Here is an 84,032-nt window from a genome sequence, read left to right on the forward strand (position 1 = left end):
CCACTTCGGGCGCGTCCGGGACGCAGGCTCCGGCGCCCGGCGCCATCCCCAACGCGCCCGGCGGCGATACCGTGACGGCGGCCAGCCGCGATCAGGCGATCGCCGCGACCAAGCGCGTCAAGATCGACACGCCCAGCCTCGAGGGCTCGATCAACCTGACCGGCGCGCGCCTCGACGACCTGAAGCTCAAGCACTACACCGAGACGGTCGACAAGAATTCGCCCGAGATCGAGCTGCTCAATCCCTCCTCGCTGCCCAACGGCTATTTCGCCGAGATCGGCTTCGTCGGCAACGACACGACCGGCGCCGTTCCGGGCGCGGACACGGTGTGGAGCGTCGACGGCAATCCGACGCTGACGCCGTCGACGCCGGTGACGCTGACCTTCACCAACGACAAGGGCCTGACGTTCAAGCGCACCATCTCGATCGACAACGAATACATGTTCACCGTTTCCGACACGGTGCAGAATTCCGGAACGGCCGCCGTCTCGCTTTACAATTACGGGCGCGTCACTCGTTTCGACAAGCCGGCCGTCGCCAGCACCTATGTGCTGCATGAGGGCCTGATCGGCGTGACCGGCAGCGAAGGGCTGCAGGAGTACAAATACGCCAAGATCGAGAAGGACAAGGAATACACGCCCAGCAAGTCGACCAATGGCTGGCTCGGCATCACCGACAAGTACTGGGCTGTGACGCTCATCCCGACCGAGAAGCAGCCCTTCCAGCCGAAATTCTCCTATTTCGAGTTCAAGGACGGACCGCACAGCCACAGCTACCAGTCCGACTATCTGTCCGACGCGATCAGCGTCGCGCCGGGACAGTCGACGACGGTCGAGTCCGAGATCTTCGCCGGCGCCAAGGAAGTCTCGACCATCAACGCCTATGCCAAGGACCGCCAGATCCGCCAGTTCGACCTTCTGATCGACTGGGGCTGGTTCTATTTCATCACCAAGCCGATGTTCTGGCTGATCGACACGCTCTACAAATTCTTCGGTAATTTCGGCCTGGCGATCCTCGCCACCACCGTCGTCGTCAAGGCCATCTTCTTCCCCTTGGCCAACAAGTCCTATGCCTCGATGGCGAATATGAAGAAGGTGCAGCCGAAGATGGTCGAGATCCGCGAGAAATACGCGGATGACAAGATGAAGCAGCAGCAGGCGATGATGGAGCTCTACAAGACGGAGAAGATCAATCCGCTGGCCGGCTGCTGGCCGGTGGCGCTGCAGATCCCGGTCTTCTTCTCGCTCTACAAGGTGCTCTACATCACCATCGAGATGCGGCACGCGCCGTTCTTCGGCTGGATCCACGACCTTGCGGCGCCCGATCCGACGTCGGTCTTCAACCTGTTCGGCCTGCTGCCGTTCGCGGCGCCCGCCTTCCTGCCGCATATGGGCGCCTGGGCGGTGGTGATGGGCATCACCATGTTCCTGCAGATGCGCATGAACCCGGCGCCGCCGGACCCGACGCAGGCGGCGATCTTCACCTGGATGCCGGTGATCTTCACCTTCATGATGGGCTCGTTCCCGGCCGGCCTCGTCATCTACTGGGCCTGGAACAACACGCTGTCGATCCTGCAGCAGGGCGTGATCATGAAGCGCCAGGGCGCCAAGATCGAATTGTGGGACAATCTGGCGGCGCTATTCCGCAAGAAACCATCGCCGGCGGAATAGCCGGCACCCCGACCCCCACACCAAAACCCCGGCCAACGGCCGGGGTTTTTCGTTGGAAATGCCGACGGGACAGCGCCACCTTCGCGATTGGCCGTGTCTCTCTTCCCGGTCGTCATTCCGGGGCGGAGCAAGGAGCGAAGCGACGCGCGCAGACCCTGGAATCCATGCCGTTACGCTAAGGCATTGCAACGGTTACAGAATTCTGCGCTGCTACACTCTGCGGCAAAGGTCACGGAATGGATCCTCGGGTCAAGCCCGAGCATGACGACGTCACAGGGGGTTCGGCCGATCTCCAACGTCGGTGCCATTCGGACAAGGCGATCGCGTGTGGCTTTCGGAGTTCAGATAACCGGCATGCCTTGATCGGCGGCGTTGCGTTGGCCTTCACCGATAAACCCATACGTGATTGCCCTCGATGTGCCGGGGCGAGAATGATTTTCGCAAATTTATCAGAAGCCGTGAAACTCCGCGCCGGCTCGCTTCGTATGATCCCAGTCCTCCCCAAAGGGCCGGATCGCTTCCGGCGCAACGACGCCGGTGTTTGGGAGGCTGTCCGGCAGGCCGGGATCCCGCGGCGGCGGGATCCCGGTCCTTCATTCCATGACGGCGCTGTGATCGATCTTGGCCGGCGTGCCCGGCTTGCGCAGCAGAAGCACCAGCGGGATGGCGGCCAGGGACAGGATCATCATCAGCTTGAAGTCGTCGACATAGCTGATGATCGTCGCCTGCAGCGTGACCAGGCCGTCGAGCGCGGCACGGCCGGCGGCGGTGTAGGGGCTCAGCGCCTGCGAGATCGCCGGATCGCTGAAGGCCGGATTGTAGGGCGTCACATAGGTGGCGATGTTGGCGTGGTTGATCTGCTGGTTCTGCGTCAAGAGCGCCGTGACCACCGAGATGCCGACGCTGGAGCCGATATTGCGCGACAGATTGTAGAGGCCGGTGCCTTCCGCGCGCCGTTCCGGCGCCAGCGTGGCGAAGGTGATGGTGGTGAGCGGCACGAACAGGAAGCCCAAGCCGGCGCCCTGGATGAAGCCGGTGCTGATGATCGTCCATTGCGAGACGTCCGGCGTCCAGCCGGTCATGTCGTACATCGCCCAGGCGGTGATCGCAAGGCCGATGAACAGCAACCAGCGCGTGTCGACCTTGCCGACCAGCCGGCCGACGATGAACATGCAGGCCATTGTGCCGAGGCCGCGCGGCCCCATGACGATGCCGGCGGTCACCACCGGATAGCCCATCAGCGTCTGCAGGTAAGGCGTCATCAGCGCCAGCGAGGCGAGATAGGTGATGCCGATGATGAAGATGAACACCATGCCGACGGCGAAGTTGCGGTCGAGGAACAGCCGCGGGTTCACGAAGGTGTCGCGCGCGGTGAAGGTGTGGACGATGAAGATGTAGAAGGCCGAGGCGCAGACCAGGGCCTCGACGATGATCTCGGCTGAGGAGAACCAGTTGAGCTGCTCGCCGCGGTCGAGGAACATCTGCAGCGAGGCGATGGCGATCGAGAGCATGCCGAAGCCCAGCCAGTCGAGCCTGGCCTTGAGGTCGAGCTTGGTTTCCTGGACGAACATCGAGACGCCCATAAAGGCCAGCGCGCCGATCGGCACGTTGATGTAGAAGACCCAGCGCCAGGAGACGTTCTCGGTCAGCCAGCCGCCGATGACCGGCCCCAGCACCGGGCCGACCATGACCGAGACGCCGAACAGCGCCATGGCCGAGCCGCGCTCCTCGACGCTGTAGATGTCGAGCAGGATCGACTGCGACAGCGGCACGAGCGCCGCGCCGAACAGGCCCTGCAGCAGGCGGAAGCCGACGATCTGCGGCAGCGACTGCGCGAAGCCGCACAGCACCGAGGCGACGACGAAGCCGGTGATCGCCACCAGAAGGATGCGCTTGCGGCCGAAGCGGTTGGCCAGATAGCCGGATGGCGGCGTCATCACGGCCGCGGCGACGATATAGGAGGTAAGCACCCAGTTGATCTGGTCGGCGCTGGCCGAGACGCTGCCCTGGATATAAGGCAGCGCCACATTGGCGATGGTGGTGTCCAGCGCCTGCATGATGACCGCCAGGATCACGCAAGCGGTAATGGCGCCGCGATTGGCGACCGCGGGCGCGCCTGTCGCGGAAGCGGTGGTCATGACTTTTGTCCGAACCGCTTGAAGAGGTCGGTGACGAAGTCGGGCAGGCCGCGGGCATGGCCGGTGTCGATGCCGACCACCGCGCTCATGCCGCCGCGCAGCGGCGGCTTGCCGTCCGGATCGTCGATCGTCACCCGCATCGGGATACGCTGCACGACCTTGACCCAGTTGCCGCTGGTGTTCTGCGCCGGCAGCAGCGAGAAGCTCGACGAGGAAGCCGGGCTGATCGAGCCGACCGTGCCGTGCCAGACCTCGCCCGGATAGCCGTCGATGCTGATCGTCGCCTCCTGGCCCGGGCGCACATAGGTCAGCTCGGTTTCCTTGGGCTCGGCGGCGATCCAGATGTCGGTCGACGATACCAGGCTGAAGGCCGGCTGCGAGGCCGGCAGGTACTTGCCGACCTGCAGCGCGTCGACATTGGTGACGACGCCGTCGAACGGCGCCTTGACGATGGAATCGTTGAGGTTGCGCTGGGCGTCGTCCACCGCGGACTGGGCCTGGAGATAGAACGGGTTCTGCTCGACCGGCTGGCTGGCGTCGCCGCCGAGCTGGGCAAGCATCGCCTGCGCCTGCGCCTTGGCGACGGTCACCTTCTGGCGGGCGGCGACGAGGTCGTGCTGGGCGCTGTCGAAGGTCGCCTTGGAAGCGGTCGAGGTCTTGAGCAGGTCCTGCTGACGCTGGAAGGCCGACTCGTAATAGGGGATGTCCGCTTGCGCCTGGTCGATCGACGCCAGCGACTGCTGGTAGCTTGCCTGCAGCGTCAGCACCTGGTTGCGCACGGTGCCGAGCTGCGCCTTGGCGCCGGCGAGCGCGGTTTCGAAGGAGGCGGGCCGCAGACGGAAGAGCACATCGCCCTTCTTCACCGCCTGGTTGTCATGCACGTCGATCTCCTGCACGGTGCCGGAGACGTCGGTCGAAACGCCGAGCGACTGCGCCTGGATATAGGCGTTGTCGGTGGTCATGACCTGGCCGCCGACGACATAGTAGTAGCCGCCGGCCACCAGCGCGACGGGCAGCAGCGCGAACAGGATCGGCCGCGTCCGGCTGCGGCGCGGCTTTACGGGAGCGGGCGGAGCCACCGTGACGGCAGCCGGCTTCGGCTGTGCCGAGGGAGCCTCGGCTGCCGGCTCCGGGGCAATGGGGGTTTCCAGCTCGTCGTCTTCGACGACAGGCGGATTGCCGCGCCTCTGCTCGCGCTGGCTGTCCAGGTGAATGACCTGGTCGCTTGCTCTTTCCTCGTCGGCGGGCTTTCTGGGTGAGTTTCCTTCAGACATTGACTTTCTCCCGGTCGACGGCCGGCTGGGCGCAGGCCTCGAGCAGATTGGATTTGATCAGGCAAAGGGTTTGCAGCAGTTGCCGCTGCGCGTCCGCGGACAGGCCGGTGAAGGCCTCCTCGCGCGTCTTCTGGCCGTTGCTGCGCATCACTTCGACGAGCGGATGGGCCTTCGGGGTCAGATAGAGAAGCCATGCCCGGCGGTCGGCCGGATCGGGCCGGCGTTCGATGAAGCCGCCCGCCTGCATCTTGTCGAGCAGCCTTGCCAGCGTGATCGGCATGATCTCGATGAGGTCGGCCAGCTTGTTCTGGTGGATGCCCTCATGCACCGAAAGATAGGCCAGCACCTGCCATTGCGCGCGGGTCAGGCCAGCGGCGCGCGAGCGCTGTTCGAAACGCTTCCTGAGCAGGCGCGCGACATCGTGCAGCACGAAGCTGATATTGGGCGAGGTGGACATGGGAGGTCTTCGGAATCGGCGAACAAGCCTTCGTGAGCATGCTTATTATCATCATGCACATAATCCTGCTGGACGCGGAGCGCAAGACCGACTAAGGCGCTTGGTAAAAATATCGCATAGGCCAGAACCCGGCCGGACCGGCGCGGGTTACGGCAAGGACAAGACGATGAACCGGCTCAAGATCACCATGCTGGCGCTGCTCATGGGATACGCCTTTCCGGCTGCCGCGAAGGACGCGGTGAGCTGCGGCGGAGCTGCGATGCTGGGCGGCGCGCAGCTCAACTGCAGCCACGTGCAACCCAAGGCGCCGCCGCAGTTCTGCACCTTCAGCTGGGCGCTGCACACGACGACCGGCGACCAGAAAATCGTCGAGGGCAGCTTCTCGCTGCCGCCCGGCGCCTCGAACGTCCAGGTGTATCAAGGCAGCGGCTTCGACAGCGCCCTTTCCAATCCCATCGTGATCTGCCGCGGCAACCATTGAACGGTTGGCGCTGGAGAACGGATCACGTTAGTTTGATAGCGCGCGGGTGGCGCCAGCCGCGCCGGAACATGCCTGCTACCATGGAGGGACCGCGATGACCGGACCCAACCCCGACATCAAGCATCCGATCGCAATGCATCCGCGCGTCGGCTTCCTGAAGGGGCTGGTGACGTCGCCCAACATCGAGATCGGCGACTTCACCTATTACGACGATCCCGACGGTCCCGACAAATTCGCCGAGAAATGCGTGCTGCATCACTACGACTTCATCGGCGACCGGCTGGTGATCGGCAAGTTCTGCGCCATCGCGGAAGGCGCGCGCTTCATCATGAACGGCGCCAATCACGCCATGTCCGGCTTCTCGACCTATCCGTTCAACATCTTCGGCCATGGCTGGGAGGAAGGCTTCGACCCTGAGACATGGTCGAAGGAGATACGCGGCGACACTCTTATCGGCAATGACGTGTGGATCGGCATGGATGCGGTGATCATGCCGGGCGTGACGGTGGGCGACGGCGCCATCGTGGCGGCGAAATCGGTTGTCACGCACGACGTGCCGTCTTATGCGATCGTCGCCGGCAATCCGGCCAAGGTGGTGAAGATGCGCTTCGACGAATTCACGGTGCGGCGGCTACTCAAGGCGGCCTGGTGGGACTGGCCGGTCGACAAGATCGGCCGCAACCTCAATGCCATTCGCGGCGCCGACATTTCCAGGCTGGAGGCAGCGGTTTGAACGCGCCCGAAAAAATGACAGGCGACAAGAGCACGAACGAAACGGCGATCAGCCCGGAGCTGTTCACCCGCGGCTGGGTCTTCATCCGCGGCGTGCCGTCGATGAAGTTCCTGCCGCCGGAAGGACCGCCGGAGATCGCCTTCGCCGGCCGCTCCAATGTCGGCAAGTCGTCGCTGATCAACGCGCTGGTCGGGCACAAGGGCCTGGCGCGAACGTCGAACACGCCGGGCCGCACGCAGGAGCTCAACTATTTCGTGCCAGACGGCTTTTCCGGCGAAGGCACCGACCTGCCGCCGATGGCGCTGGTCGACATGCCGGGCTACGGCTATGCGAGCGCGCCGAAGGACAAGGTCGATGAGTGGACCAAGCTCATCTACGAATATCTGCAGGGCCGCGTGACGCTGAAGCGCGTCTATGTGCTGATCGACGCGCGCCACGGCATCAAGGCCAAGGACGAGGAAGTGCTGACCCTGCTCGACAAGGCTGCGGTGTCCTACCAGGTGGTGCTGACCAAGACGGACAAGATCAAGGCCGCCGGCGTGCCGAGGCTGATCGAGGAGACGCTGGCCAAGATCAAGAAGCGGCCGGCGGCGTTTCCGGTGGTGCTCGCCACCTCGTCTGAAAAAGCCGCGGGGCTGGATGAGCTGCGCGCGGCGATCGCCCTGGTGGCGAACGGCGGCTGACGCCGCTCGCCAGAGGCCGATCCTCCAGGGATCAATCCGTCTCGTCGCGTTCGGGCTCACGATCGCGCCGGCCGGTCAGGATCTCGCGCTTGCCGACATGGTTGGGGGCGCCGACAAGGCCTTCCTTTTCCATGCGTTCGACCAGCGAGGCGGCGCGGTTGTAGCCGACGCCGAGGCGGCGCTGGATGTAGGAGGTCGAGCATTTCTTGTCGCGCTTGACCACTTTGATGGCCTCTTCATAGAGGGCATCGCCATCCTCCTCGGCGATCGCGCTTTTGTCGAAGACCGGGCCGGTGTCGGCCGCTTCCTCGGCCTCTTCCTCGTCGGCGGTGACGGTGTCGAGATATTCGGGACGTCCCTGCGCTTTCAGATGCGCCACGACCTGCTCGACCTCCAGGTCGGAGACAAACGGGCCGTGCACGCGCGAAATGCGCCCGCCGCCGGCCATATGCAGCATGTCGCCCTGGCCGAGCAGCTGCTCGGCACCCTGCTCGCCAAGGATGGTGCGGCTGTCGATCTTGGACGTCACCTGGAAGGAGATGCGGGTCGGGAAATTGGCCTTGATCGTGCCGGTGATGACGTCGACGGACGGGCGCTGCGTGGCCATGATCAAGTGGATGCCGGCGGCGCGCGCCATCTGCGCCAGGCGCTGGATGGCGCCTTCGATCTCCTTGCCGGCGACCATCATCAGGTCGGCCATCTCGTCGACGATGATGACGATATAGGGCATGGGCGCGAGATCGATCGAGCGTTCCTCGAACAGCGGTTCGCCCGTGCCCCTCTCGAAGCCCGTCTGCACCTGCATGGTCACGACCTCGCCCTTGTCACGGGCGCTTGCGGCGCGCTGGTTGTAGCCGTCGATGTTGCGCACGCCGAGGCGCGCCATTTTGCGGTAGCGGTCCTCCATCTCGCGCACCGCCCATTTCAGCGCCGTCACCGCCTTCTTGGGATCGGTGACGACCGGCGTCAGGAGATGTGGGATGCCGTCATAGACGGAGAGCTCCAGCATCTTGGGATCGACCATGATGAGGCGGCATTCCTCCGGCTTCATCCGGTAGAGCAGCGACAGGATCATGGTGTTGATGGCGACCGACTTGCCCGAGCCGGTGGTGCCCGCCACCAGCAGATGCGGCATCTTGGCGAGCTCGGCGATGACTGGTTCGCCGCCGATCGTCTTGCCGAGGCCGAGCGCCAGCTTGCAGGAGGTGTTGCGAAAACCGGCCGAGCCGATCAGCTCGCGGAAATAGACCGTCTCGCGCGTCTCGTTGGGCAGCTCGATGCCGATGACATTGCGGCCCGGCACCACCGCGACGCGGGCCGAGATGGCCGACATCGAGCGGGCGATGTCGTCGGCCAATCCGATGACGCGGCTCGATTTCACGCCCGGCGCCGGCTCGAACTCGTAGAGCGTGACGACCGGACCGGGGCGGACATGGATGATCTCGCCCTTGACGCCGAAATCCTCCAGCACGCTTTCGAGCAGGTCGGCGTTCTGCTCCATCCGCTCCTGCGACATGTAGAAGCCCTGGCCTTCCGGCGGCATCTGCAGAAGATCCTCGGAGGGAAGCGCGTAGCCGGCCATCGCGGATAGCGGCATGACCTCTCCGGCCATGGGCAGCGAAGGCGCCTGCCTGGCCGTCCGCACACTCGACGGAGCGGAAGCCGGCATGGGCTCGACAGGTGCAGGCTGGACGGCTGCCGCGGCCGGCGCCGAGGCGAAGCCGGCGTCCGCCACGTTGGAGCGCCATTCGATGACCCGGTAAAACGACGTCGCCTCGCTCATGAAGGCGGCGCGGGTCTGGTTCGGCTCGGCTGCCGGACGATGCGCCGGCGTCGGCTTGACGGGGGGCTGCGCCGGAACGGCGGGCGCCTGACCGGCTTCGTTCAAACGTGCCCGCGCCAGGCGCTCGGCGAGGAAGGGCATGCCGAATTCGAAGAAGGCATGGTCGGAAAGATAGGACCAGCGCAATCCCGTCATGCGCGGCCTGGGCGCCGCGGCGGCAGCGGCCTGGGGCGACGCGGCCGGAGGAACGGGGATCGCGGCTGGGGTGACCGTGGAAGGCGCGCGGGCCGGTTTGGCTTGCATCGGCGCCGCGGCAGGAGCGGCTGTGACGGCGGGACTTTTCCGGACCGGAGCGGCCGGCGCCGGCCGGACAGATTCGCGGATGGGCGCCTTGTTCTGCGCGGCATCTTCCTGCGGGGCGGTTCGCTTGGCGAGGTCGGTGTCCGGCGTGCGGGTAAAGCGCACATTGGGCGCGAGGAAGAAATAATTCTGCCATGTCGGGCGGTTGAACTCGCCGTCATCGGCCGAGTCGGACGATGCGGCGTGAGCCGCGTCCGATTCGCCCGCCGGCGCCGCGCGCAAGGCGACCACCTGCCCCGCTTGCGGCCCTCGGCCAGCGCTCCCGACATCCTCGGCGCGGTCATCGTCTTCGCCGTTGTAGGCGGAAGCGCCGGAAAGGTTGGCACGGGAAAAGCGCATGGATGTCATTCTCGAGACTCGCCGATTGAACGTCTCCCGAGACATAGGAAGCGATGGTTAACAGGTCCTTCCGAAAGTGCCTGCCGGACGATGGCGATCGATATTTTAAGAGGGTCGGCGGACGACCTCGACGCCGTTGCGTTCAGCCGTCATGTCCGCGCCCTCGAAGGCGCGCCACGGCCCTTCGGTCTCGCTTCGGATCCACACGCCTGATGGCGGTCAGGCGGATTGCAGCGCCCGTTCCTCGGCGAGGAATTTTTCCGTCGCGTAGGCCTTGAGGAACACATCGACGCCGGACGTCACGATATGCTCGATCTCCGCCAGGCTCGGCGCCTTGGTGCGGTAGGAAAAGATGCACTGGCGGAACAGGCCGGCGAGACAGAGTTCGGTGAACTGATAGGCGGCAAGGTCGACATCGTCGATCTTGAGCAGGCCGCGTTCGACGGCTTCGGCGAGGAAGGCCATGACCTTGTCGTGGCCGCGCTTCGGACCGCGCTCGTAAAAACGCGCGCCGAGCTCGGGTATCCTGTCGGACGCGCCGACCACGGTGCGCTGGGCCTGGATGACCTTGGCCGAGGTGATCTTGGCGGAGAGCCCCATGCCGAACTTCACCAGCGTGTTGCGCAGGTCGCCGAAATGGTCGAGCACCTCATACATGTTCTTGAAGATGGTGCCGCGCTCTTCCTCGATGAGAGCCTCGAACAGCTCTTCCTTGTTCTCGAAATAGACGTAGATCGTGCCCTTGGAGACGCCGGCCTCGCGCGTTATGTCGTTCATCGAGGCGGCCTCGAAGCCCTTGTCTATGAAGACGCGTCGGGCGCCTTCGATGATCTGGGCGCGCTTGACCGGGTCCTGTCCGGCCGCCGGACGTCCCTTGCGTAAGTCGAGCAGATCGCTATCGGCTGTCGTTTCGACCATGGAAGTCATTCCTTAGAAAATATTTCGAACCGCTCGGTTCGATTTCCTCTTGATATGGTCCTCTTTCCGCGCTATGTCAATCACCAATTCGAACCGAACGGTTCAGTATGAATGACATTCCAGAGAGATACTCATGTCCTCCAACGCGCCCGCCACCGCCGAAGTCCGCACGTTTCCCAACGCCAAGGTCCAACCGTCGACCGAAGCGCCGGAAGTTCCTGTCCAGCCCGCCGCTCCCGTCGCGGCTCCGGCCGAAGCGCCTGCCAAGAAGAAGCGTTCGGTGCGCTCTTTCCTTTTGCCGATCATCGGCCTCGCCCTGCTCGGCGCCGGCTCCTGGTATGGGTATGACTATTGGACCGACGGCCGGTTCATGATCTCCACCGACGACGCCTATGTCCAGGCCGATATGTCGTTCGTGTCGCCGAAAATATCCGGTTATATCGACAAGGTGCTGGTGAGCGAGAACCAGCAGGTCAAGGCCGGCGACCCGCTGTTCGTCATCGACAATGGCGACTACAAGATCGCGGTCGCCCAGGCCGAGGCGCAGATCGCCACATTGAGCAAGACGCTCGACCGCATCGATGCCCAGACCAAGGCAGCCGAGGCTTCGCTGCAGCAGGCCCAGGCCTCGAAGGTCGCGGACCAGGCCGCCGCCGACAATGCGGCGCGCGCCCAGGACCGCGCCGCGCAGCTGCTCAAGACCCATGTCGGCACGCAGGCGCAGCTCGACGACGCCCAGACCGCGCTCGACCAGGCCAAGGCGGCGCTTGTCGGCGCCGATGCCCAGATCGCCGCGGCGCAGGCCAATATCGGCGTGCTGGAAGCCCAGCGCGCGGAATCGGCTTCGACGCTGGCCTCGCTGCAGCTCACCCGCGACAAGGCCCAGCGCGACCTGTCCTTCACCGTGCTGAAGGCGCCCTATGACGGCGTCGTCGGCAACCGCTCGGTCGAGCAGGGCGACCTCGTCAGCCCTGGACAGAAGCTCGCCGTCGTCGTGCCGATGGACAAGCTCTACATCGTCGGCAACTTCAAGGAGACGCAGCTCGGCCACATGGTGCCTGGCGAGAAGGTCCGCATCACCGTGGACGCGATCGACGGCCGGGCCTTCCAAGGCACGGTCTCCTCGTTGGCGCCGGCTTCCGGCGCGGTGTTCTCGCTGCTGCCGCCGGAAAACGCCACCGGCAACTTCACCAAGGTGGTGCAGCGCGTGCCGGTGCGCATCGACGTGCCGGCCGACGTCTTGAAGACCGGCAAGCTGCGCGCGGGCTTGAGCGTCGTCGTCGCGGTCGACAGCCGCACCGCGCCGGCCTCGACGACCAACTAGGCTATCGGGGGGCGGTTCGGTGGCCATTCGAGCGCCGGGCCGCCCAGCCTGCTTTATCCGTTTCGACGCAATCCGGGACCGCCAACGCTCGTCCTCGAGAATTGCTTAGGGAGGCCATGACATGGCAACCGCAACCATCACCGCAGGATCAATGCCCGGACGCCCGGTCGTCGCCGCGCCGGCCCTGCCCGCGGACCATATGCCTGTGCGCCGCGTCGTCGCCTTCCTGGCGATGGTGTTCGGCATGTTCATGGCGATCCTCGACATCCAGATCGTCTCGGCATCGCTGTCGGAAATCCAGGCGGGCCTCTCGGCCAGCTCCGACGAGATCCCGTGGGTGCAAACCGCCTATTTGATCGCCGAGGTGGTGATGATCCCGCTATCCGGCTTCCTCAGCCGCATGCTGTCGACGCGCGTGCTGTTCACCACCGCGGCGGCCGGCTTCACCGCGGCCAGCGCGCTCGCCGCCACCGCCACCAACATCGACCAGATGATCGTCTACCGCGCCATCCAGGGTTTCATTGGCGGCGGCATGATCCCCAGTGTCTTCGCGGCCGCCTTCACCATCTTCCCGCCCTCCAAGCGCGCCGTCGTCTCGCCGATGATCGGCCTGGTGGCGACGCTGGCGCCGACGATCGGCCCGACGGTGGGCGGCTATATCAGCCACGCCATGTCCTGGCACTGGCTGTTCCTGATCAATGTCGTGCCCGGCATCCTGGTGGCGACGGCGGCCTGGGCGCTGATCGATTTCGACAAGCCCAACCTGAAGCTGTTCTCCAAGTTCGACTGGTGGGGCCTGGCCGGCATGGCCGCCTTCCTCGGCTGCATGGAATATGTGCTGGAGGAAGGCCCGAACCATGACTGGCTGCAGGAGCCGGCAGTGTTTGCCTGCGCCGTCATCATGACCATCGGCGGCATCATCTTCTTCTGGCGCGTCTTCACCGCCGAGGAGCCGATCGTCGACCTCAGGGCGTTCAGCAACGTCAATTTCGCCTTCGGCTCGCTGTTCTCCTTCGTCGTCGGCATCGGCCTTTACGGGCTCACCTACCTCTATCCGGTGTTCCTGGGGCGCATCCGCGGCTACGATTCGATGATGATCGGCGAGGCGCTGTTCGTCAGCGGCCTGGCGATGTTCTTCACCGCGCCGATTGCCGGCATCCTGTCGAACAAGATCGATCTCAGGCTGATGATGATGATCGGCTTCCTCGGCTTCGCCACCGGCACATGGTGGATGACGCATCTCACCGCCGACTGGGATTTTTATGAGCTGCTTATCCCGCAGATCCTGCGCGGCTGCTCGATGATGCTGTGCATGGTGCCGATCAACAACATCGCGCTCGGCACGCTGCCGCCGGACCGGCTGAAGAATGCGTCGGGCCTGTTCAACCTGACCCGCAACCTCGGCGGCGCTGTGGGTCTCGCGGTGATCAACACGGTGCTGATCGACCGCAACGCCTTCCATTATGCAAGGCTTTCCGAGCATGTGCAGTGGGGCAGCGCGGCGGCGCAGGAGAAGCTGCAGAACATGACGCAGAATTTCGAGCAGACCGCCGGGCTCGATGCCACGACGGCCGCGATCTCGAAACTGTCCGGCATGGTGCAGCAGCAGGCGGCGCTTTTGTCCTTCATGGACGTGTTCATGATGCTGACGGTGCTGTTCGCCTCGCTCGGATTCTTCGTGCTGTTCATCAACAAGCCGGCCCAGCAGGGCGGCGGTGGCGGCGGAGGCCATTGAGGAGCCGGAACCCCCGCCTGGCTTCCTCAACGCGTGACCCCGGAAATCGGCGACGATTTCCGGGGTCATTCTTTTGGGAGAAATCGCATAGGGCGCTCCCCCTCACCCAGCCCTCCGCTTCGCTCGGCTGACCTCTCCCCGAGGGGAGAGGAGACTGTCGGCGCCGGCGCCAACCTCTTCTCCCCTCGGGGAGAAGGTGGCCGCGAAGCGGCCGGATGAGGGGGGCGCTGCCCTATGCGATTGACCTGTGTTGGCGCCGGGGCCTGCTCAGGCAGACGCCGGCTTGAAGCTGAGCGCCACGCCGTTGATGCAATGGCGCAGGCCGGTGGGCGGCGGGCCGTCGTCGAAGACATGGCCGAGATGGCCGCCGCAGCGTCGGCAATGCACCTCGGTGCGGGTCATGCCGAGCGAATTGTCCCCGGTCTTGCCGATGGCGTTGGCGATCTCCTGGTAGAAGCTCGGCCAGCCGGTGCCGGAATCGAACTTCGTCTCCGACGAATAGACCGGCAGGTCGCAGCCGGCGCAGGCGAAGATGCCCTTGCGATGCTCATTGAGCAGCGGGCTGGTGCCGGGATATTCCGTGCCCTGCTTGCGCAGCACGTCGAAGGCCTCGTTCGAAAGAATGGCATGCCATTCGGCATCGGTCTTGGTGACCTCGAAGGTCTCGGCGGCGAGAGCGGGCTTGGGTCCGCCGGCGCGCAGCATCGCCCCGGATCCGACGATGAGAGCGGCAACGGCAGCCCCGCTCCAGAGAAAGTCGCGACGGTTCATGGCCGTTCCTCCTGACGCATTTTGCCAAGATAGAGCGCCATCCGGAAATCAAAAGCCGGTGACGCGCTATCCGTCATGTTGAACAATCCCAGACGCAAAACTGCTTCGCGCCTTCCTGGAATTGCTGCTCCGCGCGCCCCTGGCGGGACGACGCGGAGCACACCCTTGCCGGCGGCGCGGATCTTGGATGTCGCGGCCGGCGCTCAGCCATGTCTTCGCCGGCCAGGTCCGCTTTGTTACATCTTCGGCAAGAGAACCTTGTCGATGACGTGGATGACGCCGTTCGACTGGCGGACATCGGCGATGGTGACGTGGGCGACATTGCCATTCTCGTCGGTGACGGTGACCTTGCCGTCCTTGGCCTTCAGCGTCAGCTCGCAGCCGCCGACCGTCTTGACCTGATGGGCGCCGCCATCGGCCTTGGCCATCTTGGCGACGTCGGCGGCCAGCGCCTTGGCGGCGATGACATGGCAGGTCAGCACCTTGGTCAGCTTGTCCTTGTTCTCGGGCTTGAGCAGCGTGTCGACCGTGCCGGGCGGCAGCGCCGCGAAGGCCTCGTTGGTCGGTGCGAAGACGGTGAAGGGGCCAGCACCCTGCAGCGTGTCGACCAGGCCGGCTGCCTTGACCGCGGCGACCAAGGTGGTGTGGTCCTTCGAATTGACGGCGTTCTCGATGATGTTCTTCTTGGCATACATCGGGGCGCCGCCGACCATCGGATTGGCGGCATAGGCGACCGCCCCGAGCGCGGAAAAGCCGAGCGTAGAGGCGAGCAAAAGGGTGGCGAGTTTACGCATGATGTCAGTCTCCTCGGGTTGTTTCTTCCCGTCCTTGGGAACACGAGGAGATACGGGCTCGAAAAAGGTTAGTTTCACGCGCGTCGAGAGATTTTTTATTCGTTCGATTTATTTCTCTCACATCACCTGTAGCGAAAGCTGACTTCCACCGCTTATCAAAGGCTTGGAATAGACTTTAATTAGTCTTTGAGAATATGCCGATCGAGATCAGATGCCCTTCAGGTCACCCGCGGCGACGACAGGGCCGGTCGGCTGGCCGGTCGGCGAGCCGCCGGTCGGCTCGAGGCTGACGGCGAGCACGGCGCCTTGCGCGAGCTTCTGCTGGACGGCCGGGGTGACGGCCATGCGCGCCGTCGGACCGGCGGGAATGACGCCCATCGAGACCGGCGCGTTCTTGCCCTCGATCATCCAGAGCTCGAAATCCTTGCCGGCGCCGCGGTCGCCGGAGACCAGCGACAGGCCGACCTCGTGGCGGGCGGCGTCATAGACGGCAAGGTATTTGACATTGCTGTTGTCGGCGGCCAGCGAGGCGACAAGCCGGGTCTGCGGCTGCGTGACGGGCGGATTGACGTAAGGCAGGGCGGCATAGACGGCCAAAGCGGCAATGGCCGCGGCGGCGAGGCCGCGCCAAAACGCCAGGCTCGCCCACAGGCTGCTGCTGGACGGCGTGGACGTGGACGCCGACGACGCGAACAGGCCGCGGTCGATCGCCACCTTCACGGAAGCCGGCGGCTCGACCGCGGCATAGGCCGCGGCCATCGGCGCGAAGTGGACCTCCCAGGCATCGACCAGGCGGGCGAATGCCGTCTCGGTGTCGATGCGACGGGACGCGATCTGGCGTTCGTCGGCGGCCAGAAAGCCGAGAACGTATTCGGCGGCGAGCAGGTCGTCGCCTCTACGTTCCGGTCCGTTGTCTTCCGCCAGCGTCATCTTTCCAGGCATTCTCTAAGTTTGAGCAGGCTTCGCCGCAGCCAAGTCCGCATCGTGTTCAGCGGAACCTTGAAGCGCTCCGCCAGCTCGGCATAGCTCTCGCCGCTCAAATAGGCGCCCCGGACGGCCGCCGCCCGGTCTTTTTCCAGTTCGTCGAGGCAATGGTAGATGCGTTCGGTCTCGCCGCCCGCCACAGCCATGGCCTCGGGTCCCGGCGTCGGATCGGCGACGTCGAGGGCTATGTCGATGTTGGCAGAAGGACTGCGCCGCGCCCGGATGCGATCGATCGCATGGTTGCGTGCAACGGCCACCAGCCAGGAAATCGGGCTCAGATCGGAAACCGCGAAACGATCCGCCTTCGTCCATATCTTGACAAAGACTTCCTGCAGCGCTTCTTCCGCATCTCCCCTGTCCCTCAAGACACGAAGGCAGACGCCGAAAAGTTTCGCGCTGGTCTGCCTGTAGAGCAGATCGAACGCGGCCCGGTCCTTCATCGAAGTCCGGACAATCAGCTTGCTGATGTCCTGCGGCGCCATAGCGGCAAATTAGAAGATTGCGATTTATTTGCAACGGGTGCCGGAAGCCTTGTTTACCGACGGCCGCGGGCTGATCCGACACACTTCGGCATGGTCCATTGCCAAGCAAATCGGGCGCGGCTGGAGCGTTTCACCGTTTCACGGAAACGGCGAACCGCTCTATCTCCTCCTGCTTGTCTTGGCGCAATTCCCGACGGAAAACCGCTCACACTTTTCCTGGAATTGCTCTAGCCTCTTCGAAAAGAGCGGGGATGCGGATGTCGATCGAGCACGTGCTTTGGGAGCAGGATGCGACAGGGCTTGGCGATCTCGTGCATCGAGGCGAAATCGCGCCGCAAGAGCTGGTCGACGCGGCGATCGCGCGCGCCGAGGCGACGCGGCCCGACATCAACGCCATTGCCACGCCGCTTTACGACGCCGCGCGGGCACGGGCGAAGACCGTCGACCGCACGCTGCCGCTGGCCGGCGTGCCGTTCGCGCTCAAGGATCTCGGCATCGGCCTCAAGGGCGTGCCGATCCATGGCGGCAGCCGCATCGCGCCCTTCACCGCCGATTTCAACTCGGTGATGGTCGAGCGTTATCTCGCAGCCGGCCTGATCCCGATCGCAACCAGCACCTCGCCCGAGCATGGGCTGAGGCTGATGACGGAGTCTGCCCGCTTCGGCATCACCCGCAATCCCTGGAACACCGGTCATACGACCGGCGGCTCGTCCGGTGGTTCCGCCGCGCTGGTGGCGGCGGGCGTGGTGCCGGTGGCGCATGCCTCCGACGGCGGCGGCTCGATCCGCGTGCCTTCGGCCTGCAGCGGGCTGGTCGGCCTGAAGACCTCGCGCGGCCGCGTGCCGCTGACGCCGCTGGTCAGCGAAAGCTGGTACGGCATGGTCGTCGACCATGCCGTCAGCCGCTCGGTGCGCGATACCGCGCTTCTGCTCGACCTCACCCATGGCGCCGATCCGCTCTCGCCCTACACGGCACGCGCGCCGCAAGGGTTCTTCGCGGTCGCCGCGGCGCGCGATCCGGGCAAGCTCAGCCTCGCCGTCTACCGCAAATCGCCGCTCGGCCTGCCGATCTCGGTCGAAACGCTTGCGGCGCTCGACACCGCGGTGGCGCTGGCGCGCGAAGGCGGCCACACGGTGGAGGAGATCGACCTGCCTTTCATCGGCCGCGACTTCATCGCCGATTTCTGCAAGACGGTCGCCTCGGCCGTTGCCGGCACGATGCGGGGCGAGGCGCAGCGCGTCGGCCGGCCGGTGACCGGCGAGGTCGAGCGCTCGACGCGGGTGCTCACCCGGCTTGGCGAAATGTTGTCCGCCGGCGAGGTCTATGAGGGTGTGCAGCGGCTCAACGCCACGGCGCGGCGGCTGATCGAAGAGACCGCGCGCTTCGACGCCGTGCTGATGCCGATCATCGCGCACCCGCCTTTGGCCTGCGGTTCGATGGATCCCAAGGGCGCCGACGAAGTCATCGAGAACCTGCTCGACAAATTGCATCTCACCCGCCTGCTCAAGGTCAAGGCGCTGTTCGGCCAACTGATGGACAAGAGCCTGTGGTTCACCCACTGGCCGGCGATTCAGAATGTCACCGGCCAGCCGTCGATCGCGCTGCCGGTGCATGTCACGGCGGGCGGCCTGCCGCTCGGTGTCCAGGCGGCGGGGCGCCCCGGCGACGAGGAGACGCTTTTGTCCTTCGCCGCGCAGATGGAGAAGCTTTCGGGATGGCTGAAGCGGCGGGCGCCGCTCAAGGTGCCTGCCTAGAAGCTCGGCACGATTTCGTCATTGTGAGCGCAAAGCCGTTTGCCCCCTGCGGCAATTCCCGCTAAGACGCCGCCGTCTTTCCTAGAAGCCGGGAACCCACCGATGACGGACATCGCCGCCACCGCCGAAATGCAGGCCGCGCTGCTTTCCAGGGCGCTGCCCTATATGCAGCGCTACGAGAACAAGACGGTGGTGGTGAAATATGGCGGCCATGCCATGGGCGATCATGAGCTCGGCAAGGCCTTCGCCCGCGACATCGCGCTTCTGAAACAGTCCGGCGTCAACCCGATCGTCGTGCATGGCGGCGGGCCGCAGATCGGTGCCATGCTCACCAAGATGGGCATCGAATCCAAGTTCGAGGGCGGCCTGCGCGTCACCGACCAGAAGACGGTCGAGATCGTCGAGATGGTGCTGGCCGGCTCGATCAACAAGGAGATCGTGGCGCTGATCAACGCCGAGGGCGAATGGGCGATCGGGCTCTGCGGCAAGGACGGCAACATGGTGTTCGCCGAAAAAGCGCGCAAGACCATGATCGATCCGGATTCCAACATCGAGCGGGTGCTGGATCTCGGCTTCGTCGGCGAGCCGGTCGAGGTAGACCGCACGCTGCTCGACCTTCTGGCACGCTCGGAGATGATCCCGGTGCTGGCGCCGGTGGCGCCCGGCCGCGACGGCCATACCTACAACATCAACGCCGACACGTTCGCGGGCGCAATCGCGGGCGCGTGCCGCGCCTCGCGCTTGCTCTTCCTCACCGACGTGCCCGGCGTGCTCGACAAGAACAAGAAGTTGATCGACGAGCTGACGGTCGCCGAGGCCAAGGCGCTGATCAAGGACGGCACCGTGTCAGGCGGCATGATCCCGAAGGTCGAGACCTGCATCGAGGCGATCGAGCGCGGCGTCGAGGGCGTCGTCATCCTCAACGGCAAGACGCCGCATTCGGTGCTGCTCGAGCTCTTCACCGAACATGGCGCCGGCACGCTGATCGTTCCGTAGAGATTATTATCCGGCTAATCTCTTTTCATCCGGCTCGGCTCTACCTTCCAAAACAGGTAGAGCCGGCTTGCGGGCCGTCCGCCTGACGACCATCGATTCCTCCTCGGCGTCCTGCGGCGCGCCCCAGAATTCGGCTAATGTCGGGCCATCCGTGACGCGGGCGTCGCGAGCGAGAAAGCCCCAGACCTCGCGGAACCAGACGCGGCGGCCCATCCTGGTGTACCAGCGCATCGAATGACGCTGCTCCGGGTCGGGGTGGAACAGGATGCGCGCCAGCGCCTTCGGGCGCGATTGCACGGCGACCTCGATCAGCTTGACGGCGAAGAACAGCATCCACGGCTTCAGCCGTGTCATCGCCAGCACCTGGTGCTTGTAATCCCAGAGGCGAACATCCTTCTGGATCACCTTGCGGTCGCGGGCGATGCGAAAGAACGGCGTCCAGCGGTGCGGCGTGACATAGAGGGCCTGGATCTGGTCGGGGTCGTAGGCGATAAGCTGGCGGAAGCCGCGCCAGAGATCGCGCAACGTCTCGTCCTCGAAGCCGGCAACCCAGGTCGCCATCGACAGGATGCCGTGGCGGCGCAGCAGCCGGATCGCTTCACGATCGGACTTGGTGCTGCCGCCCTTGCGGATCAGCGACAGCGTCTCCTCGTCGGTGTTCTCCATGCCGAGCAGCCATCGAATGACGCCGGCCTTTCGGTAAAGATGAAGACTATCGGCGTCGCGCACGATGTCGTCGGCGCGGGTCGAGCCGACGATCAGCACCGGCACGTTCTCGGCGATCACGGCGTCGAGAAAGGCGCGCCAGGCCTTCTTCGAGGAGGTCGGGTTCTCGTCGGCCAGGTTGATCAGCTCGACGCCGTGCTCGCGATGCAGCCAGGCGATCTCCCTGGCGAGCTTGACCGGATCGCGATGCCGCCAGCGGGTCCAGAAGCCGCGCTGGCCGCAATAATTGCACAGATGCGGGCAGCCGCGCGAGGACTGCATGACCACCGCCCGCTTGCCGCCCCAGTAGGAGTAGCGGCGATGATCGATCAGCTCCCAGCCGACGCGCCAGGCATCGAGATCGGCGATGGTCATGGCCGGTTGCGTCGCGACAGGGCGGCCGAGATCGTCGCGATAGGCGATGCCGGCGACGCTCGCCACCGGCTGGCGCATCTCGATGGCCTCGACCAGTGCCGTCGCGGTCGCCTCGCCCTCGCCGCGCACGATGAAGTCGAAGACGTCGCTCGCGGCGAGGATGTCGCGCCAATGATAGGTCGGAAAGACACCGCCATAGATGACGATGACGCCCGGCGCCCGGGCCTTGATCATTTGCGCGATCTTCAAGGCCGTCGGATGGGCCGAGGTCGAGCCGGAATGGCCGATCAGGACGAAATCCGGATCGCCACCGAGAACATCGTCGACCAGCACGCCGAGCGGCATCGGCCCGAACTCGGCGTCGACGAGGCGCACCCGGTGGCCGGAATCGATCAGCGGACCGCCGATCGCCAAGAGGCCGAGCGGCGGCAGATGGTCGTCGGGCACGCGGCTGCCTATGGCCGTGTGCGGCGGATTGATCAGCACGATGTTCATGGCGGACCTCTTGCGGTGATGGTCCGCGAGTCCTAGCCTTCCACCCGGGGTGGGAATTGGCTTGGGTTCGGCAATTTTGGTGCAGCATCTCCGCAAAAATCATCCGCGGTATGTGACCGCCGCGCGGCTCTCCACCGATCAATCTGGACATTTTATAATCCAGGGATTATATTCTCGGAGAAGACGGTGAGAATCTGGGTGCGCAGCGGACCCGGTTTTCACGCCGGAAACGAGATTGAGCAATGGTTGCGCCAAGTCATCGACAGCGACCACGCCGCAGCGGTCATCGGTTGTCTTTATGAACTCGCAGACATCGGGCGAAACGGGTTCATCGAGAGGCGAGGTCTCTGGCAGCGGGAGGGCTTCCAGGACGTTTGGACCTTCCAGTCGATGTCGTTCCGGATCGCGGCCACGATTCCAGGCGACGGACGCGCCCAGACATTCGATTTTTGCCTTGTCGGATCCGAGCGGGCGACGGGGCCGGATGGCGGCAAGACGACGAAACCGGCATTTCTCGACCTGGTGAGGTGGCGATTGTCGGTCGGATCGGAATTGGAATGGATCCTATGAGCGACCATAATTCGAGGCTGCTCGGCGAAATCGAGCAGGACGGCGTCTATGCCGCCCCTCTGTTGCGCGTGCGCGCCGCTCGCGAGACCGCGGCGCTATTGCGCGGCTTGCGCAAGCAGGCCGGCCTGACCCAGCAGGCGATTGCCGCCAAGCTCGGCGTCAGCCAGGCGCGCATCTCGCAGGTGGAAAGCGGCGTGCTGGATTTTCTGCCGCCTCTGGATTTCATCTATCTGTTCACCGACGCGTGCGGCGCGCGGCTGAGCTTGCATGCCGAGGAGAAGAACGCGGTGACTGCCGCAGCGCCGATGCGGGCCGTGGCGACTCCAACGGCCATGGCGGCTGGACTTGCGGAAGAGCCACTGGCCGAGCGTTGGCGGGCAGAGGCCGACGCCGGAGAAGCCAGGGTAGCAGACGTCGCCGCCCCGGCGCGCCTGCGGACCTATCGCATAGCCGCGCGCGGCACCGCGCTGGGGCCCGAAACGATAACCCGCGACATCCCCGATGCCGGCGACGAGGCGTTGCGGCATCTCGACGACAATGGGATTGCCAGGGTTGGTGTCCGCCTGCGCGAGGGAGACATCCTCGTCGGCAAGACGACTCCCATCAGCGACGACTCGACGGAGAGCCCGGAAACCCGACTGCTGCGCGCCATCTTCGGCGAGAAGGGACCGGTACGCGATACATCGCTGCGCATGCCGGCCGGAATCACCGGCACCGTCGTGGCGGTGCATGATGGCAGTCGTTCGGGCGAAAGATCGGTCGCGGTCGACGTCGCGCTCGAGGAAGCGCGCGAGTTTGCCGTTTCGAGGGAAGCCGCGCCGGAGGCCATTCCCGAAAGTCTGGAAATTCTGACCAGGGAGATGGAGTCGCGGAGAGCGGCCATCGGGACGCCGGCCTCAGCCGCGCCGGCCGAGCCGATCCCGGAGCCGCCGCGGACGCTCAAGGAAAGCGAGTGATGGGCGGATCGGCGACATGGCTGTTGCTGGGGGGCGGCGTTTGCGGCTTCGTCTCGGCCATCCTGTTGGCCGCGCCGGCTTTCCGATCGATCGACTCGCGAGGTACGCTGATCAAGCTCGGCGGGCTGAAGCTCACGATGAAAAACCAGGAACTGCTCGCCGCGCAGGAGAATGAATTGCTGGAGAAGGCGCTGCAGGAGCTGAAGCAGGAAAGGCGTTATCTGCGGCGGGGTCTGGCATTGCTGGCGCTCTCATTCGCTCTGACAACTGTCGGCACGTGGATCGACAGCACCAATCCGGCCGAGCACGCCAAGACCGAAGCCGGTTCGCCGTCCTGACCGATTGCCGATTACTTCCGCAGATGGCTGAGCGGCACGTGGCCCGGGCCTTTGATGTTCTGCAGCACCAGTTGCGTGTGGACGTCGCGCACGCCGGGCAGGCGCATCAGCCGGTGCATGACGAAGGCGTTCAGATCGTCCACCGACGGCACCATGACATGCAGCAGGAAATCGTGGTCGCCGGTCATCGTCCAGCAGGACGAGACCTCGTCCATGCGCTGCACGGCGGCGATGAAGCTTTCGGGCGAACCGTCGCTGTGGCTGACCAACCGCACCTGGACGAACACCTCGACCGTCAGGCCGACGGCGCGACGGCTGAGCACGGCGGCAAAGCCCTTGATGATGCCGGTTTCCTGCAGGGCCTCGAAGCGGCGCGCACAGGGCGTGGTCGACAGGCCGATCTCCTGCGCCAGCTCCGAGACGGGCTTGCGCCCGTCGCGCTGCAGGATGTCGAGCATCTTTATCTCGAAATCATCGAATTGAGGCATGTCTTATCGATCTTTCCTTAATCGGAGTGACTTTACCTCAGAATCCACCGTTAAGCTACAAACAAGGCTGATTTGCCTCCTCGTCCGCCCCTAAACTTCATTTCACGATCCGCGGATCACGATCTTCGAGGAGGAAATGATGACGATCAGCGTTACCGACTACGCCGCCGAATGTGCGGCGCAGGGCCTTCGCGGCGACTATTCGGTCTGCCGCAGCGATTTCACCGTGGCGCAAGGCTATGACTATTCAGCCGAGGAACAGGCAGTATGGCGCACGCTGTGCGATCGCCAGACGAAGCTGACCCAGAAGCTCGCGCACTGTTCCTATCTGGACGGCGTCGCCGCGCTCGGCCTGCTCGATCAGATTCCGGATTTCGACGAAGTGAGCGAGACGCTCACCAGGCTGACGGGCTGGGAGATCGTCGCGGTGCCTGGCCTCATTCCGGCCGGCCCCTTCTTCGACCATCTCGCCAACCGGCGCTTCCCGGTCACCAACTGGCTGCGGACGAAAAAGGAGCTCGACTACATCGTCGAGCCGGACATGTTCCACGATTTCTTCGGCCATGTGCCGATCCTGACCCAGCCGGTGTTCGCCGATTTCATGCAGATGTATGGCGAGAAGGCCGAGGACGTGATCGCTCTCGGCGGCGACGAGATGATCACAAGGCTTTACTGGTACAGCGCCGAATACGGCCTCATCCAGGAAGCCGACCAGCCGCTGAAGGCCTTCGGCGCCGGGCTGATGTCGTCCTTCACCGAGCTGCAATTCGCGGTCGAGAGCAAGGACGCCCACCATGTGCCGTTCAAGCTCGAGACGGTGATGCGCACCGGCTACGAGATCGACAAGTTCCAGCGCGCCTATTTCGTGCTGCCATCCTTCGATGCGCTGCGCGATGCGTTCGCCGGCGGCGATCTCGCCGGCATCGTCTCACGTTTCAAGGGTCAGCCGGCGCTCGACCCGGCGACGGTCTGAGGTCGGTTTTCGCCCAACCGACGTTTCAGGGCGGCTCGGTTGCCGACAGGCGCTGAGCCGCTTTGTGCTTTTGCGATTAGTTTCCCAGCATACGGATTTTGACCGGTTGACTGTGTTTGCGTTGGCAGGCGGCATGCTTGGAGATTGGCCGAAACGCCCACCCAGTCGTCATCCACGGGCGGAGCAAGGAGCGAAGCGACGCGCGCAGATCCGAGGATCCATTCCGTGTCGCATGAGTGCTGCTGCGGTGCAGAATTCTGCTCTGCTGCACCTTTAGATCGAGGTAACGGAATGGATTCCGGGGTCTCCGCGACGCCGCTTCGCGGCTGCTCCGCCCTGGAATGACGAGGTTGGAAGGCTTCAGCCAATCCCCAGCGTTTGCAGCGATTTCACGGAAAGGAATCCCTGTGCAGAACCACTAGTCATGCTTTGTCGGGCTCGGCCTTGATCCGGGCCAGTTGCTCGCTCTGCAGCTCGAGCGCCGCATTGATGAAGCGCAGTACGGTCGCCAGCTCCGCATCGCTGAAGCTCGCCACCACCTTCTCGCCCTCGCGCGCGATCGTGCCGTAGTAGCGCTCCGACAGTTCCCTGGTCTGCGCGGTCGCCTCGATCACCACCTTGCGCCGGTCCTCCAGGCTGCGGGTGCGGGTGACGTAGCCGCGCGCCTCAAGCCGATCGATCAGCGCCGTCACCGCAGCCGGCGTCAGACCCGTTGCCGCCGCCACGGCGCCGGCCGATTGCGGCCCGGCATAGAGCAGACCCAGGCAATGCCGCTCGGCCGCGATCAGCCCGAGCCGCGCGCCCACCGCCTCGTCATAGGCCTGCGTGGCGTCCTGCCAGCGCATGACGGCGAGGCCGACGTCTCTGGCCATTTCATCGCGTTTCGTGCTTGACGAGTTTATTTCGATCATCTAACTATCAATCTGCATAACATTCAGGTTATCGTATCAATATGCGATGACGCTTTTTGCAAGGCAAGGGCAAAGTCGCCGACAAGGAGTGAACAATGAGCTTGATTCAACAGCACACCCCGCTCTCGAACGAGGAGGAATACAAATACGCCAAGCTGGCGATGGAATGGTATGGCTGGGGCTCGCCCATCGGCCTCGGCATCCTGCTGGTGGCGCTTGCCGCTGCGGCCGTGCTGGTGCGCGTCGCCGTCTACGGACTGTAAGCGAGCTGGCATTCCTCAAAAGACGCGCCAGGGCGGCGCCGGTCGCCAGTCCAGGTGCCGGCGCCGCCGGCGTTTCGGAGATCAGACGGCGATCACCTTGCCAAGATGCTCGCCGAGGCGGCAGGCGAGCGCGGTGATGGTCGTCGTCGGGTTGCACTGGCCCGACGTGCAGAACACCGAGGAGCCGCTGATATAGAGATTGTCCATGCCGTGCACCTTGCAGTTGGCGTCGACGACGCTCTTCAAGACATCGGTGCCCATACGGGTGCCGCCCATATGGTGGTGGCCCGCCGTCTCCTCATTGGTCGGGTAATCGCCGCCATTGCTGATCCAGTCGTCGATGCGGACGCGGCCGAGATTCTTCTGCGCCATGGTCGTGCCGAAAAGCTTCAGGCCCTCGAGCAGCGTGCGGCGCTCGAGCGGCGACTTCTTCCAGTGCAGTTCGATGCGCGGCACGCCGGCGTGGTCGACATCGGCCTTCGACAGCTCGATCTGGTTCGAGGCGAGGGGCGCCTGCTCCCAGGCGACATAAAGCTGCGCAGCGCAGCGCAGCTTCTGGTCAAGCTGGGACGACATCCACTCCGCCATGTTGGGCGCCGTGCAGGCGAGGTCGGCGATCAGCTTCTTGACATTGGGATAGGGCGACTCGATCAGACGGATGCCGAAATTCATGATCTGCAGCCGCTCCATCGCGGCAAGCGTCGGCGAAAAGAAGGCTTCGTTCGAGTCGTCGGCCTCGAACTCCGTGTAATTGGCGAGGATGGCGTTGCCGCCCTCGAAGGTCGGATGCTCCATCCAGTAGCGACCGAGCGCCGCCGCGTTCGGCACCACGCCACCATTCGACCGCTCGTTCGACCATAAGAGCAGCCGCGAGTTCTCCAGCCCGCCGGTGCAGGTGACGAAATAGTCCGCGCTGAAGCTGCCGGCGTCCTGGCCGTTCGACCACAGCTTCGCGCCGGCGACGCGCTTGCCGTCGCCGGTAAGCTCGGTCGCATAGGTGTTGAGCACAACGGCGATGTTCTTGCTCTTGTCGAGCTCGTCGGCGAATTTCTCGCCGAAGCGCACTGCCGGGCTCTTGATCAATTGCACCCAGCGGATGTCGTCCGAAACCGGGACGTCCGGACGGAATGCCGGAAGCTCAAGGATGTCACGAACCTCGCCGAGATAGGGCTCGATATCGGCGCGGCTGATCGGCCAGCCGGTGTCCGGCGCCCATGCCTTGGGCTCGAAATCCTGCTTGTCGAGCACGCGGCACCAGCCGGCCCAGTGGTTGGATGAGCCGCCGATGAAGCGCAGCCTGGTGATGTCGAGGTCGAAGTAGAAATCGCCGACCGTCTTGCCACGGTAGAAATCCTGCGACTCGTCGCTGAATTCGCGTGAGCCGGCCTCCAGGACGACGACCGGAATGCCGGCCGAGCCCAGCTTCCTGGCGATCGTCGTGCCGGCCGGGCCGGAGCCGAGGATGCAGACCTTGGGTTTGAAGCCCACCTGCTTATAGGCTTCGTAGCTGTCGAAGATCATGCGAGGTCGCTCCGCCGCAGGATCCAGCCATTGATCTCGACGATTTCATCGGGGTCGACCACGGGCTGCTGGCTGCGGAACAGCGACAGCGCGGGCAGCGCGATCAGCGCCTGCACGATGGCGCGACGCGACATTTCTCTTACGAACTTGCTCATGACACGTCTCTCGATAGGGTCTTCGATCCACGCATGCCGTTCCTGAACGGCACAGATGCCGCCGAGAAGGCTAATTCCGTGCCAAAGCTAGGTGAAAACGCCGTTACACGAGAAAGTTTAGCGCGGTTGAGTATGGACATGGTTAGGGTTTTCCTAAAGCGCGTCGCGCTGAACCCGATTCAGCCGCCGCGCTTTTGAGTTTTTGTTTGATGCATGTCGTTGTCCCAAAGCCGCTGCGCTTTTGGGCGACATGCATGACGCCCGCGGCGAGGTTTCAAGCCGCTTCCGGAAGCTCGCGGTCGAGGATCGAAAGATTGCGGCCGCGATTCTTGGCCTCGTAAAGCCTGCGATCGGCGGCGCGCATCAAATCGGAAACGGTCGCGCTCTCGCCGCAGCTTATGCCGCCGATCGAGACCGTGAGCGGCACGGTCCGCTCATCGACGGGGCGGAAACGGATCAGCTCGACCTCGCGGCGGATGCGCTCGGCGATATGCTTGGCTTCCGGTTCGCTGGCGCCGACCAGGAACGCCGCGAATTCCTCGCCGCCGATGCGGCCGAGCACGTCGCCGCTGCGAATGCCGCGTTCGATGGCGCCGGCGATCAGAAGCAGCGCTTCGTCTCCCGTCAGATGACCGTAGCCGTCATTGATCCTCTTGAAATGATCGGCGTCGATGATGAGCAGCGCGCCGCGATCGCTCTTGGGCCGCGACCCGTCGAGCGCGGCAAAGAAGGTTTCGCGGTTGAGCATGCCGGTCATGTCGTCGCGGCTTGCCTTGTCCGACAGGCGCCGGTGCGCCGCCGCGAGCTGCGCGTGTGCCCGGGCAAGCTCGCGATGGGCATTCTGCAACCGGTCGCTCTGCCAGAAGCTGCTGGCGCTGGCGCCCCAGGCGAGCACGAGCGGGCAAACCGTCGAGGCCAGCCAGACGGTGCGGCTCATCGGAAAGCCCATTGCCGGAACCACAATCAGCGTCAACAACAGCGAGACGGCGACCGAAGCGAACGCCACGGCAGCGGCCTTCAGAAATATGCGACTCATCATTTGCTCCCAACGGAGAGCTTCTGTGCCAGCAAGCGCTGAAGGCGACCTTTCCAAGACTTTTAAAATTTGAAGTGAGACGCCATTTTCACACTTTGTGACGCGCATAAGTTGTGGATAAATTCAGCGTCGGCATGCCATAAGAAATCCATGACAACGACACCCGATCCCACCCGCTTCGCCCATGTCACGGACTGGGTGTTCGACCTCGACAACACGCTCTATCCGCATCACTCGAACCTGTTCGCCCAGATCGACGTGAAGATGACCGCCTATGTCGGGGAGCTGCTGACGCTTTCGCGCGACGAAGCGCGCAAGCTGCAGAAGGAACTCTACCTGGAATATGGCACGACGCTGAACGGGCTTATGAAGCGGCACGGCATCGATCCCGACGATTTCCTCGAGAAGGTGCATGACATCGACTATTCCAGGCTGGTGCCGGACCCTGTGCTGGGCGCCGCGATCCGCCAGCTTCCGGGGCGCAAATTCATCTTCACCAACGGCGATCGCAGGCACGCCGAACGCACCGCGCGCCAACTCGGCATATTGGAGCATTTCGACGCCATCTTCGACATCGTCGCGGCGGGGCTCAACCCCAAGCCGGAGCGCCAGACTTATGAGCGCTTTGCCGAATTGCACTCGGTGACCGGACATAATGCGGTGATGTTCGAAGATCTGGCGCGCAATCTGGCCGTGCCGAAAACGCTCGGCATGACGACCGTGCTGGTGGTGCCGCGCAATTTCGAGCCGACCTTTTCGGAGATCTGGGAACGCGACCCGGCAAATGAGGACGACGTCGATTTCGTCACCGACGACCTCGCGGGCTTCCTGACCGCGATCGTCGACGTCGTGGCCTGAACTATGTTTGCATAGGCACGCCTTAGCGATGGGCCGAAACGCCCATCGCGATCGTCATCCACGGGCGGAGCAAGGAGCGAAGCGACGCGCATAGACCCGAGGATCCATTCCGTGACTTCCGGGCGTTGCCGCAGTGCAGAATTCTGCTCCGTTGCATTCCACGGCCTAGAGCAATTCCAGGAAAAGTGTGAGCGTTTTTCCGTCCGGAATTGCGTAAAAACAAAGAGATAGAGTGGTTCGCCGTTTCCGTGAAACGGTGAACCGATCTAGTCGAAACCCGGAATCGTGCCGGGCGGCAGTCCCAGTCGGCCGTTCAGCTCCTTCAAAAACCGGCACAAGCCCGGATTGCCCGCGGCTCCCGTACCGTTGCCATTGCCGTCGGACGAGTAGCCGTTGCCGTGGCCATTGCCGCAATTGGCGTTGCCGTTGAAGCTGCCGCCATTGAAGTTGCCGCTGAAACTTCCGGCATTGCCGTTGCCGTTGAAATTGCCGGTATTCCCATTGCCGTTGAAGTTGCCGGTATTCCCATTGCCATTGAAGTTGCCGCTGTTGCCATTGCCATTGAAGTTGCCGGTATTCCCATGGCCGTTGAAATTGCCGGTGTTGCCAAGGCCGTTGGCGATGCCGACGCCGATCGGAAGGTCGGAAATCCTGACCAGGGTCGAGGCGTCGGCGGCCAGGAACGCGGCAAGCAGCGTGCCTAGCGCGAGGCCGTTGCCATCAAACAGCTTCGCCGCCGCCCGGCGCTTCCGAGGCCGAACGGACGCGGATGATCTCAAGCCGGTCATCAGTGGTTTCCCCGGCCGTTGTGGTTGCCGTTGAAGCCGCCGACATTGCCGTTGCCGTTGAACGAGCCGCCGTTGAAGTTGCCGTTGCCGGCACCGATGTTGCTGTTGCCGTTATATTGGCCGGTGTTGGAGTTGCCGTTGAAGGCGCCAATGTTGCCATTGCCGCTTGTCGGCGAGGTGTTGCTGTTGCCGTTGAAAGCGCCGACATTGCCGGTGCCGCTGTTGAAGGCGCCGACATTGCCGGTGCCGCTGTTCTTGTAGCCGAGATTGCCGCCGAAGCTGCCGAGCGGGTTCATGCTGCGTACGTTCGAACCAATGGCTTGGCCGTATTTGCCGACCGCCCCTTGGACAGCCGACATGCCGAAGGCCTGGCTGCCAGTCGTGGTGTCAGCCTTCGCCGCGGTTGCACTCAACAACCCCAGGCATAGCGCAGGTATGACGTAACGTTTCATCTGCGAGCTCCTTCCATGGCTTAGCTTTTGAAATTGGGACCTGTTTCGAAAAGAACCGGGCTGCAAAAAAGGACTGGGACCGCCGGCGACATGTCGCGATAGCCTTGCGCGGGGGACGGGCGCGTGGCTCGGCGATCCCAGAGACCTCAGCGTCTTTCCAAGTCAAGGCTTGGCGACGCTGCGGTTTGGACGGCGCTAGTGGTTCGCGTTGCCGTTTCCGTTGCCGTTGCCGGCGCCCCGGTTGCCGTTGCCGTTGGCATTGCCGTTGCTGATGCCGAAGTTGCCGTTGCCGTTGATGTTGCCGTTTCCGAGGCCGAAGTTGCCGTTGCCGTTGCCGTTGCCGTTGGCGGCGCCGGCATTCAGATTGCCGTTATAGTTGCCGTTGAAGGCGCCCATGTTGGCGTTTCCGTTTCCGTTGCCGTTTCCGAGGCCGAAGTTGCCGTTGCCGTTGAAGTTGCCGTTGAAGGCGCCGGTATTGGCGTTGCCGTTGCCGTTGCCGTTGCCGACACCGACATTGCCATTGCCATTGCCATTGCCGCTACCGACCGAAAATGCGGATGCCGAACCGGTCAGAGCCGACAGGACGGCCGCGGCCAGAATGAGCTTTTTCATGACGTTCTCCTTGGTTTGCGTTGAGCTTCCCGGCCAGTTCAAGATGACCGGGAGGACGCTTGAAGGATGCACGCAGAAATAGCGTCGATACATTCGGGCTGATCGGCAGGCTTCGTCGGTTTTTGTGCTGATCCCATGTCAGGAAAAGTTGAAGTAATCGGGAAAAAACTGACAGGCACAACCGCATCTGGCGGGTGTATATTATACGGACATTCATGCCTTTTCTCGCCGACCCGCAGGTGACTTGCGACCCCCCGCGACGGCAATGGGAAGAGAAGGTTGATGTGGGTGGGGTATGACTACTACAGGCAAGGACGATACGGCCCTGCGCCGTAGGCTGGCGCGGCGTTTGATTGTCGTGCAGGAAGAGCAGCGCCTGCGCCTGTCGCGCGAGCTGCACGATGATCTGGGCCAGATGCTGGCCAGCATCGCGCTCGAATTGCACATCGTTCGCGCCGACTCGCGGGACATGGACGCCCGCCTCGAACGCGCGGCGATGCTTGTCGACCGGCTTAGCGCCCGGGTGCATGACGCCGCCTGGAGCCTTAGACCCGCGGATCTCGATCGTCTCGGCCTGCAAGCCTCGGTCGAGGACCTGGCCAGCGTGCTTTGCGGCCAGCTCGGCATTCAATGCGAGATGGACCTCGAAGCCCTTTCAAGCCCGCTGCCCGCCGAGATCGCGCTCACGCTTTACCGGATTGCGCAGGAGGCTCTCACCAATATCGGCAAGCATGCCGCGCCAAGCCGCGTAAGCGTCACGGCGCATATCCAGGACGATCGGATGCGCCTGACGATCGAGGACGATGGCCACGGCTTTGACGCCGGCGCCGAGCCCGGACCCGGCCATCTGGGGCTTGCCGGAATGAGAGAGCGCCTTGCGCTGGTGGGCGGCAAATTGTCGGTTGAAACCGCCAAGGGCAGGGGGACCACCCTCTACGCCGATGCGCCCCTCGCCGGCTGATGGACAGTTTTCGCATCGATGTGATCAAGCCGGAAATGGCTTCTTCCGTGGACGTAAGGATTACGTGAAGCGCCGCACATCCCGGACTTTAGTCCCGGCTTATAGTCCGCGCATCATGGGTTAGGCGGGGATGGCTTTACCCGCAGCGGCCGCCTCCGCGGCTTGCCGAGACAGACGGGCGTCCCGCATGAGGCGGGGCAGTTGCCTAGACCATCAAGAACAAGAGGGCCTCTTCCAGGTGAAGGACCCTTTCATCGACTGATGGAGGTTTTAAGGTGTGCTGCAGGCGGATATTTGTGGTAGACGACCACCCGATCATCTTGTCCGGGGTCGGCGCGATGATCAACAGCCAGGACGATCTGACGATCGTCGGGCTGGCCGGAAATGCCGAGGATGCCCTCGAAGGGATCGGCAAGGCGCTGCCCGATGTCGCCGTGGTCGACATATCGCTTCCGGGCGTCAACGGAGTCACGCTCATCGAACGGCTCGGCGAGCGTTTTCCCGAGGTCAGCTGCATAGCGCTGACGGCGCATGAGGACCCCGGCTGCCTGCGCCAGGTGCTTGCGGCCGGCGGGCGCGGCTTCGTGGTCAAGCGCTCGACGGCGACGGATCTGCTGCAGGCCATCCGATGCGTGTTGGCGGGCGACAACTATGTCGATCCGGCGCTCGCGGCGCGGCTGCTCAGCCCGCGCAGCGCCCCGCAGGGCGATCCTGGCAATCTCAGCGACCGGGAGCGGTCGGTCATCCAGCTGGTGGCGCTCGGCTACAGCAACAAGGAAATCTCGTCCCGGCTCAACCTCAGCATAAAGACGATCGAGACCTACCGCACGCGGGCAACCGAGAAGCTCGAGCTCCGCTCACGGGCGGCCATCGTGCGCTTCGCGCACTCGAATGGCTGGCTGGTCGAGCTGCCGGTGTGAGCAGACCGAGCCGGGATGCCGTCCCGGGTAGAGGAATTGGAGAACTGAGGAATTGAAGAACCGGAGAACAGACGAACGATCCGAACGTCCTTTTTCCTCAATTCTTCAGTTCTCCAATTCATCAGTTCCTACTCCCCCAACTTGTAGAAGCGGCGGATGATGTCCCAGGCTTCGTCGGCCGTGTCGACGAAATCGATGATGTCCTGATCGCCGGGCGAGATCGTGCCCTGCTCGGCGAGGAAGTCGAGATCGATAGCCCTTTGCCAGAACGCCTTGCCGAACAGGATGACCGGGACGCGTTCCATGCGCCCCGTCTGGATTAGCGTCAGCGTCTCGAAGAACTCGTCCATCGTGCCGAAACCGCCCGGAAACACCGCGACGGCCTTGGCGCGCATGACGAAATGCATCTTGCGGATGGCGAAGTAGTGGAAGTTGAAGCAGAGCTCGGGCGTGACATAGACGTTTGGCGCCTGCTCGTGCGGCAGCACGATGTTCAAGCCGATCGACGGCGCGCCGACATCGTCGGCGCCGCGGTTGCCGGCCTCCATGACGCCAGGTCCGCCGCCGGTCACGACGACATACTCACGATAATAGGAGGTGGCCGACTGCTGCGAGCACAGACGGGCGAATTTGCGCGCCTCCTCGTAATATTTGCTGTTCGCCTCGAGGTTCTTCTTCTGCATCTCGTTCTTCGCCGCCCAGGCCTCGCCGCCCGGTTCCGGCAGGCGGGCGCCGCCGAACAGGATGACGGTCGAGCGGATGCCGCGTTCGGCCAGGATCATTTCGGGCTTCAGCAGCTCGAGCTGCAGCCGCACCGCGCGCAATTCGCGCCGCGTCATGAAGTCGGGATCGTTCCAGGCCAGCCGGTAGGTTTCGGCACGTGTCTGCGGGGTATCCGGCACGCTTTTCGAGCGTTCCAGGTCCTCGTCCGAATGCGGCAGCGGCGTCCATCCCGCCTTTTCCATGGGAGTCATCGAATCCACCCGTCCAATTCCCTTACTTGCGCCGTCCCGTGACGCAGGCGCGATTGACCCCCATTGAGCCTTAACATAGGGTCCGCGCGACTTTTAAACAGGTTAAGGCGCAGCCCCTTAACAGCTTGGTAATGGAGCGAAATCATGTCGAAGCCCGATCTGGCGAGCCTCGAGAAGACCATCGAAAAGGCCTTCGAGGAGCGCGACACGATTTCGACCGCGACGCGCGGCGAGACGCGCGACGCCATCCAGGCGGCGCTCGACCTGCTCGATCGCGGTGTTGCCCGCGTCGCCGAGCGGCGGGATGACGGCAAGTGGCACGTCAACCAGTGGCTGAAGAAGGCGGTGCTGCTCTCCTTCCGGCTGAACCCGATGGAGATCATCAAGGGCGGTCCCGGCCAGGCGGTGTGGTGGGACAAGGTGCCGTCCAAGTTCGACGGCTGGAGCGCCGTCGACTTCGAGAAGGCCGGCTTCCGCGCCGTGCCGTCCTCGATCGTGCGCCGCTCGGCCTATGTCGCGCCGGGCGCGGTGCTGATGCCGTCCTTCGTCAATGTCGGGGCCTATGTCGATTCGGGCACCATGGTCGACACCTGGGCCTCGGTCGGCTCCTGCGCGCAGATCGGCAAGAACGTGCATCTTTCGGGCGGCGTCGGCATCGGCGGCGTGCTGGAGCCGATGCAGGCCGGCCCAACCATCATCGAGGACAATTGCTTCATCGGCGCGCGCTCGGAAGTGGTCGAAGGCTGCATCGTGCGCGAAGGCTCGGTGCTCGGCATGGGCGTGTTCATCGGCCAGTCGACCAAGATCGTCGACCGCGCCACCGGCGAGGTCTTTTACGGCGAGGTGCCGCCGAATTCGGTGGTGGTCGCCGGATCGCTGCCCGGCAAGCCTTTCCCGAACAACGAGCCGGGCCCGAGCCTCTACTGCGCCGTCATCGTCAAGCGCGTCGACGCAAAGACCCGTTCCAAGACCTCGATCAACGAATTGCTGCGCGATTGATCCTGCCTAAAGCGCGTCGCGATCTTTCAGATTCGCTGCCTGCGCTTTAGGTTTTTGGTTTTACGCATGTCTTAGTCCCGAAACCGGTTCCCACTTTCGGGAGACATGCTTGACGGAGCGGACACGATTGTCTGAAAGATCGCAATTCCTCTGGCTGTTCTTCAGCCTTTCAGGGCGGCTGAGCCCGGTCGCCTATGCGCTGGCCGGGGTTTTGCTGGTGCTTGTCCAGTTTTTCCCGTTCTACCAGTTCGCGCGGGTGGAGCTGAACACCACCGCCAGCCAGAATTGGGCCATGATATGCTGGGGCGTGCTGCTGATCTCGGCCTGGGCCACCTTCGCCGTGACGGCCAAGCGCCTCCATGATTTCGGCAAGCCGACCTATTTTGCGCTGATCTCGCTCATCATCGGTCCGATCCTGCTGATCATCCTGGCCTGCTTCCGCAGCGATCCCGGACCGAACCGCTACGGCAGGCGCACCAATGCGCCGGGCGATAGCTGAGGTCGCCATGCGCTATCGCACGCTCGACCCGGCGCGGATCATCGAGACAGCCCAAAGGCTGGAGGAGCGCGTCGCCGAGCGTTTCCCGGAAAGGGGCCTCAGCGCCGTGGCAGCCGAACTGGTGTCGCTGTCGGGAGACCTCGCCAAGGCCGCCAGGGAGCTGGAAGCGCCGATCTGGTGGCTGCGCGGCGTCATCGTCGCGGCCTTCATCGCCGGCGTGGCGATGTTCCTGTTCGTCGGCACCATCCTGCCGCTCGACCGCATTTCGGGCGCCGACGATGCCGTGCAGTCGATGCAGGGCATCGAAGCGACGATCAACACGGTGATCCTGGCGGTGCTTGGGCTTTTGGCGCTGATCCGCACCGAGGAGCGGATCAAGCGCAAGAAAGTGTTCCGGCAGCTGCACGGACTGCGCTCGCTGATCCATGTCATCGACATGCATCAATTGACCAAGGATCCGGCGACCTTGTCGGCCGATTTCAAGCCGACCTCGCATTCGCCCGCCCGCATCACCAACGCCGGCGACCTGGCGCGTTATCTCGACTATTGCTCGGAAATGCTGTCGATCACCGGCAAGATCGCGGCGCTGTTCGCGCAGTCGGTCAACGACGACGTCGTCGTCAATGCGGTCAACGACATCGAGAACCTGTCCTCCAACCTGTCGCGCAAGATCTGGCAGAAGATTACGCTGATCGAGGATCGGCGATAGAGCGTTTCACCGTTTCATCTCTTTTGTTGTGACGCAATTCCGGACGGAAGGTTACGGCGAAGGCGCCGAACTTAACCGCTTCACACTTTTTCTGGAATTGCTCTGACCTTCTCCGGCGTCAGTCCCGGCGGACCGCGCTTTTCCGCTTCCGCCTGACGCACCAGCGCCGCGACGCGTTCGTTGACCGGCGTCGGGATGCCCCTTTGCTTCGCCAGGCGAATGACCGCGCCCTGCAATTCGCCGATCTCGGTCGGACGGCTGCGTTTCAGGTCGTCCCACATCGAAGAGCGCGCCCGGGGGTCGATCGCCAGCATGCGGCGCGCCAGGAGGCCGAACAGCCAGTCGGGCAGCCGCAGCACTTTCGGCAGCAGCGACGGCGGCAGGCCGGTGATGCGCGCCGGCGCTATGCCCGCCGCCCGCATCGCCGCGAGCGCCTCGTCGATCTGGGCGGCGAGGATGGCGCGCCAGCTTCGGTCGGCCAGTTGCCTTGCCAGCGGCAGGTCGGAGAGCGCCACCAGGGCATTGTTGAGGTTCATCAGCAATTTGCCCCATTGCACCGCCTTCATGTCGGCGCGCGCTTCGACGGCAAGCCCATCGACGTCGAGCAGGCCGGCAAGGCCATCGACGCCGTCGCCGATCATCACCTCGCCCTGGCTGGCGCGATGCGCACGCAGCGGCGCCTCGCCATCGGGCGACAGGACGACATTGAACATGACCATGCCGGTCAGCACCCGCCGTCCGGGGAGCGCGGCGCGCAACCTGTCGGCATTGTCGACGCCATTCTGCAGGCTGACCACCACGGCATCCGGGCGCGCGTGGGCGGCGATCAGCCCGGCCATCTCCGCGGTTGCGCCGCTCTTCACCGTCACCAGGACGATTTCCGCGCCGGACAGTGCCGCCGCCGGATCGCCGGTGGCCGAAAGCGCTTGCGCCGCGACGCGGCGGTCGCGGCCGTCGAGATCGCTGACGCGCAGCCCGCTTTCGCGCATGGCCTCGACGACGCGGCCGCGGCCAAGGAAGACGACCTTGCGTCCGGCGAGCGCCAGGCAGCCGCCGACATACAAGCCGATGCTGCCGGCGCCAGCTATCGCGATGGCGCTTGTTTCACTGGCCATGCATTCGTCCTCGCTTGGCCCACGACTTGCCATGATGATGCATGTCGTTCTCCCGGAACCGCCGCACACTTCCGGGCGACATGCATTTATACGCCATGAAAACCATATTGTCGGCGGCATGACCGGCGATCATCTGCCACCGTGACACGACAAACGCTTTCGACTATCGCTTTGCCCATGACATTGCCGACCGATCCCGCCGCGAATCTTGCCGCCCTGATCCGCTGCCCGTCCGTGACGCCCGCCGAAGGCGGGGCGCTCGCCGCGCTGGAGGACATGCTGAAGCCGCTCGGCTTCTCGGTCGAACGTCCCGTCTTCTCGGAAGACGGCACGCCGGACATCGAGAACCTCTATGCGCGCCGCTCGGGCAACGGCCCGCATCTGATGTTCGCCGGCCATACCGACGTGGTGCCGGTGGGCGACGAGGCGGCCTGGACGCATCCGCCCTTCGCCGCCGAAATCGCCAATGGCGAGATGTATGGACGGGGCGCCGTCGACATGAAGGGCGGCATCGCCTGCTTCATCGCCGCGGTGGCGCGCCATGTCGCGAAGAATGGCGGGCCGAAGGGCTCGGTCTCCCTGCTGATCACCGGCGACGAGGAAGGCCCGGCCATCAACGGCACCACCAAGCTGCTCGACTGGGCGGCGGCCAAGGGCGAGAAGTGGGACGCCTCGATCGTCGGCGAACCGACCAACCCGGATGCGCTCGGCGACATGATCAAGATCGGCCGGCGCGGCTCGCTGTCGGGCAGCGTCACCGTCAACGGACGCCAGGGCCATGCCGCCTACCCGCAGCTTGCCGACAACCCCTTGCGCGGGCTGATGAGCCTGGTCGATGCGCTGCTCCATCCGGTGTTCGACAAGGGCACGAAGGATTTCCAGGCGACCAACCTCGAAGTGACGTCGGTCGATGTCGGCAATCCGGCGACCAACGTCATCCCGGCCAAGGCGACGGCGATTTTCAACATCCGCTTCAACGACACCTGGGACGCCGAAACGGTCCAGGCCGAGATCCACAACCGGCTCGACCAGGCAGCGGGCCGCAAGAAATACCGGCCGGGCAAGAAGACGCCGGTCGACTACGAGCTCGTCTGGCGCGACCGGCCGAGCCATGTCTTCCTTACCCGCGACGACAGGCTGATCGACACGCTGGCGGGCTCGGTCAAGGCGGTGGTCGGCAAGACGCCGGCGCTTTCCACTTCCGGCGGCACGTCGGATGCGCGCTTCATCAAGGATTATTGCCCGGTGGTCGAGTTCGGCCTGGTCGGCAAGACCATGCATATGGTGGACGAGCGCGTCGCCCTTGCCGACCTCGAGACACTGACGCAGATCTACGAACGCTTCATCGAAGACTGGTTCGGACAAGGCCTTTCGTGACCATGCTTTCGGCGGACGAAACCTACGCTTCGCTGGCCGGCGCCTGGCGACTGATGTTCGGCAAGGCCGACGGCCTGCGCCTGCTCGACCTTTCGGCCGACGGTTTCTGGAATTCCTTCTTCGCCATCATCGTGGCGGCGCCGGCGCTGATCGTCGGCTGGGTCGGCATCGCCAACGAGATCGGCGACCCCGACGCCTTCGCCGGACGTCTCGGCATGCTGATAAGGCTGGCGACCGTCGATCTCGGCTCCTGGGTGCTGCCGCTGGTGGCGCTTGCGCTGGTCGCGCCGCGTGCCGGCATCGGCGGCCGCTTCGTCCACTATGTCGTCGCCTCCAACTGGGCGTCGGCGATCATCGCCTGGCTGATGCTGCCCTCGGCGCTGCTCAGGCTCTTCCTGCCCTCGACCAGCGACGTCAACAGCCTTGTGTCGCTGTTCCTGTTCGCGCTGTCGATGGTGCTGACCTGGCGCATGACCAACGCAACGATCGGCAAGGGCGCCGCTGTTGGTACCGCCGTGTTCGTCGGCATGTTCATTGCCTCGCTGCTCGTCCTGTTCGGCCTGCAAGCGCTGCTCGGCATCGACATACCGGACGGCACGACGGGCTAACTCGCGGTATCCTCGACCACGGCGGCGGGCTCTTTGGTCGCTTCCTGATAATCTACGCCGACGAGAAACAGCCCGTCCGGCGGCGCCACCTGGCCGCAGGCGGCGCGGTCGCGCGCCTCGAGCGCTGCCTTGAGATCGGCGGCGCCCCAGGAGCCGTCGCCGACGCGTCGCAAGGACCCCACCATCGAGCGCACCTGATTGTGCAGGAAAGAGCGGGCCGAGCTTCGGACCTCGATGAAATCGCCGCTGCGGCTGACGTCGAGGCGGTCGAGCGTGCGGACCGGGCTTTCGGCCTGACACTGGGTGGAGCGGAAGGTGGTGAAGTCATGCTTTCCAAGCAGCACTTTCGCCGCCTCATGCATGGCCTCGGCGTCGAGGCGCTTCGGCACCCACCAGACCTTGCCCTTTTCCAGCGCCGCCGGTGCCCGGCGGTTGAGGATGCGATAGAGATAGTGGCGGCCGATGGCGGAAAAGCGCGCGTCGAAATCGCCGGCGACGACGTCGGCTTTCAGGACGGCGACGCGCGCGCCGGCCGCCTGCAGATGGGCATTCACCGCATCGCGCACCTTGTCGCCCGGCCACGCTTTGGCGAGATCGACATGCGCCACCTGGGCGGTGGCGTGCACGCCGGCATCGGTGCGGCCGGCGGCACGTATTCTTACGTCCTGGCCGCAGAACTTTTCGATCGCCTGCTCGATCGCCTGCTGCACCGAGGGCTGGTCGGCCTGATGCTGCCAGCCGGCGAACCGGCTGCCGTCATATTCGATATCGAGCCGAAAACGCGGCATGTTCTGCGGTCGATCCGCGCTCGCCTAAGCAGCGAGCGCGGTGAAAGCCGAAGCGTAGACCAGTCCGCCGGTCTCGGGCGCGTCGCCCCAGGCCAAAGCCTGCAGCGCCTCGCCCTGATACTCGCTCTCGAATCCGGCAGCGCGGGCATGGGTATAACCGAAGCGGCCGTAATAGACCGGATCGCCCAGAACCACGGCCAGCGTCTCGCCGGCCTCCTTGAGGCGGACATGCGCCTCGCGGATCAGCGCGCCGCCGATGCCGGTGCCATGGAAGGAGGGTTCGACCGCCAGCGGCGCCAGCGCGACGGCCGCGAAACGCTTGCCGCCATTCTGCACGTAGAGCCTGGAAAACAGGATGTGGCCGACGACCTGGCCGTCTTCCTCGGCGACCAGTTCGACGACGGCATCGCCGCCGGTGACAAGGGCATCGACCAGGCCGGCTTCCGCCTGCTGGCCAAAGGCATGCTCTTCGACGAGGCGGATCGCCTCGCGATCCCGCGGCGTCGCCGCGCGTATCGACATCATGCTCATGTGAATTTCATTCCTTTTTCGATCTTGGCTCCGCGCAAAAACTCCTGCGCGGCGGCAGGCTTTCCGCCCGCCCGTTGAACTTCGACCAGCCTGACCGCGCCTGCCCCGCAGGCGACCGTCAGCCGGTCATCGAGAATTCCTCCCGACTCGCCGACGCCATCCGAGAGCGTCGAGCGAAGCAGTTTCAGCCGCTCCATGCGGCCGCCAATGTCGACCTCGCACCACGCACCCGGAAAGGGCGAGAGGCCGCGAATGTGATTGTGGACTTCGCCAGAAGGCCGCGTCCAGTCTACGCGTGTCTCCGATTTATCGATCTTTCGGGCGTAGGTCACCCCTGCGATCGCCTGCGGGGTAAATGTCAGACAATTTATCCCCAACTGCGCGAGCGCCTCGACCATCAGCGAAGCGCCTTGAGCCATCAGGCGGTCATGCAACTCGCCGGCCGTCATATCGGGTGCGATGGCGGTTTTTTCAACCATTGCCACCGGTCCGGTGTCCAGACCCTCTTCCATCTTCATGATCATCATGCCGGTTTCGGCATCGCCGGCCATGATGGCGCGCTGGATGGGAGCAGCACCACGCCAGCGTGGCAAAAGCGAGGCATGGCCGTTGAGACAGCCAAGCCCGGTCGCCTCCAAAACGGCCTTCGGCAGAAGCAACCCATAGGCGACGACCACCGCGACATCGGCCCGGAGAGCCGCGAAGGCCGCCTGCTCTGCCTCGCCCTTCAGCGACGTGGGCGTGCGCACTTCGACCCCCAGCCGATCGGCCTCGCGCTGCACCGGCGAGGGCGTCAATTCCAGCCCGCGCCGGCCGGCGGCGCGCGGCGGCTGCGTGTAGACGGCCACGATCTCATGGCCGGCCTCGGCGATGGCGCGCAAGGTCGGCACGGAAAAATCCGGCGTGCCCATGAAGATGACGCGAAGCGGCATGAGGTCCTGCGATCCTGTCTTGCGGTAGGCTCAGGTGCTCGCGCGGCCGAAACGGCCCTTAGCCCACCATCTTGCCCGGCACCTTGTCCTTGGCGAGCTTCTTGAACTTCCGCACCACCATGTCGCGCTTCAATTTCGAGATGTGGTCGATGAACAGCACGCCGTTGAGATGGTCGATCTCGTGCTGCAGGCAGGTGGCCATCAGCCCTTCCGCCTGCAGCTCCTGCAGCTTGCCGTCACGGTCGAGATATTTCACCCGCACGAAAGCCGGGCGCTCGACCTCGGCATAGTAGTCGGGGATCGACAGGCAGCCTTCCTCATAGACGGAACGCTGGTCGGAACTCTCGAGCACTTCCGGATTGATGAAGACATGCGGCTGAGGCTCCTCACCTTCCTTGGCGAGGTCGATGACCAACAGCCGCCGCGGCTCGCCGACCTGGATCGCCGCAAGGCCGATGCCCGGCGCGTCATACATGGTCTCCAGCATGTCGTCGGCGAGCCTGCGCAGGGCGCCGTCGACGCGTTCCACCGGCTTGGAGACCTGGCGCAGTATGGGATCGGGAAGAATGATGAGCGGCTTGATCGACATGGCGTCTCACCTAAGACGTCGTTGGAAAAGCGTCAACCGGTGCGTCTCTGGCCTGTTCACGTTTTGATCTGTGCCAGCGGAGCGAATCGGTTATGCTGGCCACATGAACGACATGACCTCCCTCCTTTCGCAGCCGGTCGCGCGGCTCGGCGCCTCTACGATCACGCTCGGCCACGCGCTTGGTTTCGCCGTCGTCTTGTTTGTCGTGCTTTTCGCGGCGCTTGTCATCGCGCTGTGGCGCGCGGCCAAGGCGCGCGCGGTTGCCGCGGCCGAAGCGGCAGACCATGCCCGCGACACCGAGGCGCGCATAGCCGACGTCCTGCAGGCGCAGGCCGAGATGCAGGGCCGCATGGGGGCGATCGCCGAGGTGTTCGGAGCGCGGCAGGCCGAGCTCACCCAGTCGCTCGGACAGAGGCTCGACGCCATGACCGGCCGCCTCGGCCAGACCATGACCGAGCAGACCAAGTCGACGCATGAAAGCCTGGCCAAGCTGCAGGAGCGGCTGGCGGTGATCGACACCGCGCAAGGCAACATCCAGTCACTCGCCGGCCAGGTCGTGCAACTGCAGGCGATCCTCTCCAACAAGCAGACGCGCGGCGCCTTCGGCCAGTCGCGCATGGAGGCGATCGTCGCCGATGGCCTGCCGCATGGCGCTTACGAGTTCCAGGCTAGCCTTAGCAACGGCAGCCGGCCCGACTGCCTGGTGCGGATGCCGAACGGCGCGCCGATGCTCGCCATCGACGCCAAGTTCCCGCTGGAGGCCTGGAACGCCATCCGCGCCGCCGAGGGCGAGAGCATGCAGAAGGCGGCTGCGCAGGCGTTCCGGCGCGACATCGAGGTGCATATCCGCGATATCGCGGAAAAATACCTGATCCGTGGGGAGACGCAGGATACGGCTTTCATGTTCGTGCCGTCGGAATCGGTGTTCGCCGAGATCCACGAGAATTTCGAAGCGGTGGTGCAGAAGGCGCACCGCGCCCGCGTCGTCATCGTCTCGCCCTCGCTGCTGATGCTGTCGATTCAGGTCACCCAGTCGATCCTGAAGGATGCGCGGATGCGCGAGCAGGCGCACCTCATCCAAGATGAGGTCATCCGGCTGATGGAGGATGTGGCGCGGGTCGATGAGCGCGTGCGCCGGCTGCAGACGCATTTCGGTCAGGCGACGCGGGATATCGACGACATTCTCGTATCGACGTCGAAGGTGACCAGGCGCGGCCAGAAGATCGAGGCGCTGGAATTCGCGGAGGGCGAGACCGAGGCCGCGCGAAGTGCGGCGCCAAAGGCCGAAGCCGGCCCGCGGGTCGCCGATTCCAAGACAGGCCAGCTCAGGCTGCGGGTCGTCGAAGGCGACGAGTAGAGCTCTTCGTCTGACGCGCTACTGCTCTTCGACGATCCTCGTGCCCTCGAACTCCGGCAGCCAGTGCAGCGCCGAGCGGTGCCAGTATTGCGTCCTCGGCACCAGTTGGTCGCGCTGGCGCGACGTGCCGGCCCTGATGCCGTAGATTTTCGGACCATCGCCAACCGAGGTGGCATAGAGATGCGAGCCGCAATCGCCGCAGAAGCCCTGCGCCCGTTTTGCGCCGCTCGATCCGGTCTTGATGTAGACTTTCGGCTCGCCCCTCGTGATGCGGTAATCCTCCTCCGGCACGCGCACCGAGACGCGGAACGCAGTCCCGGTCAGCTGCTGGCAATCGATACAGTGGCAGATCGAGGTCTTTTCCGGATCGACCTCCGCCTCATAAGTGATCGCGCCGCAATGGCAGCCGCCGTCGATCTTCATCGGCTTTTCTCCTGACAAATTCGCTTCATCAAAACCTAACCCTCTTCCGAAGCCTCGGCGATGGCCTTGCGCCGCTGCTCCCATGTGCCAGTCGTTTGCGGCTTGACGAAGAGCCTGGAGATTTGCGGCATTTCCTCCTTGAGCCTCGCTTCCAGGCGCTCGACGCAGGCTTCGATCTCGGGCGCGGTGAGATGATCCTCGAATTCGATGCTGAGGCCCGCGACGATTTCTTCCGGACCGATATGGACGCTCAGGATCCCGTTCGCCCTCTGCACGGCGGGATCCTCCTGGGCGATCGCCAGAACCTTGCGCTGCACCTCGAGCGAAGCTGGCTCGCCGAGCAGCAGGCCCTTGCTCTCGCGCGCCAGGAAGATCGCCGTGGCGCCGAGGATGATGGCGATGCCGATCGAGCCGACGCCGTCGAGCGCCGGCATTTCCAGAAGTTGCGCCGACAGGATGCCGGCGAAAGCGACGATCAGCCCGAGCAGAGCGGCGCTGTCTTCGAACAGCACCGTGTAGACGCTCGGGTCCTTGCTCGATTGCACGGCCTGCAGCCAGTCCTGCTTACCCTTCTGCTGGCGGAACTCCTTCAGCGCCACCAGCCATGAGCTGCCCTCGAACAGGAAGGAGAGGCCAAGCACGACATAGTTGAGCTTGGCGTTGACCACCGGTTCGGGCGCCATGATGTGGATGACGCCCTCATAGAAGGAGACGCCGGCGCCAAGCGCGAACACCAGGAGCGCCACGATGAAGCTCCAGAAATAGAGCTCGCGGCCGTGGCCGAGCGGGTGGGTGCGATCGGGCGGCCGCGCGGCCCGGTGCATGCCGTAGAGCAGCAGCGCGCCATTGCCGGTATCGACCAGCGAATGCACGCCTTCCGACAGCATGGCGGACGACCCGGTGAAGGCCGCCGCCGCGAATTTGGTGAGGGCGATCGCCAGGTTGCCGGCGAGCGCGGCGTAGATCACTCGTCTTGACCCGCTATGTCCTGCCATCCGATCTCCCGGCGCGCCGCCCGCTGAAACTCCCCAGACAATGCGCCAGGCAATCGGAAGTTCAAGCCACCGCAGCGCGATCGAGCGAGCATGGCATCGGGAAATCGGTTGACATCCGGCTGGACGGCTTCGCAAGCGAGACGCCGCCTCTTGCGGTCCGGCATTTCTCTTGTTTCACTTGCACGTCCACAATCGGAGGAGCGAATCATGGCTAAAGGTGCGATGAAGGCAGGCAAGGAAGCCCGCAAGCCGAAGAAGGACGCCAAGAAGCCCGCAGCGGCTCCGGCTCCGAAGGCGCCGCCGGTCAAGGCGATGCGCATCAAGGAAAAGTAGGCGGCCGAATTCGGTCGACCCGGCTCAATGCAGAATTTGAACCGGCGGCATGAGAATGCTGCCGGTGTTTTGTTGATCGGGGGACAGGACACCCCATATGCAAGGGCGAGGACGACCTCGCTTCCCCGAAAGCCGGCCGGGACGACCCGCCAACCCGAGCATCCCAACCGATGCCGGAATGACGGAGTGTTTGCGATGTCCTGGATTTTTCTTTTCTTCGCCGGCCTGTTCGAGATCGGCTGGGCGATCGGCCTCAAATATACCGACGGCTTTTCGAAGCCGCTGCCGACCGTTCTCACCATAGCCTCGATGATCGTCAGCCTCGGCCTGCTCGGCCTGGCGCTGAAGACGCTGCCTGTCGGCACGGCCTATGCGGTATGGACCGGCATCGGCACCGTCGGCACGGCGCTGCTCGGCATCTGGCTGCTTGGCGAACCGGCGACCGTCGTCCGGCTCGCCTGCATCGGCCTGATCGTCTGCGGCATCGTCGGCCTGAAGCTAGTCGCCTGAATACAAACACGTTCAGGGCCGCTTTCGGCGACCCTGAACATTTTCCATCGAACCCGAACTTAGAGCGGTTCAGCGTTCACACGCCGAACCGCTCCAAGTCTTTGTTTTTGCGCAATTCCGAACGGAAAACCGCTACGCACTTTTCCTGGAATTGCTTTAGCGGGCGGAGAAGCCCGGAGGCGTCCGGCCGACACGCGCCTTGCGGGCGGCGTAGCGTGCGTCACGCTTGGCCTTGCGCGAGGCCTCGTCGGCAAGCTCGAACGCGATGCGCTCGGATTCTTCGGCCTGGCGGCGCTCAGCCTCTTCGGCTGCCACTGCTTCCGCCGCAAGACGCGCCGCTTCAGCCATCGCTTGGCGCTCGGCCCTCTCGGCCGCCTCGCGCGCCAGCTTTTCCTGCTTCAGCCTTGCCTTTTCCGCCTCGCGGATGGCGCGGGCATCAAGGATCGCCTTGCGTTCGGCCTGACGCGCCAGCACGGCAGGATCGTCCGCCGCCGGCTTTGCCTTGAAGCGCTCGAGCAGCGCCTTCTTTGCCTCGTTCGCGGCATTGCGCCGCTCGAAAATGTCTTTTTCCCTGTAGATAGCCAAGTGCACTTCCCTGCAGTCTATTCGCGACGCTTACATACGCGCGAACGCGGCGAGTTCAAGCGCCAAAACGGTATGCCAGCCATGAAAAATTGAGCTGTTGCCGCGAGGATACGGCTCGACATCGCGATGGACTGTTCACAATCCGTGCCACTGGCGGGCGGCAAGGCCGATCGCTACCTCTAGCGCCGAAAACCCAATCCCAGACGACAGCGCAGGACAGCAACATGGAACTCGGTCTCTACACTTTCGCCGATGTCAGCCCGGAGCCGGGTCCCGGCGCCATTGGCCCGCAAGAGCGGTTGCGCAACCTCATCGAGGAAATCGAGCTGGCCGACCAGGTCGGCCTCGACGTGTTCGGTCTCGGCGAGCATCACCGCCCCGACTATGCCGCCTCGGCGCCGGTCGTGGCGCTGGCCGCGGCGGCCGAACGCACGAAACGCATCCGCCTCACCAGCGCCGTCACCGTGCTTTCCTCCGACGATCCGGTGCGCGTCTTCCAGCAATTCGCGACGCTGGACCTGTTGTCCAACGGCCGCGCCGAGATCATGGCCGGGCGCGGCTCCTTCATCGAATCCTTCCCGCTGTTCGGCTACAATCTGGAGGACTATGACGAGCTCTTCGCCGAGAAGCTCGACCTGCTTTTGGCTATCCGCGACCAGGTGAAGGTGACGTGGCAGGGCAAGCTGCGCGCGCCGATCAACGACCGCGGCGTCTATCCGCGTCCGTCCCAGGAAAAGCTGCCGATCTGGATCGCCATCGGCGGCACGCCGCAATCGGCCGCCCGCGCCGGCGTGCTCGGCCTGCCGCTGGCGCTCGCCATCATCGGCGGCGAGCCGGCGCGTTTTGCGCCGCTGTTCGATATCTATCGCGAGGCGGCGCGGCGCGCCGGCACCGATCCGGCAACGCTTGCCACCAGCATCAACGTGCACGGCTTCATCGCCGAGACGACCGAACAGGCAGCCGACGATTTCTACGGACCGCAGGCCGAGGTGATGAACCGCATCGGCCGCGAGCGCGGCTGGGGTCCGACCTCGCGGGCGCATTTCGACCAGTCGCGTGGCCCGAACGGCGCTCTCTTCGTCGGCAATCCTGAAGCTGTGGCGGAAAAGATCGTCGTCCAGCACAAGATTTTCGGCAACGACCGCTTCCTCCTGCAGATGGCGATCGGCACCATGCCACACGCCAAGATCATGAAGGCGATCGAGCTCTACGGCACCAAGGTGGCGCCGATCGTGCGCAAGGAGACGGCCAAGGCCGCGCCCAAGGCGCCGGCGCCGGTCGCCTGATCGAAAGCCTGTTCGCGAGGCCTGGCCGTCGGACGCTTGGTGCGTTTCACCGTTTCCCGGCAACGGCGAAACGCCTCTAAGGGATGCCGGCGGCCATCATTCCGGCATGAAGCGCTTCGGTTGCCTCATCGGCCGGGAACATGCATTCGACACGCAGTTCTTGCGCGGCGATGGTTTGCGGGGTCCCAACCGTGGTGACCATTGAAAAGTAGTTGAGAACCCTGTCGCCCCTGACAAATCCCAGCGGAATGACGGGCATGAAACCTATGGCGACCGGGTTTTTCCATTCACTTTTCACATCCGGATAGGCGAGCAACTCCGCCAGCAGCGTCTTCGTCTTCTCATCGACGACGCGGCCGATGGATTCGCGGTAGACGCGCTCGAACAGGCTTCTGGCAACATCGGGCCAATTGGCGATGAACGGACGCATGCCTTCCGGATCGAACATCAGGTGCAGCATGTTGCGCGGTGCCTGACGGGCGGACATGTCGATGAAGCAGCCGAAGAAGCGCGGCGCGGATTCATTGGCCATGAGCACGTTCCAGTAGCGATCCATCACCACTGCCGGAAAGGGCTCATGCTGCCGCAGGATACGCGCCAGGGCATCGGTCACGCTTTTCATTTCCACGGAGTCCCACGCGCTTTCGGAAAACATCGGCGCGTAGCCCGCGGCGAGCAGCAATGTGTTGCGCTCGCGCAACGGTACATCGAGCGCCCGGGCGATGGCCATCAAGGTCTCGCGGTTCGGAACGCTGCGTCCGCTTTCGATGAAGCTGATCTGTCGTTGGGAGATGCCGGTGTCAAGCGACAGATCGAGCTGGCTTCTGCTTCGCAAATCGCGCCAGTGGCGCAAGAGCACGCCCAGATCGGGCGTCATTCCTGTCCTGAGGTTCGACGGTTTCATGATCCACAATCCTCGCACATGGCCGCCGCAATACGCTTCAACACGGACCAAGTTTTGACGGACGGATCGACGAGCCCATGCCTGTCGATCGCCTGAAGCGCGTTGCAACGCGCTTCAGGCCTTCGTTTTCACGCATGTCAGGCCGCTGCCGCGACCGGCGACCATGCCTGCGCCTGGAAGCGCTCCTCGATCGGCGTGCCGGCCATGTTCGTGGTGGTCGCCGCCATCGTCGAGACGCCGACGCCGGTCACCACTTCCAGAATCTGGGCCTTGGAGTAACCCGCCGCAGTGAACGCATCGATGTCGGCATCGGTGACGTTTCCCTTCTTCTCGATCAACGCCTTCGTCAGTGCCGAGAGCGCCGCGTATTTCAGGTTGGCCGGCAACCTGCCTTCGCGGATCGCCCGGACTTCGCCTTCGGCGATGCCGTCCTCGATGGCGAATGTCGAATGCGCGGCAACGGTCCAGGGGCATTTGATGGTGACCGCGTTGGTCAGCAGCAGCACCTGCTTCTCGATCTCGTCGAAGCTGCCGCCGTGAAAGCTGCCGAAGGCAGCGACGAACCCGTTGAGAAGGACCGGACTGTTGGCCATCGTCGCCATGACGTTCGGAAGAAAGCCGAACTTCTCTTCCAGCGCCTTCAGCGCAGGCCTGGATTTTTCGGGCGCCGATTCGATCGTCTGAAGGTTGAACTTTTGCATTGTAACGTCCTCTTGCAAAATCGGATGTGATCGCGCGCACGAGACCTTCGCCGCGCGGCCTTCTCGCTCTGTCGTCGCGAAAGCCTATCCGTACTAGGCCCGGCCGATGCGGCGGCTCAATTACACGTCATGTAATAGCGCGACCGCATGAGCGATGCCAGGAAGCCGGCTCATGGAACCTTGCCCGGAACTCCCGCGTTTCGGGGAAGCCTGCCATGCATTGCGGGGTGGCGGGCTCGCAAGGGGAACCGATGAAAGCCGAACCGATCGCTTCGGGCGCGGGCGTTGCCGAGAGTCCCGATCCACGCGCCGATGCCTGGGCGGACATGCGCATGATGCGGTCGCTGGTGATCGGGATCTTCATCCTGATGACGGTGGCGGCACTTTATTTCGCGCGTGCCTTCTTCATGCCGGTGATGCTTGCCTTCCTTTTGGCGCTGACGCTGACGCCGATCGTGCGTTTCCTGCGCAAGCGCGGCATTCCGGAGGTGGTTTCGGCGACTTTGCTGGTGCTCTTCTCCATCTTCGTATTCGCTGCCGCGGGCTATTTGCTCAGCGGGCCGATCATCGACCTCATCAACAACAGCTATTCGATCGGCCAGCAGCTGACCGAGCGGCTGGCGCCGTTCAGGCGGCCGCTCGAACGGGTGATGGATGTAGCGCATCAGCTGGAGGCGCTGACCGAGACATCGCAGGAGCCGGGCGTGCAACGGGTGGCGGTGGCCCCTTCCGGCATCCTGTCCACGGCGGCGAGCAACATCCTGGAAGCCGGCACCTCGATCACCATCGTTTTCGTGCTGTCCCTGTTCCTGCTCGCCTCCGGCACGCTGTTTTACGAGAAGATCGTCCAGTCCTTCACCAGCATGACCCAGAAGAAGCGGGCACTGCGCGTCGTCTATGACGTCGAGCGCGAGATTTCGCATTATCTGCTTACGGTCTCCATCATCAATGCCGGTCTCGGCACGGTGATCGGGCTGGGTCTCTGGGGGCTCGGCATGCCCAATCCGCTGGTCTGGGGAGCGGCGGCGGCGCTCCTCAATTTCCTGCCCTATGTCGGCGCGCTGATGACTGTCCTGCTCGTTGCCGTCATCGCGCTGATCAGCTTCGACACGATCGCCTATGCGCTGCTGGCGCCGGCCTTCGTGGTGTTGTGCGATATCGTCGAAGGCCAGTTCGTGACGCCGATGGTGGTCGGGCGGCGCCTCGAGATCAACGCGGTGGCGATCTTCATCGCCATCGCCTTCTGGTCATGGCTGTGGGGCTTCGTCGGCGCGCTGATGGCGGTGCCGCTGCTGGTCGTCATCAAGGTGTTCTGCGATCATTTCGAAAGCCTCAGCCCCGTCGGCAATTTCCTCGCCGCGCAGCAATCCATGGCGGTGGACGAAGAGGCGGCGGACCAGGACCACAAGTCTGGCGCTTAGTACGCTGGCCCAATCCCATGTCCTGGCCGATCGTTTGCGGCACCGGTGACGAGTGCCTATATCGGACCGGTCAAGCCGGACCTGTCCTTAATGAGCGACTTCGATCTCGATGGTTATTTCGCCCGCATCGGTTATGGCGGGCCGACCGGACCTTCTCTCGCTACGCTACAGGCGCTGCACGCAGCGCACCCGCGGGCGATCCCGTTCGAGAACGTCGACGCCTTGATGGGCGTTTCGGTCGGGCTCGACGTCGCCTCGCTGCAGGACAAGATCTTTCGCCAGGGCCGCGGCGGCTACTGCTTCGAGCACAATCTGATCTTCATGCATGCGCTTGACGCGCTGGGCTTCACGGTCAGCGGGCTCGCCGCCCGCGTGCTCTGGGGCCAGCCGGAAGACGCCATCACCGCGCGCAGCCATATGCTGCTGCGCATCGAGCTTGGCGGCCGCACCTACATTGCCGATGTCGGCTTCGGCGGCCTGACGCTGACGGCGCCGCTGCTTTTGCAACCCGGGCTGGAGCAACGGACGCTGCACGAGGCCTTCCGCATCGGCGAAACCGGCGGCCAATTCCGCCTGCAGGCCGATATCGGCGATAATTGGCGCACGCTCTACCGTTTCGACATGAGCCAGGCCTATGAGGTCGACTATCGGGTCGCCAGCCACTTCCTGTCGACCGATCCGAGCTCGCATTTTCTCTCGACCCTGGTCGCAGCGCTGGCCCTGCCCGACCGGCGCTATGCGCTGCGCAACAACCGGCTGTCGACGCATCATGCCGGCGGCCGCAGCGAGCAGCGCGAGATCGCGGCGGCCGGCGAGCTTGCCGACGTGCTGGAGAACCAGCTCGCCATCGTCATTCCCGAACGCGCCGCCTTCGAGGCGAGGCTGCGGGAAAAACGCATCGTGGAGACCTGACCAATGACCGCCCTTTCGGTTCTCGACCTGTCGCCGATCACGCAAGGCAGCACCGCCACGCAGTCGCTTGCCAATTCGCTCGACCTCGCCCGCCATGCCGAGCGGCTGGGTTATAAGCGCTACTGGCTGGCCGAGCATCACAACATGCCAGGCATTGCGAGCGCGGCGACATCGGTCGTGATCGCGCATGTCGCCGGCGGCACCAAGACGATCCGCGTCGGCGCCGGCGGCATCATGCTGCCCAACCATGCGCCGCTGGTGATCGCCGAGCAGTTCGGCACGCTGGCAGCACTTTTCCCTGGCCGCATCGACCTCGGCCTCGGCCGCGCGCCGGGCACCGACATGATGACCGCTCGCGCGCTGCGCCGTAACCTCGAAAGCTCCGACAATTTCCCGCAGGACGTGGTCGAGCTGATGGGCTACTTCCAGCCGGCGGAGGAGGGACAGCGCATCCGCGCCGTGCCCGGCGAGGGCCAGACCGTGCCGGTTTGGATCCTCGGCTCCAGCCTCTATGGCGCGCAACTCGCGGCGCTGCTTGGCCTGCCTTACGCCTTCGCCTCGCATTTCGCGCCGGCCGAGCTCGACCATGCGCTGGAGGTCTACCGCACGCGCTTCCAGCCGTCGGCGCAGCTCGACAAGCCCTATGTGATGCTCGGCCTCAATGTCTTTGCGGCACCCACGGACGCCGAGGCGAAGCTTTTGTTCTCTTCGCTGCAGCAGGCCTTCGTCAACCTGCGCAGCGGCCGGCCCGGCCAGCTGCCGCCGCCGGTCGAGAATTACGACCGCGATCTCGATCCGATGGCGAAAAGCATGCTTGCCCAGGCGCTGTCCTGCGCCGTCGTCGGGTCGCCGGAAACGGTGCGCCAGGGCATCGACGCCTTCATAAGCCGTACCGGCGCCGACGAGTTGATGGTGACCGCGCAGTGCTTCGACCATGCGGCGCGCGTGCGCTCCTTCGAGATCCTCGCCGAGGTGCACAAATCGATGTCGAAGGCTGCCTGACGGCGCCGTGGCTTGTGACATGTTGGTCTGCTAAGGGCAGACTCTCCTGCCCAAGCGGAGCCTGCCCGTGACCCATGATCTCGACGACCGCATGCATTTTGCCATCGACCTAGCGCGGCGCGCCGGCGAGCTGGGGCTGAAGTATTTTCGCGACCTCGACAACCTGACCGTCGAGAGCAAGGGCCACCAGGACCTGGTTTCGGAGGGCGACCGCGAGGTCGAGCTGTTCATCCGCGCGGCGATCGCCGAGGCTTATCCGCAGGACGGCATCGTCGGCGAGGAACACGCGGCGGTGACGGGGAAGACTGATCATGTCTGGGTGATCGACCCGATCGACGGTACCGCCAATTTCGTGCGCGGCATTCCCGCCTGGTGCGTGGTGATCGCGTGCGCCACGAACGGCGAGACGGTGGTCGGGGTGATCCATGAACCCTCCACCGACGAGACGTTCTACGCCCGCCGCGGCGGCGGCGCCTTCGTCAACGGCAAGCCGATCAAGGCCAGCAATGCGGCATCGCTTACCGAGGGCTCGGTCGGAACCGGGCTCTCCAACCGCGCCTCGACCAAGAATGTCGTCGTGCTCCTCACCCTGATATTGGCCGAAGGCGGCGTCTTCTACCGCAATGCCTCGGGGGCGCTGATGCTTGCCTATGCGGCGTCCGGCCGGTTGCTCGGCTATGTCGAGGAGCACATGAACGCCTGGGACTGCCTGGCCGGCATGCTGCTGGTCGAGGAGGCCGGCGGCACGGTGCTGAAAGCGGACCCCAAGATCGTGATCGGCAAAGGCACCCGGGTGATCACCGGCGGCAAGAACATCTTCCCCAGGCTGCAGCTGCTTTGCGAGACCGCCTTTGGATTTACGCGCTGACGCTCTGCGGGAGCGCGCCCAGCGGCCGGCAGGAATTGCGGATCATCAGCCGGCCCTTCAGCACCAGCTTGCGCGGCGGCGCGTCGCGGTTGCCGGCCAGCCGGTCGAGCAGAAGGTTCGCCGCCTGCTCGCCGATCGCCTGCACCGGCTGCGCCACCGTGGTCAGCTGCGGGACGAACACGTCCGACCATGGAAAATCGTCGAAACAGGCGACCGAAATATCCTCGGGGCAGCTGAGGCCGATGTCGCGGATCGCCTTCATGGTGCCGATCACCATGGGGTTGTTGGCCGAGAAGATCGCGCTCGGCCGGTCGTGCAGCGACAACAGCTGCATGGTCGCGTTGTAGCCGTCGATCTCGTGGAAATTGCCGGAGCGTATGAGTTCCTCCGCCATCGGCAGGCCGGCCGCCTGCAGCGCCTCGCGGTAGCCGATCATGCGGTCATGCATGGGGGATATGTCGGAAGTGCCGGTGATGTAGCCGATTCGGCGGTGGCCAAGGTGGATCAGATAGGTGACGGCATCGAACACGGCACGCTGGTTGTCCAGCACCACCGCATCGGTGTCGACGCCTTCGCAGAGACGGTCGAGCAGCACCACCGGCACATTGGCGTCCTCGACGATGCTTTTCAGAATGCCGCCGTCGCCGACGCGCGCCACGATCAGCCCGTCGACCATGCGGTCGAGCAGCAGGCGTATCTGCTCGTCCTGCGTGTTCAAATCCTCGTCGGTGCAGCAAAGCATGACGGCATAGCCGGCGCGGTCGAAGGCCTGCTGGATGACCGAGACGACATCGGTGAAGAACGGGTTGGTGATGTGCGGCACGGTGAGGCCGATGGTGCGCGTGGTGCCCATCTTCAAGCTGCGGGCAATGGCATTGCGCTTGTAGCCGATGTCGCGGATCGCCTGCTCGATGCGTTGCGTAAGCTCGGGACTGACGGTGGCGGTGCCGTTGAGCAATGCCGACACGGTGGCCACCGACACACGCGCCGCTTCCGCCACGTGCAGCATGGTCGGCGCCGTGGATTTCCGCTGTTTTTTCCGCCCTGATACCGTCATTTTCGAAACGTTTAGCCGCCCTTATTTGACTAAACCTACGTAAACCCGGCGTTTTTCGCAAGAATTGAAATGCATCAATCCTCGGTGACCAGATATGCGCTTGACACGTTCGAAACGTTTAGATTAGCGTTCGGGCAATCGAAGACGACGGAGGGAGGCCGTCCTTTGCCATGCAGCGCGCTGAGTCCATCACGACTGGCAACGCGACCGCCGGCGGTCCCGCCGTCGTTCTGAGCGCGACCGGCATCTCCAAGCGATTCGGCGGCATCACCGCGCTGTCCGACGTGAAGCTGGACCTCAGGCCTGGTGAGGTGCATGCGCTGATGGGCGAGAACGGCGCCGGCAAGTCGACGCTGATGAAAATCCTCTCGGGCGTCTATACCGACTATGAAGGCGCGGTGGCGATCGACGGCCAGACCGTTCAGTTCACCGGTGTCCGCGATGCGGAGGATGCCGGCATCGCCATCATCCACCAGGAGCTCAACCTCGTCCCCGAGCTCAGCGTCGCCGACAACATCTTCCTCGGCCGTGAAAAGCTGATCGCCGGGCTGGTCGTCGACCGCAAGGCGAGCGGCCGCGCGGCAAGCGCGCTGCTGCAACGGCTGGGCATCGAGCTCGATCCGGAAGCGCGGGTCGGCACGCTCAGGGTCGGCGAGCAGCAGCTGGTCGAGATCGCCAAGGCGCTGTCGAAATCGGCGCGCATCCTGATCATGGACGAGCCGACCTCGGCGCTGTCGCCGGCCGAGTGCCAGAGACTGTTCCGCATCATCGGCCAGCTCGCGGCAGGCGGCGTCGCGATCGTCTACATTTCGCATCGCATCGACGAGGTCATGCATCTGGCAAGCCGGGTGACGGTGCTGCGCGACGGACGCCATGTGTTGACGCAGGACATGGCGGGACTGAGCGAAGACGCCATCATCTCCGCCATGGTCGGGCGCGACCTTCTGGCCTCCTCCGACCACGAACGCGGCCCCGGCGGCAGGATAGCGCTCTCGGTCAAGGACCTGTCGCTGTCGAAGCCCGACCGGCATGGCTGGCGCACGGTGATCGAGGGCGTCGGCTTCGACCTTTCGGCCGGCGAGATCCTCGGCATAGGCGGGCTGCTGGGTTCCGGCCGCACCGAAATCCTGGAGGCGATCTTCGGCTCCAGCGGCGGCCGCACCGGCGGCGAGATCCGGCTCGACGGCGCGCCGGTCGAGATCGGCTCGCCGCGCGAGGCCCGCCGGCTCGGCATCGCCCTGGTGACCGAGGACCGCAAGACGCAAGGCCTGCATCTCAAGGCCTCGATCACCGACAATGTCGCGCTGCCTTTGGTCGGCGCGCTGGCGCGCTTCGGCCTGCGCTCGCGCTCGGGCGAGCAGGGCCTGGCACGAGAGGCCGTCAGCGCGCTCGGCATTCGCTGCGAAAGCATCGAGCAGGCCGCCGGCACGCTGTCCGGCGGCAACCAGCAGAAGGTGGTGATCGGCAAGTGGCTGGCGACGCGGCCGCGCGTGCTTCTGCTCGACGAGCCGACGCGCGGCATCGATGTCGGCGCCAAGCGCGAGATCTACGACCTCATCTTCAAGCTGGCCGGCGACGGGCTGGCGATCGCCGTGATCAGCTCCGAACTCCCCGAGCTCCTGCATCTGGCCGACCGCATCCTGGTCATGGCGGAGGGCCGCCAGCGCGGCATCCTGTCCCGCACTGAAGCCAGCGAAGAGGCGATCATGCGGCTTGCCGCGCCCAGACTTGCCACACAAAGACTTGCCACGCCGAAACGGGCCGCGAGACCTGCCGCATGAACCTCGTCAGCCTTCTCTCCCGCACCAAGCTTTACTGGGGGCTGATCGCCATCTTCCTGATCGGCGTGTTCGGCTCGCCGATCAGCTCCAAGGGCAACAACATCTTCCTGTCCTACGGCAACCTGCTCGACGTGCTGCGCCAGGTCTCGACCACCGGCCTGATCGCCACCGGCATGACCGCGGTAATCCTGACCGGCGGGATCGATCTTTCCGTCGGCTCGCTGATGGCGATCTGCTCGGTCGTCTGCGCCATGCTTCTGACCGTGCCCGGCGTCACGCCGTCGGCGGCGCTCGGCGTGCCGACGACCGCGCTGGTCGCCCTGTGCCTCGGCGCGCTCGTCACCCGCTTCATCCTGCTCAACATCGAGAAGTCCCGCGCTCGCGCGGACGCCAGCCGCGAGGTTCGGCTGGACAAGGCGCGCGGGCTGATCATCCCGGCTGTGGTCGGCGTGGTGCTCTGCTGCCTTTCGCTGTGGTACCTGCTGCCGCAGGTCGAGACCAAGTTCGGCGTGCTCGGCGTGCTACTGGTGGCGCCCTGCGTCGGCCTTCTGTTCGGCACCATCAACGGCTTCATCATCGTCGCCGGGCGGCTGCAGCCCTTCATCGTCACGCTGGCGATGATGGTGACGGCGCTCGGCATCGCCAGGCTGACGGCCGGGCAGAACAACGCGGTGCTGCCGGTCTATACCGGCTCCAACGCCACCGAGGACTTCGAGATCCTGCGCTCGCTGGTGTTCGGCGTCGTGCCGATGCCAGGGCTGTTCTTCCTCGGCGCGATCGTGATCTACGGCGCGGTGCTGCGCTTCACGCCCTTCGGCCGCTATGTCTATGCCATCGGCGGCAATGAGGAAGCGGCACGGCTTTCGGGCATCGCCGCGGGGCGCGTCAAGATCGCCACCTATGCCGTGTCCGGCCTGCTCGCCGGCATCGCCGCGGTGCTCTACGTGGCGCAGTACCGGCAGGGCAAGCCGGACGCCGGCGCGGGGCTCGAGCTCGACGCCATCGCCGCCGTGGTCATCGGCGGCACCAGCCTGATGGGCGGGCGCGGCAGCCTGATCGGCACCTTTTGCGGCGTGCTGATCTTCGGCCTGCTGTCCAACATCCTGCAGCTGCACAACATCAATTCGAACCTTCAGCTGGTGCTGAAGGGGGCGATCATCATCGGCACCGTGCTCGTGCAGGAGCGCAACGCCGGCGACATCTTAAGCTATCTGCGCCTGCCCGGCGGACGGACGGCGCAAAAGGAAACGGCTGCAGCCAAGCGGCCGTCACAGGAGACCTCGTCTCTATAATCCGGAGGAAACAGGACCATGAAACGACGTGATATGCTGAAGCTCGCCACTTTCGCGGCGGCACTTCTGACGACCACCGTTCTCTTTTCCAGCAACCATGCCTTTGCCCAGGACAAGAAGTGGAAGATCGGCTTCTCGCAGGTGACGACCATCGAACCCTGGCGTGCCCAGTTCAACAAGGACATCATCGCCGAAGCCGCCAAGCATCCCGAGGTCGAGCTGATCATCACCGACGGCGAGGACAAGACCGAGAAGCAGGTCGCCGATGTCGAGAACCTGATCCGCCAGGAGGTCGACGCGCTGCTGGTGTCGCCGAAGGAATCGGCAGGTCTCACCGGCGTGGTGCAGCAGGCGATCGACGCCAAGATCCCGGTCTTCGTGCTCGACCGCAATGTCGACACCAAGGATTACACGCAGTTCGTCGGCGGCGACAACGCGCTGATCGGCCGGGCGGCGGGCGAATATGCCGTCGAGCTTCTCGGCGGCAAGGGCAAGGCGGCCGGCAACGTCGTCGAGATCTGGGGCGGCATGGGCACGCAGCCCGCGCATGACCGCCATGACGGCTTCCACGAGTTCACCGACAAGGAGCCGGGCATCAAGTACCTGCTCGACCAGCAGTCGGGCGACTGGAAGCAGGACCAGGCATACAACATCATGGCCAACGCGCTGAAGACCAATGAAAAGATCGACCTCGTCTACGGCCACAACGATCCGATGGCCTATGGCGCCTATCTCGCGGCCAAGGATGTCGGGCGCGAAAAGGACATCAAGTTCATCGGCATCGACGGCCTGCCCAACGAAGGCGTGCAGATGGTGAACAAGGGCGAGCTGACGGCGACCTTCACCTACGTCACGCCGGGTGCGGAAGGCCTGCGCCAGGCGATCAAGTTCCTGAATGGCGAGAAGGTCGAAAAGACCATCACGCTGCCGACGGAAAAGGTCACCAAGGACAACGCCGCCAAGATCCTCAAGGACAACGGGCTCTAGGTTTTGTTTGACGCAATTCCGAACGGAAAACCGCTACGCACTTTTCCTGGAATTGCTTGAAGCCCAGCCCCCTGCCGGGCCACGCGCCCGGCAGGGCTTTTGCCAGAGCGCCGAACGCTCTTGAAATCCCGCCGCCAGGCGCCGAAACCGCGACGACGGCACGGATTTCCGGCTCTTTCGCGACCGAAAGTCACGCCCGCCGGGGCAAGCCTTGCCTTTCCCGGAAGGCACAGCCGTGCGCCGTCAACGGCGCCCGTTCCAAAAAAGCAATCCGGAACAATGCGATAGCGCGATCTCGCGCCGGTCGTGCCGCGAAGCGCGGCGGGCCGCTTCGCGCCCCGTGCCGAGACAATGGACAGCTTGCGCAGAATGCTTGCGCCTTGTGTCGCCTGTTCTTATATACGCGCCAGCCGTCCGGCCCCGGAAAACGGGGACCGTGACGGGATTTCTTGTGAACAGGGGCTTTCGTCGGAACGCCTTTTGAAGGGTCCTGAGAGCCTGCTTAGAGGAGAGACTAGAACAATGGCAAAAGTTATCGGTATCGATCTCGGCACCACCAATTCCTGTATCGCCATCATGGATGGCAAGGACCCCAAGGTGATCGAGAACGCTGAAGGCGCGCGCACGACGCCTTCCATCGTCGCCATCTCGAATGACGGCGAACGTCTCGTCGGCCAGCCTGCCAAGCGCCAGGCGGTCACCAATCCGGAAAACACCATCTTCGCGGTCAAGCGCCTGATCGGCCGCCGCTATGACGACCCGGTGACGGAGAAGGACAAGAAGCTTGTCCCTTACAAGATCGTCAAGGGCGACAATGGCGACGCCTGGGTCGAGGCCGGCGGCAAGAAGCAGTCGCCCAGCCAGATCTCGGCCATGATCCTGCAGAAGATGAAGGAGACGGCGGAAGCCTATCTCGGCGAGAAGGTCGAGAAGGCGGTCATCACCGTTCCGGCCTATTTCAACGACGCCCAGCGCCAGGCGACCAAGGATGCCGGCAGGATCGCCGGCCTCGAGGTGCTGCGCATCATCAACGAGCCGACGGCCGCCGCACTTGCCTACGGCCTGGAAAAGAAGGACGGAAAGACCATCGCCGTCTATGACCTTGGCGGCGGTACCTTCGATATTTCGGTGCTCGAAATCGGCGACGGCGTGTTCGAGGTGAAGTCGACCAATGGCGACACCTTCCTCGGCGGCGAGGACTTCGACATGCGGCTCGTCGAGTACCTGGCGGCCGAGTTCAAGAAGGAACAGGGCATCGACCTGAAGAACGACAAGCTCGCGCTTCAGCGTCTGAAGGAAGCGGCCGAGAAGGCCAAGATCGAGCTGTCGTCGACGACGCAGACCGAGATCAACCTGCCCTTCATCACCGCCGACGCAACCGGCCCGAAGCACCTGACGATGAAGCTCACCCGGGCGAAGTTCGAGCAGCTGGTCGACGACCTCGTCCAGCGTACCATCGAGCCCTGCAAGGCGGCGCTCAAGGATGCCGGCCTGAAGGCTGCCGAGATCGACGAAGTGGTTCTGGTCGGCGGCATGACCCGCATGCCCAAGATCCAGGAGATCGTGAAGCAGTTCTTCGGCAAGGAGCCGCACAAGGGCGTCAACCCGGACGAGGTCGTCGCTCTGGGCGCCGCCATCCAGGCCGGCGTGCTGCAGGGCGACGTCAAGGACGTGCTGCTGCTCGACGTGACGCCGCTGTCGCTGGGCATCGAGACGCTGGGTGGCGTGTTCACCCGACTGATCGAGCGCAACACGACGATCCCGACCAAGAAGAGCCAGACCTTCTCGACCGCCGAGGATTCGCAGAGCGCGGTGACGATCCGCGTCTTCCAGGGCGAGCGTGAAATGGCGGCCGACAACAAGATGCTCGGCCAGTTCGACCTGGTCGGTATCCCGCCGGCGCCGCGCGGCGTGCCGCAGATCGAGGTCACCTTCGACATCGACGCCAACGGCATCGTCAACGTCTCGGCCAAGGACAAGGGCACCGGCAAGGAGCACCAGATCCGCATCCAGGCTTCGGGCGGCCTGTCCGACGCCGACATCGAGAAGATGGTGAAGGACGCCGAGGCCAACGCCGATGCGGACAAGAAGCGCCGCGCCCTCGTCGAGGCCCGCAACCAGGCCGAAGCGCTGGTGCATTCGTCCGAGAAGTCGCTCAAGGACTATGGCGACAAGGTCTCGGAGGCCGACCGCACCGCGATCTCCGATGCCATCGCCGCGCTGAAGGCCGCGGCCGAGGGCGACGACCCTGCCGATATCGAGGCCAAGTCGCAGTCGCTCGCCGAAGCGTCGATGAAGCTCGGCCAGGCCATGTACGAGGCCTCGCAGAAGGAAGCGGCCGAAGCCGACGCCAAGGCGGATGCCGCCAAGGATTCGGACGTGGTCGACGCCGACTTCGAGGAAATCGACGAAGACGACGACAAGAAGAAGTCGGCCTGAGCCGGCTGACGGCGAAATAGGTGCAAAAGCCCGGCGAAAGGCCGGGCTTTTTTGCAACCCTGCCTGAAAAAGTGCGGGCCTGCTTGAAAATGTGAAGGAAAAACCTGGAGCGGGCCTGGCTTGGCACTAGCATCCGGGAAACATCGCTCCTAAATCCAAGACCATGCCGGCAAACGTCGCCAACAATGCTTGAAGACATTGAGCATCCGGACAGCGGGAAAAAATGAAAGCTGATTTCTACGAAACGCTGGGCGTGCAAAAAGGCGCCGACGACAAGGAACTCAAGAGCGCTTTCCGTAAGCTCGCCATGCAGTTCCATCCCGACCGCAACCCCGGCGACGGTGCCTGCGAGCACAAGTTCAAGGAAATCAACGAAGCCTACGAGACGCTGAAGGACCCGCAGAAGCGCGCCGCCTATGACCGCTTCGGCCATGCCGCCTTCGAGCAGGGCGGCATGAACGGCGCAGCGCATGGTTTCGGCGCCGGCGGCTTCGCCGACATCTTCGAGGATATTTTCGGCGACATGATGGGCGGCCGGCAGCGCCGTTCCTCCGGCGGTCGCGAACGCGGCGCCGACCTGCGCTACAACATGGAAATCACGCTGGAAGAAGCCTTTGCCGGCAAGACCGCGCAAATCCGCGTGCCGGCTTCGATCTCGTGCTCGGAATGCTCGGGCAGCGGCGCCAAGCCCGGCACGCAGCCGGTGACCTGCGCCATGTGCCACGGCCACGGCAAGGTGCGCGCCACGCAAGGCTTCTTCTCGATCGAACGCACCTGCCCGCAATGCCAGGGCCGCGGCCAGACGATCAAGGACCCCTGCCCGAAATGTGCTGGACAGGGCCGCGTCACCGAGGAGCGCTCGCTGTCGGTCAACATCCCGGCCGGCATCGAGGACGGCACCCGTATCCGGCTGGCCAATGAGGGCGAGGCCGGCCTGCGCGGCGGACCCTCGGGCGACCTCTACATCTTCCTGGCAGTGAAGCCGCACGAATTCTTCCAGCGCGACGGCGCCGATCTCTATTGCAAAGTGCCGATCTCGATGACGACGGCCGCCCTTGGCGGCTCCTTCGAGGTCACCACGCTCGATGGCACCCAGACCAAGGTCAAGGTGACGGAGGGCACCCAGAACGGCCGCCAGTTCCGCTTGAAGGGCAAGGGCATGCCGGTGCTGCGCCAGCCCAATGTCGGCGACCTCTACATCCAGACGGCGGTCGAGACACCGCAGAACCTGACGCGCCGCCAGCGTGAATTGCTGGAGGAGTTCGAGCAGCTCTCGTCCAAGGACAACTCGCCCCAGTCGAGCGGGTTTTTCGCGCGCATGAAAGACTTCTTCGAGTCGTTCGGCGAAAGCTGATCACAGGATTGTCGGCATCGCTAGAGCATGATCCCGAAAAGTGGTTGCCGGTTTTCGGAAAAGATCATGCTCCAACAAAGAGCAGCCGCTTCCCAAGCGTCATCAACACCTTATGCCAGATGACGCCTTGCCTTGTCCCACCCAACTGCTAAGTAGCGGATCGGGGGCTGAGCATTGAGGAGAGCTCGCATGGCACGTAGTCCCGGGTTGCGCAAAGCGCTGGCCGAAAAATTCGACGACGAGCTCAAGTTCTTCAAAGGCTGGATCGACAAGCCGAAAACGGTCGGCTCGATCGTTCCCACCAGTTCCATCACCGCCCGCAAGATGGCCTCGATCGTCAATCCGAGATCGGGCCTGCCGGTATTGGAAGTCGGGCCCGGCACCGGCGTCATCACCCGCGCCATCCTCGCCCAGGGCGTGAAGCCCGAGAATCTCTACGCGGTCGAATATTCGACCGACTTCGTGCGCCATCTGCGCCGGCTCTATCCCGGCGTCAACGTGATCGAGGGCGACGCCTTCAATCTCAACGCCACGCTCGGCGACAAGCGCGACATGGTGTTCGATTCGGTCGTTTCCGGCGTGCCGCTGCTCAATTTCCCTGTCGCCCAGCGCATCGCCTATATCGAAAGCCTGCTCGACCGCATCCCGCATGGCCGGCCGATCGTGCAGCTGACCTATGGCCCGCTGTCGCCGATCCCGCCCGGCCGCGGCAATTACACGGTCAAGCATTTCGATTTCATCATCCGCAACATCCCGCCGACGCAGCTGTGGATTTATCGCCGGCCGGCGCATTAGGTTCTAACTGCGAAAGTATTCGACCCTAGTCGGTGGTAGCAGCCGTCCTTGGTGATTAGCCTAAACGCCCATCCGTTTGTCATCCACGGGCGGAGCAAGGAGCGTAGCGACGCGCGCAGACCCGAGGATGACGAAGTTCGCAGGCCGCGACCGATCCCTCGAACGTTTTCTGACACCCGATCGTTGATTTGAATGCTCCTTGGCTGTACCTGTCCCCGAACAAGGGTGGCCAATGGCAGTGATCCCACGAATCCTCGTCTTCGCCGGCTCGGTCCGGTCCGGCGCCTATAGCGGCCGGACCGCCGATGTGGCGCAGAAGGAACTGGCCATGCAGGGCGCGGAGGTGACGCGCATCTCGCTCGGCGATTATCCGCTGCCGATCATGGACGAGGACCTGGAAACGGAAAAAGGCATTCCCGAGAACGGCATCAAGCTCGGCCGCCAGATCGCGGCGCATGACGGGCTGCTGATCGCGACCCCCGAATATAACGGCTCGATCCCGCCGCTGCTCAAGAACGCGATCGACTGGGTGAGCCGGATACGGCGCGACGGCAGCCGCGCGTTCAGGCCGCTTGCCGGCAAGCCGGTGGGGCTCTGCTCGTCCTCCGAGGGCAAGTTCGCCGGCATACGCTGCATCAACCATCTGCGCGCGGTGCTGGTGCGCTGCCAGATGGAGGTGATCACGCCGGAATGCTCGGTTTCCGAAGCCGGCGAAGCCTTCGCCGAGGACGGACAATTCAGGGACGCCAGACTACACCAATCGATGGAGCGCCTATGCCGTACACTGATCGAAACCTCGCGCATGCTGTCGACCCGGATCGAGGCATGATCCATTTCGCGGGGGCCGACACGATGCGGGACAGGCTGATCGTCGGGCTGGACCTGCCGACGCTGAAGGAGGCCGAGAGAGCGGTGCGCGAGCTCGAGGGTGCGGTTTCCTTCTATAAGATCGGCTATCAGCTCGCCTTCGCCGGCGGACTGGACTTCGCGCGCGAGCTCACCAGCGGCGGCACGAAAGTGTTCCTCGACATGAAGCTGCTCGACATCGACAACACGGTGGCCAAGGGCGTCGAGAACATCGTCAAGATGGGCATGACGATGCTGACGCTGCATGCCTACCCCAGGGCCATGAAAGCGGCGGTCGAGGCAGCCAAGGGCAGCGATCTGTGCCTGCTCGGGGTGACGGTGCTGACCTCGATGGACGAGCAGGATGTGATCGACGCCGGCTATGAATACGACCCGCACACGCTGGTGCTCAGGCGCTCCGAACAGGCACTGCATGCCGGCATGGGCGGCATCGTCTGCTCGGCGGAGGAAGCGGAAGCGGTGCGCCGCATCGTCGGCCCCGACCTGGCGGTGGTGACGCCCGGCATCCGGCCATCGGGCAGCGACCATGGCGACCAGAAACGCGTGGTGACGCCGGCGCAGGCGATCCGCAACGGCTCCAGCCATCTCGTCGTCGGCCGGCCGATCGTCGCCGCGCCCGACCGGCGCGCGGCAGCCGAGGCGATACTCGCCGAAATGCAATCCGCCTGAGGACCAGTTCCGAAACTCTACTCCGGCGGTCATCCGGCGGCGTTTTCTGCGCTTCTACAGCGCCGCGCGTCCTTAGGACGCTGTAGCTTTTTTGATTTGCGTATGATCCTTTCCGAAAATCGATTTCGATTTTCGGGGTCATACGCCGCTCACGTACTTTAAGTACGCTCCGCTCCGGTTCTCGAAAACACCACCAGCTGCCTCACCGGGGCGACTTTCCGAGCTGGTCCTCGCTAGGCGACGCAAACAGGAGAAAAAGGAATGCCGAAGGGATATTGGATCGCCCGGGTCGATGTGCGCGACGCCGAGGGCTACAAGGACTATGTCGCCGCCGCCAAGCTCGCTTTCGACCGTTTCGGCGCGAAGTTCCTGGCGCGCGGCGGCGAGCATGAAAAGGCCGAAGGGCCGGGCCGCGCCCGCAACGTGATCATCGAGTTCGATTCGCTTGCGGCGGCGCATGACTGCTACCACTCGCCGGAATACCAGCGCGCCGTCGCCATCCGCCAGAAAGTCGCCGATGGCGAGATCGTGCTGGTCGAAGGCATCTAACCAGCCTGAAATCCTCAGTGCAGCGTGTGCCGCTCGTCGATGGCGAGCGATTCCGCCTGGTGGCGGTGACTGTGGATTTCATAACCGACGACGGTGACCGCCGGCGCCAGCGTCAGGATGATCAGGCAGACCGCCATGTCGACGCCGGCAATGGCGGCGATAACGGCAAGCGCTGCGACCGCCGCCGTGGCCAGCAGCAGCCAGATGTGGAACGGGTCGAAGCGCTGCACGAGATAATAGTAGAGCGCGTAGATCCCGCCGAGGAAAATGGCGAGCGGGATCGCGGCCGAGAGCAAAACCGCAAGCGGCCCGATATGGGCCTTGTGCTCGATGAAATAGGCTGCGACATGCAGGCCCGCGCCGGTGGCGACGATCGCGGCCACGATCAGCATCTGGCCATAGCCCCAGACGAATGAGCGCTCGCGGTGCGCGTGCAGGACCGGTCCCGAAGGCAGCATGTAGTAGCACCACCACATGCCGAAGGTGAGGCCGGTGCCGGCGACGCCGACAAGAGCTGCATCGAGGTTCCAGCCCTGCTCCTCGACCACGGCCGACAGCGAGGCGAGCGTGCCGACAACGCCTTCGCCCAGAGCGATGATGGCGAACAGGCTGTAGCGTTCGGCCATGTGATGCGCCTGCCAGGGCGTGCCGCCATCCCTGCGTTCGGCGATCACCGGCCCGGAGAGCTCGATCAGCAGCAGAATCGCGCCGAAGACCAGGCTGGTCACCACCGAGAAATCGACCAGGATCTGCACCACCCAGCCGATCTGCGCGATGGCGATGGCTGTGACATAGGTGAGGCAGATACCGCGCCGCGCGGGATCCTGCCTGGCCGCGCGCAGCCACTGGACGATCATGGCGACGCGCATGATGACGTAGCCCAGCACCATGATGGAATTGTCGAGATGCTCGCCATGCTCGATCGAGGCGAACATGCGCGGCAGGCCGATGGCCAGCACCAGCACGCCGATCATCTGCACCATGGTGATGAGACGGAAGACCCAGTCGTCGGTATCATAGGCCGAGGAGAACCAGGAGAAATTGATCCAGGCCCAGCAGATGGCGAAGCCCGCGAAGCCGAAGCCGAGCAGGCCGACCGCATAATGGCCCTCGGCCAGGGCATGCGCCAGCTGCGACGAGGCAAGGCCGAAAGCGGTGACGAAAGTCAGGTCGAAGAGCAGCTCGAGCGGCGTGGCGACGCGATGCTCCTCATGCGGGTCGCGGCCGCTCATGCGCTTCAAATGATGGTGGAGACTTTGAACGCTGACGGGCGTCGTGTTCATTGCGCGGCTCTCGTTGACACAGCCGCGACAGTAGAGGCGGAGAAAAGGCCGTCAAGGCGCGGCTATCGCGCCGAGCCTGTGCGGAGCGGCTCGTCGTTTCACGGAGTAGCCGAGCCGCTCCAGACCCTGGCGGATCGGAGACTGCAGGCGCCTGCTTCGCGGGAGATTGGCCGAAACGCCCATCGCTTCGTCATCCACGGGCGAAGCAAGGAGCGAAGCGACGCGGCGCAGAACCCAAGGAACCATTCCGTGACTTGAAAGCGCCGCCACGGTGCAGAATTCTAGGGTCTTCGCGACGGAGCTTCGCTCCTGCTCCGCCCTGGAATGACGATCGCGACGGGCGTTTCGGCCAATCGCCAACGCATGCCACCTGCCAATGCAAACAGAGCCGGCCGGTCAAAATCCCGTGCAGTGCCACTAGAGCCGTTCCAGAAAAGTGTGGCGGTTGGGCTCGGCGACCTCGCCGTAGCCTCCGTCCGCACTTGCGTCGGAACAAAGAGCCATGGGCGATTCGCTAAGGTTTCCCTGCTCCACCGAGCCGCCGGTCGAGCCAGACCAGCGCTTCCCCGGCAACGACGAAGCCGAGCGCGATCAGGGCGCTGCCTACAAGGGTCTGCGCCCAGCCGATCTGGGCGACGTCGATGAATGGATAGGGATAACGCCCTTCGAAAGACCCGCGAACCAGGGCGTAGACGAGATAGAAGAGCGGATAGAGCGCCCACAGAAGCGGCGCCTGGCGGGTCAGCGTGCCCTTGGGGACGAAAATTAGCCAGAAAACGATCGTCAGTGCCGGCGTCACCTTGTGAAGCAGGACGTTGGCGAGCTGCGAGCCGCCGGTCAGCTCCTTCAGGCCCTGCAGCAGCAGCGCATAGACGACGCCGACGAGCGCGATGTTGAGGAGGGTCGCGCCGAGCAGCCATGGCGTCGCGAACCGCGCCTTCATCGCGACGCCGGTGAACGCGACCGCGACCAGAAGATTGGTGGTGATCGTGAAATAGCCGAGCAGCCGCCAAAGCACGGCGGGCCACGACGCCGGCCCATCGGCGAGCGCGTGAAAATGCACGCGATCCCGATCCAGGCCGCCAGCGCGATAAGCGCCGCCAAGAGCCGCGCCGGTATGCCGTGCGTATCGAGATCAGCCTGTGTCACGACGTGAGTGCCCATTCCAATGCCTGTCCGACAGGGATTTATAGCCGCGTCGATGGCTGGAGGAAACTCGGCGCGGTGAGTGAGAACAGGGAAGCGGTCTTAACGCGGTCTCGGCGTCATGCCCGCTCGCTGGGAACCGGGAGGATATCGGCGTCCACGACGCAATAAGGCGCGTGGCGGAAATCGCGGATGCGCACGACCTCTTCGCCGCGCCAGTCGACCAGCACGAAGCCGCGCACGGTATCGTCCGCCTGTGGGTCGCGGATCAGGATCGCCGGCTGGCCATCGACGAAGGCGAGCGACAGCGCCCAGTCGCCGAGGCGGTCGTAATTGCCGAAATAGGTCGAGGCTTCCTTCTTGCCGTTGAGGCGGGCGCGATTGACGACGTCGACCTGGACATCCTCGGCGATCAGCCTCCTGACCCCGCCGAAATCGCGCGCGTTGAACAGGTCGACATAGCGGCGCAGCCGGCGCTCCTCCTCCGGGTCGAGCTTCGGCATGGCCATGTCCTCCGGCAACGCCGCCATCGCCTTCAGTTCCGTCCGGCCGCGATGCAGCGCTGCCTTGGTGGCGGCTAAAGTCGCGCCCGTCACCTCGCAGGTCTCCTGCAGGCTGAGGCCGAGCACGTCGACCAGGATCACGGCGCTGCGTTGCGCCGGCGTCAGCCGCATGAAGCTGCGCAGGCTCGCCGCGGCCGCGAGCCTTGTCTCGGCGCTGGCCGAGAGGTCCTCAATCATCGTCATGTCGGCCTCGGTGATGCGGGAGCGCTCCCGCTGGCTGCGGCGCAGATGATCCTGCGCCGCATTGTGGGCGATGCGGAACAGCCACTGCTCGGGGCGTTCGACGAGAGCGCCGCCGTCATATGCGGCAAGCGCCTTCACCACCGTTTCCTGCACGATGTCCTCACCCTCGATCGCCGAGCCGGCCATGCGCGCCGCATAGCGGTGCAGCTTCGGCCGCAGGCCGACGAGCATGGCTCCAAGTTCCGCGCGGTCGAACCCTGCTGAGCTCATCGTCCCTTTTCTCGCCTCGCCGATGCCTGTCGCCATACCCGGCCCAGGTCAGGCCGGCACGGCTTCATCGGCCTTGGCCAGCATACGATAGTTGCCGACGATCTTCGCCGGCGCCCTGGCAAGCGGTGTCGAGCGCCGTTCGGCATGATTGGCGCCGAACGCCTTGAACGCGTCGATCTCGGTCAGCGCCGAGCTGTCCTTGTCGTAGCCGACGAGATGCACGAATTCGCCATTCTCCAGTTCGAGCACCAGATAGCGCAGGGTTTGCGGCTGCGTTTCGTCCAGCGCCTCGAACACTTTTGCCACCAGTGCCCGGTTCTCGGCGATGCTGGCGTCCTTCACGCCGTAGCGGATGAGATTGTAGGTCATGGTCGTCTCCTGTTTGTGGGTGCAGGAGGAAGACGTTCCGCAGGCCAGAAAGGATTCTCAGGCCGGGTCCTACTTTTGATCGCCTCCGGCGATCAGCCGATCATGGAGACGATCGTGTCGTCGCCGGCCGACTGCGGTCGCATCCGGCCGCTGGCGAGCTCGATCGACAGTTTGCACAGAGCAGAGTTGACGGGCGTGGCTATGCCGTGCAGTCGCCCGAGAAGGACGATCTCGCCGTTGAGAAAGTCCGTTTCAAGCGAGCCGGTTCCGCGCACGATGCTCTGCAGCGTCGATGACCCGACACGCACCCGGCCCGGGACTGTAGTGATGGTCAGTTGTTCGCGGGCCATGGCGTCGGTTTTGTCCCAGTCGATCCCGGCCGCGCTCATCACCGCCTCGGCTTCGGCCCGTGCCTTCGCATGCCATTTCCGCTGCAAACCAACCTCCCCGAGCGCCGCGTCAATGATGTTTCGAAGGTTGGCCAGCAGCTTGCGATATTTGCTGCTCATCACATTGTCCCTGGGATCGACTATGAAACCGGACGCGCTGAGAACCCCGCACAGTTTCTCGACAGAGTCGTCGATTCCTGAAGGATAGCGGCCGATATCGAAGGCGCCGATCTTGGGCCCGAAATAGGCGGTGACCTCGCCTGGCGTCTCGTAGTCGGAAGGCAGCATCACTGTCGCGCCATAGACATTGGCGAAGAAGCGCAACGCGAGCGGCTCATTGGCAACGCCGTTCTGGAAGCAGAATACGGGCTGCGCCGCTGCACCGGCGGCTTTGAGCCGCTGCAGCGCGCCGAGTGTATCGGGGGTCTTCATCGTCAGGAGCACGACATCGTCGCCCCTGAAGGAAATCTCCGCCGGGTCGGCATGGACGGGGAAGCGCGCGGTCTTGGTGCCTTGCGGGGTGGAAAGCGTCAGCCCGGAGGCGCGAATGGCGTCGAGCTGACGGCCGCGGGCAATGCCGATGACGTCATTTCCGGAAAAACTCAGCTGGGCCGCGATGGCGCCACCGACCGCGCCGATGCCATAGACGATGATGCGCATGCTACTCCCGTTGTGATTGGAGTTTCGGTCGATAACGATTGGCCGAAAAAGCCTACAGCGTTGTCGCTGAACCGGCGATCACCCGTGCCTTCCGTTCACGCAATCGTGGCCGCCGCCGCCCGCCCCGCGCTGCGCCCCGAAAAGATGCAGCCGCCGAGGAAGGTGCCTTCCAGCGCCGCGTAGCCATGCACGCCGCCGCCGCCGAAGCCAGCCGCCTCGCCGACCGCGTAGAGTCCCGGCACCGGCTGGCCGCCAGCATCGAGCACGCGACTGTCGAGGTCGGTCTGCAGGCCGCCCAGCGTCTTACGGGTGAGGATGTTGAGGCGCACCGCGATCAGCGGGCCGTTCGCCGGGTCGAGCATCTTGTGCGGCTTGGCGGTACGGATCAGCTTGTCGCCGAGATAGGCGCGGGCGCCGCGCAGCGCCGTGATCTGCGCATCCTTGGAGAACGGATTGTCGAGCTGCATGTCGCGGGCGTGGATCTCGCGCTCGACCTGGGCCACCTCCAGCAGCGGCTCGCCGCCGGCCAGCGCGTTCATGCGCGCCACCAGCTTCGAAAGATCGGCTTCGACGATGAAGTCCTCGCCCTTTTCCATGAAGGCCTTCACGGGACCGGGAATGCCCGATGTCGCGCGGCCCAGCACCTGCCGCCAGCTTTTGCCCGTCAGATCGGGGTTCTGCTCCGAGCCCGACAGGGCGAACTCCTTCTGGATGATCTTCCTGGTCAGGATGAACCAGGAATAGTCGAAGCCGGTGCTCATGATGTGGCTGAGCGTGGCTAGAGTGTCGAAGCCCGGATAGAGCGGCACCGGCAGCCTTTTGCCGCGCGCGTCGAGCCACAACGAGGACGGGCCCGGCAGGATGCGGATCGCATGCTCGGTCCAGACCGGCGCCCAGTTTTTTATCCCCTCGACATAGTGCCACATCCGGTCGCGGTTGATGATCGAGCCCCCAGCCGCCTCGGTGATCGCCAGCATGCGGCCATCGACGTGATCGGGAACGCCGGTGATCATCCGCTTGGGTGGCGCGCCCAGGCGCTGCGGCCAGTTCTGGCGCACCAGCTCGTGATTGCCGCCGATGCCCCCGGAAGCCACGATCACCGCCTGCGCGTGAAGCTCGAACTCGCCGGTCACTGCGCGCGAGCTCTTGCGGCCGCGCTCGGCGCTGCTCGGCTCCAGCACATCGCCGCGCACGCCCGTCACCGTATTGCCGGTGCGGGTGATCTCGTTGACCCGGTGGCGGAACCTGAACTCGACCAGCCCGCGCTTTTGCGCCTCGCGCACGCGCAGCGCGAACGGCTCCAGCACGCCGGGCCCGGTGCCCCAGGTGATGTGGAAACGCGGTACCGAATTGCCGTGGCCGGTCGCATTGCCGCCGCCGCGCTCGGCCCAGCCGACGACGGGGAAGAATTTCAAGCCGCGCTCGATCAGCCAGGAGCGCTTCTCTCCGGCGGCGAAGCCGACATACGCCTCGGCCCATTTGCGCGGCCAGAAATCCTCCGGACGGTCGAAGGCGGCCGTGCCCATCCAGTCCTCGAGCGCGAGGTCGTGCGAATCGCGGATGCGCATTCGCCGCTGCTCCGGCGAATCGACCAGGAACAATCCGCCGAACGACCAGAAAGCCTGGCCGCCCAGCGATTGCTCCGGCTCCTGGTCGACGATGATGACCTTCCTGCCGGCGTCGGTCAGCTCGGCCGCGGCGACGAGGCCCGCCAGCCCCGCGCCGACAATGATCGTGTCCGCGTCAGCCATGGTTTCCTCCCAGAAGTTAGCCGGCAGCCTATTGCGACGTCTCAGACGTTGTCCCAGCCGTCCTTTTCGCCGGCGCGGAAGATGGCGTCGATGACCTTCTGGTTCAGCACCGATTCCTCCAGCGTGAAGACGCGGTCCTTGCCGCCCTGTGCCGCGCGTACGAAGGCCTCGCATTCCAGCCGATACTGCTGCGTGCCGGGGAAGCGGAACACCTGCGCTTCGGTGTGGTTCTGGTTGTGCAGTTCGATGCGGTGGTGCTCGTAGAGCCCGGCATTGAAGGGGCCGAAGACCTCGATGAAGCCTTTCTCGCCGTGGAACACCATCACCTGCCGCGCCGCCATCTGCGTCGACAGATAGAAGGACAGCTCGAAATCGCCGAAATCGGCGCGGATCGAGGAATAGATGTCGGTGCCGAATGTCTTGTCGCGCTCGATCGTCGCCTGCACGCGAAGCGGCTCCTTGCCGGTCGAAAAGCGCGTCGACACCGTCGGATAGACGCCGATGTCGGGCAGCGCGCCGCCGCCGAGATCGAGCTGGTTGCGCATGTTCTTGGGATCGACATTGTAATAGGAGAACGCACCCTGCACGTGACGCAGCCGGCCGATGGCGCCGCCGGCGATGAGGTCGCGCACCTTGATCCACTGCGGATGGTAGACGACCATGAAGGCTTCGCAGACCTGCACCTTCTTTTGGTCGCGCAGCTTGATCAGCGGCGGGATGTCCTTGGCGTCGAGCGCCAGCGGCTTTTCCACTAGCACATGTTTCCCGGCTTCGATCGCCTTGGCCGTCCATTCGACATGCCGCGAGGTCGGCAACGGGATGTAGACGCCGTCGACCTCCTTGGAGGCAAGCAGTTCCTCATAGGAGCCGAAAGCATGGCGGGCGCCGAAACGCTCACCCAGCGCCTTGGCCTTCGCCAGGTCGCGGCTGGCGATCGCCGACAAGACGCCGTTCTCCGAATCCACGATTGCCGGCAAAAGCTGCTCGCGGCCGATCTTCGCCGTCGACAGAACACCCCATCGGAACATCACGCTTCTCCATGTCGGTTTACAGGCAACGAGGTTTGCCCGAAATCGAGGGAAAAGCCAATGCGGGAAGCTCCGTTCCTCGCCCCACGCAGTGGGGAGAGGTGGCCCGGCAAAGCCGGGACGGAGAGGGGCCTTCGTAGAGCGCGAGCTGCCGGAGCGGGGCACTTTATAGGGCTCGCCGACCACTTCGATATCAAAGGGCTCTGCCGTCGCGGAGGGCGTCCCCGCTCCGTCTCGGGCTTCGCCCGAGCCACCTCTCCCCCGCCTTCGCGGGGGCGAGGAAACTAGGTCGTGCTCAGCCCCTCTTGCCCATCAGCGTCATGTCGAAATCGACGATATTGGAATAGAGCGGCGTGCCGACATCCATGCCGTAGCGCGACCTGAGCACCTTGCCGGTGACGTGGAACCTGATGGTCCCGCCCTTCAATCCGCCGAGCTCGGCCGTGAATTTTTCTGGAAACGTCTTGCCGCGCGCCGTCAGCCTGCCGGTCACCAGCGCCGTCGCGTCGCCGGTGCGGGTCACGCTGGTCGAGCGGAACTGGATTTCCGGATTGTTGGCGGCGTCGAACACCGCGTCGGAGCGCAGGAAGGCGTCGATGCGGCCTTGGCCCGTGCCGACGCTTTCGGGATAGATGGTGAGGTCGACCTTGGAGCGGCCGACATCGCCATTGTCGATGCGGATCGTGCCCTTGAAGCGGCCGAAGGCGCCGTCGAAGCCACCGCCGCCGGCCTTGCCGATGGTGAAGCGGATCGACGAGCCCGACGGGCTGATCGTGTAGCTGCCGGCGGCGTCGCTGAGCGCCACCGCGGCAATGGCAGGCACGGCAAGGCAAGCGGCAAAGGCCGCCAATGCGAGGATGCGCGCGTTCATGGGTTTCTTCCTTCCGCAGATACGCTTCTTCTGCGTTCTCGCCCCACCAACGAATGATGGCGCGGTTCTATTCCCTGCCTGACGAAGGTGTGATCATGCGCGTCAGCACGCTGTCGCGCAGCAGGAAATGATGGCGCAGCGCCGCCGCGATGTGCAGCGCCACCAGCGCGATGCCGGCATAGGCGAGGTACCAATGCGCCGCCGACCAGAAGCTTTCCGCCGCATCGGATTCGGCCAGTGGCAGGTTGGGCATCACGAACAGGTCGAACGGCATGGTCGGAATCTCCAGCGTCGAGACCGAGACCAGCGCCCAACCGGACAGCGGCAGCGCGATCTGGAAAACATAGAGCGCGAAATGCGCCAGCGGCGCCGTCCTGCGCTCCAATGTGCCGACCGATGCCGGCAGGGCCGGCGCCGCGTTGCGAAGCCGCCAGGCGACGCGCAGGATGATCAGTCCCAGCAGCAGGAAGCCGAAGGATTTGTGCGACTGGATCAGCTCGAAGGACGCCCGCTGGCTTGTCGTGCGCACCATGACGAAGCCGAGCGCGAACTGGCCGATGAAGACGATGCCGATCAGCCAGTGGAGGATGATCATCGCCCAGCCATAGCGGGCGGAGGTGTTGGTGAGGGATTGCATGGAAGGCGAACGAAGCTGGCGCCGGCTTTCTTCCGCCTTAGCCTGAAGGCGGGCAATAGGGCGCTCCCCTCTTCGTCTCGGCTTTGCCGAGCCACCTCTCGCCACTTCGTGGGGCGAGGAACCTAAACTTGCGAAGGTCGCGACGTCGGCGGTTGGCGTTTCCTCGCCCCGATGAAATGGGGGAGAGGTGGCCGCGCAGCGGACGGAGAGGGGGCCAACGCTGCCATATGCAATTGTACTTTTCGCGGGGACGACCTACCCGCTCACCTTGAAGAAATCCACGAACGCTCGCAGCGCCGGCCGCATTTGCCGGCGGCTCGGATAATAGACGAAGAAACCGTCGAAGGACGGGCACCAGTCCTCCAGTACGCGGACCAGCCTTCCGTCGGCGAGCGGCGCCCGCACATAGGGCTCGAAGACGAAGGCGAGCCCGGCGCCGTCGACAGCCGCCTGGGCGATCAGGTGATCCTCGTCGAGGATCAGCGGCCCTTGCGCGGCAATCTCGATTTCCTCGCCGTCCTTCTCGAATTCCCAGCGGTAGAGGACGCCGCTGGAGAAACGGAAGCGGATGCAGCGATGGTCCGCCAGTTCGCGCGGATGGCGCGGCTTCGGCATCGCCTCGAAATAGGACGGCGCGCCGACGACGGCGCCGCGAAGATCGGGCCCGATGCGCACCGCGATCATGTCGCGCTGCAGGCTTTCGCCGAGCCGCACGCCGGCGTCGAAACCGCCTTCGACCACGTCGGTGAAGCGGTCCTCGATGACGATCTCCAGCACGATGTCGGGATAGGCGGCGGCAAAGGCGCCGAGCCGTGGCGTCAGCGTCAGATGCGCAGCCGTGCGCGGCACCGTCAGCCGCAGATTGCCGGCTGGCCGGTCGCGCGCCTCGACCGCTGTTTCCAGCGCCAGGTCGATCTCGGACAGCGCCGGCCGCAGGCGCTCCAGCAATTGCGCGCCCTCCTCGGTCGGCGCGACGCTGCGCGTGCTGCGTGCCAGCAACCGCACGCCGAGCCGCGCCTCCAGGCTCGACACCGCGTGGCTCACCGCTGAGGGCGCGATGCCAAGCTCGCGCGCCGCGCCGCGAAAGCTGGCGCATTGGGCGACGGTTGCAAGCACGGCGAGCTGCGAGAGGTTGGTGCGGTTCATTGTTCTATTTTATAGAGCAAGCCGTGCAAAAGAGACAGAATTATCGAACGCATTGCAAGGCACTATCTCATCGCCATCGCAAACAAGGAGATGCGCCATGCAAACCCGCAAACTCGGAACTGAACTCGAAGTCTTCCCCGTCGGCCTCGGCTGCATGGGCATGAGCTTCGCCTATGGCGGCCAGTCGGAGGCCGAGGCGATCGCCACGCTGCGCCGCGCCGTCGAGATCGGCGTCACCTTCTTCGATACGGCCGAGGTCTATGGGCCGTTCGAGAACGAGATCCTGCTCGGCAAGGCGCTGAAGCCGGTGCGCGACAAGGTCACTATCGCCACCAAATTCGGCTTCAAGATTTTGGACGAAGGCACGGGCATCGACCGTATGGCCGGCGTCGACAGTCGCCCCGAACACGTCAAGGCGGTGGCCGAAGCCTCGCTGAAGCGGCTCGATACCGATGTCATCGACCTCTACTACCAGCACCGCGTCGACCCGAACGTGCCGATCGAAGACACGGTCGGCGCCATGGCCGAGCTGGTGCGCGAGGGCAAGGTGCGGGCGCTGGGCCTGTCGGAAGTGAGCGGCGCGACGCTGCGCCGGGCGCATGCCGTGCACCCGATCGCCGCCGTGCAGAGCGAATATTCGCTGTGGAGCCGCGATCCGGAGGACGAGATATTCGCCGTCTGCCGCGAGCTTGGCATCGGCTTCGTGCCCTACAGCCCGCTCGGCCGCGGCCTGCTCACCGGCACGATCGGCAAGCCGGACGCGCTCGGCGCCGACGACTGGCGCCGAACACTGCCGCGCTTCCAAGCCGAGGCGATGGAAGCCAACAACGCCGTCATCGCGGTGCTGGAGAAGATGGCGGCAGAGAAGGGTGTCACGTCGGCGCAGCTGGCGCTCGCCTGGGTGCTGCACCAGGGCAATTTCATCGTGCCGATCCCGGGTGCGCGTAAGATACGCCACCTTGAGCAGAACACGGCGGCGGCCGGGATTGAGCTCAGCGCTGCGGAGGTGGCGGCGATCGGCGACGCGCTGTCGCCCGACAAGGTGGTCGGCAAGAGCTATACCGAGGAACTGCTGGCGCTGGTCAATGGGTGAACCGAAGTCGGTGGGGAAACAGAGAAGGGCGCTTTGACGCCCCTCTCTAAGTTTCTAACTGCTGGAGGGGCAAATCCGAGGCGGCTACGAAAGCGTATTTAGGTGAAGTGCTCAGCCAGATGCACTCATTTGGTTGCAACCGCAAGATCGAAGCCGGTGATCGCCAAAGATAAATATAGGATTATAAATCGCACTGTGACGTATAGGTTCGAAAAAGTATATTGAGGTGACTGCGATCAACCTTTTCGCCGGTTTGAGGCTCGGGACGTCTCTTCGTTCTTTTTCCGAAAGACTTCCGCAAACGCGCTGGAAATGGACTCCAAGCTGTGACGTGCAGCACCTACATCAATAAAGAACAACTCTCCTTTTTTATGTTTCTTTTCGTATTCCATCGGATAGCTCGCGCCCGTATTAAGATCACTCTCCAATTGCTCCAAGGAGCGGTAACCGGCGCTTTTAATCTCTTGGACAAATTCCGAAATTTGACTTGCCTGTGCTGTCTTGCGGTCAGGAAATTGCCTGCGCAGAAGCGCGGACACCGTGTCAAAATTTATGTCTTGCACTTGCCTCTCAGCGAGGGGGGTTTCCTCCGCAGACCTTTTTGATGCTATCATAGCTGCGTTAAATTGCTCAAATTCGTTGTCAGCAACATAGAAGAGGCCACTTAGTGCGCTTAATGCCATTTTTAAATTAGCTGGCACATCCCAGTCACCCTTGTAGTCAACGTAATGTGATACTGCCGCCCAACAGTGCATGCACAATGTTCGTAGTTGAATTTCAAAAGTCTTATCCAATATTTTTTCATATCGAGGACCGATAAACTCGGGCTTCATCTTGCATGCCATATGAACTGACAGGTAATTTAATGGGTCTCCACCTTCTTCAATTTTATCATCAATAGATATAACATGAAAGTTATCAGACACAATTTTCTTTAGTTGCTCTAAATCTGAGCGGAATAAGCAAATTACTCTGGCCGCAGCTATATCAAAAAAGTCTGAAAATGGATCGTTTGTGGATTTTCGAGCGCATTTTCCGAGCAAAGATGTTAGTTCTTTTACCCGAGATTCAATCGTATGAATTTTTATAGAATTCGCTGCAATACGGTCTTCCAAAATGAAGACGATCTCTGCCCGCAACGCTTCAAATACGCCGCGTTGAATCCGATAGGCGTTGGCGATACCGGACTCATCCAACAAGAAGAGCGAATCGGTCGAGATTTGCAATTTGCTTGGTGCTGATATGTTGCTCATAGGGTAGCTATCGTCCGCTTGAAACCCGCATAAATCAAGTGTCAATTACTTGGGGACGGGACTTGGATCACCAAGCCACCACGCTAATCTCCGGCCAATACTCCCGCGCTCGCGCCCCCTTCGCCTCATGCGTCCGCTGATTGTCCAGCACCCGGTTCGGCGTGATGCGGAACGAAAAGACATCGTCGAACCCGAACGGCGCCACCAGCTCCAAAGCTCCGTCCCGCCCGTACCGCACCCCGACAGCATGCGTCTTCGACGCAAAATAGCTCACCGACTCGCTGGCGCTCGCATACCTCGGACACGCCTGCCCAAACTTCACCGGATACCACAGATGCACCCGCGCCTGGTTGCGCACCTCGACCGGGAGCGGCAATCCCTGGAAATGCTGCGCCGCCCGGCGGATCACCGCATCCTCGGCCTCGTAGGAGAGGTCGGCGTCGTCGAAATAGAACAGGTCGACATCCTTGATGCCGTATCCAGGCGGCTTGCCGGTCAGATGGTTCCACACGCTGTTGTAGAGCGCGCCGGAAACCACCAGCCAATCCGGCAGCGCGAGCTGGCGTACACGCGCCAGTGTTTCATCGAGCAGCGGGTCGGCCGCGACGATGGCGAGGAAGGCCTCGCGCTGCGCTTCGAAGGAAAGGCCGGAATAGCGGAGATGGTCCATCGCTCTTTGGAGGGCGATTCGCCATGCTCCGACAATCCCTGAAAGCGTTAGGCCCGCAGCACGCCGCCCGTTTGCTTGTTGACGTTCTCGACGATGCGCTTGGCCAGCGCCTCGAAATCCTCGTCGGTCAGCGTCTTTTCGACCGGCTGGATCGACACCTCGATGGCGATCGACTTCTTGGCAGCGCCCAGCGACGCGCCCTCGAAGACGTCGAACACCGAAACGCCGGTGACCAGCTTCTTGTCGGCGGTAAGGGCGGCCCGTACCAGCGTGCCGGCCTCCACCGACCGGTCGACGACGAAGGCGAAGTCGCGCTTCACCGCCTGGAAGGGTGAAAGCTCCAGCTTTGGCTTGGTGCGCGTCGGCTTGGCCTTCGGCTCCGGCACGGCGTCGACGAAAACCTCGAAGCCGCAGAGCGGACCCGACACGTCGAGCCCGTCCAGCGTCTTCGGATGGAATTCGCCGAAGGTGCCGAGCACGGTCTTCGGCCCGAGCTTGATCGTGCCGGAGCGTCCCGGATGATACCAGGCCGGGCCGCCGGGCTCGATCTGCAGCCGGTCGACCGGCGCGCCGCAGGCTTCGAGCGCCGCGATCGCGTCCGCCTTGGCGTCGAACACGCCGACCGGTCCGGCATTGCCGGCCCAGCTGCGCCCCGAACCGTCGAGCTTGGCCGTGCCGCGCCTGACGCCAGCGGCCACGCGCCGCTGCTGGTCGGCGGCATCGCCCTCATAGGTGCCCGAGACCTCGAACAGCGCCACGTCGCCGATGCCCTTGTCGGCATTGCGCTGCGCGGCCGCGATCAGCCCCGGCAGCAGCGAAGGCCGCATGTCGGACATGTCGGCGGCGATCGGGTTGGCGAGCTTCAGCGCCGTCTGGCCGCCGCCGAAGAGCTCGGCGTGCTTGGCCGGGATGAACGACCAGGTGACGGCCTCCATCATGCCGCGCACGGCCAGCGCGCGCTTGGCCGCCCGCGTGCGAACCTGCAGCGTCGTCAGGATCTTGCCGTTGACCGCGTCATGTGAGGTGAGCGGCTGCGGTGCGATGTTGTCGACGCCGTGGATGCGCATCACCTCCTCGACGAGATCGGCCTTGCCGTCGACGTCCGGACGCCAGGACGGCACCTTCACCTTAACGACATCGCCCGAACCCTGCGGCTCGAAGCCGAGGCGGGTCAGGATGTCCAGCGCCTCGGCCTTCGGCACCTCGATGCCGGTCAGCCGCTTCACTTCCGACAGCGGGAAGGTAACGACTTTCGCCTTGTGACCGGCATAGCCCGCCACCTCGATCTCCGACGGCGTGCCACCGCAGAAGTCGAGCACCAGCTTGGTCGCGAGCTCAACGCCCGGCACCATGAATTCCGGGTCGACGCCCCGCTCGAAGCGGTAGCGCGCGTCGGTGATGATGCCGAGCGCGCGGCCGGTACGGGCCGTGGTGATCGGATCCCAGAGCGCCGACTCGATCAGCACGTCGGTGGTTTTCTCGTCGCAGCCGGAATGCTCGCCGCCCATGATGCCGGCGATCGACTCGACGCCATTGTCGTCGGCGATCACGCACATCTCGGGCGTCAGCGTGTATTCGCGCCCGTCCAGCGCCAGCACCGTCTCGCCTTCCCTGGCGCGGCGCACCACGAGGTTGCCGGCGACCTTCTTCGCGTCGAACACATGCAGCGGCCGGCCGCGATCGAAGGTGACGTAGTTGGTGATGTCGACCAGCGCGCTGATCGGACGCAAGCCGATGGCGATCAGCCGCTGCTGCAGCCATTTCGGCGACGGGCCGTTCTTGACGCCCTTCACCAGCGCCAGCGCGAAGCCCGGGCAGAGCTCCGGCGCCTCGATCGTGACCTTGACCGGGCAGAGGCCGTCACCGGCATGCGGCATGATCCCGCCGCCAGTCAATCGGCCGAGACCGCTTGCCGCGAGGTCGCGCGCAATGCCGTAGACGCTGGTCGCGTCCGGCCGGTTCGGCGTCAGGTTGATCTCGATGACCGGATCGTCGAGATGCGCGTAGGCGGCGAAGCTGGTGCCGACCGGCGCGTCCTGCGGCAAATCGATGATGCCGTTATGCTCGTCGGAGATTTCCAGCTCGCGTTCGGAGCACATCATGCCGTGGCTTTCGACGCCGCGGATCTTGCCGACCGACAGCGTCACGTCGATGCCCGGAATATAGGTGCCGGGCGCCGCGAAGGCGCCGATCAGGCCCGCGCGGGCGTTGGGCGCGCCGCACACCACCTGCACCGGCGGCTTGCCGTCGCCGATGTCGACGGTCAGCACCCGAAGCCGGTCGGCGTCGGGATGCTGCACCGCCGTCAGCACCTTGGCGATGACGAAGGGCTTCAGGCCCGCCTTGTCGTCGACATGTTCGACTTCGAGGCCGATCGCGGTCAGCCGCTCGACGACCTCCGCAAGCGAGGCGTCGGTTTCGAGATGATCCTTGAGCCAGGAGAGGGTGAATTTCATCGTTTCACACTTTCGTATCTTCTTGAGCGAGCACTTCGACCAGCCTGAAGCGTTCGCAAACCAATTTCATGTCAGGCGAAAACCCGCCATTGCGTTCGAAGTAGGCACGATGGGCGTCGCGCCAGTATGCGTAGCTCAAATCGCCTTCGCCTTCGTCACGGGCAAAGTCGGCGTCGACCTCGTCAAAGCGCCGGACTATGGCTTCGACGGTCTCGATGACGGCGGCGCGCCGGCCGCGTCCGTCGAGCACGACATCGCGACGACCCACCTCCGGCACCGGCTCGGCGCCGCCATAGTCGCGCAGGGCGCCACAGGTCGCGGTCTTGCGGCCCGTCAGCACCAGCGCCAGCAGCTCGTCGGCGAGTTCGGGACTGTCGCCGAAGCGGAAGGTCACCGCGTTCGCATAGGGATCGGCAATTGGGCTCACGCGCTCATGCCCCGCCTAGTCCTTCGCCATCGGGCCGGGCTACGCTGGTCTTCAGATGCCTGGGCAGATCGTCCGGCATATGCAGGAAGGGCAGTTGCTCACGCACATAGGCATGCAGCGTCGGCTTGAAATAAGCCGGCATGTCCATGGCGCCGAGCATGAAATAGATCTGGTTGTCGAGCCGCTTGTCGACATAGGCGATCGGCGAACCGCAGATACCGCAGAACGAGCGCTCCACCGGGCCGTTGCGGTAGCTTTTCAGCGATTTGCCGTTGAGCGCGACCTGGTCGGCCAGGAAGCCGACAAAGGCCGACACCGGCGCGCCGCTGGCACGCCGGCAATCGCCGCAATGGCAATAGCTGATGTGATGCGGCTCGGCTGACGCCTCGAACCGCACCGCGCCGCAGCGGCAGCCGCCGGTGTGAGGTGCCGTCATGCAGAGAGGCCCCCGAACAGCGTCGGCAGGTCGAGCGGCCGGAAGCCGTAATGCGACAGCCAGCGCACATCGGCGTCGAAGAAGGCGCGCAGGTCCGGCATGCCGTATTTCAGCATGGCGATGCGGTCGATGCCCATGCCCCAGGCAAAACCCTGGTATTCGTTGGGATCGAGCCCGCCGGCGCGCAGCACATTCGGGTGCACCATGCCGCAGCCCAGGATCTCCATCCAGTCGGAGCCTTCGCCGAAGCGCACTTCGCCTGGACGCGAGCGGTCGCACTGGATGTCGACCTCGAGGCTGGGTTCGGTGAACGGGAAGAAGGACGGCCGGAAGCGCATCTTGACCGACGGCACCTCGAAGAAGGCCTTGCAGAACTCCTCCAGCACCCATTTCATGTTGGCGACGTTCGCGGACTTGTCGACCACCAGCCCCTCGACCTGATGGAACATCGGCGAGTGCGTGGCGTCCGAATCCTGCCGGTAGGTCTTGCCGGGGATGACGATGCGGATCGGCGGCTTCTGCTTCTCCATGGTGCGGATCTGCACGGGCGAGGTGTGCGTGCGCAGCAGCTTGCGCTCGCCCTTCTCATCCGGCTGGAAGAAGAAGGTGTCGTGCATCTCGCGCGCCGGATGTCCCTCGGGGAAGTTCAGCGCGGTGAAATTGTAATAGTCGGTCTCGATATCCGGACCTTCGGCGATGGCGAAGCCGAGATCGCCGAAGATCGCCGCGATCTCGTCGATCACCTGGCTGATCGGATGGATGCGGCCGCGCTCAGCCGGCGACTGGCGCACCGGCAGCGTGACGTCGACCGTCTCGGCGGCGAGCCTGGCTGCGACCGCCACGTCCTTGAGCTCCGCCTTGCGCGCGGTGAGCGCTTCGGTGACTCGGTTCTTCAAGCCGTTGATCGCCGGACCTTTCACCTGGCGCTCCTCGGCGCTCATCGCGCCCAGCGTCTTCAGCATTTCGGAGACCGAGCCCTTCTTGCCCAGCGCCGAGACGCGCACCGCCTCGATCGCGGCCTCGTCCGAAGCCGCCGCGATGTCGGCCATCAGCGAAGCTTCAAGGGTTTCAAGATTTCCAGCGGTGGCGTTCACGGCGAATTCTTTCTATCGGTGGCTGTCATCAGCGTGCGTCACGATTTTCGTTTCGCGGTACGATTCTTGTTGCATCGGGCATAAGAAAAACCCGCGCCAGCCGTGCCAGCGCGGGTTCCCCAAATCAGTCCTAAAAAATGCTTGGGAAGCGCTGGCTTAGGCGACAGCGCTCTCAAAAGCATTCGGCGTGGTGTTCTTCAGATATTCGAGCGCGACCTTGGCCTTGGCGACGAGCGCGGCGAAAGCCTGCGGCTCGTGGATGGCCATGTCCGAAAGGACCTTGCGGTCGATCTCGATGCCGGCCTTGTTGAGGCCGTCGATGAAGCGGCCATAAGTCAGGCCGTGCTCGTGGGTCGCTGCGTTGATGCGCTGGATCCACAGCGCGCGGAAAGAGCGCTTGCGGTTCTTGCGGTCGCGGTAAGCGTACTGCAGCGACTTCTCCACCGCCTGCTTGGCGATGCGGATGGTGTTCTTGCGGCGGCCGTAGAAGCCCTTGGCGGCTTTCAGGACCTTCTTGTGCTTGGCGTGGGCGGTAACGCCTCTCTTTACGCGTGCCATGTCATGATCTCCTTAAATACTGTTCCTGAAACCGAAATGCTCAGAGGCCGTTCGGCAGAAAATTCTTGATGACCTTCTTGCCGTCCGGTTCAGCCAGAACCATCGTGCCGCGGGCATCGCGAATGAACTTGTTGGAACGCTTGATCATGCCGTGGCGCTTGCCGGCGGCAGCCGACAGCACCTTGCCGGTGGCAGTAATCTTGAACCGCTTCTTGGCGGCCGATTTGGTCTTCATCTTGGGCATTTTGCTACTCCGTATTGGTGGCGCACCATCGCGCTTCTTTTTCGCTTCGGGCCGACCAAAGCCCGAAAAGCAAATGAAACCGCCACGGCATGCCCTGCCGGGCGGTTTTCTTGGAACGGCGGTCCTATAGATCAAAGACGGCCTGGGTGCAACACCTCAAGCCATGCGTGTCGTAAGCACATGAGTTGTCCGGGTTAGGTAGCACATGAGTTGTCCGGTTTTATCGCCAGCGCATGGAGGCTGG

General features: G+C 64.2%; 87 protein-coding genes (1 of these 87 only partly in view). 39 read left to right on the forward strand and 48 right to left on the reverse strand.

Features of this window, described 5'->3' with window-relative positions:
- Window positions 1–1,670: the 3' portion of a membrane protein insertase YidC gene (yidC, locus tag LB572_RS22890; protein WP_140801504.1), read on the forward strand. Its footprint begins 163 nt before the window's first position; 1,670 of the gene's 1,833 nt are visible here — the last part of the coding sequence; its start codon lies off the left edge, out of view; it ends in the stop codon at window positions 1,668–1,670.
- A 593-nt stretch (window positions 1,671–2,263) separates the two neighbouring features.
- Here the strand turns inward: yidC and LB572_RS22895 are convergent.
- The 3 genes from LB572_RS22895 to LB572_RS22905 are packed head-to-tail and all read right to left on the reverse strand — an operon-like array spanning window position 2,264 to window position 5,539.
- Entirely contained in the window at window positions 2,264–3,808 is a 1,545-nt protein-coding gene (locus tag LB572_RS22895; protein ID WP_140801505.1) for a DHA2 family efflux MFS transporter permease subunit, read from the reverse strand.
- Entirely contained in the window at window positions 3,805–5,082 is a 1,278-nt protein-coding gene (locus LB572_RS22900) for an HlyD family secretion protein (RefSeq protein WP_140801506.1), read from the reverse strand. Before LB572_RS22900 ends, LB572_RS22895 begins: the two co-directional genes overlap by 4 nt.
- Window positions 5,075–5,539 (reverse strand): MarR family winged helix-turn-helix transcriptional regulator, encoded by a 465-nt coding sequence (locus LB572_RS22905; RefSeq protein WP_224669313.1) that lies wholly within the window; start codon window positions 5,537–5,539, stop codon window positions 5,075–5,077. Before LB572_RS22905 ends, LB572_RS22900 begins: the two co-directional genes overlap by 8 nt.
- A gap of 166 nt (window positions 5,540–5,705) precedes the next feature.
- Here LB572_RS22905 and LB572_RS22910 point away from each other — a divergent pair, with 166 nt between their 5' ends.
- The 3 genes from LB572_RS22910 (at window position 5,706) to yihA (ending at window position 7,436) form a co-directional block, all read left to right on the forward strand.
- A complete protein-coding gene (locus tag LB572_RS22910) occupies window positions 5,706–6,020 on the forward strand; it encodes a hypothetical protein (protein ID WP_224669314.1) in 315 nt (104 codons plus the stop codon).
- Window positions 6,021–6,114: 94 nt separating this feature from the next.
- Entirely contained in the window at window positions 6,115–6,753 is a 639-nt protein-coding gene (locus LB572_RS22915; protein ID WP_224669315.1) for a CatB-related O-acetyltransferase, read from the forward strand.
- A 14-nt stretch (window positions 6,754–6,767) separates the two neighbouring features.
- Window positions 6,768–7,436, forward strand: coding sequence for a ribosome biogenesis GTP-binding protein YihA/YsxC (gene yihA, locus LB572_RS22920; protein WP_224669316.1), 669 nt, complete (start codon window positions 6,768–6,770; stop codon window positions 7,434–7,436).
- A 31-nt stretch (window positions 7,437–7,467) separates the two neighbouring features.
- Here yihA and LB572_RS22925 read toward each other — a convergent pair whose 3' ends face one another.
- Window positions 7,468–9,918 (reverse strand): DNA translocase FtsK, encoded by a 2,451-nt coding sequence (locus LB572_RS22925; RefSeq protein WP_224669317.1) that lies wholly within the window; start codon window positions 9,916–9,918, stop codon window positions 7,468–7,470.
- Window positions 9,919–10,137: 219 nt separating this feature from the next.
- Window positions 10,138–10,836, reverse strand: coding sequence for a TetR/AcrR family transcriptional regulator (locus LB572_RS22930; RefSeq protein ID WP_224669318.1), 699 nt, complete (start codon window positions 10,834–10,836; stop codon window positions 10,138–10,140).
- Window positions 10,837–10,969: 133 nt separating this feature from the next.
- On the opposite strand from LB572_RS22930, the gene LB572_RS22935 reads away from it, so the two are divergent.
- Both LB572_RS22935 and LB572_RS22940 read left to right on the forward strand, forming a co-directional pair.
- Window positions 10,970–12,160, forward strand: a complete 1,191-nt coding sequence (locus tag LB572_RS22935) for an HlyD family secretion protein (RefSeq protein ID WP_224669319.1) — start codon at window positions 10,970–10,972, stop codon at window positions 12,158–12,160.
- Window positions 12,161–12,281: 121 nt separating this feature from the next.
- Window positions 12,282–13,895, forward strand: a complete 1,614-nt coding sequence (locus LB572_RS22940; protein ID WP_140801513.1) for a DHA2 family efflux MFS transporter permease subunit — start codon at window positions 12,282–12,284, stop codon at window positions 13,893–13,895.
- Between the two features lie 267 nt (window positions 13,896–14,162).
- Here the strand turns inward: LB572_RS22940 and msrB are convergent, their stop codons facing one another.
- The 4 genes from msrB to LB572_RS22960 form a co-directional block, all read right to left on the reverse strand.
- A complete protein-coding gene (gene msrB / locus LB572_RS22945) occupies window positions 14,163–14,666 on the reverse strand; it encodes a peptide-methionine (R)-S-oxide reductase MsrB (RefSeq protein WP_224669320.1) in 504 nt (167 codons plus the stop codon).
- Window positions 14,667–14,902: 236 nt separating this feature from the next.
- Entirely contained in the window at window positions 14,903–15,460 is a 558-nt protein-coding gene (locus LB572_RS22950; protein WP_224669321.1) for a fasciclin domain-containing protein, read from the reverse strand.
- A 207-nt stretch (window positions 15,461–15,667) separates the two neighbouring features.
- On the reverse strand, window positions 15,668–16,390 hold the full coding sequence (locus tag LB572_RS22955) for an anti-sigma factor domain-containing protein (protein ID WP_224669322.1): 723 nt from the start codon (window positions 16,388–16,390) through the stop codon (window positions 15,668–15,670).
- On the reverse strand, window positions 16,387–16,926 hold the full coding sequence (locus LB572_RS22960; protein WP_140801517.1) for a sigma-70 family RNA polymerase sigma factor: 540 nt from the start codon (window positions 16,924–16,926) through the stop codon (window positions 16,387–16,389). The genes LB572_RS22955 and LB572_RS22960 overlap by 4 nt, the downstream gene beginning before the upstream one ends.
- 257 nt (window positions 16,927–17,183) lie before the next feature.
- On the opposite strand from LB572_RS22960, the gene LB572_RS22965 reads away from it, so the two are divergent.
- Window positions 17,184–18,680: an amidase gene (locus tag LB572_RS22965; protein WP_224669323.1), complete on the forward strand. Its 1,497-nt coding sequence runs from the start codon at window positions 17,184–17,186 to the stop codon at window positions 18,678–18,680.
- 102 nt (window positions 18,681–18,782) lie between these two features.
- Entirely contained in the window at window positions 18,783–19,676 is an 894-nt protein-coding gene (argB, locus tag LB572_RS22970) for an acetylglutamate kinase (RefSeq protein WP_140801519.1), read from the forward strand.
- 6 nt (window positions 19,677–19,682) lie between these two features.
- Here the strand turns inward: argB and bchE are convergent, their stop codons facing one another.
- On the reverse strand, window positions 19,683–21,251 hold the full coding sequence (gene bchE, locus LB572_RS22975; RefSeq protein WP_224669324.1) for a magnesium-protoporphyrin IX monomethyl ester anaerobic oxidative cyclase: 1,569 nt from the start codon (window positions 21,249–21,251) through the stop codon (window positions 19,683–19,685).
- Window positions 21,252–21,437: 186 nt separating this feature from the next.
- Between bchE and LB572_RS22980 the strand changes: the two genes are divergently transcribed.
- From LB572_RS22980 to LB572_RS22990, 3 genes are read left to right on the forward strand one after another with little or no spacing between them, the layout of a single operon-like run.
- Window positions 21,438–21,821 (forward strand): hypothetical protein, encoded by a 384-nt coding sequence (locus LB572_RS22980; RefSeq protein WP_140801521.1) that lies wholly within the window; start codon window positions 21,438–21,440, stop codon window positions 21,819–21,821.
- Window positions 21,818–22,777, forward strand: coding sequence for a helix-turn-helix domain-containing protein (locus tag LB572_RS22985; RefSeq protein WP_224669325.1), 960 nt, complete (start codon window positions 21,818–21,820; stop codon window positions 22,775–22,777). The genes LB572_RS22980 and LB572_RS22985 overlap by 4 nt, the downstream gene beginning before the upstream one ends.
- The gene (locus LB572_RS22990) at window positions 22,777–23,115 is read left to right on the forward strand and encodes a hypothetical protein (protein WP_224669326.1); all 339 of its coding nucleotides are present in this window, start codon (window positions 22,777–22,779) and stop codon (window positions 23,113–23,115) included. The genes LB572_RS22985 and LB572_RS22990 overlap by 1 nt, the downstream gene beginning before the upstream one ends.
- 11 nt (window positions 23,116–23,126) lie before the next feature.
- Here the strand turns inward: LB572_RS22990 and LB572_RS22995 are convergent, their stop codons facing one another.
- The gene (locus LB572_RS22995; protein WP_224669327.1) at window positions 23,127–23,603 is read right to left on the reverse strand and encodes an Lrp/AsnC family transcriptional regulator; all 477 of its coding nucleotides are present in this window, start codon (window positions 23,601–23,603) and stop codon (window positions 23,127–23,129) included.
- 136 nt (window positions 23,604–23,739) lie between these two features.
- Between LB572_RS22995 and phhA the strand changes: the two genes are divergently transcribed.
- A complete protein-coding gene (gene phhA / locus LB572_RS23000) occupies window positions 23,740–24,576 on the forward strand; it encodes a phenylalanine 4-monooxygenase (protein ID WP_224669328.1) in 837 nt (278 codons plus the stop codon).
- 422 nt (window positions 24,577–24,998) lie between these two features.
- Here the strand turns inward: phhA and LB572_RS23005 are convergent, their stop codons facing one another.
- Window positions 24,999–25,487, reverse strand: a complete 489-nt coding sequence (locus LB572_RS23005) for a MarR family winged helix-turn-helix transcriptional regulator (protein ID WP_140801526.1) — start codon at window positions 25,485–25,487, stop codon at window positions 24,999–25,001.
- Between the two features lie 95 nt (window positions 25,488–25,582).
- On the opposite strand from LB572_RS23005, the gene LB572_RS23010 reads away from it, so the two are divergent.
- Complete coding sequence (locus LB572_RS23010; RefSeq protein WP_224669329.1) at window positions 25,583–25,750, forward strand: hypothetical protein; 168 nt, start codon at window positions 25,583–25,585, stop codon at window positions 25,748–25,750.
- An 81-nt stretch (window positions 25,751–25,831) separates the two neighbouring features.
- Here LB572_RS23010 and LB572_RS23015 read toward each other — a convergent pair whose 3' ends face one another.
- The 3 genes from LB572_RS23015 to LB572_RS23025 all read right to left on the reverse strand — a co-directional run bounded on the left by LB572_RS23015 (window position 25,832) and on the right by LB572_RS23025 (window position 28,462).
- Complete coding sequence (locus tag LB572_RS23015) at window positions 25,832–27,271, reverse strand: GMC oxidoreductase (protein WP_224669330.1); 1,440 nt, start codon at window positions 27,269–27,271, stop codon at window positions 25,832–25,834.
- Window positions 27,268–27,426: a hypothetical protein gene (locus LB572_RS23020; protein WP_181179096.1), complete on the reverse strand. Its 159-nt coding sequence runs from the start codon at window positions 27,424–27,426 to the stop codon at window positions 27,268–27,270. The genes LB572_RS23015 and LB572_RS23020 overlap by 4 nt, the downstream gene beginning before the upstream one ends.
- Window positions 27,427–27,700: 274 nt before the next feature.
- Complete coding sequence (locus LB572_RS23025; protein ID WP_224669331.1) at window positions 27,701–28,462, reverse strand: GGDEF domain-containing protein; 762 nt, start codon at window positions 28,460–28,462, stop codon at window positions 27,701–27,703.
- A gap of 150 nt (window positions 28,463–28,612) precedes the next feature.
- Between LB572_RS23025 and LB572_RS23030 the strand changes: the two genes are divergently transcribed.
- Window positions 28,613–29,320 carry a pyrimidine 5'-nucleotidase gene (locus LB572_RS23030; protein ID WP_140801529.1) on the forward strand — a complete coding sequence of 236 codons (708 nt, stop codon included), beginning with the start codon at window positions 28,613–28,615 and terminating at the stop codon, window positions 29,318–29,320.
- 266 nt (window positions 29,321–29,586) lie between these two features.
- On the opposite strand, the gene LB572_RS23035 is transcribed toward LB572_RS23030, so the two are convergent.
- The 3 genes from LB572_RS23035 to LB572_RS23045 all read right to left on the reverse strand — a co-directional run bounded on the left by LB572_RS23035 (window position 29,587) and on the right by LB572_RS23045 (window position 31,172).
- A complete protein-coding gene (locus LB572_RS23035; protein WP_224669332.1) occupies window positions 29,587–30,108 on the reverse strand; it encodes a hypothetical protein in 522 nt (173 codons plus the stop codon).
- Window positions 30,108–30,560 carry a hypothetical protein gene (locus LB572_RS23040; RefSeq protein ID WP_224669333.1) on the reverse strand — a complete coding sequence of 151 codons (453 nt, stop codon included), beginning with the start codon at window positions 30,558–30,560 and terminating at the stop codon, window positions 30,108–30,110. The genes LB572_RS23035 and LB572_RS23040 overlap by 1 nt, the downstream gene beginning before the upstream one ends.
- Window positions 30,561–30,755: 195 nt before the next feature.
- Entirely contained in the window at window positions 30,756–31,172 is a 417-nt protein-coding gene (locus tag LB572_RS23045; RefSeq protein WP_224669334.1) for a hypothetical protein, read from the reverse strand.
- Between the two features lie 295 nt (window positions 31,173–31,467).
- On the opposite strand from LB572_RS23045, the gene LB572_RS23050 reads away from it, so the two are divergent.
- A complete protein-coding gene (locus tag LB572_RS23050) occupies window positions 31,468–32,133 on the forward strand; it encodes a sensor histidine kinase (RefSeq protein ID WP_140801531.1) in 666 nt (221 codons plus the stop codon).
- A gap of 296 nt (window positions 32,134–32,429) precedes the next feature.
- Complete coding sequence (locus LB572_RS34615) at window positions 32,430–33,053, forward strand: response regulator (protein WP_224669335.1); 624 nt, start codon at window positions 32,430–32,432, stop codon at window positions 33,051–33,053.
- Between the two features lie 128 nt (window positions 33,054–33,181).
- Here LB572_RS34615 and LB572_RS23060 read toward each other — a convergent pair whose 3' ends face one another.
- On the reverse strand, window positions 33,182–34,027 hold the full coding sequence (locus LB572_RS23060) for an LOG family protein (protein ID WP_224669336.1): 846 nt from the start codon (window positions 34,025–34,027) through the stop codon (window positions 33,182–33,184).
- Window positions 34,028–34,171: 144 nt separating this feature from the next.
- On the opposite strand from LB572_RS23060, the gene dapD reads away from it, so the two are divergent.
- From dapD to LB572_RS23075, 3 genes are all read left to right on the forward strand, one after another.
- On the forward strand, window positions 34,172–35,026 hold the full coding sequence (dapD, locus tag LB572_RS23065) for a 2,3,4,5-tetrahydropyridine-2,6-dicarboxylate N-succinyltransferase (RefSeq protein WP_224669337.1): 855 nt from the start codon (window positions 34,172–34,174) through the stop codon (window positions 35,024–35,026).
- A 127-nt stretch (window positions 35,027–35,153) separates the two neighbouring features.
- Window positions 35,154–35,525, forward strand: a complete 372-nt coding sequence (locus LB572_RS23070; RefSeq protein ID WP_224669338.1) for a DUF805 domain-containing protein — start codon at window positions 35,154–35,156, stop codon at window positions 35,523–35,525.
- Window positions 35,526–35,532: 7 nt separating this feature from the next.
- The gene (locus tag LB572_RS23075) at window positions 35,533–36,234 is read left to right on the forward strand and encodes a hypothetical protein (protein WP_140801535.1); all 702 of its coding nucleotides are present in this window, start codon (window positions 35,533–35,535) and stop codon (window positions 36,232–36,234) included.
- An 80-nt stretch (window positions 36,235–36,314) separates the two neighbouring features.
- On the opposite strand, the gene LB572_RS23080 is transcribed toward LB572_RS23075, so the two are convergent.
- Complete coding sequence (locus LB572_RS23080; protein ID WP_224669339.1) at window positions 36,315–37,349, reverse strand: 2-dehydropantoate 2-reductase; 1,035 nt, start codon at window positions 37,347–37,349, stop codon at window positions 36,315–36,317.
- A 177-nt stretch (window positions 37,350–37,526) separates the two neighbouring features.
- Between LB572_RS23080 and dapE the strand changes: the two genes are divergently transcribed.
- Window positions 37,527–38,726: a succinyl-diaminopimelate desuccinylase gene (gene dapE / locus LB572_RS23085; protein WP_140801537.1), complete on the forward strand. Its 1,200-nt coding sequence runs from the start codon at window positions 37,527–37,529 to the stop codon at window positions 38,724–38,726.
- 2 nt (window positions 38,727–38,728) lie between these two features.
- Window positions 38,729–39,334: a transporter gene (locus tag LB572_RS23090; RefSeq protein ID WP_140801619.1), complete on the forward strand. Its 606-nt coding sequence runs from the start codon at window positions 38,729–38,731 to the stop codon at window positions 39,332–39,334.
- On the opposite strand, the gene truA is transcribed toward LB572_RS23090, so the two are convergent.
- The 4 genes from truA to def are packed head-to-tail and all read right to left on the reverse strand — an operon-like array spanning window position 39,331 to window position 42,174.
- Window positions 39,331–40,122: a tRNA pseudouridine(38-40) synthase TruA gene (gene truA, locus LB572_RS23095; protein ID WP_224669340.1), complete on the reverse strand. Its 792-nt coding sequence runs from the start codon at window positions 40,120–40,122 to the stop codon at window positions 39,331–39,333. The two genes, LB572_RS23090 and truA, sit on opposite strands and share 4 nt — an antisense overlap.
- 24 nt (window positions 40,123–40,146) lie before the next feature.
- Window positions 40,147–40,653: a GNAT family N-acetyltransferase gene (locus tag LB572_RS23100; RefSeq protein ID WP_140801539.1), complete on the reverse strand. Its 507-nt coding sequence runs from the start codon at window positions 40,651–40,653 to the stop codon at window positions 40,147–40,149.
- Window positions 40,650–41,585, reverse strand: a complete 936-nt coding sequence (gene fmt, locus LB572_RS23105) for a methionyl-tRNA formyltransferase (RefSeq protein WP_224669341.1) — start codon at window positions 41,583–41,585, stop codon at window positions 40,650–40,652. Before fmt ends, LB572_RS23100 begins: the two co-directional genes overlap by 4 nt.
- Window positions 41,586–41,643: 58 nt before the next feature.
- Window positions 41,644–42,174, reverse strand: a complete 531-nt coding sequence (gene def / locus LB572_RS23110; RefSeq protein WP_224669342.1) for a peptide deformylase — start codon at window positions 42,172–42,174, stop codon at window positions 41,644–41,646.
- A 103-nt stretch (window positions 42,175–42,277) separates the two neighbouring features.
- On the opposite strand from def, the gene LB572_RS23115 reads away from it, so the two are divergent.
- Window positions 42,278–43,531: a DNA recombination protein RmuC gene (locus tag LB572_RS23115; protein ID WP_140801542.1), complete on the forward strand. Its 1,254-nt coding sequence runs from the start codon at window positions 42,278–42,280 to the stop codon at window positions 43,529–43,531.
- Window positions 43,532–43,549: 18 nt separating this feature from the next.
- Here LB572_RS23115 and LB572_RS23120 read toward each other — a convergent pair whose 3' ends face one another.
- Both LB572_RS23120 and LB572_RS23125 read right to left on the reverse strand, forming a co-directional pair.
- Complete coding sequence (locus LB572_RS23120; RefSeq protein WP_140801543.1) at window positions 43,550–43,954, reverse strand: GFA family protein; 405 nt, start codon at window positions 43,952–43,954, stop codon at window positions 43,550–43,552.
- A 35-nt stretch (window positions 43,955–43,989) separates the two neighbouring features.
- Window positions 43,990–44,949, reverse strand: coding sequence for a cation diffusion facilitator family transporter (locus LB572_RS23125; RefSeq protein ID WP_140801544.1), 960 nt, complete (start codon window positions 44,947–44,949; stop codon window positions 43,990–43,992).
- Between the two features lie 207 nt (window positions 44,950–45,156).
- On the opposite strand from LB572_RS23125, the gene LB572_RS34490 reads away from it, so the two are divergent.
- Together LB572_RS34490 and sugE are read left to right on the forward strand one after the other, a co-directional pair.
- Window positions 45,157–45,282, forward strand: coding sequence for a hypothetical protein (locus LB572_RS34490; protein WP_095819016.1), 126 nt, complete (start codon window positions 45,157–45,159; stop codon window positions 45,280–45,282).
- A 195-nt stretch (window positions 45,283–45,477) separates the two neighbouring features.
- Window positions 45,478–45,792 (forward strand): quaternary ammonium compound efflux SMR transporter SugE, encoded by a 315-nt coding sequence (sugE, locus tag LB572_RS23130; RefSeq protein ID WP_140801545.1) that lies wholly within the window; start codon window positions 45,478–45,480, stop codon window positions 45,790–45,792.
- A 156-nt stretch (window positions 45,793–45,948) separates the two neighbouring features.
- Here sugE and LB572_RS23135 read toward each other — a convergent pair whose 3' ends face one another.
- Window positions 45,949–46,377, reverse strand: a complete 429-nt coding sequence (locus LB572_RS23135) for a DUF6481 family protein (RefSeq protein WP_224669343.1) — start codon at window positions 46,375–46,377, stop codon at window positions 45,949–45,951.
- A 224-nt stretch (window positions 46,378–46,601) separates the two neighbouring features.
- Between LB572_RS23135 and LB572_RS23140 the strand changes: the two genes are divergently transcribed.
- A complete protein-coding gene (locus LB572_RS23140; protein WP_224669344.1) occupies window positions 46,602–47,663 on the forward strand; it encodes an LLM class flavin-dependent oxidoreductase in 1,062 nt (353 codons plus the stop codon).
- Between the two features lie 76 nt (window positions 47,664–47,739).
- Here LB572_RS23140 and LB572_RS23145 read toward each other — a convergent pair whose 3' ends face one another.
- Window positions 47,740–48,540, reverse strand: coding sequence for a helix-turn-helix domain-containing protein (locus tag LB572_RS23145; RefSeq protein WP_224669345.1), 801 nt, complete (start codon window positions 48,538–48,540; stop codon window positions 47,740–47,742).
- Between the two features lie 164 nt (window positions 48,541–48,704).
- Window positions 48,705–49,268, reverse strand: a complete 564-nt coding sequence (locus tag LB572_RS23150; RefSeq protein WP_224669346.1) for a carboxymuconolactone decarboxylase family protein — start codon at window positions 49,266–49,268, stop codon at window positions 48,705–48,707.
- A 251-nt stretch (window positions 49,269–49,519) separates the two neighbouring features.
- On the opposite strand from LB572_RS23150, the gene LB572_RS23155 reads away from it, so the two are divergent.
- From LB572_RS23155 to LB572_RS23170, 4 genes are all read left to right on the forward strand, one after another.
- Window positions 49,520–50,689, forward strand: a complete 1,170-nt coding sequence (locus LB572_RS23155) for an AI-2E family transporter (protein ID WP_224669347.1) — start codon at window positions 49,520–49,522, stop codon at window positions 50,687–50,689.
- 90 nt (window positions 50,690–50,779) lie between these two features.
- Window positions 50,780–51,601 carry an arylamine N-acetyltransferase family protein gene (locus LB572_RS23160; RefSeq protein ID WP_224669348.1) on the forward strand — a complete coding sequence of 274 codons (822 nt, stop codon included), beginning with the start codon at window positions 50,780–50,782 and terminating at the stop codon, window positions 51,599–51,601.
- Window positions 51,602–51,604: 3 nt separating this feature from the next.
- Window positions 51,605–52,603: an LLM class flavin-dependent oxidoreductase gene (locus LB572_RS23165; protein ID WP_224669349.1), complete on the forward strand. Its 999-nt coding sequence runs from the start codon at window positions 51,605–51,607 to the stop codon at window positions 52,601–52,603.
- A gap of 67 nt (window positions 52,604–52,670) precedes the next feature.
- The gene (locus LB572_RS23170) at window positions 52,671–53,471 is read left to right on the forward strand and encodes an inositol monophosphatase family protein (RefSeq protein WP_224669350.1); all 801 of its coding nucleotides are present in this window, start codon (window positions 52,671–52,673) and stop codon (window positions 53,469–53,471) included.
- Here the strand turns inward: LB572_RS23170 and LB572_RS23175 are convergent.
- Window positions 53,461–54,480 (reverse strand): LacI family DNA-binding transcriptional regulator, encoded by a 1,020-nt coding sequence (locus LB572_RS23175; RefSeq protein ID WP_224669351.1) that lies wholly within the window; start codon window positions 54,478–54,480, stop codon window positions 53,461–53,463. The two genes, LB572_RS23170 and LB572_RS23175, sit on opposite strands and share 11 nt — an antisense overlap.
- Before the next feature lie 218 nt (window positions 54,481–54,698).
- On the opposite strand from LB572_RS23175, the gene LB572_RS23180 reads away from it, so the two are divergent.
- The 9 genes from LB572_RS23180 to LB572_RS23220 all read left to right on the forward strand — a co-directional run bounded on the left by LB572_RS23180 (window position 54,699) and on the right by LB572_RS23220 (window position 65,261).
- Entirely contained in the window at window positions 54,699–56,309 is a 1,611-nt protein-coding gene (locus LB572_RS23180) for a sugar ABC transporter ATP-binding protein (RefSeq protein WP_224669352.1), read from the forward strand.
- Window positions 56,306–57,601: an ABC transporter permease gene (locus LB572_RS23185; protein ID WP_224669353.1), complete on the forward strand. Its 1,296-nt coding sequence runs from the start codon at window positions 56,306–56,308 to the stop codon at window positions 57,599–57,601. The genes LB572_RS23180 and LB572_RS23185 overlap by 4 nt, the downstream gene beginning before the upstream one ends.
- Window positions 57,602–57,619: 18 nt before the next feature.
- Window positions 57,620–58,588, forward strand: a complete 969-nt coding sequence (locus LB572_RS23190; RefSeq protein WP_140801556.1) for a substrate-binding domain-containing protein — start codon at window positions 57,620–57,622, stop codon at window positions 58,586–58,588.
- A gap of 522 nt (window positions 58,589–59,110) precedes the next feature.
- Window positions 59,111–61,027, forward strand: a complete 1,917-nt coding sequence (gene dnaK, locus LB572_RS23195; RefSeq protein ID WP_140801557.1) for a molecular chaperone DnaK — start codon at window positions 59,111–59,113, stop codon at window positions 61,025–61,027.
- Window positions 61,028–61,250: 223 nt separating this feature from the next.
- Window positions 61,251–62,381, forward strand: a complete 1,131-nt coding sequence (gene dnaJ, locus LB572_RS23200; protein ID WP_140801558.1) for a molecular chaperone DnaJ — start codon at window positions 61,251–61,253, stop codon at window positions 62,379–62,381.
- Window positions 62,382–62,570: 189 nt separating this feature from the next.
- Window positions 62,571–63,176: a phospholipid N-methyltransferase PmtA gene (pmtA, locus tag LB572_RS23205; RefSeq protein ID WP_140801559.1), complete on the forward strand. Its 606-nt coding sequence runs from the start codon at window positions 62,571–62,573 to the stop codon at window positions 63,174–63,176.
- Between the two features lie 232 nt (window positions 63,177–63,408).
- Window positions 63,409–64,005, forward strand: coding sequence for an NADPH-dependent FMN reductase (locus LB572_RS23210; protein ID WP_224669354.1), 597 nt, complete (start codon window positions 63,409–63,411; stop codon window positions 64,003–64,005).
- Window positions 64,002–64,712, forward strand: coding sequence for an orotidine-5'-phosphate decarboxylase (pyrF, locus tag LB572_RS23215; protein ID WP_224669355.1), 711 nt, complete (start codon window positions 64,002–64,004; stop codon window positions 64,710–64,712). Before LB572_RS23210 ends, pyrF begins: the two co-directional genes overlap by 4 nt.
- A gap of 261 nt (window positions 64,713–64,973) precedes the next feature.
- Window positions 64,974–65,261 (forward strand): DUF1330 domain-containing protein, encoded by a 288-nt coding sequence (locus LB572_RS23220; RefSeq protein WP_224669356.1) that lies wholly within the window; start codon window positions 64,974–64,976, stop codon window positions 65,259–65,261.
- Window positions 65,262–65,275: 14 nt separating this feature from the next.
- Here LB572_RS23220 and LB572_RS23225 read toward each other — a convergent pair whose 3' ends face one another.
- The 10 genes from LB572_RS23225 to LB572_RS23270 all read right to left on the reverse strand — a co-directional run bounded on the left by LB572_RS23225 (window position 65,276) and on the right by LB572_RS23270 (window position 75,557).
- Window positions 65,276–66,544: a low temperature requirement protein A gene (locus LB572_RS23225; protein ID WP_224669357.1), complete on the reverse strand. Its 1,269-nt coding sequence runs from the start codon at window positions 66,542–66,544 to the stop codon at window positions 65,276–65,278.
- 514 nt (window positions 66,545–67,058) lie between these two features.
- Entirely contained in the window at window positions 67,059–67,607 is a 549-nt protein-coding gene (locus LB572_RS23230) for a Pr6Pr family membrane protein (RefSeq protein ID WP_224669358.1), read from the reverse strand.
- Between the two features lie 202 nt (window positions 67,608–67,809).
- Window positions 67,810–68,706 carry an RNA polymerase sigma factor gene (locus tag LB572_RS23235; protein WP_224669359.1) on the reverse strand — a complete coding sequence of 299 codons (897 nt, stop codon included), beginning with the start codon at window positions 68,704–68,706 and terminating at the stop codon, window positions 67,810–67,812.
- Window positions 68,707–68,754: 48 nt separating this feature from the next.
- Window positions 68,755–69,075 carry a hypothetical protein gene (locus tag LB572_RS23240; protein WP_224669360.1) on the reverse strand — a complete coding sequence of 107 codons (321 nt, stop codon included), beginning with the start codon at window positions 69,073–69,075 and terminating at the stop codon, window positions 68,755–68,757.
- A 92-nt stretch (window positions 69,076–69,167) separates the two neighbouring features.
- A complete protein-coding gene (locus tag LB572_RS23245) occupies window positions 69,168–70,124 on the reverse strand; it encodes a ketopantoate reductase family protein (RefSeq protein WP_224669361.1) in 957 nt (318 codons plus the stop codon).
- 95 nt (window positions 70,125–70,219) lie between these two features.
- Window positions 70,220–71,875 (reverse strand): FAD-binding dehydrogenase, encoded by a 1,656-nt coding sequence (locus LB572_RS23250; RefSeq protein ID WP_224669362.1) that lies wholly within the window; start codon window positions 71,873–71,875, stop codon window positions 70,220–70,222.
- 41 nt (window positions 71,876–71,916) lie between these two features.
- Window positions 71,917–72,903 carry a Gfo/Idh/MocA family protein gene (locus LB572_RS23255; protein WP_224669363.1) on the reverse strand — a complete coding sequence of 329 codons (987 nt, stop codon included), beginning with the start codon at window positions 72,901–72,903 and terminating at the stop codon, window positions 71,917–71,919.
- A 295-nt stretch (window positions 72,904–73,198) separates the two neighbouring features.
- The gene (locus tag LB572_RS23260) at window positions 73,199–73,774 is read right to left on the reverse strand and encodes a YceI family protein (RefSeq protein ID WP_224669364.1); all 576 of its coding nucleotides are present in this window, start codon (window positions 73,772–73,774) and stop codon (window positions 73,199–73,201) included.
- Window positions 73,775–73,841: 67 nt separating this feature from the next.
- Window positions 73,842–74,411, reverse strand: a complete 570-nt coding sequence (locus LB572_RS23265) for a cytochrome b (protein ID WP_224669365.1) — start codon at window positions 74,409–74,411, stop codon at window positions 73,842–73,844.
- A 255-nt stretch (window positions 74,412–74,666) separates the two neighbouring features.
- Window positions 74,667–75,557: a LysR family transcriptional regulator gene (locus LB572_RS23270; protein WP_224669366.1), complete on the reverse strand. Its 891-nt coding sequence runs from the start codon at window positions 75,555–75,557 to the stop codon at window positions 74,667–74,669.
- 97 nt (window positions 75,558–75,654) lie between these two features.
- On the opposite strand from LB572_RS23270, the gene LB572_RS23275 reads away from it, so the two are divergent.
- Complete coding sequence (locus tag LB572_RS23275; protein ID WP_224669367.1) at window positions 75,655–76,650, forward strand: aldo/keto reductase; 996 nt, start codon at window positions 75,655–75,657, stop codon at window positions 76,648–76,650.
- Between the two features lie 236 nt (window positions 76,651–76,886).
- Here the strand turns inward: LB572_RS23275 and LB572_RS23280 are convergent, their stop codons facing one another.
- The 8 genes from LB572_RS23280 to rpmI form a co-directional block, all read right to left on the reverse strand.
- Complete coding sequence (locus tag LB572_RS23280; RefSeq protein WP_224669368.1) at window positions 76,887–77,903, reverse strand: GTP pyrophosphokinase family protein; 1,017 nt, start codon at window positions 77,901–77,903, stop codon at window positions 76,887–76,889.
- Window positions 77,904–77,970: 67 nt separating this feature from the next.
- Window positions 77,971–78,573, reverse strand: a complete 603-nt coding sequence (locus LB572_RS23285; protein WP_224669369.1) for a nucleotidyltransferase family protein — start codon at window positions 78,571–78,573, stop codon at window positions 77,971–77,973.
- A gap of 47 nt (window positions 78,574–78,620) precedes the next feature.
- Window positions 78,621–81,029, reverse strand: a complete 2,409-nt coding sequence (gene pheT / locus LB572_RS23290) for a phenylalanine--tRNA ligase subunit beta (RefSeq protein ID WP_224669370.1) — start codon at window positions 81,027–81,029, stop codon at window positions 78,621–78,623.
- Window positions 81,030–81,033: 4 nt separating this feature from the next.
- Window positions 81,034–81,456: an ASCH domain-containing protein gene (locus LB572_RS23295; RefSeq protein ID WP_224669371.1), complete on the reverse strand. Its 423-nt coding sequence runs from the start codon at window positions 81,454–81,456 to the stop codon at window positions 81,034–81,036.
- Between the two features lie 4 nt (window positions 81,457–81,460).
- Window positions 81,461–81,892, reverse strand: a complete 432-nt coding sequence (locus LB572_RS23300) for a GFA family protein (protein WP_224669372.1) — start codon at window positions 81,890–81,892, stop codon at window positions 81,461–81,463.
- Complete coding sequence (gene pheS, locus LB572_RS23305; RefSeq protein WP_224669373.1) at window positions 81,889–82,941, reverse strand: phenylalanine--tRNA ligase subunit alpha; 1,053 nt, start codon at window positions 82,939–82,941, stop codon at window positions 81,889–81,891. The genes LB572_RS23300 and pheS overlap by 4 nt, the downstream gene beginning before the upstream one ends.
- 201 nt (window positions 82,942–83,142) lie before the next feature.
- Window positions 83,143–83,544, reverse strand: a complete 402-nt coding sequence (gene rplT / locus LB572_RS23310; protein WP_042637600.1) for a 50S ribosomal protein L20 — start codon at window positions 83,542–83,544, stop codon at window positions 83,143–83,145.
- A 40-nt stretch (window positions 83,545–83,584) separates the two neighbouring features.
- Window positions 83,585–83,788 carry a 50S ribosomal protein L35 gene (rpmI, locus tag LB572_RS23315; RefSeq protein ID WP_027166935.1) on the reverse strand — a complete coding sequence of 68 codons (204 nt, stop codon included), beginning with the start codon at window positions 83,786–83,788 and terminating at the stop codon, window positions 83,585–83,587.
- Window positions 83,789–84,032: the final 244 nt, after the last annotated feature.

Origin of the sequence: Mesorhizobium sp. BH1-1-5, from assembly GCF_020165615.1 — a bacterium.
Lineage (GTDB): Bacteria > Pseudomonadota > Alphaproteobacteria > Rhizobiales > Rhizobiaceae > Mesorhizobium.

What these genes read in the sequence shown, in the direction of transcription:
- dapE (WP_140801537.1), top strand. Translation starts at nt 37,527, where the DNA reads ATGACATTGCCGACCGATCCCGCCGCGAATCTTGCCGCCCTGATCCGC.
- LB572_RS23060 (WP_224669336.1), bottom strand. Translation starts at nt 34,027, where the DNA reads ATGACTCCCATGGAAAAGGCGGGATGGACGCCGCTGCCGCATTCGGAC.
- LB572_RS22965 (WP_224669323.1), top strand. Translation starts at nt 17,184, where the DNA reads ATGTCGATCGAGCACGTGCTTTGGGAGCAGGATGCGACAGGGCTTGGC.
- LB572_RS23190 (WP_140801556.1), top strand. Translation starts at nt 57,620, where the DNA reads ATGAAACGACGTGATATGCTGAAGCTCGCCACTTTCGCGGCGGCACTT.
- LB572_RS23265 (WP_224669365.1), bottom strand. Translation starts at nt 74,411, where the DNA reads ATGCAATCCCTCACCAACACCTCCGCCCGCTATGGCTGGGCGATGATC.
- LB572_RS23115 (WP_140801542.1), top strand. Translation starts at nt 42,278, where the DNA reads ATGAACGACATGACCTCCCTCCTTTCGCAGCCGGTCGCGCGGCTCGGC.
- fmt (WP_224669341.1), bottom strand. Translation starts at nt 41,585, where the DNA reads ATGCCGCTTCGCGTCATCTTCATGGGCACGCCGGATTTTTCCGTGCCG.
- LB572_RS23175 (WP_224669351.1), bottom strand. Translation starts at nt 54,480, where the DNA reads ATGCTGCACGTGGCGGAAGCGGCGCGTGTGTCGGTGGCCACCGTGTCG.
- bchE (WP_224669324.1), bottom strand. Translation starts at nt 21,251, where the DNA reads ATGAACATCGTGCTGATCAATCCGCCGCACACGGCCATAGGCAGCCGC.
- LB572_RS22930 (WP_224669318.1), bottom strand. Translation starts at nt 10,836, where the DNA reads ATGGTCGAAACGACAGCCGATAGCGATCTGCTCGACTTACGCAAGGGA.
- LB572_RS23010 (WP_224669329.1), top strand. Translation starts at nt 25,583, where the DNA reads ATGAGCTTGATTCAACAGCACACCCCGCTCTCGAACGAGGAGGAATAC.
- rplT (WP_042637600.1), bottom strand. Translation starts at nt 83,544, where the DNA reads ATGGCACGCGTAAAGAGAGGCGTTACCGCCCACGCCAAGCACAAGAAG.
- truA (WP_224669340.1), bottom strand. Translation starts at nt 40,122, where the DNA reads ATGCCGCGTTTTCGGCTCGATATCGAATATGACGGCAGCCGGTTCGCC.
- LB572_RS23285 (WP_224669369.1), bottom strand. Translation starts at nt 78,573, where the DNA reads ATGGACCATCTCCGCTATTCCGGCCTTTCCTTCGAAGCGCAGCGCGAG.
- LB572_RS22940 (WP_140801513.1), top strand. Translation starts at nt 12,282, where the DNA reads ATGGCAACCGCAACCATCACCGCAGGATCAATGCCCGGACGCCCGGTC.
- LB572_RS23005 (WP_140801526.1), bottom strand. Translation starts at nt 25,487, where the DNA reads ATGATCGAAATAAACTCGTCAAGCACGAAACGCGATGAAATGGCCAGA.
- sugE (WP_140801545.1), top strand. Translation starts at nt 45,478, where the DNA reads ATGTCCTGGATTTTTCTTTTCTTCGCCGGCCTGTTCGAGATCGGCTGG.
- LB572_RS23015 (WP_224669330.1), bottom strand. Translation starts at nt 27,271, where the DNA reads ATGATCTTCGACAGCTACGAAGCCTATAAGCAGGTGGGCTTCAAACCC.
- LB572_RS23100 (WP_140801539.1), bottom strand. Translation starts at nt 40,653, where the DNA reads ATGAGCATGATGTCGATACGCGCGGCGACGCCGCGGGATCGCGAGGCG.
- LB572_RS23270 (WP_224669366.1), bottom strand. Translation starts at nt 75,557, where the DNA reads ATGAACCGCACCAACCTCTCGCAGCTCGCCGTGCTTGCAACCGTCGCC.
- LB572_RS23150 (WP_224669346.1), bottom strand. Translation starts at nt 49,268, where the DNA reads ATGCAAAAGTTCAACCTTCAGACGATCGAATCGGCGCCCGAAAAATCC.
- LB572_RS23120 (WP_140801543.1), bottom strand. Translation starts at nt 43,954, where the DNA reads ATGAAGATCGACGGCGGCTGCCATTGCGGCGCGATCACTTATGAGGCG.
- argB (WP_140801519.1), top strand. Translation starts at nt 18,783, where the DNA reads ATGACGGACATCGCCGCCACCGCCGAAATGCAGGCCGCGCTGCTTTCC.
- LB572_RS23040 (WP_224669333.1), bottom strand. Translation starts at nt 30,560, where the DNA reads ATGAAACGTTACGTCATACCTGCGCTATGCCTGGGGTTGTTGAGTGCA.
- pmtA (WP_140801559.1), top strand. Translation starts at nt 62,571, where the DNA reads ATGGCACGTAGTCCCGGGTTGCGCAAAGCGCTGGCCGAAAAATTCGAC.
- LB572_RS23210 (WP_224669354.1), top strand. Translation starts at nt 63,409, where the DNA reads ATGGCAGTGATCCCACGAATCCTCGTCTTCGCCGGCTCGGTCCGGTCC.
- LB572_RS23045 (WP_224669334.1), bottom strand. Translation starts at nt 31,172, where the DNA reads ATGAAAAAGCTCATTCTGGCCGCGGCCGTCCTGTCGGCTCTGACCGGT.
- LB572_RS23260 (WP_224669364.1), bottom strand. Translation starts at nt 73,774, where the DNA reads ATGAACGCGCGCATCCTCGCATTGGCGGCCTTTGCCGCTTGCCTTGCC.
- LB572_RS23025 (WP_224669331.1), bottom strand. Translation starts at nt 28,462, where the DNA reads ATGAGTCGCATATTTCTGAAGGCCGCTGCCGTGGCGTTCGCTTCGGTC.
- LB572_RS22935 (WP_224669319.1), top strand. Translation starts at nt 10,970, where the DNA reads ATGTCCTCCAACGCGCCCGCCACCGCCGAAGTCCGCACGTTTCCCAAC.
- LB572_RS23180 (WP_224669352.1), top strand. Translation starts at nt 54,699, where the DNA reads ATGCAGCGCGCTGAGTCCATCACGACTGGCAACGCGACCGCCGGCGGT.
- dnaJ (WP_140801558.1), top strand. Translation starts at nt 61,251, where the DNA reads ATGAAAGCTGATTTCTACGAAACGCTGGGCGTGCAAAAAGGCGCCGAC.
- LB572_RS22950 (WP_224669321.1), bottom strand. Translation starts at nt 15,460, where the DNA reads ATGCGTAAACTCGCCACCCTTTTGCTCGCCTCTACGCTCGGCTTTTCC.
- LB572_RS23245 (WP_224669361.1), bottom strand. Translation starts at nt 70,124, where the DNA reads ATGCGCATCATCGTCTATGGCATCGGCGCGGTCGGTGGCGCCATCGCG.
- LB572_RS23220 (WP_224669356.1), top strand. Translation starts at nt 64,974, where the DNA reads ATGCCGAAGGGATATTGGATCGCCCGGGTCGATGTGCGCGACGCCGAG.
- LB572_RS23030 (WP_140801529.1), top strand. Translation starts at nt 28,613, where the DNA reads ATGACAACGACACCCGATCCCACCCGCTTCGCCCATGTCACGGACTGG.
- LB572_RS23185 (WP_224669353.1), top strand. Translation starts at nt 56,306, where the DNA reads ATGAACCTCGTCAGCCTTCTCTCCCGCACCAAGCTTTACTGGGGGCTG.
- def (WP_224669342.1), bottom strand. Translation starts at nt 42,174, where the DNA reads ATGTCGATCAAGCCGCTCATCATTCTTCCCGATCCCATACTGCGCCAG.
- LB572_RS23165 (WP_224669349.1), top strand. Translation starts at nt 51,605, where the DNA reads ATGACCGCCCTTTCGGTTCTCGACCTGTCGCCGATCACGCAAGGCAGC.
- LB572_RS23255 (WP_224669363.1), bottom strand. Translation starts at nt 72,903, where the DNA reads ATGTTCCGATGGGGTGTTCTGTCGACGGCGAAGATCGGCCGCGAGCAG.
- msrB (WP_224669320.1), bottom strand. Translation starts at nt 14,666, where the DNA reads ATGAACCGTCGCGACTTTCTCTGGAGCGGGGCTGCCGTTGCCGCTCTC.
- LB572_RS23155 (WP_224669347.1), top strand. Translation starts at nt 49,520, where the DNA reads ATGAAAGCCGAACCGATCGCTTCGGGCGCGGGCGTTGCCGAGAGTCCC.
- LB572_RS23225 (WP_224669357.1), bottom strand. Translation starts at nt 66,544, where the DNA reads ATGAACACGACGCCCGTCAGCGTTCAAAGTCTCCACCATCATTTGAAG.
- LB572_RS22960 (WP_140801517.1), bottom strand. Translation starts at nt 16,926, where the DNA reads ATGGCGCCGCAGGACATCAGCAAGCTGATTGTCCGGACTTCGATGAAG.
- phhA (WP_224669328.1), top strand. Translation starts at nt 23,740, where the DNA reads ATGATGACGATCAGCGTTACCGACTACGCCGCCGAATGTGCGGCGCAG.
- LB572_RS23075 (WP_140801535.1), top strand. Translation starts at nt 35,533, where the DNA reads ATGCGCTATCGCACGCTCGACCCGGCGCGGATCATCGAGACAGCCCAA.
- LB572_RS23280 (WP_224669368.1), bottom strand. Translation starts at nt 77,903, where the DNA reads ATGAGCAACATATCAGCACCAAGCAAATTGCAAATCTCGACCGATTCG.
- LB572_RS23035 (WP_224669332.1), bottom strand. Translation starts at nt 30,108, where the DNA reads ATGACCGGCTTGAGATCATCCGCGTCCGTTCGGCCTCGGAAGCGCCGG.
- LB572_RS22905 (WP_224669313.1), bottom strand. Translation starts at nt 5,539, where the DNA reads ATGTCCACCTCGCCCAATATCAGCTTCGTGCTGCACGATGTCGCGCGC.
- LB572_RS22895 (WP_140801505.1), bottom strand. Translation starts at nt 3,808, where the DNA reads ATGACCACCGCTTCCGCGACAGGCGCGCCCGCGGTCGCCAATCGCGGC.
- LB572_RS34490 (WP_095819016.1), top strand. Translation starts at nt 45,157, where the DNA reads ATGGCTAAAGGTGCGATGAAGGCAGGCAAGGAAGCCCGCAAGCCGAAG.
- LB572_RS23125 (WP_140801544.1), bottom strand. Translation starts at nt 44,949, where the DNA reads ATGGCAGGACATAGCGGGTCAAGACGAGTGATCTACGCCGCGCTCGCC.
- LB572_RS23090 (WP_140801619.1), top strand. Translation starts at nt 38,729, where the DNA reads ATGCTTTCGGCGGACGAAACCTACGCTTCGCTGGCCGGCGCCTGGCGA.
- LB572_RS23145 (WP_224669345.1), bottom strand. Translation starts at nt 48,540, where the DNA reads ATGACGCCCGATCTGGGCGTGCTCTTGCGCCACTGGCGCGATTTGCGA.
- LB572_RS22990 (WP_224669326.1), top strand. Translation starts at nt 22,777, where the DNA reads ATGGGCGGATCGGCGACATGGCTGTTGCTGGGGGGCGGCGTTTGCGGC.
- LB572_RS23050 (WP_140801531.1), top strand. Translation starts at nt 31,468, where the DNA reads ATGACTACTACAGGCAAGGACGATACGGCCCTGCGCCGTAGGCTGGCG.
- pyrF (WP_224669355.1), top strand. Translation starts at nt 64,002, where the DNA reads ATGATCCATTTCGCGGGGGCCGACACGATGCGGGACAGGCTGATCGTC.
- LB572_RS22995 (WP_224669327.1), bottom strand. Translation starts at nt 23,603, where the DNA reads ATGCCTCAATTCGATGATTTCGAGATAAAGATGCTCGACATCCTGCAG.
- LB572_RS22915 (WP_224669315.1), top strand. Translation starts at nt 6,115, where the DNA reads ATGACCGGACCCAACCCCGACATCAAGCATCCGATCGCAATGCATCCG.
- LB572_RS22910 (WP_224669314.1), top strand. Translation starts at nt 5,706, where the DNA reads ATGAACCGGCTCAAGATCACCATGCTGGCGCTGCTCATGGGATACGCC.
- LB572_RS23300 (WP_224669372.1), bottom strand. Translation starts at nt 81,892, where the DNA reads ATGACGGCACCTCACACCGGCGGCTGCCGCTGCGGCGCGGTGCGGTTC.
- LB572_RS23240 (WP_224669360.1), bottom strand. Translation starts at nt 69,075, where the DNA reads ATGACCTACAATCTCATCCGCTACGGCGTGAAGGACGCCAGCATCGCC.
- pheS (WP_224669373.1), bottom strand. Translation starts at nt 82,941, where the DNA reads ATGGCCGACATCGCGGCGGCTTCGGACGAGGCCGCGATCGAGGCGGTG.
- LB572_RS23235 (WP_224669359.1), bottom strand. Translation starts at nt 68,706, where the DNA reads ATGAGCTCAGCAGGGTTCGACCGCGCGGAACTTGGAGCCATGCTCGTC.
- LB572_RS23250 (WP_224669362.1), bottom strand. Translation starts at nt 71,875, where the DNA reads ATGGCTGACGCGGACACGATCATTGTCGGCGCGGGGCTGGCGGGCCTC.
- LB572_RS23140 (WP_224669344.1), top strand. Translation starts at nt 46,602, where the DNA reads ATGGAACTCGGTCTCTACACTTTCGCCGATGTCAGCCCGGAGCCGGGT.
- LB572_RS22955 (WP_224669322.1), bottom strand. Translation starts at nt 16,390, where the DNA reads ATGACGCTGGCGGAAGACAACGGACCGGAACGTAGAGGCGACGACCTG.
- LB572_RS22985 (WP_224669325.1), top strand. Translation starts at nt 21,818, where the DNA reads ATGAGCGACCATAATTCGAGGCTGCTCGGCGAAATCGAGCAGGACGGC.
- pheT (WP_224669370.1), bottom strand. Translation starts at nt 81,029, where the DNA reads ATGAAATTCACCCTCTCCTGGCTCAAGGATCATCTCGAAACCGACGCC.
- yihA (WP_224669316.1), top strand. Translation starts at nt 6,768, where the DNA reads ATGACAGGCGACAAGAGCACGAACGAAACGGCGATCAGCCCGGAGCTG.
- LB572_RS23080 (WP_224669339.1), bottom strand. Translation starts at nt 37,349, where the DNA reads ATGGCCAGTGAAACAAGCGCCATCGCGATAGCTGGCGCCGGCAGCATC.
- LB572_RS22900 (WP_140801506.1), bottom strand. Translation starts at nt 5,082, where the DNA reads ATGTCTGAAGGAAACTCACCCAGAAAGCCCGCCGACGAGGAAAGAGCA.
- LB572_RS22925 (WP_224669317.1), bottom strand. Translation starts at nt 9,918, where the DNA reads ATGCGCTTTTCCCGTGCCAACCTTTCCGGCGCTTCCGCCTACAACGGC.
- LB572_RS23160 (WP_224669348.1), top strand. Translation starts at nt 50,780, where the DNA reads ATGAGCGACTTCGATCTCGATGGTTATTTCGCCCGCATCGGTTATGGC.
- LB572_RS23275 (WP_224669367.1), top strand. Translation starts at nt 75,655, where the DNA reads ATGCAAACCCGCAAACTCGGAACTGAACTCGAAGTCTTCCCCGTCGGC.
- rpmI (WP_027166935.1), bottom strand. Translation starts at nt 83,788, where the DNA reads ATGCCCAAGATGAAGACCAAATCGGCCGCCAAGAAGCGGTTCAAGATT.
- LB572_RS23020 (WP_181179096.1), bottom strand. Translation starts at nt 27,426, where the DNA reads ATGAGCAAGTTCGTAAGAGAAATGTCGCGTCGCGCCATCGTGCAGGCG.
- dnaK (WP_140801557.1), top strand. Translation starts at nt 59,111, where the DNA reads ATGGCAAAAGTTATCGGTATCGATCTCGGCACCACCAATTCCTGTATC.
- dapD (WP_224669337.1), top strand. Translation starts at nt 34,172, where the DNA reads ATGTCGAAGCCCGATCTGGCGAGCCTCGAGAAGACCATCGAAAAGGCC.